Origin of the sequence: Arenibacter antarcticus (genome assembly GCF_041320605.1) — a bacterium.
GTDB lineage: Bacteria > Bacteroidota > Bacteroidia > Flavobacteriales > Flavobacteriaceae > Arenibacter > Arenibacter antarcticus.
Genome location: NZ_CP166679.1, coordinates 2018500 through 2133842, shown reverse-complemented (window position 1 = coordinate 2133842; position 115343 = coordinate 2018500). Strand labels below are relative to the sequence as shown.

The 115343-nt window shown below is 40.1% G+C and carries 91 protein-coding genes and 1 tRNA gene (2 of these 92 only partly in view); 58 read left to right on the top strand and 34 right to left on the bottom strand.

Annotation, left to right across the window (positions count from 1 at the left end; translation table 11 throughout):
* Together KCTC52924_RS08750 and rodA are read left to right on the top strand one after the other, a co-directional pair.
* Nucleotides 1-759, top strand: partial view of a penicillin-binding protein 2 gene (locus tag KCTC52924_RS08750; protein WP_251806346.1) — the final stretch only. 1110 nt of this gene lie to the left of the window's left edge; only the last 759 of its 1869 coding nucleotides appear in the window; its start codon lies off the left edge, out of view; its stop codon occupies nucleotides 757-759.
* Complete coding sequence (gene rodA, locus KCTC52924_RS08745; protein ID WP_251806345.1) at nucleotides 749-2032, top strand: rod shape-determining protein RodA; 1284 nt, start codon at nucleotides 749-751, stop codon at nucleotides 2030-2032. Before KCTC52924_RS08750 ends, rodA begins: the two co-directional genes overlap by 11 nt.
* On the opposite strand, the gene KCTC52924_RS08740 is transcribed toward rodA, so the two are convergent.
* Nucleotides 2029-2841, bottom strand: coding sequence for a DNA/RNA non-specific endonuclease (locus KCTC52924_RS08740; protein WP_251806344.1), 813 nt, complete (start codon nucleotides 2839-2841; stop codon nucleotides 2029-2031). The two genes, rodA and KCTC52924_RS08740, sit on opposite strands and share 4 nt — an antisense overlap.
* A gap of 157 nt (nucleotides 2842-2998) precedes the next feature.
* On the opposite strand from KCTC52924_RS08740, the gene msrB reads away from it, so the two are divergent.
* From msrB to KCTC52924_RS08715, 5 genes are all read left to right on the top strand, one after another.
* Nucleotides 2999-3463 (top strand): peptide-methionine (R)-S-oxide reductase MsrB, encoded by a 465-nt coding sequence (gene msrB / locus KCTC52924_RS08735; RefSeq protein WP_251806343.1) that lies wholly within the window; start codon nucleotides 2999-3001, stop codon nucleotides 3461-3463.
* Nucleotides 3453-4004, top strand: coding sequence for a peptide-methionine (S)-S-oxide reductase MsrA (gene msrA, locus KCTC52924_RS08730; RefSeq protein ID WP_251806342.1), 552 nt, complete (start codon nucleotides 3453-3455; stop codon nucleotides 4002-4004). Before msrB ends, msrA begins: the two co-directional genes overlap by 11 nt.
* Before the next feature lie 38 nt (nucleotides 4005-4042).
* Nucleotides 4043-4498, top strand: a complete 456-nt coding sequence (locus KCTC52924_RS08725) for a peroxiredoxin (protein WP_251806341.1) — start codon at nucleotides 4043-4045, stop codon at nucleotides 4496-4498.
* Between the two features lie 182 nt (nucleotides 4499-4680).
* Entirely contained in the window at nucleotides 4681-4950 is a 270-nt protein-coding gene (locus KCTC52924_RS08720) for a GNAT family N-acetyltransferase (RefSeq protein WP_251806340.1), read from the top strand.
* Between the two features lie 36 nt (nucleotides 4951-4986).
* On the top strand, nucleotides 4987-6552 hold the full coding sequence (locus tag KCTC52924_RS08715) for a YdiU family protein (RefSeq protein ID WP_251806339.1): 1566 nt from the start codon (nucleotides 4987-4989) through the stop codon (nucleotides 6550-6552).
* 77 nt (nucleotides 6553-6629) lie between these two features.
* Here KCTC52924_RS08715 and KCTC52924_RS08710 read toward each other — a convergent pair whose 3' ends face one another.
* Nucleotides 6630-8816 (bottom strand): carboxy terminal-processing peptidase, encoded by a 2187-nt coding sequence (locus KCTC52924_RS08710; protein ID WP_251806338.1) that lies wholly within the window; start codon nucleotides 8814-8816, stop codon nucleotides 6630-6632.
* A gap of 344 nt (nucleotides 8817-9160) precedes the next feature.
* Between KCTC52924_RS08710 and surE the strand changes: the two genes are divergently transcribed.
* From surE to KCTC52924_RS08685, 5 genes are all read left to right on the top strand, one after another.
* Nucleotides 9161-9940, top strand: a complete 780-nt coding sequence (gene surE, locus KCTC52924_RS08705) for a 5'/3'-nucleotidase SurE (protein ID WP_251806337.1) — start codon at nucleotides 9161-9163, stop codon at nucleotides 9938-9940.
* Entirely contained in the window at nucleotides 9933-10214 is a 282-nt protein-coding gene (locus KCTC52924_RS08700; protein WP_251806336.1) for a hypothetical protein, read from the top strand. The genes surE and KCTC52924_RS08700 overlap by 8 nt, the downstream gene beginning before the upstream one ends.
* A gap of 62 nt (nucleotides 10215-10276) precedes the next feature.
* The gene (gene lpxB / locus KCTC52924_RS08695) at nucleotides 10277-11404 is read left to right on the top strand and encodes a lipid-A-disaccharide synthase (protein ID WP_251806335.1); all 1128 of its coding nucleotides are present in this window, start codon (nucleotides 10277-10279) and stop codon (nucleotides 11402-11404) included.
* Nucleotides 11405-11468: 64 nt separating this feature from the next.
* Nucleotides 11469-12029: a C40 family peptidase gene (locus tag KCTC52924_RS08690; RefSeq protein WP_251806334.1), complete on the top strand. Its 561-nt coding sequence runs from the start codon at nucleotides 11469-11471 to the stop codon at nucleotides 12027-12029.
* A gap of 1 nt (nucleotide 12030) precedes the next feature.
* Nucleotides 12031-14052 (top strand): ComEC/Rec2 family competence protein, encoded by a 2022-nt coding sequence (locus tag KCTC52924_RS08685; RefSeq protein WP_285903354.1) that lies wholly within the window; start codon nucleotides 12031-12033, stop codon nucleotides 14050-14052.
* Between the two features lie 3 nt (nucleotides 14053-14055).
* Here KCTC52924_RS08685 and KCTC52924_RS08680 read toward each other — a convergent pair whose 3' ends face one another.
* The 3 genes from KCTC52924_RS08680 to KCTC52924_RS08670 are packed head-to-tail and all read right to left on the bottom strand — an operon-like array spanning nucleotide 14056 to nucleotide 19896.
* Nucleotides 14056-15840, bottom strand: a complete 1785-nt coding sequence (locus KCTC52924_RS08680) for a peptide MFS transporter (RefSeq protein WP_251806332.1) — start codon at nucleotides 15838-15840, stop codon at nucleotides 14056-14058.
* A gap of 36 nt (nucleotides 15841-15876) precedes the next feature.
* The gene (locus KCTC52924_RS08675; protein ID WP_370671532.1) at nucleotides 15877-17712 is read right to left on the bottom strand and encodes a peptide MFS transporter; all 1836 of its coding nucleotides are present in this window, start codon (nucleotides 17710-17712) and stop codon (nucleotides 15877-15879) included.
* 15 nt (nucleotides 17713-17727) lie between these two features.
* Nucleotides 17728-19896, bottom strand: a complete 2169-nt coding sequence (locus tag KCTC52924_RS08670) for a S9 family peptidase (RefSeq protein ID WP_251806331.1) — start codon at nucleotides 19894-19896, stop codon at nucleotides 17728-17730.
* A gap of 223 nt (nucleotides 19897-20119) precedes the next feature.
* Here KCTC52924_RS08670 and KCTC52924_RS08665 point away from each other — a divergent pair, with 223 nt between their 5' ends.
* Nucleotides 20120-21442, top strand: coding sequence for a hydroxymethylglutaryl-CoA reductase, degradative (locus KCTC52924_RS08665; RefSeq protein ID WP_251806330.1), 1323 nt, complete (start codon nucleotides 20120-20122; stop codon nucleotides 21440-21442).
* Nucleotides 21439-22401, top strand: a complete 963-nt coding sequence (locus KCTC52924_RS08660; protein ID WP_251806329.1) for a GYDIA family GHMP kinase — start codon at nucleotides 21439-21441, stop codon at nucleotides 22399-22401. The genes KCTC52924_RS08665 and KCTC52924_RS08660 overlap by 4 nt, the downstream gene beginning before the upstream one ends.
* A 131-nt stretch (nucleotides 22402-22532) precedes the next feature.
* Here the strand turns inward: KCTC52924_RS08660 and KCTC52924_RS08655 are convergent, their stop codons facing one another.
* The 7 genes from KCTC52924_RS08655 to KCTC52924_RS08625 all read right to left on the bottom strand — a co-directional run bounded on the left by KCTC52924_RS08655 (nucleotide 22533) and on the right by KCTC52924_RS08625 (nucleotide 30270).
* Nucleotides 22533-24650: a SurA N-terminal domain-containing protein gene (locus tag KCTC52924_RS08655; protein WP_251806328.1), complete on the bottom strand. Its 2118-nt coding sequence runs from the start codon at nucleotides 24648-24650 to the stop codon at nucleotides 22533-22535.
* A 103-nt stretch (nucleotides 24651-24753) separates the two neighbouring features.
* On the bottom strand, nucleotides 24754-25983 hold the full coding sequence (locus tag KCTC52924_RS08650) for a hemolysin family protein (protein WP_251806327.1): 1230 nt from the start codon (nucleotides 25981-25983) through the stop codon (nucleotides 24754-24756).
* A 62-nt stretch (nucleotides 25984-26045) separates the two neighbouring features.
* Nucleotides 26046-26249, bottom strand: a complete 204-nt coding sequence (locus KCTC52924_RS08645) for a hypothetical protein (RefSeq protein WP_251806326.1) — start codon at nucleotides 26247-26249, stop codon at nucleotides 26046-26048.
* Nucleotides 26242-26850: an LPS export ABC transporter periplasmic protein LptC gene (gene lptC / locus KCTC52924_RS08640; protein WP_251806325.1), complete on the bottom strand. Its 609-nt coding sequence runs from the start codon at nucleotides 26848-26850 to the stop codon at nucleotides 26242-26244. The genes KCTC52924_RS08645 and lptC overlap by 8 nt, the downstream gene beginning before the upstream one ends.
* Nucleotide 26851: 1 nt before the next feature.
* Nucleotides 26852-28222, bottom strand: a complete 1371-nt coding sequence (locus KCTC52924_RS08635) for a M48 family metallopeptidase (RefSeq protein WP_251806324.1) — start codon at nucleotides 28220-28222, stop codon at nucleotides 26852-26854.
* A gap of 44 nt (nucleotides 28223-28266) precedes the next feature.
* The gene (locus KCTC52924_RS08630; RefSeq protein WP_251806323.1) at nucleotides 28267-29541 is read right to left on the bottom strand and encodes a hypothetical protein; all 1275 of its coding nucleotides are present in this window, start codon (nucleotides 29539-29541) and stop codon (nucleotides 28267-28269) included.
* On the bottom strand, nucleotides 29542-30270 hold the full coding sequence (locus KCTC52924_RS08625; protein ID WP_251806322.1) for a type III pantothenate kinase: 729 nt from the start codon (nucleotides 30268-30270) through the stop codon (nucleotides 29542-29544). It abuts the gene before it with no gap.
* 101 nt (nucleotides 30271-30371) lie between these two features.
* On the opposite strand from KCTC52924_RS08625, the gene KCTC52924_RS08620 reads away from it, so the two are divergent.
* From KCTC52924_RS08620 to KCTC52924_RS08595, 6 genes are all read left to right on the top strand, one after another.
* A tRNA-Phe gene (locus KCTC52924_RS08620) sits at nucleotides 30372-30444 on the top strand.
* A gap of 97 nt (nucleotides 30445-30541) precedes the next feature.
* The gene (locus KCTC52924_RS08615) at nucleotides 30542-31153 is read left to right on the top strand and encodes a TIGR04282 family arsenosugar biosynthesis glycosyltransferase (protein ID WP_251806321.1); all 612 of its coding nucleotides are present in this window, start codon (nucleotides 30542-30544) and stop codon (nucleotides 31151-31153) included.
* 8 nt (nucleotides 31154-31161) lie between these two features.
* The gene (locus KCTC52924_RS08610; RefSeq protein WP_251806320.1) at nucleotides 31162-31977 is read left to right on the top strand and encodes a purine-nucleoside phosphorylase; all 816 of its coding nucleotides are present in this window, start codon (nucleotides 31162-31164) and stop codon (nucleotides 31975-31977) included.
* A 284-nt stretch (nucleotides 31978-32261) separates the two neighbouring features.
* Nucleotides 32262-33227 (top strand): arsenosugar biosynthesis arsenite methyltransferase ArsM, encoded by a 966-nt coding sequence (gene arsM / locus KCTC52924_RS08605; RefSeq protein ID WP_251806319.1) that lies wholly within the window; start codon nucleotides 32262-32264, stop codon nucleotides 33225-33227.
* A gap of 125 nt (nucleotides 33228-33352) precedes the next feature.
* The gene (locus KCTC52924_RS08600; RefSeq protein WP_251806318.1) at nucleotides 33353-34015 is read left to right on the top strand and encodes a DUF547 domain-containing protein; all 663 of its coding nucleotides are present in this window, start codon (nucleotides 33353-33355) and stop codon (nucleotides 34013-34015) included.
* Entirely contained in the window at nucleotides 34002-34709 is a 708-nt protein-coding gene (locus tag KCTC52924_RS08595) for a TIGR04283 family arsenosugar biosynthesis glycosyltransferase (protein ID WP_251806317.1), read from the top strand. The genes KCTC52924_RS08600 and KCTC52924_RS08595 overlap by 14 nt, the downstream gene beginning before the upstream one ends.
* Before the next feature lie 4 nt (nucleotides 34710-34713).
* Here KCTC52924_RS08595 and KCTC52924_RS08590 read toward each other — a convergent pair whose 3' ends face one another.
* Together KCTC52924_RS08590 and KCTC52924_RS08585 are read right to left on the bottom strand one after the other, a co-directional pair.
* Nucleotides 34714-35763, bottom strand: a complete 1050-nt coding sequence (locus KCTC52924_RS08590) for an N-acetylmuramoyl-L-alanine amidase (RefSeq protein ID WP_353057459.1) — start codon at nucleotides 35761-35763, stop codon at nucleotides 34714-34716.
* 152 nt (nucleotides 35764-35915) lie between these two features.
* Nucleotides 35916-36917, bottom strand: a complete 1002-nt coding sequence (locus KCTC52924_RS08585) for a glycoside hydrolase family 113 (RefSeq protein WP_251806316.1) — start codon at nucleotides 36915-36917, stop codon at nucleotides 35916-35918.
* A 196-nt stretch (nucleotides 36918-37113) separates the two neighbouring features.
* On the opposite strand from KCTC52924_RS08585, the gene KCTC52924_RS08580 reads away from it, so the two are divergent.
* From KCTC52924_RS08580 to argH, 15 genes are all read left to right on the top strand, one after another.
* Nucleotides 37114-38460 (top strand): NAD(P)/FAD-dependent oxidoreductase, encoded by a 1347-nt coding sequence (locus tag KCTC52924_RS08580; protein WP_251806315.1) that lies wholly within the window; start codon nucleotides 37114-37116, stop codon nucleotides 38458-38460.
* A 9-nt stretch (nucleotides 38461-38469) separates the two neighbouring features.
* Nucleotides 38470-40053, top strand: coding sequence for a 4Fe-4S dicluster domain-containing protein (locus KCTC52924_RS08575; protein WP_251806314.1), 1584 nt, complete (start codon nucleotides 38470-38472; stop codon nucleotides 40051-40053).
* Between the two features lie 148 nt (nucleotides 40054-40201).
* Entirely contained in the window at nucleotides 40202-40891 is a 690-nt protein-coding gene (locus KCTC52924_RS08570; protein WP_251806313.1) for a glycosyltransferase family 2 protein, read from the top strand.
* A gap of 3 nt (nucleotides 40892-40894) precedes the next feature.
* A complete protein-coding gene (locus tag KCTC52924_RS08565; protein WP_251806312.1) occupies nucleotides 40895-42379 on the top strand; it encodes a cellulose synthase family protein in 1485 nt (494 codons plus the stop codon).
* A 248-nt stretch (nucleotides 42380-42627) separates the two neighbouring features.
* On the top strand, nucleotides 42628-43989 hold the full coding sequence (locus KCTC52924_RS08560) for a glycosyltransferase 87 family protein (protein ID WP_251806311.1): 1362 nt from the start codon (nucleotides 42628-42630) through the stop codon (nucleotides 43987-43989).
* A gap of 218 nt (nucleotides 43990-44207) precedes the next feature.
* A complete protein-coding gene (locus KCTC52924_RS08555; protein ID WP_251806310.1) occupies nucleotides 44208-44828 on the top strand; it encodes a GNAT family N-acetyltransferase in 621 nt (206 codons plus the stop codon).
* Nucleotides 44829-44875: 47 nt separating this feature from the next.
* Complete coding sequence (argG, locus tag KCTC52924_RS08550) at nucleotides 44876-46066, top strand: argininosuccinate synthase (protein WP_251806309.1); 1191 nt, start codon at nucleotides 44876-44878, stop codon at nucleotides 46064-46066.
* Nucleotides 46059-47033, top strand: a complete 975-nt coding sequence (gene argC / locus KCTC52924_RS08545; RefSeq protein WP_251806308.1) for an N-acetyl-gamma-glutamyl-phosphate reductase — start codon at nucleotides 46059-46061, stop codon at nucleotides 47031-47033. Before argG ends, argC begins: the two co-directional genes overlap by 8 nt.
* A 128-nt stretch (nucleotides 47034-47161) precedes the next feature.
* Nucleotides 47162-47956, top strand: coding sequence for a pyrroline-5-carboxylate reductase (proC, locus tag KCTC52924_RS08540; RefSeq protein ID WP_251806307.1), 795 nt, complete (start codon nucleotides 47162-47164; stop codon nucleotides 47954-47956).
* Between the two features lie 53 nt (nucleotides 47957-48009).
* Complete coding sequence (locus tag KCTC52924_RS08535; protein WP_251806306.1) at nucleotides 48010-49137, top strand: aspartate aminotransferase family protein; 1128 nt, start codon at nucleotides 48010-48012, stop codon at nucleotides 49135-49137.
* A gap of 151 nt (nucleotides 49138-49288) precedes the next feature.
* Entirely contained in the window at nucleotides 49289-50050 is a 762-nt protein-coding gene (proB, locus tag KCTC52924_RS08530; protein WP_251806305.1) for a glutamate 5-kinase, read from the top strand.
* Between the two features lie 4 nt (nucleotides 50051-50054).
* Nucleotides 50055-50999 carry an acetylornithine carbamoyltransferase gene (locus KCTC52924_RS08525; RefSeq protein WP_251806304.1) on the top strand — a complete coding sequence of 315 codons (945 nt, stop codon included), beginning with the start codon at nucleotides 50055-50057 and terminating at the stop codon, nucleotides 50997-50999.
* Between the two features lie 82 nt (nucleotides 51000-51081).
* Nucleotides 51082-51861: an acetylglutamate kinase gene (argB, locus tag KCTC52924_RS08520; protein WP_251806303.1), complete on the top strand. Its 780-nt coding sequence runs from the start codon at nucleotides 51082-51084 to the stop codon at nucleotides 51859-51861.
* A 6-nt stretch (nucleotides 51862-51867) separates the two neighbouring features.
* Complete coding sequence (locus KCTC52924_RS08515; protein WP_251806302.1) at nucleotides 51868-52938, top strand: M20 family metallo-hydrolase; 1071 nt, start codon at nucleotides 51868-51870, stop codon at nucleotides 52936-52938.
* Between the two features lie 84 nt (nucleotides 52939-53022).
* Nucleotides 53023-54303 carry an argininosuccinate lyase gene (argH, locus tag KCTC52924_RS08510; RefSeq protein WP_251806301.1) on the top strand — a complete coding sequence of 427 codons (1281 nt, stop codon included), beginning with the start codon at nucleotides 53023-53025 and terminating at the stop codon, nucleotides 54301-54303.
* Nucleotides 54304-54414: 111 nt separating this feature from the next.
* Here the strand turns inward: argH and KCTC52924_RS08505 are convergent, their stop codons facing one another.
* The 6 genes from KCTC52924_RS08505 to KCTC52924_RS08480 all read right to left on the bottom strand — a co-directional run bounded on the left by KCTC52924_RS08505 (nucleotide 54415) and on the right by KCTC52924_RS08480 (nucleotide 60036).
* Nucleotides 54415-55101: an SMUG2 DNA glycosylase family protein gene (locus KCTC52924_RS08505; protein WP_251806300.1), complete on the bottom strand. Its 687-nt coding sequence runs from the start codon at nucleotides 55099-55101 to the stop codon at nucleotides 54415-54417.
* 231 nt (nucleotides 55102-55332) lie between these two features.
* Nucleotides 55333-55896, bottom strand: a complete 564-nt coding sequence (locus KCTC52924_RS08500) for a hypothetical protein (RefSeq protein WP_251806299.1) — start codon at nucleotides 55894-55896, stop codon at nucleotides 55333-55335.
* Nucleotides 55897-56060: 164 nt separating this feature from the next.
* Nucleotides 56061-56903, bottom strand: coding sequence for a pseudouridine synthase (locus tag KCTC52924_RS08495; protein ID WP_251806298.1), 843 nt, complete (start codon nucleotides 56901-56903; stop codon nucleotides 56061-56063).
* A 70-nt stretch (nucleotides 56904-56973) separates the two neighbouring features.
* Complete coding sequence (locus KCTC52924_RS08490; RefSeq protein ID WP_251806297.1) at nucleotides 56974-57882, bottom strand: geranylgeranylglycerol-phosphate geranylgeranyltransferase; 909 nt, start codon at nucleotides 57880-57882, stop codon at nucleotides 56974-56976.
* A gap of 11 nt (nucleotides 57883-57893) precedes the next feature.
* Nucleotides 57894-58832, bottom strand: a complete 939-nt coding sequence (locus KCTC52924_RS08485; RefSeq protein ID WP_251806296.1) for a mevalonate kinase — start codon at nucleotides 58830-58832, stop codon at nucleotides 57894-57896.
* A gap of 121 nt (nucleotides 58833-58953) precedes the next feature.
* The gene (locus tag KCTC52924_RS08480) at nucleotides 58954-60036 is read right to left on the bottom strand and encodes a diphosphomevalonate/mevalonate 3,5-bisphosphate decarboxylase family protein (RefSeq protein ID WP_251806295.1); all 1083 of its coding nucleotides are present in this window, start codon (nucleotides 60034-60036) and stop codon (nucleotides 58954-58956) included.
* 94 nt (nucleotides 60037-60130) lie between these two features.
* On the opposite strand from KCTC52924_RS08480, the gene KCTC52924_RS08475 reads away from it, so the two are divergent.
* The 3 genes from KCTC52924_RS08475 to KCTC52924_RS08465 all read left to right on the top strand — a co-directional run bounded on the left by KCTC52924_RS08475 (nucleotide 60131) and on the right by KCTC52924_RS08465 (nucleotide 63464).
* Nucleotides 60131-60604: a TspO/MBR family protein gene (locus tag KCTC52924_RS08475; RefSeq protein WP_251806294.1), complete on the top strand. Its 474-nt coding sequence runs from the start codon at nucleotides 60131-60133 to the stop codon at nucleotides 60602-60604.
* Nucleotides 60605-61216: 612 nt separating this feature from the next.
* On the top strand, nucleotides 61217-62716 hold the full coding sequence (gene glpK / locus KCTC52924_RS08470; RefSeq protein ID WP_251806293.1) for a glycerol kinase GlpK: 1500 nt from the start codon (nucleotides 61217-61219) through the stop codon (nucleotides 62714-62716).
* A gap of 19 nt (nucleotides 62717-62735) precedes the next feature.
* Nucleotides 62736-63464, top strand: a complete 729-nt coding sequence (locus tag KCTC52924_RS08465) for an MIP/aquaporin family protein (RefSeq protein ID WP_251806292.1) — start codon at nucleotides 62736-62738, stop codon at nucleotides 63462-63464.
* Here KCTC52924_RS08465 and KCTC52924_RS08460 read toward each other — a convergent pair.
* The 5 genes from KCTC52924_RS08460 to KCTC52924_RS08440 form a co-directional block, all read right to left on the bottom strand.
* The gene (locus KCTC52924_RS08460) at nucleotides 63461-64756 is read right to left on the bottom strand and encodes an NAD(P)/FAD-dependent oxidoreductase (protein ID WP_251806291.1); all 1296 of its coding nucleotides are present in this window, start codon (nucleotides 64754-64756) and stop codon (nucleotides 63461-63463) included. The genes KCTC52924_RS08465 and KCTC52924_RS08460 overlap by 4 nt on opposite strands.
* A complete protein-coding gene (locus KCTC52924_RS08455; protein ID WP_251806461.1) occupies nucleotides 64756-65445 on the bottom strand; it encodes a glycerophosphodiester phosphodiesterase family protein in 690 nt (229 codons plus the stop codon). The genes KCTC52924_RS08460 and KCTC52924_RS08455 overlap by 1 nt, the downstream gene beginning before the upstream one ends.
* A gap of 72 nt (nucleotides 65446-65517) precedes the next feature.
* Nucleotides 65518-67347, bottom strand: a complete 1830-nt coding sequence (locus tag KCTC52924_RS08450; protein WP_251806290.1) for an alpha-amylase family protein — start codon at nucleotides 67345-67347, stop codon at nucleotides 65518-65520.
* 121 nt (nucleotides 67348-67468) lie between these two features.
* Nucleotides 67469-68131: a beta-phosphoglucomutase gene (pgmB, locus tag KCTC52924_RS08445; protein ID WP_251806289.1), complete on the bottom strand. Its 663-nt coding sequence runs from the start codon at nucleotides 68129-68131 to the stop codon at nucleotides 67469-67471.
* A 6-nt stretch (nucleotides 68132-68137) separates the two neighbouring features.
* Nucleotides 68138-69175, bottom strand: a complete 1038-nt coding sequence (locus tag KCTC52924_RS08440) for a LacI family DNA-binding transcriptional regulator (protein WP_251806288.1) — start codon at nucleotides 69173-69175, stop codon at nucleotides 68138-68140.
* Nucleotides 69176-69535: 360 nt separating this feature from the next.
* On the opposite strand from KCTC52924_RS08440, the gene KCTC52924_RS08435 reads away from it, so the two are divergent.
* The 6 genes from KCTC52924_RS08435 to KCTC52924_RS08410 all read left to right on the top strand — a co-directional run bounded on the left by KCTC52924_RS08435 (nucleotide 69536) and on the right by KCTC52924_RS08410 (nucleotide 84614).
* Nucleotides 69536-72499, top strand: a complete 2964-nt coding sequence (locus tag KCTC52924_RS08435; RefSeq protein ID WP_251806287.1) for a SusC/RagA family TonB-linked outer membrane protein — start codon at nucleotides 69536-69538, stop codon at nucleotides 72497-72499.
* Between the two features lie 10 nt (nucleotides 72500-72509).
* Nucleotides 72510-74108 (top strand): RagB/SusD family nutrient uptake outer membrane protein, encoded by a 1599-nt coding sequence (locus tag KCTC52924_RS08430; protein ID WP_251806286.1) that lies wholly within the window; start codon nucleotides 72510-72512, stop codon nucleotides 74106-74108.
* Nucleotides 74109-74174: 66 nt separating this feature from the next.
* Nucleotides 74175-77456 carry a VCBS repeat-containing protein gene (locus tag KCTC52924_RS08425; protein ID WP_370671531.1) on the top strand — a complete coding sequence of 1094 codons (3282 nt, stop codon included), beginning with the start codon at nucleotides 74175-74177 and terminating at the stop codon, nucleotides 77454-77456.
* Entirely contained in the window at nucleotides 77443-78036 is a 594-nt protein-coding gene (locus tag KCTC52924_RS08420) for a hypothetical protein (RefSeq protein ID WP_251806284.1), read from the top strand. Before KCTC52924_RS08425 ends, KCTC52924_RS08420 begins: the two co-directional genes overlap by 14 nt.
* Nucleotides 78036-81335 (top strand): FG-GAP-like repeat-containing protein, encoded by a 3300-nt coding sequence (locus KCTC52924_RS08415; RefSeq protein WP_251806283.1) that lies wholly within the window; start codon nucleotides 78036-78038, stop codon nucleotides 81333-81335. Before KCTC52924_RS08420 ends, KCTC52924_RS08415 begins: the two co-directional genes overlap by 1 nt.
* A gap of 9 nt (nucleotides 81336-81344) precedes the next feature.
* The gene (locus tag KCTC52924_RS08410; protein WP_251806282.1) at nucleotides 81345-84614 is read left to right on the top strand and encodes a VCBS repeat-containing protein; all 3270 of its coding nucleotides are present in this window, start codon (nucleotides 81345-81347) and stop codon (nucleotides 84612-84614) included.
* 240 nt (nucleotides 84615-84854) lie between these two features.
* Here the strand turns inward: KCTC52924_RS08410 and KCTC52924_RS08405 are convergent, their stop codons facing one another.
* Nucleotides 84855-86507 (bottom strand): solute:sodium symporter family transporter, encoded by a 1653-nt coding sequence (locus tag KCTC52924_RS08405; protein ID WP_251806281.1) that lies wholly within the window; start codon nucleotides 86505-86507, stop codon nucleotides 84855-84857.
* Nucleotides 86508-86899: 392 nt separating this feature from the next.
* On the opposite strand from KCTC52924_RS08405, the gene KCTC52924_RS08400 reads away from it, so the two are divergent.
* The gene (locus KCTC52924_RS08400; protein ID WP_251806280.1) at nucleotides 86900-88243 is read left to right on the top strand and encodes a vanadium-dependent haloperoxidase; all 1344 of its coding nucleotides are present in this window, start codon (nucleotides 86900-86902) and stop codon (nucleotides 88241-88243) included.
* 80 nt (nucleotides 88244-88323) lie between these two features.
* Here KCTC52924_RS08400 and KCTC52924_RS08395 read toward each other — a convergent pair whose 3' ends face one another.
* Nucleotides 88324-92031, bottom strand: coding sequence for a metallophosphoesterase (locus KCTC52924_RS08395; protein WP_251806279.1), 3708 nt, complete (start codon nucleotides 92029-92031; stop codon nucleotides 88324-88326).
* A 54-nt stretch (nucleotides 92032-92085) separates the two neighbouring features.
* Here KCTC52924_RS08395 and KCTC52924_RS08390 point away from each other — a divergent pair, with 54 nt between their 5' ends.
* Nucleotides 92086-93264, top strand: coding sequence for a Pycsar system effector family protein (locus tag KCTC52924_RS08390; RefSeq protein WP_251806278.1), 1179 nt, complete (start codon nucleotides 92086-92088; stop codon nucleotides 93262-93264).
* 14 nt (nucleotides 93265-93278) lie between these two features.
* Here the strand turns inward: KCTC52924_RS08390 and KCTC52924_RS08385 are convergent, their stop codons facing one another.
* Complete coding sequence (locus tag KCTC52924_RS08385; RefSeq protein ID WP_251806277.1) at nucleotides 93279-95639, bottom strand: GAF domain-containing protein; 2361 nt, start codon at nucleotides 95637-95639, stop codon at nucleotides 93279-93281.
* A gap of 122 nt (nucleotides 95640-95761) precedes the next feature.
* Here KCTC52924_RS08385 and KCTC52924_RS08380 point away from each other — a divergent pair, with 122 nt between their 5' ends.
* Nucleotides 95762-96667, top strand: a complete 906-nt coding sequence (locus KCTC52924_RS08380) for a metallophosphoesterase (RefSeq protein ID WP_251806276.1) — start codon at nucleotides 95762-95764, stop codon at nucleotides 96665-96667.
* Between the two features lie 109 nt (nucleotides 96668-96776).
* Entirely contained in the window at nucleotides 96777-96947 is a 171-nt protein-coding gene (locus KCTC52924_RS08375; protein WP_251806275.1) for a hypothetical protein, read from the top strand.
* Between the two features lie 82 nt (nucleotides 96948-97029).
* On the opposite strand, the gene KCTC52924_RS08370 is transcribed toward KCTC52924_RS08375, so the two are convergent.
* A complete protein-coding gene (locus KCTC52924_RS08370; protein ID WP_251806274.1) occupies nucleotides 97030-97755 on the bottom strand; it encodes an energy transducer TonB in 726 nt (241 codons plus the stop codon).
* A 144-nt stretch (nucleotides 97756-97899) separates the two neighbouring features.
* On the opposite strand from KCTC52924_RS08370, the gene KCTC52924_RS08365 reads away from it, so the two are divergent.
* Nucleotides 97900-99009 (top strand): acyltransferase family protein, encoded by a 1110-nt coding sequence (locus tag KCTC52924_RS08365; RefSeq protein ID WP_251806273.1) that lies wholly within the window; start codon nucleotides 97900-97902, stop codon nucleotides 99007-99009.
* Nucleotides 99010-99132: 123 nt separating this feature from the next.
* On the opposite strand, the gene KCTC52924_RS08360 is transcribed toward KCTC52924_RS08365, so the two are convergent.
* Nucleotides 99133-99996 (bottom strand): polysaccharide deacetylase family protein, encoded by an 864-nt coding sequence (locus KCTC52924_RS08360; protein ID WP_251806272.1) that lies wholly within the window; start codon nucleotides 99994-99996, stop codon nucleotides 99133-99135.
* 83 nt (nucleotides 99997-100079) lie between these two features.
* The gene (locus KCTC52924_RS08355; protein WP_251806271.1) at nucleotides 100080-100817 is read right to left on the bottom strand and encodes a slipin family protein; all 738 of its coding nucleotides are present in this window, start codon (nucleotides 100815-100817) and stop codon (nucleotides 100080-100082) included.
* A 303-nt stretch (nucleotides 100818-101120) separates the two neighbouring features.
* On the opposite strand from KCTC52924_RS08355, the gene KCTC52924_RS08350 reads away from it, so the two are divergent.
* A complete protein-coding gene (locus KCTC52924_RS08350) occupies nucleotides 101121-101720 on the top strand; it encodes an REP-associated tyrosine transposase (RefSeq protein WP_251806270.1) in 600 nt (199 codons plus the stop codon).
* A gap of 786 nt (nucleotides 101721-102506) precedes the next feature.
* Here KCTC52924_RS08350 and KCTC52924_RS08345 read toward each other — a convergent pair.
* Nucleotides 102507-102701 (bottom strand): hypothetical protein, encoded by a 195-nt coding sequence (locus tag KCTC52924_RS08345; RefSeq protein WP_251806269.1) that lies wholly within the window; start codon nucleotides 102699-102701, stop codon nucleotides 102507-102509.
* 517 nt (nucleotides 102702-103218) lie between these two features.
* Between KCTC52924_RS08345 and KCTC52924_RS08340 the strand changes: the two genes are divergently transcribed.
* From KCTC52924_RS08340 to KCTC52924_RS08320, 5 genes are all read left to right on the top strand, one after another.
* Nucleotides 103219-104535 (top strand): gluconate:H+ symporter, encoded by a 1317-nt coding sequence (locus tag KCTC52924_RS08340; protein ID WP_251806268.1) that lies wholly within the window; start codon nucleotides 103219-103221, stop codon nucleotides 104533-104535.
* A gap of 3 nt (nucleotides 104536-104538) precedes the next feature.
* Nucleotides 104539-105009, top strand: coding sequence for a RidA family protein (locus KCTC52924_RS08335; RefSeq protein ID WP_251806267.1), 471 nt, complete (start codon nucleotides 104539-104541; stop codon nucleotides 105007-105009).
* Between the two features lie 70 nt (nucleotides 105010-105079).
* Complete coding sequence (locus KCTC52924_RS08330) at nucleotides 105080-106192, top strand: D-TA family PLP-dependent enzyme (protein ID WP_251806266.1); 1113 nt, start codon at nucleotides 105080-105082, stop codon at nucleotides 106190-106192.
* Nucleotides 106193-106226: 34 nt separating this feature from the next.
* Nucleotides 106227-107291, top strand: coding sequence for a dipeptidase (locus tag KCTC52924_RS08325; protein WP_251806265.1), 1065 nt, complete (start codon nucleotides 106227-106229; stop codon nucleotides 107289-107291).
* 181 nt (nucleotides 107292-107472) lie between these two features.
* Nucleotides 107473-108114 carry a hypothetical protein gene (locus KCTC52924_RS08320; RefSeq protein ID WP_251806264.1) on the top strand — a complete coding sequence of 214 codons (642 nt, stop codon included), beginning with the start codon at nucleotides 107473-107475 and terminating at the stop codon, nucleotides 108112-108114.
* Between the two features lie 42 nt (nucleotides 108115-108156).
* On the opposite strand, the gene KCTC52924_RS08315 is transcribed toward KCTC52924_RS08320, so the two are convergent.
* Complete coding sequence (locus tag KCTC52924_RS08315) at nucleotides 108157-110337, bottom strand: acylase (protein ID WP_251806263.1); 2181 nt, start codon at nucleotides 110335-110337, stop codon at nucleotides 108157-108159.
* A 345-nt stretch (nucleotides 110338-110682) separates the two neighbouring features.
* Here KCTC52924_RS08315 and KCTC52924_RS08310 point away from each other — a divergent pair, with 345 nt between their 5' ends.
* From KCTC52924_RS08310 to KCTC52924_RS08300, 3 genes are all read left to right on the top strand, one after another.
* Nucleotides 110683-112419: an ABC transporter ATP-binding protein gene (locus KCTC52924_RS08310; protein ID WP_251806262.1), complete on the top strand. Its 1737-nt coding sequence runs from the start codon at nucleotides 110683-110685 to the stop codon at nucleotides 112417-112419.
* A gap of 23 nt (nucleotides 112420-112442) precedes the next feature.
* The gene (locus KCTC52924_RS08305) at nucleotides 112443-113228 is read left to right on the top strand and encodes a polysaccharide deacetylase family protein (RefSeq protein WP_251806261.1); all 786 of its coding nucleotides are present in this window, start codon (nucleotides 112443-112445) and stop codon (nucleotides 113226-113228) included.
* A gap of 231 nt (nucleotides 113229-113459) precedes the next feature.
* Nucleotides 113460-115262: a glycoside hydrolase family 9 protein gene (locus KCTC52924_RS08300; RefSeq protein ID WP_251806260.1), complete on the top strand. Its 1803-nt coding sequence runs from the start codon at nucleotides 113460-113462 to the stop codon at nucleotides 115260-115262.
* Between the two features lie 26 nt (nucleotides 115263-115288).
* On the opposite strand, the gene KCTC52924_RS08295 is transcribed toward KCTC52924_RS08300, so the two are convergent.
* Nucleotides 115289-115343: the 3' portion of a 2Fe-2S iron-sulfur cluster-binding protein gene (locus tag KCTC52924_RS08295; RefSeq protein WP_251806259.1), read on the bottom strand. Its footprint extends 275 nt past the window's final position; only the last 55 of its 330 coding nucleotides appear in the window; its start codon lies off the right edge, out of view — the gene reads right to left on this strand; its stop codon occupies nucleotides 115289-115291.

Below are 115343 nucleotides of genomic sequence, written 5' to 3'. Positions count from 1 at the left end.
AAATTCTACGACAAGTTCGACACCACAGCGGAAGGTATGGATGTTTGGGAAAAACACATGAAAAGTTTTGGATTGGGCACCTATCTAGGCTATGATCTACCTACTGGAAGACCAGGGCGTATTCCTAACCGTGAATATTACGATAGGGTATATGGCGCTAATAGATGGGCCTCTACCTATATAATATCAAACTCCATTGGGCAAGGAGAAGTAGAAACCACTCCAATTCAATTGGCGAACATGACTGCAGCAATTGCCAATAGGGGACATTTTTTCACCCCACATGTACTTAAAAAGATTGGTGGAGAGAATATTTCCATTCCAGAATTTACAGAGGCAAAGCACACTACCATAGACAAACGCCACTTTGAACCAGTAGTACAAGCCATGGCAGACGTATATAAAATGGGGACCGCAAGGTGGCTTCAAGTAAAAGACATTGAGATAGCTGGAAAAACCGGAACGGTAGAAAACTTTACAAGAATTAATGGTGTCCGAACCCAATTGACAGATAATTCTGTTTTTATAGCCTTTGCCCCTGTAGACAATCCAAAAATAGCGATAGCAGTTTATATTGAAAATGGCTACTTTGGGAGTCGCTATGCAGGGCATATTGCCACCTTAATGATCGAAAAATACCTGCATCGTGAAATTACCCGTAAGGATCTGGAGAAAAGAATGCTAGAAAAGACATTGGAAGACGAATATGCAAAACCCTATAGCGGGCAACCTTTTAAAATAAACGAACGTGCCTGGTAAAAGCATTCTTAAACGCTTGGATTGGATAAGTGTATTCTTTTACCTTTCCCTTGTTTTTATTGGTTGGATCAACATCTACTCCACCACCTTTAATGAGGACAACCCCAACATTTTTAATTTCGCGGCCCTTTACGGCAAGCAATTGTTCTTTATCGGCACCAGCATAGTCACTATTGTAATTATCTTAGGTCTAGAGGCTAATTTCTATGAACGATTTGCAGGTCTTTTCTATATCATTGCCTTGGTACTACTCTTGGGGCTTTATCCCTTTGGACGTACTATCTCCGGAGCAACCTCCTGGTATGATCTTGGATTTTTCAACCTTCAGCCCTCAGAATTCGCTAAAATGACTACTGCATTGGCTTTGGCGAAATATCTAAGTGACATACAGACCGATATTAAACGCCCCAAAGATCAATTATACGCCCTCGCTATAATTCTAATACCAACCATTCTCATCATCCCACAACCAGATCCAGGGAGTGCCCTTGTATTCTTTTTCTTAATTTTTGTCATTTTTAGAGAGGGATTGCCTTTGTATTATCTAGGAATCGGAACAATGGCAATAGTGATTTTTATCCTCACTCTAATGTTCGGGACTTTGTGGCTGGTAATTGGCTTAGGCTTAATCTTTGCCCTTTTTCTATTGCTGAAAAAACCATCTTTTAAAGTGCCAATATTACCCATTACTCTTAGTTATATCGTTATCATTCTATTTTCACTTTCCGTTGATTTTGTTTACGATTCTGTTTTTGAGCAACGTCACCGCGATAGATTTAGTTTATGGCTCGACTTGGAAAAGGACCCAAAGAAACTAGAAGAAATAAGAAAAACAATTGGATATAATACCTACCAATCTGAAAAAGCCATAGAATCTGGCGGCTTTTTTGGCAAGGGCTTTAAGGAAGGAACACGTACCAAAGGGAATTTTGTGCCAGAACAACACACAGATTATATTTTCAGCACGGTAGGGGAGGAATGGGGGTTTATAGGCACCTCAACCGTAGTCATTCTATTCACACTTATGCTTCTTCGACTGGCATATCTAGCAGAACGCCAAAAAAACCCTTTTAGCAGAATGTATGGATATGGGGTTATAAGCATCTTATTTGTCCACTATTTTATAAATATTGGAATGGTAACGGGAATTTTACCCACCATAGGCATCCCCTTACCCTTTTTCAGTTATGGGGGTTCTGGGCTAGTATTTTTTTCGGCCTTGTTATTTATCTTCCTTAAATTGGACGCCAATAGATTAAATGAACTGGACTAAAATTTCCACGCCTTGGTGTTAACGGTGGATTCCAGATTGTTCTCCAACTTTTCGGGCAGGCCCTGAAAAAAGTCGATCCCGGTTAATTCCTCCAAATGATCTACGGTAACTACAAAATTTTTCAAACTCTTATCCATTTCCCTATTGGGAAATAGGAATGCTATTATTTTAAGGTTGCCCCCTTCGCCCTTCGCCACAATTTTATAAAAATATCTAGGTACCGCCACTTCCTCTTCCCCTATACTAGGTAATCCTTGGGTCAACACCCCTGCAGTAATTACGACCAATGGACCTTCTTTTTTAGCCCATCTCCGCACCTGCTGCTCCAATCGGTTCCAAATACCAGCATTAAAATCGTTCTGTTGTGGACTAATATTACTGGTATAAAACGTCTCGTTATAGGCTAATTCAGAAAATCTCCTGTCTCCTGCCGGACACAAATGCCCCCTATCATATCCAGATCCCTTATAATTTCTCCAATCGGCAGATTTTGTTGTTACTTTGGGGTCTTCTATAAAATAAGGTCGCCTTCTATCATCCCCGGTTATATGCGATCTATCCAATAAATAGGCAACCCACTCTGCCTGTTCATAATCTTCATTATAGGATAATATAAAATGATTGTGCTGCACCAATGCACCAGTAGTGGAACTAGGTAGTAAATCTGTTGGAATCTTGGTGATCTTCTCAACATTGGAGGTAGAAGAGTAAGTAGCTGGAGTGTAAAAGTTATCAAACCACCAAAAACCCACTATACAAAGGAGCATTAAAGCACTGTAAATGATTCTATTTTCCCTATTTTTATTCATAGGACAAATATAATTGAAAACGGTAGATGGGGCACTTCATCAAAATGTAAGCATTGCACCCCAAAACCGACTATAAACAGACAAGTAATGACCCCTAGGGTAATACCTAAATCAGTGAACTATTAATTGTTGAAAATTTAAAGAAAGGCGATATACTATGTTAACATGGAAAGAGGTAATAAATTTTAGTGTAAAAGGAAATCCCATCCCAGAACAAAGGATAGAAAAAACGGAGGAAGAATGGAAGAATCTACTCAGTCCAGAACAATTTAGGATTACGAGGCATAAGGGTACAGAACCACCACATAGTGGTGCACTTTGTACTACTCACGACAATGGCAAATATGGTTGCGTCTGTTGCGGAACCCCCTTATTCGATTCGACCATAAAATTTAATTCGGGTACTGGATGGCCCAGTTTTACACAGCCCATAAAAGAAAATGCCATTAAATATCATAAAGATGTTTCCTTTGGCATGACACGGGTAGAAGCCATGTGCAATACCTGTGACGCCCATCTTGGACATGTATTCCCAGATGGCCCAGAGCCAGGGGGTCTAAGATATTGCATAAACTCAGAATCAATGAAATTAATTAAAGAAGGAGTAACCAATGAAAAATAGTAATTTGGAATTGGCCACATTTGGCGGAGGTTGTTTTTGGTGTATTGACGCAATTTTTCAAGAAGTTGATGGAATAGAAAAGGTGATTTCGGGATACACTGGAGGCAATGCCCCAGGAAAACCTACCTATAGAGAGGTCTGCTCTGGCCTAACGGGACATGCCGAGGTGGTACAATTAACCTATGACCCCAGCATCATTTCGTATGAAGACATCTTGATTATTTTCATGACCAGCCATGATCCAACAACCTTAAACCGCCAAGGAGCAGATGTAGGCACGCAATACCGTTCTGTAATCTATTACCAAAATAAGGACCAAAAGGAGGTTGCACTAGAGGTTAGGAGGAAGATGTCCGAATATTATACACAACCTATCGTAACGGAAATTAGTCCGCTCTCAACTTTTTACGAGGCAGAGGATGTCCATCAAGATTATTATCGTAACAATATAACACAAGGATATTGTAGTGCAGTGATAACTCCAAAATTGATAAAATTACGTCAGGCACATGCTGGCAAATTAAAAAAAACAAATGCCTAAACTAAGGAGAATAGCTCTAATGTTAAGACTAAGCTGAAATGGAACAAAAACCTTGGGAAGAACCTGATCTTTTTAAAGCAAAGGAATTGGAGGTAACCCAATGGATAGATGCTAATGGGAACCCAATACAACCAATTTCATTGTCCGATTTTCCAAGCAAATTCAAGGTTATCTATTGTTTCCAGAGTTGGTGTAAGGGGTGCCACACCAGGGGTTTCCCCTCCTTAGAAAGGATGATCTTTGAAAAACAGCATAATAAGGATATTGTATTTTTGGCGATTCAGACCGTTTTTGAGGGACATAATGAAAATAGCTATGAGAAGATGGTTGCCACGCAAAAAGAATATGGTTTAAAAATTCCATTTGGGCACGACCCAGGGGATGAAAGCACAAATTACATCTCCAAGATAATGACAAATTATCGCACAGGAGGCACGCCTTGGTTCATTATTATAAACGAAAAAAACACGGTTGTTTTCTCTGATTTTATCTAAATGCAGGTCCCAAAAACCAATGGGAATCAATTTCCCTTGGGCAATCTTATATGGCATCGGACGGAAACTACCGATAATATTTAGACGCGCGCGTCGTGGCATTTAAATCTCACGTAGCGAGTAAAATGTAGGACTTGGCGCATTTTGACCAATAGCAAAACAGCAACAAAAAAATCTAAAAATTGATAGTAACACACGAAAAAGACACCCATAGGTTCACCATGGAAATCAATGGCGAAATAGCGAAAGTAGAATATCAACTAAAGGAAGGCAAAATGTATTTGACCTATTCCGAAGTTCCTTATCCTTTAAGGGGGAAAGGCTACGGAAAGATCCTAGTAGAACAGACTTTTGAGCAACTGACCAAAGAAGGGTATACTGCCAAGGCAGTTTGCTCCTACATCCGGGCAGTAGCCCAAAGGAGTGAGAAGTGGAATGCTATAATAGAATAAACCGACCCAATTTGGGCCGCACATGAAAACACACCAATGAAATTCAACATAAAGGATACAATTACTAAGGAACTGCCCGCAGATCCCATTTTAGAAAATTTTAGAAGACCAGTAAGGGAATGCTTTTCTTATGTAAGTCCAAAGAAAACTTCCCAACCAATTTTAGTACACGCTTCGCATGTATTGGCCAAGGAACTGGGAATATCGGAGGAATACTTACATTCCGAAGAATTCCTAAAAGTTTTCTCTGGCAACTCTATTCTTCCCAATACACATCCTTACGCTATGTGCTATGGAGGCCATCAGTTTGGAAATTGGGCAGGGCAATTAGGTGATGGTAGGGCCATAAATTTATTCGAGATTGAACACAACGATAAACTTTGGGCATTGCAACTTAAGGGAGCAGGGGAAACCCCCTACTCTAGGAACGCCGACGGTTTAGCAGTTCTCCGCTCTTCCATAAGGGAATATTTATGCTCCGAAGCCATGTATCATTTAGGAGTCCCCACAACTAGGGCACTATCTTTATGCAAAACAGGAGATAAAGTCTTAAGGGATATTCTTTATACCGGCCATCCTGAATACGAAAAAGGAGCTGTGGTGTGCCGGGTATCACCTTCTTTTTTACGTTTTGGAAATTTCGAAATTTTAATGGCTAGAGATGATAAGGCCACACTGAAGATATTGACAGATTATACGATCAAACAATTCTTCCCTCAAATCCAAGCCGGCACCAAAGAAGGGTATATTCAGTTTTTTCAGGAGGTTACGAATCGCACCTTAAAAATGTTAATTCATTGGCAACGGGTAGGATTTGTACACGGAGTTATGAACACGGATAATATGTCTATTTTAGGATTAACCATTGACTATGGCCCCTATGGCTGGCTTGAGGGTTATGATGAAGGATGGACCCCTAATACTACGGATAGTAGGGAAAAGCGATATAGGTATGGAAACCAAATTAATATTGGATTATGGAACCTCTATAGATTGGCTAGTTCACTATTCCCTTTAGTAGAGGAAATTGCTCCACTTGAAGCTATATTAGAGGGATATAGGGATGCTTATACACAGCAATACCAGGAGATGATGAAATCCAAGATTGGCCTCTATTCGGAGGATAGTAGTGATATTGAACTCATAAACACCTTGGAAGAAAACTTACAAATGACCGAAACGGACATGACTATTTTCTTTAGAAATCTAAGCAGTATAGATAAGGAAGCTGTTATTACAGATGATTTTTTAGCCCCGGTGATGGATGCCTTTTATAATCCAGAAGAGCTTGATGAAAGTATTCGGGAAACCTGGAAACAATGGTTTGAGGCCTATGTGTCTCGACTTCAGAAGGAGTATATATCGAATTTGGAAAGACAAGAAAAAATGAATGCCGTAAATCCAAAATATGTACTAAGGAATTATATGGCACAATTGGCAATAGATGCCGCAGACAAGGGCGACTATTCCGTCTTGGAAGAAATGTACCAATTAATACTGGATCCATACGGAGAACAAAAGGACGCAGAAAAATGGTTTGCAAAGCGACCCGATTGGGCCCGTAATAAAATAGGTTGCTCCATGCTATCCTGCAGTTCCTAATACCAAATAAGGTGTAAAGAAAAAGCCCTTGACCAGATATTGGTCAAGGGCTTTTTCTTTAGCTATTACTATCTGGCCTATCCTTTTACACTAGCCAGTTTAGCATTCTTAATATTGTTCATTTTTAAATCCTGCAAAACGTTTACCGCTTCTTCCACGTATATATCCTTAGCTAAATCCTTGTGCCAACGAATACGTTTTTCTTTCAGTACGGAGTCTTTAACAAACAGCTCTTCTTCGTACTTTAAGGATTCGAAGGTAAGTTTGGAATCGTAATCCAAAATCTTTTTAAAGTAATTGGCTTTCTCCCTATTCTCTTCCAACTCCCGCTTATAATCTTGGTAGTTTAAGGAAACTAAGGTTTCATCCTGACCCTTCTTGATCCATTTTGCGTTTTCTTCAATTAATTTTATCTGTTCGCTTTGCGCCATCCTCTCGGTACTGTTGGCAATGGTAGTCTCATAATCTATATAACCATCCCAAGGAGTATAGTTAGCAGGAGCAATTTTATCCCATCCCAACGGATTTTCTTGATCTCTTTCACCAAGATCTATATAGCTATATCTGTCTGGTACTACCACATCACTTTTCACCCCTTCCAATTGAGTAGACCCCCCATTAATCCTATAAAATTTCTGAGTTGTAAGTTTTATAGCTCCTAAATCACCGTGTTCATTGCTGCGCACTATATTCTCTAACGGAATTACATTCTGTACGGTACCTTTACCAAAAGTCTGCTTACTCCCTATAACCACGGCTCTTTTATAATCTTGCATAGCGGCTGCCAAAATTTCGGATGCTGAGGCCGACAATTCGTTGACCAAGATAACCAAGGGTCCATCCCATTGGATACGCTCGTCCTTATCATCATATACCTCAGGTTTTTTTCCGGTAGATCTTACCTGTACAATTGGTCCGTCCTTAATAAAAAGTCCGGCCATTTCAACTACGGTTTTTAGAGATCCACCTCCGTTGTCACGCAAGTCGAGAATCAGCCCTTCTGCACCTGCTTCCTTCAAACGCTCTACCTCCTTGGCTACATCCGTAGCGGCATTTCTTTCGTTATAATCTTCAAAATCAACATAAAACTTAGGCAGATTGATGAGTCCATATTTATGGTCTTTCTTTAATATTGCGGCAGACTTGGCATAGGATTCTTCCAGCTCCACAACATCACGTGTGATAGAAATTAGCACAATAGAACCATCTACCTTTTTAACGGTAAGATCTACTATGGTGCCTTTTGGGCCTTTTATAAATTTAATGGCATCATCTAAACGCATCCCTACTATATCTACTGGGGTTTGTCCATTCTGTCCTACTTTGATGATCTCATCCCCTACTTCTATTTGCTGATCTCTCCAAATAGGTCCCCCTGAAATAATTTCAACAATTTTGGTCTGGTCCCTTTTCTTCTGTAGTCTGGCACCAATACCCTCAAATTTCCCTGACATACTGGTATCAAACTTTTCTTTGTCATCTGGCGCGAAATAAAAAGTATGCGGATCAAAAACCTCTACAATAGTATTCAGGTATTGTACAAACCAATCCTTGCGCTGTAATTCTTCAATAAAATCAAAATAGTCATCTAAGGTATTCATAGTAGATTCCCTAGCTTTCTCTTCCGCCTCTACCGGTGATAAAGGCCCTGCATCTGCTTCATCATCAAAAACATCCACGTCCTCCGTCTCTACAGACTCCTTTTCTTTAGCAGACTTATTAGCGGCGTTTACATTAACTGGGGTCAGCTTGGAATTATAGGTACCCAAAGTGGCATATTTCAATTGCATTCTCCAACGTTCCTTCAAATCTTTTCTAGAGGCCGAATATCCCTGTTCCTCATAATTAATCTCCAAGCTTTCCTTTAAGTTGTAATCAAATGGCTCATTAAGGACTTCCTTGTAAATTACCTTGGCATCCTCCATTCGTTTTAACAATCTTTGGTATACGATCTCAAAAAAGGAAATATCGGTATTTTTGATCTGGTCATCGATCTGAAATTTGTATTTCTCAAACTCCTGAATATCACTTTCTAAAAAATATCGTTTTGTAGGGTCAATAATATCCAAAAAACCATTGAACACCTGAACGGAAAAATCGTCATTGATGTCCTTTGGTTGATAATGACCTCGTTCCAATACGTATGTGATAAGATCTAACAATAGCTTATCCTTATCGTCAGTCTCAAAAGATTTACTGGTAAAGCTGCATGAGGAAACCGCAATCAGCATTATTAATAATGCGTAGGCTAAATTCTTTTTCATTTATTCATTTTTAATCTTCCCATCATCATGGGTAGTTTTTATACATTTTACACATGGTAGGTATGGTTTAATCATTTAAAATTAATCAAACGCCCCCTGTTAACCAAGTTTTGGAAATCAAAAGCACCATCAAATACCAATTTCACTAAGATAACGAAAAAATCATGCCACATTGTGGGCTCCTAGCATTAATATTTTGTTAATACATCAATCTCGCCACTGCAGCGATCTTTAAAAAATGCTCCACCGCCATTCGCTAAAGTTGACTTTTCACTTCTTACCTTCTAAGCGAGACAATTCAATGACATTTTAAAAACGTATTTTTGCTTCATTAATTATACCCTATGGCAAAACCTTTGATTTTAGTGACCAATGATGACGGAATTACCGCTCCTGGTTTACGTGCGTTAATCCGTTTTATGAAAGAAATCGGCGATGTTGTGGTAGTTGCCCCAGACAGTCCACAGTCTGGAATGGGACACGCTATCACCATAGATAACACCCTGTATATAAAGAAAATAACGGTAGATCCAAAAGATGGGGCGTTGGCCGAATACAGCTGTAGCGGAACACCTGCAGATTGTGTAAAATTAGGTTTAAGGGAACTGTTAGACAGAAAACCCGACCTATGTGTTAGTGGTATTAACCACGGCTCCAACTCTTCGATCAATGTAATTTATTCCGGGACCATGAGTGCCGCAATAGAAGCGGGAATCGAGGGTATCCCTGCCATCGGATTTTCACTTTGCGACTATGGATGGAACGCCAATTTTGAACCAGGCAAAGAGGCCATACAACAAATTGTACGTCAAGCTATAGTTCAAGGAATCCCAAAAGGAGTGGTATTAAATGTAAATATCCCAAAAACAGATTCCGATACTCCCATGGGAATCAAGGTTTGTAGACAGGCAAGAGCCAATTGGAAGGAAGAATTTGACAAGAGGACCAGTCCAAATGGCAAGGAATACTACTGGCTTACCGGAGAATTTGAATTATTAGACAATGGTGAAGATACGGACGAGTTTGCACTTTCAAAAGGCTATATCTCTATTGTACCTACACAGTTCGATTTAACTGCCTATCATGCCATACAACAATTAAACACCTGGAAGTTAAATGCTTAAAAAAGAAATCCTTATCGGATTTATAGTTGGGATAATTGCCAATACCTTTGGCACCTTACTGTATATCCTTATTTTTTCGGACTTTGGAATTGTAGAGACCTATAATGCTGCTGTGCAGCAAGGGCATGTAGGAAGCTTACTGGCTCTGGGCGCTATCTTAAATCTTGTAGCATTTTTTGGTTTTCTAAAAATAAAACGAGATTACAGGGCTAGGGGGGTAATGATCGCTACCGTATTAACCGCCCTTGTTATTTTATATTATAAGATTTCCTAGAACTACAAATGGTGAATCCCAACGAAAACAACTACCGCGGCAACCCAAAATAAACAAAACCCATGAAATATTATATCATTGCCGGGGAGGCATCCGGGGACCTGCACGGGTCTAACCTGATCAAGGCTATAAAAACCAAAGACCCTGAAGCCAATATTCACTGTTGGGGGGGAGATCTAATGCAAATGGCAGGAGGCACCTTGGTGAAGCATTATAAGGAAATGGCCTTTATGGGCTTTTTTGAGGTTATCGCCAATATCAATCAAATATTTAAGAATATTGCCTTCTGTAAGGAGGATATTGCCAATTTTAACCCTGATATAATTGTTTTTATAGATTACTCTGGCTTCAATCTACGAATTGCATCTTGGGCAAAGGAACAAGGATTCACAACCAACTATTATATTTCCCCTCAAATTTGGGCCTCTAGGGAAGGGAGGATCACTAAAATAAAACGGGATATAGATGCCATGCACGTAATCCTTCCCTTTGAAAAGGATTTCTATGAAAAAAAACACGGTTTTCCAGTAAATTTTGTGGGTCATCCTCTTATAGATGCCATTGGCGAACTCCCAAGGACCACAGAAAATACATTTAGGGAACAAAATCAATTAGATCTAGAGAAACCAATTATCGCCCTTTTACCAGGAAGTAGAAAACAGGAGGTGCAAAAAATGTTGACGCTGATGCTTTCGGTGATCAAATCGTTTCCAAATTATCAATTTGTAATTGCGGGAGCCCCTAGCCTGGAGCACCATTTTTACCAGCCCTTTTTAAAAACGTCTCAAGTAAGTTTAGTCTCCAATAAAACCTACGACCTTTTAAGCATATCCCACGCCGCCTTGGTAACCAGTGGGACCGCTACCTTAGAAACAGCATTGTTTAAAGTACCTCAAGTTGTCTGTTATAAGGCCAATTGGATTTCCTATCAAATTGCAAAACGGATAATCACCTTAAAATTCATTTCCCTAGTAAACTTAATTATGGACAAAGAGGTGGTAAAAGAGCTTATCCAAGATGAGCTAAATACTAAAAATCTAAAAAAGGAACTCTCCAAGATTCTGGAGGGTCCCGATAGGAAAAGTCAACTGGAAGCCTATACCGTATTGGAAAAAAGACTGGGAGGTAAGGGTGCCAGCAAAAAGGCAGCCACCCTTATTGTGAAGAGTGCCCAAAAAGGATCGCATTAAAAATTCATCAATTTTAAATAAATTCTTTAAATTTGACACTATAAGCCCACTAACTTTTATTTGGATGATGAGAAAATTCCTTTCTTTAGCAGTAATTCTTTTGGTGGTTAGCTGTGGGGCCTCCAAGAAAAAAACCAGTGTTAGTACTGAAAGAAAAATAAGCGTAGGTCCATCCGTGGTTACCGTGGAAAACACGAGTAAAAACACCAAGGCTGTTGAGGTGAAATCCGTGGCAGCCCCTATCAAATCCAAACAAATTATTAATACGGCGCTTACCTTTTCAGGTACACGTTATAAATTTGGGGGCACTACCACCAAAGGAATGGATTGCTCTGGCCTACTCTACGTCTCCTTTGCAGAGCACGATATAGATCTTCCACGAGCTTCCTACCAAATAGCTAAGGAAGGAGAGAGTATTGACCTAAAGCAAGTAACCGAAGGGGACCTTCTTTTCTTTGGGACCTCCAATAGAAAGAAAAGTATAAACCATGTAGGCCTTGTGGTCTCGGTAGATGGTGATGATATAAAATTTATTCATTCAACAACCTCTAGGGGTGTAATAGTTTCCTCTTTGCGGGAAGGATATTGGAATTTTGCCTTTATAAAGGCAACCAGGATCCTTTGATATGCGCCCACTACAATTTACAGCCATCAAGCTTTCCCTCTGTCTGATACTGGGAATTTTAATAGGCAACTTCTTACGCCCACCTTTTATAGCAGCCGCACTCCCCTGTTTATTACTGTTGTTTTTATTGGGAATGGAACATTTCCTTGTTAAAAAGCATAGCGTTCGTTTTGGTCTCCTCTGCGCCTTACTGACCACTATGATCGGTGTCTTAAGCATCAGCATAACAGATGCAAAAAACAACCCCAGACATTATACTCATTTTGACATTGACCAACCCCAGACATACACCCTAAAAATACGTGAAGTTTTAAAGGCCAATAACTATTCAGATGGCTATATCACTGAGGCAATGTACTTGGATAGTCTTAAAGTTAAAGGGAAAATTCTACTAAATATAAGTAAGGGGTCTCAGCAAACAAATCTTAAGGTTGATGATGAGATTGTTAGTTATACTACTCTCTATGCTATATCTGCCCCATTAAACCCCCATCAATTTAATTATAGGGACTATTTAGCGGGATTAGGGATCGCTCACCAGCTACGTTTGTCACAAGAGCAATTTGTGCTTATTAACAATCCCACTGGTACTATTTATGGCCTTGCTGCAAAAATGCGAGACCATATCATTGCTAAACTAAAACAAGAGTCCTTTGGAGCCGAAGAGTTGGGAATCATCCAAGCCCTACTTCTTGGCCAACGGAACGAGGTTACTGAGGCCACTAACACCGATTATAAAAATGCAGGGGCCTTTCATATTTTGGCGCTTTCAGGTTTACATATAGGAATTTTATTGGGGTTGTTGCATTTTCTACTAGCTCCCTTAGAATTTCTCCCTAAGGGGAGGACCATAAAGTTGATAACCATCGTACTTTTATTATGGGGATTTGCATTTTTAGCTGGCATGTCGGCTTCCATTTTAAGGGCGGTTACCATGTTCAGCTTTGTAGCCTATGCGCTCTACCTGAATAGGCCTACCAGCCATTTTAACATCTTGGCCCTCTCGCTTTTCTTTATATTACTCATTTTTGACCCATTCCTATTGTTCCAAGTAGGATTTCAACTGAGCTACGCGGCCGTGTTTTCTATTGTCTGGATCTATCCCCAACTCCAAAAATTCTGGTCTCCCAAAAATTGGATTTTTAAAAAGGGATGGGAATTGCTTTCCGTCAGTATTGCGGCACAATTGGGTGTACTGCCTATCAGTTTGTTCTATTTTCATCAATTTCCAGGGTTATTTTTTGTCTCCAGCTTATTAATTCTTCCCTTTTTGGCATTTATCCTAGGGATGGGAATTTTAGTCATTGTATTGGCCTTGATAAATAATTTACCTGCTTTTTTAGTTGTTTTTTACGACGCTATAATTCGATGGATGAATACCACAATAGCTTGGGTAGGACAACAGGAAAGTTTTATTTTCAGAAATATTTCTTTTGACGCAGTTGAATTAATCTTAGGTTACGGCATAATAATCGCTCTGATTACCACGCTACAAAAGGCATCGTTTAAAAGAACAACAATTGTCCTTTCGTCCATAATTTTCTTCCAATTATGGGGCCTTGGAATTGCCTATAAGACTCAAAGGGAAGAGCGTCTAATTTTAGGGCATACAGGCAGAAACACTACTTTATTGCATCAAACTGGACTGAAGGTTGGGGTGTATACCAACAATTGGCCCAGTTCGGAAAGAATGGCAACGGACTACTTCGTTGCCCAAAACACTGCAGAATTAGTCCATCAACCCCTAAAAAATAGTTATAAAATAGGAATAGAAAGACTTGTTCTACTCGACAGCTCATTGACTTCTATCCCCAAAAACATCCCTATTGCCACCATATTGTTGACTCAATCCCCAAAAATAAACTTAGATAGGTTGCTCGATTCGGTACAACCACAATTAATTCTGGCAGATGGCAGCAATTACCACAGTTATGTTGAACGTTGGGAAGCCACTTGTCTTAAAAGAAAACTCCCTTTTCACTACACTGGTGAAAAGGGAGCCTATATATTTAAAATTCGTTAAGTATTATCGCACTCCATGCATCAGCTTCTTTAATAGCGGATTTAATACAATAGAAATAAAACCTACCACAACAGGAACTAATGCAAAGATCAGAAAGAAGGTACCCAAAGAGTATTCTTCTGATATTTTATCGATCATTCCCCCCATAGTTCCTGCAGCTTTTTGACCAATGGCGATGGCTAAATACCAAATACCAAACATAAATCCGATCATTCTTCCTGGCACCAACTTACTTAAATACGATAAACCAACTGGGGACAAACAGAGTTCTCCCATAGTGTGAAACAAGTACGCGAAAATTAAGAAGATCATACTGACAGAAGCGGTCTGTGCTCCTGAAGGTATCCCGACAGTACCGAAGGCCAAAATTCCGAAACCTAGTCCCAATAAAATTAATCCCAAGCCATATTTCATAGCGGCACTGGGATTGTATTTACTTTCCCACCACCTGGAAAAGAACGGCGCCAAAATAATGATAAAAAAGGAATTTAAAATTCCGAACCATGATGCCCCCACCTCGGTGGCATCTTTGCTAAATTCCCTGTCTATTTTCCAGATAACGATACCCCAAAGAAAGACAAAGGCAAGGGCCAAAACAATATTGGAATAAGGAATCTTAGAATAGGTCTTTTTAAACAATAAATACAGTACCCATGATATTACGGCAAGGGGACCAACCGTTAATATTAAATCTATAATCTTAAATACCAAAGCGGAATTACCTGCTAATTCCCTAGCGGTATAATCCCTTGCAAAAATGGTCATGGAGCCCAAAGATTGCTCAAAAGCCGCAAAGAAAAATACGGTAAAAATACCGAATATAGATACCGCGATAATCCTATCACGTACTATTCTGGAATACCGAAAAATTCTGCTGATAATAAGAAACAGAAACATGGCTAATGCCAAAAGAACAGTTGCATTGGATCCGTCCAAATTGCCAATACTAAAATTCAAAATATTTATGTTGCCTACTTTGGACATAGGATCATTAAACAAATACAATAAGCCTCCTAAGGACGATAATACCATTAGTACCATATCCAATGTTGTGAACGGATTGGGCTTTTCTTCTGCTAGTTGGTTCTCGCGATCCGCTTCATTTTCCTCTAGCAAGCCTTGCTGTAATTTCGCCTCCCGTACTACACTAGGTTTCTCCCCTATCTTACCAAATAAATCCTTGGCCAACCAGAATTGCAACATCCCCAGAAACATAAAGATACCGGCCAATCCAAATCCATAATTCCAACCGATATTTTCGGCTAAATACCCACAAAGCATCATACCAAAAAAGGCTCCAGCATTTACTCCCATGTAGAAAATGGTGTAAGCCCCATCTTTCTTAGATTCCTTTCCCTTGTACATTTCAGAAATCATAGAAGTGATATTAGGCTTAAAGAAACCTGTCCCGATCACCAATAATGCCAAACCTAGATATAAAGCAAAAGGGGTTTCCACGGCCATGGAAGCATGTCCTAACATCATTATAAAACAACCTATAATCACCGCCCACTTGTAACCAGTAAACTTGTCAGCAATATAACCCCCGATAATTGGTGTTAAATAAAGTAAGGAGGCATAGGTTCCTATCAAGGACATGGCATGTTCTCGAGGCCATTCCCATCCTGGATTGTCACTAATTATAGGCGCCGTTAGAAACAGCACCAAAAGGATCCGCATTCCATAAAAGGAAAAGCGCTCCCACATCTCTGTGAAAAACAATACAAAAAGTCCGGCCGGATGACCTATAACATTATCCTTAAATAATTTTTCAATATCGGTATTCATAATTGCGTATTTGTTAAAAGCTTTTTTACCTATGGTTTAATTCGATGTATTGATATCTGGACCACCTAGCTCATAAGGCTCATTATCCTTAAATACATGTTCATGATCTTCTGCACCATGGGTCAGTTTTTTCAATTTCTTAAGGAATAAGATAAGTAGGATTCCAAAACTTACAGTAAAAATAGTAAGCCACATAAAAGTGTCAAACTCTTGTTCGCTTTGCTCCTCCTCCAGCACAAAAGACACTTGGTAATTCTCCCCATCTCCTTTATTATCAATGTTTTGAGCTGCATCCTTATCCTTTTCAAATACAAGTTTAGCATGATAAGGATTACTGCCAATTGCATTGTTTTCCCTTAAGGTTTCTTTTAACTTGGCGAGGTCAATATTCTCTGTGTCAGCAAGTTTAAAGAGATCATTAAGTGATTTTCCTGAACTTATTTCCTGAAACATTACCGCATCATTATCCAAATACACCTGACTTTTAATACTGAAATTTTTATCCTCATTGATGGGATAATCATATATCTTGACAATTTTTTTAGCCTGATTCTTAATTTCCATGGTGTCTTGAGTAATAAAAGGGAGAATTCCCTCCTTACTAACAATCATTTCACCTTGATATGGATGCAATTGGGAAGATTCCCCAATAGTTCCTGCCAACATATTTCCAAATCCGGTAGCCGCAAAATAGACCCCCATCATTATGGACGCATATTTTATTGGGGCGAGTTTAGTAATAAATGAAAGGGATACGGGAGAGGTACAAAGTTCTCCCAAAGTATGGAAAAGGTAAGCTAGAAAGATCCATATCATGGCTGCCTTACCAAAAACATCCGCACTAGCTTCCTTAGATGCGAACATCATAAAAACATAACCAAGTCCCATGATAATTGTACCTATAGCCATTTTAAAGAGAGAAGAAGATTCCCTTCCTCTTTTTTTCCACCAGATCCAAAAACCACCTACTATGGTTCCAAAGATGATTATATATCCCGCATTTAGAGACTGGAATACCGCAGCCGGAATTTCTTGTAGCCCACTTAATCCAATATACCTATCTACTTTGGCATCGGTATACAGGTTCATTAAGCCTCCTGCTTGTTCAAATGCTCCCCAGAAAACTATTACGATCAGGAAGGAAATCAATAATACAAGCACCCTATCCTTTTCAATTTTATTAAGCGGACGTTTTGCGGCTATACGCTCCTCTTCAGAGACGTTTTTACCCCCGCTAAATTCTCCAACTCCCTTTAAGAACTTTTGGCCCCAGATAAATACGGCCTGACCCACTAACATCCCTATACCTGCCAGTCCAAAACCATAATGCCACCCGTAATAATAGGCTACCAAACCAACAGAAATACTTGCCAGAAAGGCACCTACATTAATACCGATATAAAATATGGTAAATCCGCTATCCCTTCTTAAATCCCCCTCTTGGTAAAGACCACCTACCATGGTAGAGATATTGGGTTTTAAACCACCAACTCCTAAAATAATTAGGATCAAACCAGTGAAAAAGGCCCAATCTTGTGGAATTGCCAGGGTTATATGCCCAATACAGAGCAACAATCCGCCCAGCATTACCGTTTTTTTCTGACCTAAAAACTTATCGGCAACCCATCCACCAGGGATTGAGGCCACATATACCAACATAGTATACCACCCGTACAACCATAAAGCATCTTTATTGGACCAACCCAACCCCGGATCAATAGCAGTTGCAGAGGTAGCCACATACAATACAAGGATTCCCCGCATTCCGTAGTAGGAGAAACGCTCCCACATTTCAGTGAAAAACAATATAAAAAGTCCAACAGGATGGCCAAAAAGTTCTTTACGATGTAGTTGTTTTACAGAAGTTTGCATAGGTTGCTTTGTTAGTTATAGATTTAGTTTTATAAAATCGGTCATTTTCGTATAAAGGTGTAGACGTGTATTTCCACCGTATATCCCATGATTTTTGTCGGGATAAATGGCCCAATCGAACTGTTTATTGGCCTGTACCAGCGCTTCGATCATCCGCATGGTGTTTTGTACATGTACATTATCATCACTACTCCCATGTACCAATAAATATTTCCCCTTTAGGAGTTCAGGATAATTAAATGGTGAATTCTCATCATAACCAGTTGGATTCTCTTGGGGAGTACGCATAAAACGTTCTGTGTAAATGGTGTCGTAAAATCTCCAAGAAGTCACCGGGGCCACCGCAATAGCCATCTCAAAGGTATCGTTCCCCTTCAATAAACAATTTGTAGACATAAATCCACCGTAGCTCCATCCCCAAATACCGGTCCTATCCTCATCTATATAGGACAGCTCGCTCAACTTTTTGGCAGCATCAATCTGGTCTTCTACCTCGTATTTCCCCAACTCCTTATACGTTACCTTTTTAAAATCGGCTCCTTTGTATCCGGTTCCCCTTCCATCTACGCAAACCACTATGTATCCCTCATTGGCTAGTATTTGATACCAATAATCATTACTGCCCATCCAGGCATTGGAAACCGATTGGGATCCTGGCCCGCTGTACTGAGTCATAAATAGGGGATATTTCTTATTGGCATCGAAATCTGTCGGCTTTATCATCCACATATTCAATTCGTTGCCATTAATTTCTAGGGTGGAAAACTCTTTGGGACTTAAATTATAATCTTGCAATTGCACCAACAACTCCCTGTTATCTAGGATATCCTTTATTTTGTTTCCGTTGGAAGAAAGGTGTAATGTAAATTCTGGCGGAGTTGTGGCACTAGAATAGGAATTGATAAAATAGGTGAAATCCGCACTGAAATCGGCCGAATTTATTCCCACGCTCTCTGTCAATCGTTTTTTACTTTTGCCATTACTTCGAATGCTATACACATCCCGATTAATGGAGCCATTTTCGGTTGATTGAAAATAAATGCGATCTGCCTTGGGATCATACCCATAATAATTGGTCACTTCCCAAGAACCCTTAGTAACCTGTGACCTTAATTTCCCTTTGTCATCATATAGGTAAATATGATTATACCCATCCTTCTCACTAGTCCAAATAAAACTGTCATCCTTCAGAAAGGTAAGATTGTCCGTTACATCTACATAAGCTTTATCCGTTTCCTCCAATAGCGTCTTGGACTTACCATTCTTAGCGTTAACCTGAACCAATTTTAAATTGTTCTGATGCCTGTTCAAGGTCTGAACACTTAAAAATTCGGGATTATTCATCCATTTTATCCTAGGGATATAATAAGGCTCTTTAAGGTCTATAGCAGTAATATTAGCCGACTTTACGTCCAGCATATGCAAGGACACAATAGCATTCTCCTCTCCCGCTTTTGGATATTTGAATACGGTCTGGGTCTGGTAAAGGTCACTGCCATAAACATCCATAGAAAATTCGGGCACATTGGTTTCATCAAACTTTATAAATGCCAATTTGGTTCCGTCAGAATTCCATTCAAACGCTCTAACAAAAGCAAACTCCTCCTCATAGACCCAATCGGTTACCCCATTAATAATACTATTTTTTTTACCATCCTTAGTAATCTGCACAGTAGTATTGGAGATGATGTTGAAAATATAAATATTGTTATCTTTCACATAGGCTACCATACTACCATCAGGTGAAACCAGTGGTTCTTGGATCTTATCATCGGATATTTTTGATATTTTCTTTGATTTTAGGTCGAATACGTAAAATACACCCAAGGTAGAGCGTCTAAAAATGGATTCAATTTCAGTTGCCAATAACAACTTGGATTCATCCTTACTAAATTCATAAGAGGTAAAAAACGGAATTGTGTTGCTGTCTGATGAGGAAATGACGGTCTCTGCCTTTGCCAAGGTCTTGTAATCGTATTTATTTATGATAGCTACCCGATTGGTATAATCCAGATTTAAAATAGTGTATTGATCGCCGTTTTGCAAAGACTCTAACCGTTCCATTCCATTAGTTCCGAATGTTCCGCCATAAATTTCTTCTAGGGTAATTTTTTTATTTTGAGCAAAAAGTGTGGTAACAGAGGTATAGGCAATAAAAAACAATAAAATATATAATTTTCTCACGGGGATTTGGATTTTATATATGCATTTAGGGCTGCAAAAATCGCGCTGGACTTTAGCTAATTATTTCAACATGATTAAAAGTGTCAAGATTACTAAAAATTTCACAAAAAAAGCTATATTCCACGCATTTAATAACATTGAAATATCACAAAAATACGCTTTTAGCTCCCATTATGCCTTATTGTGGTATTTACTATCTTTACGCGATGAAATCAATGCAACTATGAAGAAACCGATAGAAGGTTTTTCCAAACTGTCCAAAGAGGAGAAAATTAACTGGATAGCCCATAATTACACCCACGATAGTGCGGATACTATTGAAATCCTAAAACAATATTGGAGCAATGACAGTAAACTACAACAACTACACGATGAGTTTATTGAAAATACGATAAGTAACTTTTATTTACCACTTGGGATTGCTCCCAATTTTTTAATAAACGATATACTCTATGCCATTCCAATGGCGATAGAAGAAAGCTCGGTTGTTGCTGCAGCAAGCAAAGCTGCAAAATTTTGGCTAAACAGGGGAGGCTTCAAGACCAGCATAATCGGCACGGAAAAGGTAGGACAGGTACACTTTATGTACCAAGGTGACACTGCTAAACTAATGCGTTTCTTTAACAAGGTAAAACCTGAATTGATTGCCAAAGTTGCTCCTATCATCAAGAATATGGAGAAACGGGGAGGTGGAATAAATAACATTGAACTAAGAGACAAGAGTGCCGACCTTGCCAATTACCATCAATTACATTGTACTTTCGAGACCTTGGACGCCATGGGAGCTAATTTTATCAACTCCTGTTTGGAAAGTTTTGCCGAAACTCTAAAGGAAGAAGCCCTAAGGTACTCTGAATTCACGGAAAGTGAGAAAAGGATCGAAATCGTGATGAGCATACTCTCCAACAATATTCCCAATTGCCTGGTAAGGGCAGAAGTGAGTTGTCCTATCGGGGATTTAAAGGAACATCACAATATCTCAGCCATGGAATTTGCTCAGAAAATGGTTAGAGCCGTTGCTATTGCCAAAGTAGAACCCTATAGGGCGGTAACCCACAATAAAGGTATAATGAATGGTGTAGACGCCGTAGTATTGGCTACGGGTAATGATTTTAGGGCCATAGAGGCCGGGGCACATGCCTATGCTTCTAAAGATGGGAAATACAGCAGTCTTACCCATGCCAGCATTGAGGGCGACATCTTTAAATTTTGGATAGAGATCCCATTGGCACTGGGCACGGTTGGTGGATTGACCAGCCTACACCCTTTGGTAAAGATTGCCCTAGAAATCCTTCAACGACCAACAGCAAAAGAACTTATGCAAATCGTCGCAGCCGCTGGATTAGCACAAAACTTTGGTGCACTACGCTCATTAATCACTACCGGAATTCAACAAGGACACATGAAAATGCACCTATTGAATATCCTAAATCAATTGGGAGCCACAACTTCAGAAAAGGAGACCCTTATATCACATTTCAAAAAACATACGGCTTCCCACAGCGCTGTGGTTACAGCCTTTGAAAACTTAAGAAAACAAAAATGACAACCTCCTTTTACAGTAACGGAAAATTATTAATCACGGGTGAATACTTGGTATTAGATGGCGCCTTAAGCCTAGCGGTCCCAACTGTCTACGGCCAATCATTAGCAGTAAATCCAATCCCTAGTAGACAGTTAACCTGGAAAAGTTTGGATGAAAAAGGGAAGGTTTGGTTTCAAGAAACCTACGATCTTCAAGCGAACGGAACTCCCTTTCTATCCCCATTGCCCACTACGAGAAGTTTGGAAAATGACACGGACTCTTCCCTTAAAAATAACGAAACTGTTGCTAACACCTTACAATCTATTTTGTTGGAAGCTAAAAAACTGAACCCCTCATTTTTGGAAGATGAAAATGGCTACGAAATCACCACTTCGTTAAACTTTCCAAGGGAATGGGGATTGGGAACCTCATCAACACTGATCAACAATATTGCGCAATGGGCCAAAGTGGACGCTTTTACCCTGTTGTGGAATTCTTTTTCCGGAAGTGGATACGACATTGCCTGTGCCCAACACAACAGCCCAATTACCTATCAATTAAAAAATAGCAAACCAATAGCCATTACAGTGCCTTTTGACCCCTCGTTTAAAAACGAGCTGTACTTTGTACATTTAAATAAAAAACAAAACAGCAGAGACGGCATTGCAGCTTACAAGTCCAAGGAGATAGATCTATTTACGGTAATTCCAAAAATAAATAGTATTAGCAAACGAATCCAAACCTGCACCAAGCGTACGCAATTTGAAAAACTAATCCATAAACACGAGGCAATCATCAGTGAAATACTAGACATTCCCCCCATTCAGGAACAATTATTTCCCGATTTTAAGGGAGCTATAAAAAGTTTAGGAGCCTGGGGAGGCGATTTTATTTTGGCAGCGGGCAATAAGAATACCGCACAATACTTTAGGGATAAAGGGTATACTACAGTAATCCCTTACCCTAAAATGGTTAGATAGCAGTCTTAGCATTTCAAAAAACGACCGCTCTTTTAGTTCCACAAAACTACATCATCTACTATATCTTCAAAAAAAAAATGAGGCGATCCAATTGGACCGCCTCATTTTTGTATGTAGAACGATTTGGGTGACTAGTAAAAAGTAGCCCTATTATCCTTTATCTCGGATGCTTCCTTAAGCGCATTATAAACAGTCATGTCTACCCTACTTGCGGCAGCCGCCTGAAGGTTGTTGGCATAAGTACTATAGTTATCCAATTTTGGAGCATCCTCCTTTTTAGTAACCTTTACCATATAAACTCCAGTCTGTCCTTCCAATAGACCGGAAGTGGCTCCCTGAGCCATTGCAAAGGCTGTACCTACTACATAGGCTTCTGTCCCAGCTCCAGGAATGGTAGGTGATTTCATAGTCAAGGCCGAAGCTGTTGAAGCAACAACATTATTATCCTTGGCGAAAGCATCTATTGCCTTGCCTTTATTAGCCGATATGATCTGCGCTGCCTTTTTCTCTTTTCTGATCTTAGGCAAAACCATTACCGAAGCATCTTCTGTTGCCATAAGACCTTCATTGTACTTAGCAGTTAATTGCACTACCGCATACCCATTATTAATATTGAACCTCTTTACCTCACCCAGCTTAGTATCGTCATTAAATGCCCACTGCACTATGGCGCGTTGTGCGGAAAGTCCAGGAAGATTTTCATCCATAGCCTTAATCTTATTTACCGGCCTAACCACAAAATTATTTGCTTTGGCGGTAGCACCAAAATCCTTATCAGAAATGGCGTCCATTTCAAATTTGGTAGCCTCGGTAAAAAGGGAGTTGATGGTTTCATCAGAAGGCTCCAATTCTCTAGCCAATGTGGCAATTTGAACAACATCCTGCTTTTCGTCTATTTTCACCACGTGAAATCCAAAATCGGTTTCTACCATACCTATGGTCCCAGTCGGATTTTTAAAAGCAAAATCATTAAACGGCCCTACCATGACCCCTTCTTGGAAGTATCCAAGATCACCACCTCTTGGCCCTGATGGTCCGTCTGAATTATCTCTAGCCAATTGATTGAAAACTACTTCATTTTGCCTAGCTTCCTTCAATAAATCCTTTGCTTTTTTCTCTGCCTCTTCTTTGGTTCTTGTTACTTCAGGATTTGCATTTTGTGCACCTTCGTAGGCGATTAAGATGTGACTTGCCTTTACAGAACCGTTAGCCTTTTTGTCGATCATCTTAGAAACCTTATAAAAATTACCATCTTTATAAGGACCGAACATACTTCCTTTTGGTAAGGCCATAAGGGTATCGGCAAATTTACCAGACAATTCATTCTTAGCTTTATAGACAGTATCAAGTTTTTGATCGGAATGACGATCTAAAAATGCTACTAAATCCTTAGCTGCCCTAAATCCTTTAATGGTATCGTTGGTGTCATTTTGGGAATTGTATTCTACCTGATCCTCCAAAAGCTTGGCAATGGAAGTCTTAACATCCTTCTCATCCTCAACAGATGGTTTTTCCTCAAAATAAACAAACTGGATATCTCTTGACCTTTCTTGTTTAAAATCTTCCTTATGTGCTTTTACATAGGCTTCAATTTCTTTTTTACTTACTGATATCGTAGAATCTGGAATAGAAGAATAAGGAACCCTTACGTATTCGATATCCACTTTATCATTAGCCAAGTTATATTCTAACTCGCCTTCTTTTAAAGTTGATGCCACTCCAGCCCTTACCAAGTTAAAATACCCTTGTTCTTTTGCATTCTGAATAATGGCCTGCTCATCTTGCAACCAAAGTGCATAACGCCCAGGATTATTGGCTTTCCAATCCGCTACTGCTTCTTTAAACCTATTCTCATCAAATACGCCGTTAGCATTATGGAATTCAGGATTTTGAACGTAGGAGGGTATGGTCTTAATATAGTTGACGATTTGATCGTGACCTACTGCTATCCCCAATTCCTCGAATTGCTGATCTAGAATAGTATTCCGGACTTCTCTTTCCCACACTTGGTTTACCAATTGCATGGAAGAAGCCGATGGACCGGCCATTCTAGAGAATGCTTCCACGTCCCTTCTAAATTGATCGATGGAAATTTCATCACCATTTATTTCCCCTATAGAGGAACCCATCTTGCCGCCTCCCAGTTCATTACTACTGAAAACACCCGAAACTACGAATGCAAACAGTGCCAAACCGATAATTAATATTAGCACGGTTGTCCGTTTCCTTATATTCTCTAATACTGCCATTATGTAATCTATTTAAATTTAACCCGATAAGTATCGGGTGGCGAATTTACTACTTTCTTTTGAAATAATAAAAACTAAAAAACATCAATAATAAGGACGATTATCAATCCTTTTCCCGCACCTCCAATAAAACCAGATCAATTTTATTACTGGAAACCTCCAATACGGTAAAGTGAAAATTAGCAATTTTTATTTCTGAATTCTTCTCTGGAATCTCTCCTGTTTCGTTCATGATCAATCCGCCTAAAGTTTCGTATTCGTCACTTTCCGGCAGTTCAATTTTATATTGTTCGTTAACATAATCGACCTCTAGTCTACCAGAAAACTTGTATATATTATCATTTATTTGCTCTTCATGCAGATCGGTACTGTCGTGCTCATCCTCGATCTCTCCAAACAACTCCTCCACAATATCCTCTACTGTCATAACCCCAGAAGTACCACCATACTCGTCCAGCACCACGGCAATACTCTTCCTTTTCTTGGTTAGAATATTCAGGATATCGTTGATCAGCATGGTTTCGGGAACAAATTCTACAGGCAACAAAATGCTCTTTATTACCTTTGGTTTTTTAAATAACTCATAGGAATGCACATACCCTATTATGTTATCTATGGTATCCTTAAAGACCAGTATTTTTGAAAATCCAGTCTCCGTAAATAGCTTTGCTAAATTCTTAGGCGTCTCATGAAGTTCAACAGCGGCAATTTCAGTTCTTGGCACCATTACTTCTCTGGCCTTTACTGCAGAAAACTCCAAGGCATTCTGAAAAATCTGTATTTCAGAGTCTACCATATCCTCCTTTTCCACCGCTTCCATTTGCTCCGTAATATAATCTCCCAATTCTATCTTGCTAAATACCAGCTGCACCTCGTCCCCATCGGTCTTAAAAAAGACTTTTAAGATAAAATCCGAAATCCAAATAACAAAATCTGAAATCAGAGAAAATAATACATAGAAAATATAAGCAGGAATTGCCAATAAGCGCAACAAGGTATTACTATAGATCTGGAACAATACCTTGGGCATGAATTCTGCCGTCAATAAAATAATTAAAGTAGAGATAATGGTCTGGGTCAGCAGACTGAAATCAGTAAACATCAACTGTAAAAAACCGATGTCGGAGGTTTTCCAATCGTCGAACAATTTTATTAGCAGGTCTCCCATAAACAGCCCGTACACTACCAGTGCAATATTGTTTCCAATAAGCATGGTAGCAATAAACTTGGAAGGCCTTTTAGTAAGGAGCGTAAGCACCTTTGCCATAATTCCGTCCTGCTTTTTCTCAATTTCTATATGGATTTTGTTCGCGGAGATAAACGCGATTTCCATCCCGGAAAAAAATGCGGAAAAAAATAATGAAATGACAATAATAACAATCGCAGGATCCAAGGCTATTCTTTCTTGTTTTTCTGACGGTCCTCAAACCGCTTTCTATAGGACTTCTTAAAAATAAACATCCCCAATGAGACCACAGCGAAGAAAACAAACAAATAGGCACGCTCCCTATCCAAGTTCCATTGTTCATAAATTTCAAAAATAGAAATTACCGCTACTGCCAAATAAAGATATTCGGTATACCTTAAAATTTTAATCATCTTTTTTCTCTTTAATACTCATTAAACCGTAGGTCTTATTGGCATGAAAAAAACTAAAGGACCTGTTAAAATCCATTCCTTCCCCATCCATAATGGTTCCTTCTTCCTTATTTGTATACTTAAATTTTTGTTGGGTAAAAATCCAGTCGTTGCCTTTATCCCAATACAGTTGTGGTGCTTCCAATTTTTTTCCGTCCTCAGTCTCTATAACCACATTTCCTTGCAAATCTATCAAATTTGTTTTGGAATATATAATTCCATAATCTGCTGTAACGGTACTTTTCATCCCTTTATCATCAAAAAACTCTACTTTCAATCCCTTGGGGAAGGTCCTGTATGGAAAGTCCAAATTGTCAAAATCATTGCTAATCGGGCTTCTTAAAACAGCTATGATTTTGGAGCGGGAATCCCCATCATCAGCTTTCCCTCCATCGGTCTCCGTATAGGTAAGCGTAAAGTCTTCAGCGACCGCGCTGGGAAATATTTTTTTTATAGCCTCGTCCCCTACCCTTTTATAATTATCGGCACAGGAACAAAAAAGCATTGCCATAGTAATTACTATGGCAATGCTAATTAGGTTATGTATATTTTTTAATTTCATCTTATAAGCTAGGCACCTTTACGCTACCTCCAACCCAACATGGGAAACTTACAGTCTTTCCTGCCATTCCAGAATTAAAGATGTCTGTCTTGGAAGGTGCCTTGGCATTATAACTTGTTGCTGCCTGAGCAGAACTACCACTAACAGCAGGATCTACACGACCAGCTTGACGAGCCATTTCAGCTGCCTTCCAGTATATTGCTCTTTTCTCAAACGGAGTACTACCGCATTCATTGGCACTACTGGCATACAAACTAGCAATCAACAAATACGCTTTCCCATTTGCAGGGTTTGCATCTATCGCTCTTTGAGCATAGCTTCTTGCCGTAGACTTACTGCTTCTTCTGTAGCTAGTAGCTATTCTGTAGGCTATGTTAGACTTCTTTCTAGAATCGGTTTCCAATTCCAATGCCTTGTTAAAATCGGCAATCGCCCCTTTGGTATCCCCCGCGTTGTTTTTTAGGGCACCTCCATACATATAAGCACTTGCAGAAGGCTCCATAGCCAATTGCGCCTCAAATAATTTCTTAAACAACGGATCCTCTGTACACTCCTTGCTATACATTCTACTTACCGCTCTCTTCACCCAGGCTATATCGCCTTTCTTGGAATCGAAGCCTTTGTTGTAAAGTGGAATCAAGTTCTCACAGTTTGCTAGCGCTCCAAGTTTACTATCTATACTTTCAGCTATTTTACCATAACTTTCAGAATAGCTATTATAAGATCTCAACTGACTCGTTTCTTTTTTGGTCAAAGTACCTGCATCTTCTTTAGGCAAGAGTTTAGTAATTACATCAGTAAGCTTATCGTTCTCAACCTCTATCTTTTCAGTAACTGCATCATATCTTTCAAATACTTCTTCCACCTCTCTTTTACCCGCATTCTGAAGATCTACCAAACTGGAGAAGTATAAATAAAGTGCTTTTGGGTTTTTAAAATTATCCTTATCCTCATTAAAAGCCTTATCTAACCCAGCGTATATTTCTTCATCAGAGATAATTTTCTCATCATACTTCAACAACACCTTGTCAATGATAGTTTCAGCAACACTGGTTTTGGTAGCAAAATATTTCATGCGATTGTCATAAAGCTCCAAAAGCGCGTTAATGTTTGCTGTTTTTTCTGCACCAGTAGAATTTGCTACCCTGTGTTTTAATATTCTTTCACCGTAAAGAATATTGGCCCAGTTTAGAGTCGGGCAATTTTCGTATACCATTTTCCAAGGTGTATAGGCAGCATCATAATTCTTTACCTTAACATGTTCCGTATATATAGATAGATTGGTCATACATTCAGGGTTTTGTGCCTGTGCATTACCTAAACCTACAAACCCTATTAGGGCTATCACAATGATGTAGAGATTCTTTTTCATCTTTCTGAGTATTTTTAAATTTAAAGTGGTTAATGTAATAATTCCTAATCAATTCTTCGCTTAACAAACCAACCTATGTCGTTTAACGAAAGCCCCAAGTTTACCTTGAAATAATTCTCCTCAATCAAATCGCCGTATTTGGTTCCTCTTTTACCAAGTTCAAAGCCAATATTAATATTGGAAAAGTTTCTTCCTTGCCCCAGCGGTAAACCTAAACCAAAAGTTATGCCATAATCATTAATCTCCTTATTATTTACCACAATCCCAGAGGTTGAAACGCTGGTCCCGGCCCTATAGGTAACACGCTTTAGATAGTTTGAAAAAGATGCATAATCAGGAATATAATATCCTCCAAACCTCAAAGTGCTCGCATTTTGGTATTCCAAATTGCTCGCCGGAGTTAATTCATTTTCAAAGGCACTCAGCTCCTGAAAGCTGTATTCTGCACCTAGAAACCACTTTTTATCCTCCCCATAACCAACACCCAAGGTGGTTGTGGTAGGAATCTGAACACCCGTTCTCGCAAGCCCCTGTGATGACAGATCCACTTCTATCACCTCTAGATCCCTACCAGTTGCAGTTGAGAAAGAGCCAATGGTACGAGTATTTCTAGACACCAAATTTGCTTGAGTATTTACTATTACACTGGTAAACAACGTATGTTTTTCATTTATTTTGGGGCTATAATTAGCCGCGAAATTAAAATCGAACCCATTTATTCTTGAAGAAATCCTATTAAACGAACCCAATTGCAATCCTTCTATAGCCTGAACACTATTAGATTCCTGATTTCCAAAATTAAAATTGGAGGTTACCCCAATGCTAAAATCTTTAAAGACCTCATATCCCAAGGAAACATAAACTCTATTTATACCTCCTGACCCGGAATATGATTCTAAGACAGTTCCTTGTCCAGAAACTGTTCGTTCAGATTGAAAATTATAACCTACAGAGGAGTAGGGTATAATACCAAAACCCAATCCCAATCCTTTTCCAAGACTAAATCCCAAGGACAAATAATCCAAATTGGAAACAGAGGAACTCTCTTTGGAAGTATTCGTCTTAAAACTGTATTCCTTTCTTGACAGCCCCGCAGTATAGGTCGTTAACCCTAATTTGCTATAGGCAGCAGGGTTGTTTAAATTGATGTGGATACTATCCCCATAAACACTTAAACCTCCCATCATCTGATTCTCTACAGAATTGGTTGCCCTTAAATCCCCTATACCAAAATAAGAATATGGAGACACAGTACTGTTCTGGGCGTAAATGCTAACCGAAGTTACGCATAAAAATGCAATAATAAAATTTTTGATCATCTAGCGTTTGTTGTATTCTAGCAAATGATTTAACCCCAATAGGAGAAAATTAGAATGCGCAAATATGGTATTTTTTAATCGTTCTGACAAAAATTGCGCATCCCCGCCTGTTAAAATAACTGTTAAATCTGCAAATCTACTTTGATATTGTGAAATTACACCATCTATTTCATTACAAATACCATTAATCACTCCACTATGCATACAGTTCTCGGTTGAATTCCCTATAAAATCCAAGATCGATTTTATCTCCAACAGAGGTAATTTCGCAGTCTGCTCATGCATGGCCCTGTACCTCATACTTATCCCTGGCGAAATTGCACCCCCTAAATATTCCCCATAATCGTTTATGACATCATAGGTAACACAGGTTCCTGCATCTATAACCAAAGTATTGTTATTAGGATTATGGTAGAATGCCGCCGTTGCGAGAGCAACACGATCAACGCCCAAGGTTTGGGGCGTTGCGTAAGAATTCTTAAAAGGTGTCTTGGTAACATGACTCAATAAATGCACCCGGCAAAAAACCGACACCATTTCTATTTCTTCCTGACTTAAGCTACCAACCGTCGAAATAATGGCATTTTGTATGTTTCTAAATTCAGAAAAAACGGATTTCACATTATTTGCAAAATCTTTTAAAGGAATTTTCCGGTGAGAAACAATGTCACAATCCTTGAAAACAGCCATTTTTACTAGGGTATTACCCGCATCGATGATTAAATTCATATTACAAATATCAAAAAATGTAAAAAAACATAGTCCTTTTTTTTCATTTTTGTTTGTATATCATAAAATTGAATTTATATTTGCAGCCGCTTACAGCGTTTGGTGCCTTAGCTCAGTTGGTAGAGCAATGGACTGAAAATCCATGTGTCCCTGGTTCGATTCCTGGAGGCACCACCTCAAAAGCCCTTGATTTTCAAGGGCTTTTTTTTATTTACACCCATATTTACCCTAAATTTAATAGATCAAGATATCCCTAAAAATATTCTGCCCTATGACAAAATCCAAAAACCTACTTTTAATTTTCACCCGTAATCCGCAACTTGGCCAATGCAAAACACGGCTAGCTGCAAGTATCGGCGATCAGAATGCATTGGATATTTACAAATTCTTACTTTCACATACACAAAACATAACCAAAGGACTAGGTGTTGACAAATGGGTGTGTTATTCCGATTATATTGGGGAAAATGATTTATGGGACTCCTCTAATTATACAAAGAAAATACAACGCGGCGATGATTTGGGAGAACGGATGGCCAACGCTTTTAAGAATGGTTTTGAAGAGGGCTATGAAAAGATCATCGTTATTGGAAGCGATATGTATGACTTGGATGAAAAGGAAATTAATGCGGCTTTCAACTCCCTTGATATTAATGATTACGTGGTAGGTCCTGCGTTAGACGGCGGCTACTACCTATTGGGAATGAAAAAATTTATGCCCCAATTATTTAAGGGCAAGACATGGGGAACAGATACCGTACTAAAGAACACATTAAACCATCTAAGAGATGAAAAATATTTTCTGTTATCTCCTAAAAATGATATCGACGACTATGACGACATAAAAGACATAGCCGTGTTTACACCTTTTTTAAAAAAATAATATTGTATATGACACGTAAACAATTAAACGAATCCGTAGAATATCTAATTGAAAAAGGATTCGATAAACCTGAAATAGGAGTAGTTCTAGGTACAGGATTGGGAAAATTAGCTGAGGAAATTGAAAATCCCATTGAGGCCTTTTACAACCATATTCCCTATTTCCCATTGGCCACAGTAGAATTCCACGCCGGAAAACTAATTTTCGGAATCTTAGAAGGCAAAAAGGTGGTAGTAATGCAGGGCAGGTTCCATCTTTATGAGGGGTACGACTTAGTAGATGTCACCTACCCCATAAGAGTAATGCAGCGTCTAGGCATTAAAAAACTTTTTATATCCAACGCGGCCGGCGCCATAAATTTAAATTTCAAGAAAGGCGATATCATGCTCATCGAAGACCATATAAATTTACAAGGCGGATCTCCTTTAGCATTTAAAAATGTGGGAGAATTTGGCAATCGATTTACGGACATGAGCGAGCCATATGATCTAGAAATGCGCCAAAAGCTCCTCAAAATAGCCAAAAACAAAAATATAACCCTGCGCCAAGGAATCTATGTTTCTGTGGTAGGACCACAGCTGGAAACCAAAGCAGAATACCGAATGCTGAAAATTTTGGGGGCCGATGCAGTTGGAATGAGTACCGTGCCCGAGGTAATCGTTGCCAACCATTTAAACCTGCCCGTGGTAGCTATATCAGTGCTGACAGACGAGTGCGACCCCGATCAATTACAGGCCGTAAACATTGCAGAAATTATTGAAATCGCCGCTACCGCAGAGCCCAAAATGATCACATTGTTCCGCGAATTAATAAAGAACGTTTAAATTGAATAGTATAGTACAAAGTATTGAGATATGAGTATTGAGTATTGAGCCCTTCAACATACCCTATAACTTTGCAACTGTTTAACATCCGACATTTGCCATATGACCTTCGACAGTATTGGGTATAGAAAGTAGTGTTTGTTAAAAAAATAATGATATTAGTCCCATTATTCCGAAAGCTTTTGAGAGTTGTAACGACGATTGTATTAGCAATAAAAAAGCAATAGACATAAATAAGCCACAACCCACTAGGTTATTAGGCGATGAAACAAAAACATAGTACTATGAGTTATTTAAATGCAACAAACGAATTATACAAGGACGCTGCACTAACCCCAGATGTAGGGCTTTGCTGTACCACCAATCCGGCATGGCAATTTCCCGGACTTTCCATCCCCATCATAATGCAAGAAATGAATTATGGATGCGGAAGCACTATCTCGCCTCAGGACCTCACCAACAATCCGAAAATACTTTATGTGGGTGTTGGCGGTGGCATGGAGCTCCTCCAATTCGCCTATTTTTCTAGGCAAAAAGGAGGCGTTACTGGCGTGGATATTGTTGACGAGATGCTGGAAGCCTCCCGAAAAAACTTTGAAGTAGCAGCCAAGGATAACCCCTGGTATAAAAACGAATTTGTAAATCTTCTAAAAGGCGACGCGCTACACCTTCCTATTCCAGACGCAAGTATAGACGTAGCAGCACAAAATTGCCTGTTCAATATTTTTAAGGCCGAAGATCTTAAAAAAGCGGTGTCGGAAATGTACCGCGTATTAAAACCCCATGGCCGCTTGGTAATGAGCGACCCAATCTGTGAACAGCCAATGAACGATACCCTTAGAAATGACGATCGCCTACGCGCCCTCTGCCTAAGTGGAAGCATCCCCTTAAAAGAGTACATAAAAGTACTTACAGATGCTGGCTTTGGTACCATAGAAATTAGGGCTCGAAAATCATACCGTGTGCTATCCCCAAACCACTATCCAACAGAAGAACTAATTTTTATAGAATCTATAGAAATTGCAGCCATAAAAGATCCAATGCCTAAGGACGGACCCTGTGTTTTTACTGGAAAAACCGCTATCTATTATGGTGATGAGGAATATTTTGACGACAAAGATGGCCACGTGTTAATGCAAAACCAGCCCTTGGCCATTTGCGATAAAACAGCAGCAGCGCTACGGAAGAGTAATCCAGAAATCCACATAAGCGAAAGCACCTGGCATTACAATGGCGGTGGATGTTGTTAACCTTACGAACCAATAAGCGATTAAACTAATCTATGACACGTTCCATCACTTTTTTCCTATTGCTATTTTCAGTACCAGGTTTTTGCCTGAACCCGACTAATGGGTCGTTTATAGAAAATAATAAAATGGCAGCAAAAATCCAATTGGATCATTCCCTATGGAATGAGTTGCTTCAGAAACACGTAAACAAAAGTGGTGATGTGGATTATAAAGGTTTTAAAATAGACCGTGATCCTCTTGAAAAGTATCTGGAATATTTAAAAAACCACAAGCCTCCGGAAAGCGCCGGCCGCCAAGAAAAATTAGCCTACTATATCAATCTTTACAATGCGGCCACCGTTAAACTCATAGTGGATAATTACCCGCTAAAAAGCATAAAGGACCTAAGAAATCCGTGGGGACAGGATGTGGTGGCCATGGGTAAGGAGATAATATCTCTAGGGGACCTAGAGCATAAAATATTGCGAAAAATGGACGAGCCCCGTATTCATTTTGCTATTAACTGTGCCTCTTATTCGTGCCCAAAATTACTGAACCAGGCATTTACGGCATCCAATTTGGAGACCCTACTAGAACAAACAGCAATAGATTTTATAAATGATAAAAAACGCAATGTATTAGCCACGGACGAGGCCTCCCTTTCCGAAATTTTCAAGTGGTATAAAAAAGATTTCACCTCAGGGGGATCCCTAGTGGACTACATTAATAAATACGCCAGGGAAAAAGTGGACTCCAAGGCTAAAATTACATATCTCACCTACAATTGGACGCTAAATGAAGCTAAATAACCACAACAGTATTAGCATCATTATACCTGTATTTAACGAGGCTACCACTATTAAAATGTTACTGGAATATCTTCGGGAAAATAGCGTCACAAATGCCATTAAAGAAATTATAGTGGTAGATGGAGGCAGCACCGATCAATCCTTTGCTATTGCCAAAGACTTTGGCGCTACAATGTTAAGGGCGAAAAAAGGCCGTGCCAAACAAATGAATATAGGGGCAAAACATGCGTCCGGAGAAATTCTGTACTTTCTTCACGCCGACACCTTTCCCCCAAAGCAATTTGACCAATATATTTTAAGCGCTATAGAAACAGGTTTTAAGGCTGGCTGTTTTAGAATGAGATTCAATACTTCCAAAAAATTCTTGCAATTTTTCGCTTGGTTTAGCAGGATTAACCACAAATTATGCCGTGGAGGAGATCAGTCGCTATTCGTTCAGAAAGAACTTTTCCATAAATCTAAGGGGTATAATGAGGCCTATATCATATATGAGGACACCGAATTTATAGGGCGACTCTATAGGTCCGCAAAATTCACGGTGTTACCACAACACGTAATCACTTCGGCAAGAAAATATGAGCAGCTGGGCACGGTAAGATTACAGTACCACTTTGGTGTGATCCATCTGAAAAACATACTTGGTTTTGGTCCGGACCAATTGTACGATTACTACAAGAAAAACATTGCAAACTAACCCCTTAACGCAACTTTCTATCCCTATCTAAAATCACCCCTTCTGAAATCCATTTTGCAAGGGCCTGCCTATTGTCAGTATCCAAAATACGTCTTTGGTCTTTTTTATTCTTTATGTTTCCAATTTCAATATAGGCCATGGCCGGCAAGGTATTCTTTACCAAATACAAGCCACTTCGATCACCAAAGGTGCCTTCGTAACTTCTATTTGGCTGGTATTCTCTGTATTTGTTTAAAAATGTTTTATGGATGCTTTCCGCCAGATGCTTACCATTCTTACTCTTCTCATGATGATAAAAAAACACATCTATATTCTGGCCTTTACTCCTACTATCTACATGCGTTACGATTAACCGCTGATATTTACCACTATTTTCCAAGTACAGCTTGTTTACCACATCAACCCGTTGTTTTAATCGTTGCAATTGGTTTAAAGGGATTTCCTCGTTGGGATAAACTACCTCATCCCTGTCTATTTCCAAAACCTTATAATCCCTAATCCCATCATTTGGGTCCCTAACAATGATAAAGGTTTCAGCACCGTGAGACATTAGCTCTTTGGCCAATCGCAAGGTAATATCATAAGCATACTCGTCCTCTGCAATCATCTTTCCATCATAGATGGCCACGGCACCCGGATCGGGCCCGCCATGTCCCGAGATTAAATAGTAGACAGCACCTTTCAGCTTATTGCTCCTTATGGTCACCAAGGAGTGTTCTTTTCCGAAAATACCCTCCTCCAATACATTGGGAATCTCTTTAATTTCAGTAGATTTTTTCTGAATGGAAGCTTCTACTACAACCGAATCTACCTCAACAGGTGGCAAAATGTACTCCCTGCCTTCAAAAAGCTGAATGCTATCCCACAAATTAGCTTTATTCAAGGCAATAAAATGCCCATAATGCTCGGCTGGACTCATTCCATGTTTTCTGAGCAATGAATATATCCCATCCCCTTTTTCCGCAATGACGGTATTTACTGAAGTCTGTGAAAACCCGTAAAGCGATACCAAACCAAGCATCCATAATAGTCGATATGTTCTTTTGAAATACACCAAAATAATTTTAAACAAAGATTATCAAAAATTCTGCCGAAATCCAAAAATCTAGGAGAGTGCACAACAAATGATGTCTTTAAAACTATATAAGTACCAAAACGATGCAACCAATAACGAACCCTATAGAACCAAAAAGTAGATGGGAGTTCCTAAGTCCGTTTGTAAAAATTCTTTATCACTTCCTGGGCAGGTTTATTTTGCGGTGTAAACCTGTTATCCATTGGTCCGCCTGCCTTTTCATGATCTATAAACCATTTCCAAACAAAGCCACCTGCAAACCACTCCTCATTCCAAAATTCTTCAAAAATAGCCTGGGTCGCATTCACCTGGGCATCTAGGTTAATATCATCCTCACTATGGTCTACCAACCAGGGTCTTTTAGCGGTATAATTATTACTTCTATACCCATATTCCGTAAACAATACTGGCTTGTCCACTGCCATGGATAGGGTTCTTATTTTGTCCTTGTGTTTCTGCCAGCCTTGTCGCAGTTGCGCAACCGTTGGTGTTTTTTGATCAGATAAGGGAAAGTAGGCGTCTATTCCTATAAAATCTAACTGATCCCAGAAAGGAACCCTACCATACTCATCCCAATTGGCGGCATAGGTAAGCTTCCCACTGTAAATACCTCTAATTTTCAGTATTAAAGACTTCCAATAAGCAGGTCGGTGATTTACAAATTGTTCCAACTCCGTTCCAACACAAAAGGCATCTACTTGGGTTTCCTGGGCAAGGGAGGCATAGGCCATAATAAATTTTTCATAGGAGATTTCCAAGGCCTTCCATTTTTCCTCCGAATCCATTTTCATACTCCCAGTGAACTCACCCCTAGAAATCCAGATCTGCGGTTTCAACATCACCTTAAGTCCATTGTCATGTAAAATATCCACATATTGCCTTGTCCCAGTCCTGGTTTCCCCAAACCACTGTCTAGAAGTATCAAAAATTATTTCAGGAGAATCCTTATCTCGTATAAACCCAAAAGGCATTACCGCAGCACATTTTGCATAAATATCGTGCACCGCATCCACATCTTTCTGGGTCACGGCATTGCGGGAGGCAACAAAACTTACTCCATTCAATTTTTCTATTGGCCCATCATTACAAGACCCTAGTAAAGAACATAAAATGATGATGCAAAATTGTTTCATTTAGACCTATTTATGCTCTAATTTAACGTATTCCCCACTGATTTAAAAATACCAGTACCCAAGTTTGTCAATTACTTTATTCTTACTTTTACATGAAACACCCCTATAACACCGGTATTTATATCTATTCTAAATAAGGCTGGATATTTTAAGGTATTACAATTAAGGCCGACAGAGTTTACACAACCATTTATCTATGGAACACATTGTTATTATTGGCAATGGCATTGCGGGAATTACCGCGGCCCGTCACATCCGAAAACTATCAGACAAAAAAATCACCGTTATTTCCGCGGAAAGTGATTATTTTTTCGCCCGCACGGCTCTTATGTACATTTATATGGGGCATATGAAGTTTGAGCACACCCAACCTTATGAAAATTGGTTCTGGAAAAAGAATCGGATCGATCTTATAAATGCCTTTGTAACCAAGGTCGATTCCGAAAACAAGAAACTTTTACTACAAGATTCTCAAGAGATAAAATTTGATAAGCTGATTATTGCCACAGGCTCAAAACCCAATATGTTTGGATGGCCAGGGCAGGACCTGAAAGGGGTTCAGGGGTTATACTCTAAACAAGATCTTGAATTGCTGGAAGTTAACGCTCCTAATAAGGACGTCTGTAAAAGGGCAGTAATAGTTGGCGGTGGATTAATTGGAATAGAAATGGCAGAAATGCTCCGAAGTAGGGACATCCCCGTTACCTTTTTAGTACGGGAAGAAAGTTTCTGGGACATTGTATTACCGCAAGGGGAATCCCAAATGATCAATGAGCATATCCTTGAGCATCATATCGATCTGCGATTGAACACCAATCTGGTGAAAATTATTCCGGATGAAAATGGGAGGACGAAAGCCGTAACCACAGACAAGGGCGAAACAATAGAATGTAATGTAGTTGGTCTGGCTGCAGGAGTTTCGCCAAAGGTAGATTTCCTAAAAGGCGCTGGCATTACATTAGGAAAAGGAGTGAAGGTAAACGAATTTTTAGAGACAAATATTAGGGATATATACGCCATTGGGGATTGTGCAGAACAACATCAGACCATTGGTAACCGCAGACCCGTGGAAGCAGTATGGTACACGGGAAGGATGATGGGTGAAGCATTGGCACAGACTATCTGTGGTCGCAGAACACCTTACAATCCGGGCCATTGGTTTAATTCAGCTAAATTTTTGGATATAGAGTACCAAACCTATGGATGGGTTTTTCCAGAAGGTTCAAAAAAAGAATACGAAGAGCATTTTCACTGGCGACATCCCACAGAAAAAATTTGTATTACCGTGGCTTTCCACAAAGACAGCAAACAACTATTGGGAATTAACACCTTTGGAATACGAATGCGGCATGAAATAGTGGATCGATGGCTGACCGAAAAAAGGGGAATTGGATATGTTATGGAATATTTAAAGGATGCCAATTTTGATCCTGAATTTTATACGCGTTACGAAAAAACCATAGTGGCACATTTCAATAGCACCTTTGGCACCAATATCATCACGAAAAAGAAAAGTTGGAAACGAATATTTAGCAACGCCTAGAACAAAATAATGAAAGCAATAAAGAATATAGGCCTACTCATTTTTCTGGTCGGTTTGGGAATATTTGCCCTCCTGCCATTGACCGGCACCTTCACATTAAGCGGGGAAAGTTTACAAACCGTACTAAAGGAACAGAATATCCAGAGCGAACTCTTTGTCACTGAAATGGAGAACAATGTGGTAGGCAAAGAATTTAATGGCATAGGCGCGCTCTCGTCAAAAGTCACGTCTGCTCTAGAAAACACCAACGCCCAACACCGTAAGAATAAGGAATACAACAAAATTATGTATACCAGTCCTCACGATATGGCCGCTACTTTTGCCAAAATTTCGGGTGAGGGTTTTATAGTATCCAACAAGATATTGATGTGGTTCCTCACTTTTGGCCTAGCCATTATTGGCGCACTTCTTTTTATCCTTCCCAATGTAATTTTATTGGGTAAAAAAGGTATTAAAAATGACGGTATTTATCATGAGAACGCCACCAACAAGGGCTGGATCGCATGGTTGGTCTTTATATTTTTGGTCTCTTTCTACCTAGTACTTTATTTCCGACCGGAATATGCAGTAAATTGGACCTACACCCTGGATCCACTTAGCCAATGGCTAAGCGGAAACCCAGCTGGACATTGGTTTGTTTACGGGTTTATGTACAGCACTGTGATGAGTGTAATGGCCGTACGGATGTATATAAAATACCGACACAACACCTATCAAATGGTCAGGACCACATCCGTGCTTTTCTTTCAGATTGTCTTTGCCTTTCTGATCCCAGAGATTATGGTGCGCTTACAAATGCCCTATTACGATTTTAAGAATATCTTCCCCTTGGATTTTGATTTCTTTTTCCAATGGAACCTAAGGTCGCTACTGAACAGTGGTGGAATTGGACTATTTATTTTGGTTTGGGGGATTGTGCTCACTTTGGTTGTAGTTCCGGTAATGGTCTATTTTTTTGGAAAGCGATGGTATTGTTCCTGGGTATGTGGATGTGGGGGATTGGCCGAAACCCTGGGGGACCCTTACCGTCAACATTCCAGCAAATCTTTGTTTTCATGGAAGGTAGAGCGCTGGCTAGTACACGGAGTACTTGTTTTTGTCGTAGGAATGACCCTTATGACCCTGTACAGCTTTTTTACACAGTCTGGTACTGTAATAGGCATAAAGACGCAGAGCGTACAGAGCGCCTATAGTTTCTTAATCGGAGCCATTTTTGCCGGGGTGATCGGCACCGGGTTCTATCCAATTTTCGGCAACAGGGTATGGTGCCGTTTTGGATGTCCTCTTGCCGCATATTTGGGATTCGTTCAACGATTTAAATCGCGCTTTAGGATCACTACCAACGGTGGCCAATGTATATCTTGTGGCAATTGCTCTACCTACTGTGAACAAGGTATTGATGTTAGGGCCTATGCACAGAAAGGAGAAAACATTGTTAGATCTAGCTGCGTAGGCTGCGGAGTATGTTCCGCTGTTTGTCCCAGAGGAGTATTAAATTTGGAAAATGGCCCTTTAAAAGGCAGAATCAATCCCACCGAAGTGTTACTAGGCAATGATGTAGACTTAATGGAATTGGTGAATAAAAAATCATAAAACTAATGATACCTTTGCACCGCCAATGCCTATAATTAATGCCATTTGCTTTCCATTCTATTGAGCAAGGCCATTGTTGGCAATCTTTCTTAGAAAACAAATTGAATTAGGAAGGACAAATACCAAAAAATCCCCTTCAAATAATATAATGACGGACATCAAAGTAATTATCCCGGCTTATAACGAAGCCGACTCTATTGCCAAAGTAATACATGAAATCCCAGAAATAGTTTCGGAAGTGATTGTTGTAAACAACAATTCTACGGATGACACCGCCAAGAATGCACAGCTTGCCGGGGCCACGGTCCTCACCGAAAACCGAAAAGGATATGGTTACGCCTGCCTTAAGGGAATAAATCACCTGTCCAAACAATCCAAACCACCCGATATTATCGTATTTATGGATGGAGATTATTCTGACTATCCCGAGGAGCTTTCCAAAGTGGTACAGCCTATTTTGGACAACGACATTGATTTGGTTATAGGTGCTAGGGTGAAGGAGTTAAGGGAGGATGGGTCTATGACACCACAACAGATTTTTGGCAATGCACTTGCTACCACCTTGATGAAATGGTTCTTTGGAGCCACGTTTACGGACCTAGGTCCGTTCCGGGCAATTAAGTACAAAACGCTAATGGCGCTCGAAATGGAGGACAAGACCTACGGTTGGACTGTAGAAATGCAATTAAAAACTATTAAAAGGCGTTTTACATATACCGAAGTACCAGTTCGTTACAAAAAAAGAATTGGGGTTTCAAAAGTATCAGGAACGTTAAAAGGAAGTATATTTGCAGGCGCAAAAATCCTAGGTTGGATATTTAAATACAGTTTAAAATAAAAAATGGGAATAACAATTACTTATCTTATCATTACCGTTTATAGTATATCCTTACTTTTAATCTTCTTCTATAGTTTGGCTCAGTTAAATTTATTGGTCAATTATTTGGGTCACAAAAGAAAAAATAAGGAAGCTCCTAAGTACAATTTACTGGATCCCAAAGAAATTCCTTACGTCACTATTCAGCTACCTGTTTACAACGAGGAATATGTAATGGAACGCTTGTTGGAGAACATTGCCAAAATAGAGTACCCAAAGAGCAAGTTGGAAATCCAGGTCTTGGACGATTCCACGGACGATTCTGTATTGGATACTGCCAAACAAATTGCAGCATTGCAGGAAACTGGACTGGATATAAAACATATAAGAAGAACTAATAGGCAAGGTTTTAAAGCAGGCGCTTTAAAAGAAGGGCTTATAACTGCCAAGGGAGAATTTATCGCCATTTTTGATGCCGACTTCCTTCCCTCCAGTGATTGGTTAAAGAAAACTGTAATATACTTTAAAGACCAGGAGATTGGTGTTGTACAGACCCGTTGGGGACACATCAACCGAGATTATTCCACACTTACCAAAATCCAAGCCTTTGCTTTGGATGCCCATTTTACATTGGAGCAGGTGGGCAGAAATGCCAAAGGACATTTTATCAACTTTAACGGCACAGCTGGTATTTGGAGAAAGGAATGTATATTGGATGCTGGTAACTGGGAGGGGGACACCCTAACAGAGGATCTGGACCTTAGTTACCGTGCCCAATTAAAGAACTGGAAATTTAAATATTTGGAAGATGTAGAAACTCCTGCAGAGCTTCCAGTAGTGATTAGTGCCGCACGGTCCCAACAATTTCGTTGGAACAAAGGGGGTGCAGAAAACTTTAAAAAGACCGTTTGGAGCGTTATTAGCGCAAAAAACATTTCATTCAAAACCAAGTTTCACGGAGTTATGCACCTGCTAAACAGCTCCATGTTCCTATGCGTATTTTTGGTAGCACTTTTAAGCATCCCCATGATGTACATTAAAAACACGTACGAGCATTTGGGGTGGATCTTTGAGGCCACCAAGTTTTTTATCCTAAGTACCATCATCCTTTTTGTGTGCTATTGGTTTACCTATAAGAGTATTCAAGGCAGTAGTTTAGATAGTTTTGTGGACTATATAAGGATTTTCTTCACCTTTTTCTCCGTAGCACTCGGTTTTTCATTGCACAATTCTATTGCCGTATTGGAAGGCCATATGGGGAAGAGGAGTGAATTTGTAAGAACCCCTAAGTTTAACCTGAACAACATCAAGGACAGCTGGAAAGGCAATAAGTATTTAACCACTAAATTGTCTCCCAACATGATCTTGGAAGCGGCATTAATGCTTTATTTCCTTTTTGGAATGTATAGCGCTATTCCCTTAAACGATTTTGGGTTGTTTCCCTTCCATTTTATGCTTTTCCTAGGCTTTGGGTACGTATTCTTTAAATCCCTTTTTGCACGCGCATAAAACAACAGGATAAACTTCGGATAATCTGTGGATTGTACGATTTAAAAACAGTAAGGGTCCGGTTCCATATACCTTTAGGAAACCGGACCCTTTTTTTAGGCACCTATTCCAATAGTCAATTTCTACAACCACCAGCAATTCCAACTAGTAGAATCTCCCTTTCATATACTCCTATTTGGTTATATTTGATTTAAATTTGATGTATGGCCAAGTAATGGTCAACCAATACCATTTATCATTTATACCCCATGAATAAAAGAGCCATTTCTTATTGGAAGCTGCACAGATTTCCAATTTTAATGGTACTTACTACCATCCTGTTCTATAGTGTTTTCGGTTACCATTTACCACGAACAGATTTTATAAAACTAATTACCCTATATTTCGCCCTTTTCTTTTTATGCTATAAACTGATACAGTTTGAAAAATGGAATTTTAAATTTCTAGTTGTTTCTGGAACCTTGTTCAGGCTAGTACTACTTTTTTCCGAACCTAACCTCTCTCAGGATTTTTATAGGTTTGTTTGGGACGGGCAATTAATCATCAATGGCATTAATCCCTATTTGCATTTGCCCAAAGACCTACTCCTAGATATCCATCGTAAAATTCCCAATGCCATGGAATTGTATCACGGAATGGGCGACCTAAGTGCCTCCAATTTTAGTAATTACCCCCCATTAAACCAGATTATTTTTGCGATATCTACCTTACTAACAGGCACTAGTACAATGGGCAGTATAATAGTCATGCGTATTATTGTAATTCTTGCCGATTTAGGGGTCCTCTATTTTGGACGCAAGTTGCTTCAGAAGCTCAATAAACCCACATATCTTATATTTTGGTATTTCTTAAATCCATTGGTCATCCTGGAACTGACAGGAAATCTTCATTTTGAAGGAGTAATGCTATTCTTTTTTATTTGGTCCTTATACCTCGTACATCAAAATAAATGGATTTTGGCCGGGGTACTATATGCCCTATCTATTTCCATTAAGCTTGTCCCCTTAATATTTCTACCCCTTTTTATAAAATACTATGGCTTTAAAAAAAGTGTGCTGTTCTATGCCGTGGTGGGCGGAGTTTCCATTTTGCTAGCCCTCCCCTTTTACGCGCCAGAATTTATCACCAATTATTCCCAGACTATAGGACTGTGGTTTTCCAATTTTGAGTTTAATGCAGGAATTTATAATCTCGTAAAATACATTGGAGTCCAGTGGGACGCAAAGCCATGGGAACTCATTAAAACTTATGGAAAAATTACTCCGATCATAATTATTAGCTGGGTCGCCTTAATCACTTTCATCCGGAACAACAAAAAAGTGAACACGCTAATAATTTCCATGTTATGGATCCTTAGTTTCTATTATTTCTTGTCCGCCACCGTACACCCATGGTACATTATATTTCTGGTACTCCTTAGCCTGTTTACAGAATTTAGATTCCCGTTAATATGGTCTATTACTATTTTTTTAAGCTATTGGGCCTACTCTAATCCAGAATATAAGGAAAGTACCATATTACTGATCATTGAATATATTGCAGTATATGGTTTTATGATTTATGAAATTATTAGATTACAAAATAAAAATCTGCTATTCCACAAAAATTGAGAATTGCAATACGATAAATCAATTTTATTTGTACTTTTGATTTTAACAATGAATAACAAAGAATACATATCAAATTATAACAAGGTTGCTAACCTTGCTTATTCATTTACGCCTACACGTCGTCGCCCGTAAGGGTGCAATTCTATCATGGAAATAGGTGAGTCCATTTCCGCTCTCAAAAAACATCAAATTATAATTTTAATTTAAAGCAACATTCAATGAAGATTGTTATTGCTAACGACTCCCATTTTAAATATGCCGAAATCATCTGTGATACTATTGCCGAATCGGCAAAGGTACGCGGTACTGGGATTGCAAAACGTACCCCAGAGTATATTCAAAAAAGACTTCATAACGGAAACGCCATAATTGCATTGGACGGTGATAAATTTGCCGGGTTCTGCTATATAGAGGTCTGGGGACACGAGAAATTCGTAGCTAACTCGGGACTCATCGTTCACCCGGATTACAGAAATCAAGGATTGGCCAAAAAGATAAAGAAAGAGATTTTTGATCTTTCGCGATCTAAGTTTCCCGATGCTAAAATATTTGGTATCACTACCGGATTGGCAGTGATGAAGATGAACTACGAATTGGGCTATAAACCAGTTACCTTTTCCGAACTCACTACAGATCCAGAATTTTGGAAAGGGTGCCAGACCTGTAAGAACTTTGATATCCTGACCAGAACGGAACAGAAAATGTGCCTCTGTACAGGGATGCTATACGACCCCGTAATAAAAGCAAAGGAAAACAGCACGGAAAAGATAAATTCCAAGGCTTTTAAACGATTGAAAAGTATTAAAGAAAGCCTATTTCTAAGTAAAAAAACTAAATAAGGGATCGCAACTTTTGCAATCCCAGAAATTATACATAAACGAGTAAGATGAAAAAATTAGTATTGGCCTACAGTGGAGGATTAGACACCTCATATTGCGCAAAATATTTATCAAAGGACCAAGGATTTGAAGTACATGCCGTAAGTGTTAACACTGGCGGATTTTCCAATGAGGAAATAGACAGTATCCACAAAAAGGCATTGGAATTAGGAGCTACTAGCTACACCTCTATAGATGCCGTGCAGACCTTTTATGAAAAGGTGGTAAAGTATTTAATTTTCGGGAATGTCCTGAAAAATAATACCTACCCGCTATCGGTAAGTGCAGAACGTATTGTACAGGCCATCGAAATTGTAAACCACGCTAAAAAGGTAGGTGCTAAATATATTGCCCACGGAAGTACCGGCGCCGGAAACGATCAGGTTAGATTTGATATGATCTTTCAGATTATTGCTCCTGAAATTGAGATTATTACCCCTATCCGAGATAATAAACTGGCTAGGGAAGCAGAAATTGAGTATTTAAAAAGCAATGGAGTAGATTATCCTTGGGAAAAAGCCAAGTACTCTATCAACCGAGGTCTTTGGGGTACCTCCGTGGGCGGGGACGAAACCCTTACTTCACACAAATCATTACCCGACAGTGCCTACCCTAGCCAATTACAGCAAACAGAACCCACCCAAATCACATTAAGCTTCCATAAAGGAGAACTAATTGCGTTGGATGGCGAAAACGACACCCCTGTAAACAATATTGTAAAGCTAGAAGCCATTGCCTCCAAATATGCCATTGGGCGCGATATTCATGTTGGTGACACCATTATTGGTATAAAAGGACGGGTAGGTTTTGAAGCTCCTGCATCTCTTATCATCATAAAGGCCCATCATTTATTAGAGAAACACACGCTTAGCAAATGGCAACAGTTTCAAAAGGAACAACAAGGGAATTTTTATGGTATGTTGTTGCACGAAGGAAACTATTTGGACGAGGTGATGCGGAATATAGAGGTATTCCTCACCGACACCCAGAAAAACGTATCGGGAGATGTCTTTGTTAGCCTCCATCCATACCGATTTGAACTCAATGGCATATCTTCTCCCCACGACCTAATGAACGCCTCTTTTGGCAGTTATGGGGAAATGAATAAAGGTTGGACTGCAGACGACGCCAAAGGTTTTATAAAGATACTTTCCAATTCGGGAAAAATATACAATCACGTAAATCCACAAAATGATTAAAGTAGGAATCATAGGGGGATCGGGATATACCGGCGGCGAGCTCATCAGAATACTTTTGAACCATCCCAATACGGAAATCAACTTTGTCTACAGCACCACTAGAGCCAACAAGAAAATTACAACCGCTCATCCTGACCTTTTGGGGGTAACGGACCTAAAGTTCACTGGCACCGTAAACCCTGATGTAGATGCTGTATTCCTTTGTCTTGGTCATGGAAATTCTACCAAATTTCTTAAGGAAAATCAATTTTCCAAGGATACTAGGATCATAGATTTAAGTAACGACTTTAGGTTGGCGGCAGATTCTATTTTGGATGGTAAAACTTTTGTTTATGGCCTACCAGAATTAAAAAAAGACGAAATTAAAACTGCAAGGCACATTGCCAATCCAGGTTGTTTTGCCACAGCTATACAATTAGCATTGTTGCCATTGGCACAGGCAAAATTATTAGAAAACCCGGTTCATATTAATGCTGTAACTGGAAGTACCGGAGCAGGAGTAAGCCTTTCTCCTACATCTCATTACAGCTGGAGAAACAACAATGTATCATGGTACAAACCCTTTACCCATCAACACCTTGGGGAAATAGAGGAAAACTTGCATAGCCTACAACAAGACACTGGCGAACTGTTCTTTCTGCCCAATAGGGGGAATTTTACTAGGGGAATCATGGCAACCGCATATACGGATTTCAAAGGAAGCCTAGAGGAGGCCTATGCCCTGTATGCCGATTTTTATAAGGATGCCGCATTTACCCAGGTAACGGAAGAGGACATCAACCTAAAACAGGTTGTGAATACCAACCAATGCCATATTCATTTGCACAAACACAATAATACCCTCCTGATTACCTCCGCCATAGACAACCTCTTAAAAGGAGCATCGGGACAGGCGGTACAAAATATGAACCTAGCCTTTGGATTTGAAGAAAATGCAGGATTGCAATTAAAAGCAGGCGTATTTTAACCGCCCTAGAAAAACCATGGCGTTGAATTTTTATATACTCTATTCTCCGCCAGTAACCAAAACATCAAACTTTACGAAATGGCATTACTTTAAAAAAATCCATTTTGATAATTATTAAATTTAAGGGAATGAAAATAGCCATAATAGGGGCCGGAAATTTAGGATTGTCCATTGCCAAGGGCATTTTGAGCACCAATGGGGCCACCTCTATGATCCTTACCAAGAGGAATTTGGGCGACTTGAAGGAAATTGAAAAATATGGAATTGTAAGTATCACCTCCGACAACAAAGAGGCGGTCAGCAAAGCCGATATCCTGATTTTTGCGGTTCAACCTGGGCATTTTGTAAAAATTTTGGCAGAGGTTAAGGACCTCCTTACGGAAAAACACGTAATCATTTCTACCATTACAGGCTTCAGCATTGCTAGAATGGAAGAAATTATTGGGCCAGACCATTATATTATTAGGGCCATGCCCAATACAGCCATTTCTGTCGGAAAATCCATGACCTGTATTTGTAGCAATGAGAAAGGGCAAAAGCGAATAGAGTTGGCCAAAGCCATTTTCAATAGAATGGGGCATTCTATGCAAATTCCCGAAGATCAGATGCAGGCTGCAACAGTAATCTGCGCCAGTGGAATTGCCTTTTGGATGCGACTGATACGTGCTACAACCCAAGGGGCTATACAGTTGGGATTCGATGCCAAAGAAGCACAGGAGTTGGCGATGCATACCTGTAATGGAGCGGCAAGCTTGTTAATTGAGTCGGATAGTCATCCAGAACGAGAAATTGACAAGGTTACCACACCCAGAGGATGTACCATATCCGGACTTAATGAAATGGAACACCAAGGCCTTAGTTCTTCCCTGATCAGGGGAATTATAGCCTCCTTCGATAAAATAAACGAAATTAAAAAGGCGTAGCCTTATTAACCCTATGGGCAGACACCCACAGGAACAAACAACTATTGGAACAGATGAAATTATTTGATGTATACCCGCTTTACGATGTAACCCCAGTCGCTGCCAAAGGAATTGTGGTTATTGATGATAAGGGACAGGAATATTTGGATTTTTATGGAGGACATGCCGTAATCTCCATTGGGCACTCCCATCCCACCTATATAAACCGACTTAAAGATCAATTGGACAAAATTGGTTTTTACAGCAATGCCATCCAAAATCCCCTACAAGAAGAATTAGCAACCAAATTGGGGAAACTTTCAGGTTGTGAGGACTACAACCTTTTCCTCTGCAATTCTGGGGCAGAAGCCAACGAAAATGCTTTAAAATTAGCATCCTTTCAAAATGGGAAGTCCAAGGTCATTGCCTTTAAAAATGGTTTTCACGGCCGAACATCGGCAGCGGTAGCCGTAACCGATAATGAAAAAATAAATGCCCCACTCAACAAACAACAAAAGGTAAGCTTTCTCCCTTTTAATGACCTACAGGCCTTTATCAGTGAGATTAGCAATGGCGATGTCTGTGCGGTAATCATAGAATCCATCCAAGGTGTTGGTGGTTTGGATATGCCTTCTCAGAAATTTTATGAAAATATAGCCAAACTCTGTAAGGAGCATCAGGTACTTCTTATTGCAGACGAGGTACAATGCGGTTATGGCAGGAGTGGTAAATTCTTTGCCTTCCAACATTTCAACATTCAACCAGACATTATCACCGTTGCCAAGGGTATGGGTAACGGATTTCCGATTGGCGGGGTGCTAATCCACGAAAGTATAAAAGCCTCCTACGGACTTTTGGGCACTACTTTTGGCGGGAACCATTTGGCATGTGCTGCAGGGCTGGCCGTATTGGATGTTATTGAAGAAGAAAACCTCATAGAGAACTCGGCCACACTTTTCGAATATTTCAAGAAAAAGGCCGCTGCCATTCCCCAAGTAAAACAAGTAAAGGGAATGGGGCTTATGTTGGGGCTCGAATTTGATTTTGAGGTATCGGAACTGCGAAAAAAACTGATCCACAACCAACATATGTTCACCGGAGGCGCTAACGACAAACATGTATTGCGAATATTACCGGCACTGAATATTACCAAGGAAAATCTAGATCAATTTTTTGATGCCCTAAAAAAAGAGCTCGCATAAATTAGTATTTTGCCATATCAGAAAGGAATACGGCGCCAAACCCTGTGGTGAAACTCTTGAAAACTGTACTTCAGTTAATTCTTGAGGAGAACCAAAAGGGGTTGATAAAGCTAGATAACTCCTCTAAGAAATTGGTGAAAAAGCAAGGAACATGAAACGAAAAAGAATTTTATTAAAAATAGGATCTAATACCCTTACCAAGGAAACCGATCATATTTCACGAGGAAAAATTGAGGATATAGGCAGACAGATTGCCAAACTAAATGACCGGTACGAATTTATCATCGTAAGTTCTGGCGCCATTGCCGCTGCCAAACAATTTGTGAAATTAGAGCACAATGGGCAAGAAATAACAATAAAACAAGCTTTGGCCTCCATCGGGCAACCCCATTTAATGCGAATTTTCCAGGAGAATTTCAGAGAATTGGGCTTATTTACCTCCCAATGTCTATTGTCGTACTCCGATTTTGAAAAAGAAGTCTCCAAAGAAAATATATGCAATACCATAAATGTATTAGTTGCCAATAATTTTATCCCGATTATTAACGAGAACGATACCGTGGCAACAGACGAGATTCAATTTGGAGACAATGACAAACTTGCGGCACTTACCGCTGCCCTGATCAAGGCGGACTTGTTGATCATAGCCACCAATACCGATGGCATTTACACCAAGGAATCTATAGACAATAATGATCCAAAGACCATAACGCATGTCCATAGTTTGGCTACGCTGGAAAAAGAAATAAACAACTCTAAATCCTCGCATGGAACTGGAGGGATGCAATCTAAGATCGAAGCCGCCACCATTGCACAAAAAGCGAATATAGAAACCTGGATCCTAAACGGCATTGAGGACAATTTTATCATTAATGCCCTTGAGAACAAAACGACTTTTACCACTATAAAATAAACACATGCAACATTATTTATCATTAAAAGACATCGACTCGCTTCCCCAATGGGTAGAGGAAGCAAAATCCTTAAAAGCGGCACCTTTGCAACACAAGGCCTTGGGAGCGGGCAAGACCATTTGCTTGTTATTTTTTAACAACAGCCTAAGAACCCGTCTTAGCACCCAAAAGGCGGCAATGAATCTTGGAATGGAAGTCATAGTGATGAATTTTGGCAGTGAAGGCTGGGCGTTGGAATATGACGATGGTACTATTATGGACCAAGGGACCTCAGAACATATAAAAGAAGCGGCACAGGTAGTGGCTCAATATTGCGATGTAGTAGCCATACGTGCTTTTGCCACCTTGACCAATAAGGAGCAGGATGAGGCCGAAGTGGTACTCAATGGCTTTAAAAAATACGCCGGAATCCCAGTAATCAATATGGAAAGTTCTGTTGGACATCCGCTACAGGCCTTAGCAGACGCCATTACGCTCTCGGAAAACAATACAAAAAAAAGACCTAAGGTGGTACTTTCCTGGGCCCCGCATCCCAAAGCTCTGCCCCATGCAGTAGCAAATTCATTTGTGGAAATGATGCAATTGCAGGATGCCGAGTTTGTTATTACCCATCCCAAGGGCTATGAACTAAACCCCGAAATTACCAAAAACTCAAAAATTGAATACGATCAGGACAAAGCCTTAGAGGATGCCGATTTTGTCTACGTAAAAAACTGGAGTAATTACCAAGATTATGGCAAGGTATTGCATCAGGATAAAAACTGGACCATGACTGCCAAGAAATTGGACAAGGCTAAATTTATGCACTGTTTACCGGTACGTCGAAATATAGTAGTCGCAGATGATGTATTAGACGGAGAGCAGTCCCTTGTCATAGAACAGGCCAACAACAGAACTTATGCTGCACAGATAGTGCTAAAGAAGGTATTACATGGCCTAGAAAGCTAAGCCCCAACTAGGAGCTACAATAACGTCAAATGAAGAATAAATAATATGAATTCCTCCAGTTTGGAGAGACTAGCAAGGGGTTATGAAAAAAAAACTATCCATTATCAAAATTGGAGGTAACATACTAGAAAACGAAGAGGAACTACATACGTTTCTGGACGTCTTTTCGGCCATGGAAGGTCCAAAAATATTGGTTCATGGAGGAGGAAAAATGGCGACTCAAATTGCCGCAAAATTAGGGATAGAATCTAAAATGATCGGAGGCAGACGAATCACAGATACCGAAGAGTTAAAGGTTATCACTATGGTTTACGGGGGCCTCGCCAATAAAAACATCGTGGCTCAATTACAGGCCAGGGGCACCAATGCAATTGGATTGAGTGGTGCCGATGGCAATACCATCAGGGCGGTAAAACGTCCCGTAAAAGAAATCGATTACGGATTTGCCGGCGATGTGGAAGAAGTGAATACCCTAGCGATATATCAGTTACTACAAGCGGAATTTACTCCTGTATTCTGCGCTATCACCCACGACATGCACGGACAATTATTAAATACTAATGCAGATACCATAGCCTCGGAAGTGGCTATTGGGATGAGTGATGCTTTTGAAACCACCCTGTACTACTGCTTCGAAAAAAAAGGCGTATTGCTAGATATTACAAACGAGGATTCCGTAGTAAAACACTTGGAACCAGGAAACTATCAAGAATTACTAGAAAAGAAAATCATAGCAGATGGCATGCTTCCTAAATTGGAAAATTGCTTTTATGCACTTCATAAAAACGTAGGCAAGGTCTGCATAGGGGATATTAGCATGTTAGCTCCCAAAGCCACCTTATATACTACCATTACCTTATAAATTACTATGGATCAAAAACAACGAACGGAAAAAGCCATTGAATTACTGCAGCAACTCATCAGTATACAGTCCTTTTCCTCTGAAGAAGATAAGACAGCAGACACCATTGAAAAGTGGCTCAGCAGCTTCAATATCCCTTTCAAGAGGGTGAAGAACAACGTATATGCGGTTAATAAACACTACGACGACAATAAGCCTAATCTGTTGTTGAATTCGCATCACGATACGGTAAAACCCAACTCAGCCTACACCAAGGACCCATACCTTCCGCATGTGGAGGATGGAAAATTATTTGGTCTTGGGAGTAACGATGCAGGAGGCTGCCTAGTGTCCCTCTTAGCTACTTTTACCCATTTCTATGAGGTAGAAAATTTAAGCCATAACATTATTATTGTGGCTTCCGCAGAGGAGGAAAGCTCTGGACCAAATGGACTTAATAGTATGTTGCCCCTGCTCCCCAAAATTGAGTTGGCCATTGTAGGGGAGCCTACACTAATGCAACTGGCCATTGCGGAAAAAGGTTTGGTAGTGTTTGATGGAAAGGTAAGTGGCACGCCTTCGCATGCAGCTCACCCCAATAACAACAACGCTATTTACAATACCATTGAAGTCCTTCAGTGGTTCAAAAACTATAGTTTCCCGAAAATTTCGGAGGTCTTGGGCGAGGTTAAACTTACGGTCACACAAATAAAGGCCGGCAATCAGCACAATGTAGTACCAGGCCATGTAGACTTGGTAATTGATGTGCGCGTAAACGACTGTTATAGCAATAAGGAGATTGCGGATATCCTGACCAAGGAAGCGCCTTGCGAAATGGTTCCACGTTCTTTGCGATTAAATTCGTCCTCCATAGACAAGGACCACCCTTTGATACAGTCGGGCTTAGCATTGGGAAGGGAAACTTATGGGTCTCCAACACTTTCGGATCAGGCCTGCTTATATTGCCAGTCCCTAAAATTGGGACCTGGGGATAGCACCCGCTCCCATTCTGCGGACGAATTTATCTATATTCGGGAAATAGAGGAGGGCATTGACCTGTATATAAAAATACTGGAAGGCTTTCTGTTGAATAAGTAGTAGACAATAGATTTTCATAAAGAATAAAATAGCTAGTACATTAAACCGTTTCCCGTGTTTTCGGGAAGGAAAAAAACATAGAAAATGAAACTTTGGGACAAAGGCTTTAGCACGGACAAAAAAATAGATCATTTTACAGTTGGGAACGATAGGGAATTAGACCTACTCCTAGCCAAATACGATGTAATTGCCTCCAAGGCGCATGCCAAGATGTTGGGGAAAATTGGGCTCCTTACTTCCAAGGAAACAAATGACTTGGTGAGGGAGCTAGATAATATCGCAAAAACAATTGAGAAAGGTAAATTTGTGATCGAAGACAGTTTTGAGGATATGCATTCTAAAATTGAGTATGTATTGACTGAGAAATTGGGCGATACTGGCAAGAAAATACATACCGCAAGGTCTAGGAACGATCAGGTTCTAGTAGCCATGCACCTCTACCTTAAAGCCGAACTTACTGAAATAAAGGGCGAGGTAAAGGTCCTTTTTGATTTGCTGTTAAATTTGGCTGATAAATACAAATCTGTACTCATACCGGGCTACACTCACTTACAGATTGCTATGCCCTCCTCTTTTGGACTGTGGTTTTCCGCCTATGCGGAGAGTTTGGTAGATGATCTATACTTTGTGGATGCTGCCTTTAAGGTGGCAGACCAGAATCCGTTGGGAAGTGCTGCAGGATATGGCAGTTCTTTTCCTATAGACCGTGATTTTACCACAGCGGAAATGGGCTTCGAAACTATGAAATACAATGTGGTGGCCGCCCAGATGGGACGCGGGAAGGTAGAAAAAGCAGCAGCATTCGGAATGAGTAATATTGCAGCGACTCTTTCTAAAATGGCCATGGATATCTGCCTATATATGAGCCAAAATTTTAATTTTATTTCCTTTCCAGACGAGCTTACCACAGGAAGCAGCATTATGCCGCACAAGAAAAATCCGGATGTTTTTGAACTCGTTCGTGGAAAGTGCAATAGACTACAGGCGGTACCCAACCAATTAATCCTTATCACCAACAACCTGCCTAGTGGGTATCACCGGGATCTACAATTAGTGAAAGAAGTAATTGTTCCCGCTATTCAGGACCTGAAAGCCTGTTTGGAAATACTCACCTTTAGCTTGCGGGAGATCCGTGTAAACGAAGCTATTTTGGAAGACCCCAAATACGATTATCTCTTCAGCGTGGATACGTTGAACGAATTGGTATTGAGTGGTGTGCCGTTTAGAGATGCCTATAAAAAGATGGGAAAAGAGATCAACGAAGGAACCTTTTCCCCAAAAAGGGATATAAAACACACGCATAAGGGAAGTTTAGGGAATTTGTGCTTGGCAGAGATCCGAAAGAAAATGGAGAAAATTGCTTAGTATCCTCAATTAGGAAAGCTTAAACCGCATCTTCAAGTGAAGCCGATGGCTATTGGAGCTCGAATAAAAAGTACTCCACTACCCCCACCAATTGGAGGGGGTAGTTAGTTATTAACACAATGCCTTTAAGTATTCCGTCAAGTATTTTTCTTTTTCTTTGGATTTGTACTGCACTATATAACGAGGATGGTCCAAAACCGTGATAGTATCAAATAATTTTTCCTTTTCATTGATAACCTTCAAATACTTTGCGTTTTTCTTACCTAAAACGATGCAATTTGTGGTGTCCATTCCCAACGCAATAAGTTTCTTTAAGCTCGATATTATAAAGGGCCTTGTTTGGTCAAACAATTGATTATAGTCGTAGTAATTACAGTTAACCCAATTTCCTTTGGCATTTTTTTCGATAAAACCAAGGGGAGACATTGAGTTTATAAAGTAATCCGCATAAAATTTCTCCACTCCCCCATAAGCTTCTATTACCTCATAAATAAAAACAGAGGAGGGCTCGTGGCTGATAACTGAGGCTATTCCTATATTACAGATATCGGTAAGTCTTTTGGTGTCGGTAAACGGGATCCCTGTCACCCCAGCACCCAATCTTCCCGGATTTATCCCTACAATTAGTTTCCTTTTATTGGTATCGTCATAGAATTTATGGTAGAAGGAATCCGTGATAGTAAGGATTTCTGTATTGTCCTTAAAAGGATTCATCACCTGTATCCCATTAAACAATTTCCTAGAAAAATTGAGGTCCTTATTAAACCTAATAATCCTTATTGCAAGTGTTTCGTTCATCCTCCCCTATCTATTTTTGGGTTATCCTGCATACAAACAAGATACCGAAAAAAAAATGAACTAAGTCAATTACCCCAAGGCATCGGACGGAAACTACCGATAACAGTTCTACACAAGCTTATACATGACAATACGATACTGGATGCCGCCAAAAGTAGGCTAACCACCCTTCTCTACTCGTGAGAGGGGTGGGAATGTAATTTATTTTATACTTTCTGACTTTGCTGGTGGTTATTCACTGCCCCATGGTGCAGCTGGGGTGCCTACTATCTTGGTGAGGTCAAATTTCACAGAGAAGAACCTGTCAGTCCCTATTCTGCGCAAGTTATAAGTAAAGGAAGTATCGTCCACGGTAAACCACCACACATTATTGGAAGCATGTTCCAATAAATTAGAAGTAAATTGGTCCGCTGGAAAAAACTGTATGTCGGCCAATCCGGTATTAGGACTACGTCCGCCGTATTGGGTAACGGTATCTTCAGAACCATCTTTTAGTCTATGATCGTGTTTAAGGAGAATTAAATTATCGTCTCCCCTAGTAAGTACCCAAGTTCTGGATTTGTCATCACCCACAAAAAAAGGTATTCTGATCTCGTTTTCGTCACAGGCACGAACGTGCATCAGTAATTTTTCGCCAGTAAAGCCATCTCCTTCTTTTCCTCCGGCAGTGATGACACCTTCATAGGACTTTCCGCAATGATTTTCTAAGGTATTCCAAAATTGTACCGACCCAGGCACTTCCTGCGCCATTATTTGAAGGGGTACTGCTAATAAAATAAAAAGGAGTTTTCTCATAGCCCGAATATATGTAATTATTTCTTGATGGCAATCACACAATGGATTCTGAAAAATAGGCCGTAGTCTTCCTGTTTATTGAAAAAATAAAGATCGGGAAACTAAAAAAAACCCACTAGGGATTATATCACCAATGGGTTTTTAGTTTTGTGGAAAGAAGAATATTACTTGATCATTCCAAGGTTAATTACCTCCTGATCAGTAAGGTAACGCCAATGTCCACGCGGCAAGTCCTTTTTGGTGAGTCCGGCATAAACCACTCTATCCAATTTGACCACCTCATATTCCAATTCTTCAAAAATACGTTGTACAATCTTATTACGGGTACTTCTCAACTCTATTCCAACTTCCCTTTTTGGGGCATTGTCTATAAAACTAACATCATCTACCCGAACCACACTCTCTTCTATCTGTATACCATCCTTAATTTTCTGAAGATCTTCTCCCCTAAGATTCTTATTGAGCTCTACATGATAAATTTTCCTAACTCCATTTTTTGGTTTGGCAAGGCGTTTAGACATTTCCCCGTCATTGGTAAACAACAACAGTCCCGTAGCGGTCTTATCCATTTTCCCTATAGGAAGTAGCTTGGATTTAGAGGCATGAGTAATTAATGAGGAAACGGTTCTCCTCCCGTGTTCATCCTTTGCCGAAGTCACAAAATCCTTTGGTTTGTTTAGGAGTACATATTCCTTTTTCTCAGGATTTAACAAGCGTCCATCAAACTTTACCTCGTCGGTAAGTTTTACTTTGTACCCCATTTCTGTGATAGGCTTGCCGTTTACTGTAATATTACCAGCGGAAATATAGATATCGGCATCCCTTCGTGAACATACTCCAGAATTGGCCACATATCGATTCAACCTCATAACATTGGGATCGGAGGCTGGCTTTGCATCGTTATTTTTCTTTAGTGGCGCATTTCCTCTGGAGAAACTTTTCTTACGAAAATTACCTCCCTGCCTTCCAGACGCCTTTTTATCGTCATTTGAATCTGACCTACTCATATGTAATTTATTTGATGCAAAGGTAATAAAGGAAATTGGATGATTGTGCGAATCGTACCGTAATTCGGCATTAGCGTAGAATTCTATTTAAAACGAGGTCTATATCGATCAACAAAATACTGAAAACTCCAGCAATTATGATCAATTTAAGGATGATATGCAGCCAAACATAATGTTTTTTATTATTTGCCTTGATCAACAAAATCAGAAATCCGATCTGAAAAAAGATACTTGCAATAAAATAAATATACATATAACCCACATCAAAATATTCGATCAACAGGAGTGATGGCACCAAAGTAAGCACAATAAGGATGGTGATGCAAATTTTAGAAAAGGTCACTCCGTACAAAATGGGAATGGTCTTATAGTTTTGGACCAGATCCCCAGCTATATTCTCCAAATCCTTAATCATTTCACGGGCCAAAATCAATAAGAACAGAAATAGCGCATGTACAAAGATCCCGATCTCAAAATTTTTATAATATACAAAAACAGCGAAAAATGGGGCAATTGCTAAAGAAGCAGAAACAAAATTCCCTAAGAAAGGCAACTTTTTTAGTTTGTGGGAATAGAACCAAATTCCGAAAATATAAGCAGAGAAAAACAATACTGCTTTAAAGGACACGTAGCTCGCCAAAAAAACGGAGATAAAATTCAGCACAAAATAGGTGGAGAGTTTGGTTCGCTGGCTCACCAATCGATCTAACATACTCTTCCTTGGCTTATTGATCAAGTCCTTTTCCGCATCGTAGAAATTGTTGATGATATAACCGCCAGCAATCACCAGCGCGGAAACAACTACAATAACAAAGAGATTTAAATCCAAAACCACTTCCCTAAGAGGTAGATTGGGCGCAAGAATATAAATGGAGGCCAAGTATTGGGCCAGAACAATCATTAGGATATTGTAACCTCGAATAACGGAAAACAAGCTCAGAACCTTTAAAAGCAAGAGCTTATTTTTTCTACTAAGCATATCTTGGAGTCTTAGAAGTTATAAACTACTTCTAAATTATAGTCTTTTAATATTTTTCTGGTTTTTTGGATATCCTCTGTGAAACCCAATATATAGCCACCACCACCAGAACCACATAATTTTAGGTAATAATCATTGCTCTCTAACCCTTGTTTCCAAAGTTTATGGAATTCTACGGGGATCATAGGCTTAAAATTATCTAGGACTACATTGGATAATTGCTTTAAGTTTCCGAAGAGCGATTTAATATTGCCAGTAATAAAATCCTCTACACAGGCATCGGTATGTTTTATAAACTGGTCTTTTAACATGGACCTAAACCCTTCATGCTTCATTTGCTCCATAAACAAATGTACCATTGGAGCAGTCTCACCAATGCTACCACTATCCAATAAAAAAACAGCTCCCTTCCCATCAAAATTTTGCGAAGGAATACTGGTAGACTCTATATTATCTCTAGAATTTATTAAAATCGGAAGGCTTAAATAACTATTTAAAGGATCTAGACCAGAAGAATTCCCATGATAAAAAGATTCCATTTTACTGAAAATGGACTTCAATTTCAATAGTTTTTCCCGGGTAAGATTTTCTAATACCGTAATTTTATCTAGACCGTATTTATCGTAGATAGCGGCTACTAAGGCACCACTACTACCCACGCCATATCCTTGAGGGATAGAACTATCAAAATACATGCCCGTGGCAAGGTCATTCTTTAAAGCCTCCAAGTTAAAACGTACCAAAGAGGTATTCTCTTGCTGCACCTGCTCCAAATATTCCGCAAACTCTTTAAGACTGGCATTGGATTTCTTAGCCTGCTCAGAATCTTTATCCGGTGATTTTAGGGCACCTTTAAAAAAATTATAAGGTATGGAGAGTCCTTTGGAATCCTTAATGATTCCATACTCCCCAAAAAGTAGAATTTTAGAATAAAATAGCGGTCCTTTCATTTTATTAAGTTACTAATAAATTTATAATCATGAATAAAAAATAAATACCGCAAAATTGGCGCTCAGGTAATTTCACTTTCCCAACCAACCTCTACACTATGGTTTAATTTTTTATCTTCCTTCAAAACGCAACAGCACCATCCCCAATTTGATCGCAAATATACTGCTGGTTTTCACAATACGCAACCAACTCATCCTTAATAAATTGCAAAATCAATTCTTTTTCAGATGCCGGATACAACACATGTACATTGGCCCCAGCGTCTAAAGTAAAGCAGATGTGCAATTTACTAGTAGCCCTAAATTCCCAAATCTTATTGATAATTTGTAAAGTATTCGGTTTCATCAACATAAAATACGGTAAACTACTCATCATCATGGCATGAAGGGTAAGTGCCTCGCTCTCCACAATTTTTACGAAATTGGTAAGATCACCATCAGCGAGGACCTTTTGTAATTCGGTTAAGTTATCATGCGCTTGCTCAAATCGTCTCTCTGCAAAGGGGTGGTTGTGCATTAAATTATGCCCAACAGTACTACTAACCTGTTTTTGCCCCTTATCTACCAAAAGGATGGTGTCCTGAAAACCTTCAAATACCTGGTGCACCTTATAGGGATATTCAATGGCATAAAAGTCCGAGCTACCCTCTGTATTCTGGTGCTGACCCCATTGCATTAAAGGCCCTTTTATACTTCTGGAAGCACTTCCGGAACCCAATCTAGCCAAAAAAGAGGCCTTTGTATTAAAAAACGCCACCTCCATATCTGGATTTAACTGCTTTTCAATATGCATTAAGCAAAGTGCTAGAGCAGACATACCACTAGCCGAAGAGGCAATCCCGCTGCTGTGGGGAAAAGAATTAGAAGTTTCTATAACAAAATGATAGGACTTTAAAAATGGCAAATAAGGTGCTACTCGAGTCAAAAAGGTTTGAATCTTGGGCTTAAAATCGGGCTTGGGCTTCCCACCAAAAAACAGCTCAAAGGAAAAATCTTCACTTGGCACATCTAACTTAGTGTATTTAAGGCTTGTTGTTGTGGCACAGGAGTCCAAAGTAAAACTGATGGAAGGATTGGCTGGCACCTGATTTTCCTTTTTTCCCCAATATTTTATCAAAGCAATATTACTGGGAGATTTATAAGTTACCATTCCATCTACTACGGGGCTTGTACAGTTCACCGGAATAAAGTTTTTTTCCATCATAATCCTTACAATTTGCACAAAGATAGTTTTTAAGGCGTTTTGCCCTAGTTGCTGTTAAAATAAATTCCTAATTTAGAGGAATAACCACCACCTTTTGAAAAAACAATATACCTATATCGGAATCTCGGTAGCGATCTGCCTCTTGGTTGGATTCTTATCTAGTTTTGCAACGCAAAGCTCGGTAAACGATTGGTATTTACAGCTAAACAAACCCTGGTTTAATCCCCCTAGTTGGATTTTCGCTCCGGTGTGGACCCTTCTTTATATTTTAATAGGCATTGCCGCAGGAAGGGTATGGGCGAAAGGGTTTTATCATATTTGGGTGAAAACGGCCCTATACCATTTTGGGATACAATTGTTGTTTAATGCCTTATGGAGTATTGTTTTTTTCGGTTTCAAAAACACCTTTGGAGCGTTACTGATTATCCTTACCTTATTAGTATTGTTGATCTTCACCATAAAATGGTTTAGAGTGGTAGATAAAATCGCAGCTTATCTCCTAATCCCTTATCTACTTTGGGTCTGTTTTGCCATTGTTCTCAACTTTAAAATTTGGGAGTTAAACTGAACCAGACTGCAGTTTGACGCTTAATTTTATGTTGGGCGTTCCCCTATCGGGTCGCTCTTTCCGCTATATCTTTTTTGGCGCTTCCCTTGCACTTTTTTGTTTGCTTTTAGATAATACCAGCAAAACCTACAAGGTTTCGGAAACCTTGTAGGACATCGCTAAAAATGATAAAATCCAAAAAAGGATACCGCTACAATAGCTAACGCAAAGATCAGTTAGTAGTTATTAAAATTAGTGTGAAGTATAACCTAATTAGAAGTGAGATTTATGGTATTCGCAATCAATTGGGCATGTCCGAAAACAAGAACCTATATACTTTCAACAAATATTTAGTTGGAGATAGGCCAAAAATAATCAAGATAAAAACGGAACATCCACCTTTACTATTATGACCACAGGAATACTATAATAGTAAAAATTTACTCTTGTATAAATAAAGCCATAAAGGTACATTCCCAATGGCAATCCCACCCTTTTCAATTAAGAAAACAGCTATTACCTGAATATCTCAATAGTATTTTTGACTATGCCCATTCCTAATATTGTAAAGACATTTAAAATAAATCCACTTATTTCACTATCTTAATCGCTATTTTAAATAAGAAAACCCCAATGGCAGATTACATTTTGGCTTTAGATCAGGGTACTACCAGTTCCCGTGCGGTTGTTATCGACAAGAAGGGCAACATTGTTTCGGTTGCACAAAAAGAATTTACGCAATATTTTCCGAAACCCGGGTGGGTAGAGCACGATCCCTTGGAAATATGGTCCTCCCAAGCAGGAATGGCCGCGGAAGCCACTTCCAAGAAAGGCATTTACGGTTCGGATATTGCCGCAATAGGCATCACCAACCAACGAGAAACCGTAGTGGTTTGGGACAAAAACAATGGTCAGCCTGTATACAATGCCATCGTTTGGCAAGATAAACGGACCTCCGACTATTGCGACCAGTTAAAAAAACAGGGAAAGTCGCAACTGATCCGTGAAAAAACAGGATTGGTTATAGATTCCTATTTTTCGGGTACCAAGGTAAAGTGGATATTAGACAATGTGGAAGGCGCAAGAGAAAAGGCCGAAGCAGGGGACCTATTATTAGGAACCATAGATTCTTGGCTCATTTGGAATATGACCAAAGGGGAATTACATATCACCGATGTCACCAATGCATCCAGAACCTTACTCTTTAATATTAACACCTTGGAATGGGACCAAGAACTCTTGGACCTGTTCTCCATTCCAAAATCCATGCTGCCACAGGTAAAGGAATCCAGTGAAGTATACGGTCATACCAATCCCAATTTTTTTGCTTCCAAAATTCCAATTGCAGGAATAGCAGGGGATCAGCAGGCAGCCTTATTCGGACAAATGTGCACCAAACCTGGAATGGTAAAAAACACCTATGGTACGGGTTGCTTTATGCTGATGAACATAGGGGAAAAACCTATTGTTTCCGAAAACAATCTCCTCACCACCATTGCTTGGAAAATTAACGGAAAGACGCAGTATGCACTGGAAGGAAGTATTTTCATTGCCGGTGCCGTGGTACAATGGCTAAGGGATGGTATAAAAATCATAAAGAAATCATCGGATATAGAAGCCTTGGCAGCTACTGTAAAAAGTACTGAAGGCGTTTATTTTGTTCCCGCATTTGCAGGTTTGGGAGCACCATACTGGGACCAGCATGCCCAAGGCACCATCTTTGGCCTTACCCGTGGTAGTACCGATGCGCATATAGCCAGAGCGGCGATAGAGTCCATCGCCTTTCAGACTATGGATGTACTAAAGGCCATGGAGGCCGATTCCAATATAAAGATCAAGGAACTTCGAGTAGATGGTGGGGCCACCGTAAATGATATGCTGATGCAATTTCAGTCCGATGTCCTAAATACAGCTACTGTACGTCCAAAAGTGATAGAAACCACCGTTATGGGGGCCGCATATTTGGCGGGATTGGCAGTGGGCTTTTGGGATAGTCTAGAAGAAATCCAAGAAATATGGCAGACCGATGCCAATTTTACGCCCAGCACCGAACGAAAAGAAATTGAAGCCAACATTAAAGGCTGGTATAGGGCTGTTAAGGCTTTGCAATATTGGTCAGATCAAAATTCTTAAATAAATAATCCTACTAAATATGACTCCATTTATTGCCGAAATAATCGGCACCTTCTTTCTTATTCTCCTCGGTGGCGGCGTTGTTGCCAATGTTGTCCTGGAAAAAACAAAATCCAATGACCTTGGGTGGATGGTAATCACCACCGCTTGGGGCCTGGCAGTTTTCGTGGGAGTAGTAGTAGCTGCCCCATATAGCGGCGCCCACCTTAACCCTGCGGTAAGCATTGGCTTGGCAGTAGCAGGCAAATTTAGTTGGGCCTTGGTGCCCTCCTATGTATTGGCCCAATTTATTGGAGCCATGCTGGGTGCCTTAATGGTGTGGTTAGTATATATTGATCATTTTAATGCAACTGAGAATAAAGAGCTAAAAAGGGTGGTGTTTTGTACCGCACCTGCAATCAGAAATCCCATATCCAACTTCTTTAGCGAGGTGGTCGGCACCTTTGCCCTGGTATTTGTAGTGCTCTATTTTACCGATGCCACCATTACAGATTCGGGGACCGCTATAGGACTGGGTTCTTTGGGCGCCCTCCCCGTAGCGTTTCTAGTATGGTCCATAGGACTTTCGCTTGGCGGGACCACAGGTTATGCCATAAATCCGGCCAGAGATCTGGGACCAAGGATAATACATGCAATTATTCCCTTAAAAAATAAGGCAGGTAACGATTGGGGCTACTCTTGGATTCCGGTAGTAGGTCCTATCCTAGGTGCTACACTTGCAGGATTATTGATGTTGGTGTTACACTAGGATTCCCCGTTCCTTACAATTCCTCGGGCGGCTATATAGGCGCCCGTCCAGGCATTTTGAAAGTTAAATCCCCCGGTAATAGCATCTACATTGATGATTTCCCCTGCAAAATACAGGTTGGGAACTAATTTGCTTTCATAGGTTTTGAAATTAATTTCTTTAAGGTCAATCCCACCTGCGGTAACAAATTCTTCCTTAAAAGTACTTTTTCCAGTCACTTGAAATTGAGAGTCCGTCAGTTGCATTGCTAAATTCTGTAACTGGGTTTTGGAAATATCGGCCCATTTATCGGTCTCTGTGATTTCAGAGGCTTTTACCAAACTGACCCACAATCTTTTGGGAAGATCAAAAGATTTGGTCCGCAGCACTGTTTTTTTTCCTTCTATTTCCTTTATTTTTTGAAGCTCACCCAGTACTGCCCCTTCGTGATAATCGGGCAGCCAATTTACCCGTATGGGAAATCTGTAGTTTAGTTCGTTTAAAAACAAAGCACCCCATGCCGATAGCCTTAAGATCCCAGGTCCGCTCATTCCCCAATGGGTAATTAGAAGGGGTCCTTCGGACTCTAGATCGGAAAGCTGTATCCCATATTTTTTTAGGGCGGCATTAAATCTTCCTATATGGGCCTGCCCAGGAACGATATTTATTCTAGCCTTAGTACTCACCCCCGGGATTCCGGAAATTCTATCGTCTTTAATATTAAAGGTAAACAAGGATGGCACCGGAGGTACTATAGTATGACCCATTGCCTCTAGCATACCCCAGATTTTAGGGTTGCTTCCCGTGCTAACCAAAAGTTTTTTAGTGCGGTAGGTATTTCGTATGGTTTGTATGCTCCAATACGCTGAATCTTCCCTATCATCCTCCAACACCTTGGTTATTCCGGTTACCGAACTATTCCTAAATACTTTAACACCCAATCTATCGGTTTCGTTTACCAGACAATCTATTATGGTTTGGGAAGAATTGCTGGTGGGAAACATGCGCCCGTCTGGTTCTATCTTTAATGAAATACCCCTTTCCTCAAAAAAAGCAACGGTATCCCCACTACAATAGGAATGAAAGGGACCCAACAATTCCTTTTCGCCACGGGGATAATTCTTTACAAGTTCCTTGGGATCAAATTCAGCGTGGGTAACATTACAACGTCCGCCACCGGAAACCTTAACTTTCCCCAAAACCTCTTTGCCCCTCTCCATGATGGCCACTTTAAGTTCGGGATCCGATTCTGCAATATGGATAGCGGCATAAAACCCAGCGGCCCCTCCTCCTAGTATAAGTACGTCGTACATTAATCTATTCGTTCGGGATAATTGGTGATAATGCCATCTACGCCCATTTGTTTCATGGATTTTATGTCCTCAACTTCATTTACAGTATAAGGATACACTTTAAAGCCTTCTTTTTGAATTTTATCTACATTCTCTAAGGTAAGGGTCTTATAATATGGATTGATCGCCAGGGCATTTAATTCCTCCCCTATGGCAATAGCTTGTAAAGGGTCTTTGTCCGTCAATATAGCAATTCTTATCTGCGGATTTAATGCTCTCATCCTTTTTAGTTCTTCCCATTTAAAACTCGAAATTAAAAATTTATCAAGAGGCCAACCCTTTTCCCTTACGTAATAGTTGATTATAAAATTCACCCTATCGGCTGTATTGCTCCCCTTCAGCTCTATATTTAAATGGGCCTTTTTATCCATTAAATTAATGACCTCCTGTAAGGTGGGGATTTTATGCCCACCTTCTAAAGTCAAATTCTGAAGGTCATCATAATTATAGGCTTCTATTTTGCCGGTTCCATCGGTGAGCCTTTCCAAACTCACATCGTGGAACACCACAATTTCCCCACTTCTAATTTTAAAGACGTCAATTTCGATCATGTCTACCCCTAGATCCAACGCTTTTTGAACCGATGCCAAGGTGTTTTCGGTCTCGTGCCCCATGGCACCCCTATGACCTATGACCAAAGGTTTATTCATATTCACACAGCTTGAGATTAGTAATACGACGAAGAAAAATCCAAATTTTGATAACGATTTCATATATACGGTTCAATTAATTCCTTTCAAACTTAAAATTAGGGATTCTAAAGGTTGTAAATCTATTCTCACTTCCCCAATGCCATTGTGGACCTTCAACGTTTTCTCCGTTGCCGGTATCAATTGGTCCTGCAGTTTATAACTCCCATTTTGCAGCCCCCATTCCTCAATTATTTCTTCGGGGAGCTTTAGTTCAAATCCGAAGCCATCATGAGCATCAAAATTAGCGATAATTATTAGTTTTTCATTTTCCGACCATCGTACAAAGGACAATACCCTATAATTATAATATTCCGTATGGTCCCTATTGTAAAAATGAATATCTCTATAAGCTCCCATTAACGCACTACTGTTAATGGTAAAGTTGAGCAGGCTTTTATAAAATCCTCTAAGGTCTTTTTCCTGAGGAGATAATTTTCCACCGTCAAATTTCTTATTGTTTACCCAGCGTTGCAAATGAGGCACCCCTATATAATCGAAAATGGAAGTGCGTCCCGGAGATCCAAATCCCGGATTTTCAGCGGCCGGCTCCCCAACCTCCTGACCAAAGTAGATCATAGTTGGTGAAGTGCTAATAGTAGCCGAGACTACCATCCCGGGTTTTGCCTGTTCGGCATTACCGAGAAACTCTGAGCTAGGGATACGCACCTCATCATGGTTCTCCAAAAAATGGAGCATATGGTGCTCAATATCAAACAAACCCCCTTGTACTAAAGGGATATGGTCTGTCCAACCGTGACCTTGCATAATAGGTATTAGGCCATCGTAAAACTCTACCTTATCATACAGGTAATCCATTTTCCCCTTAAAAATATAATCTCGATATAGGCTTGGCTGATATACCTCTGCCAATAAAAAGGCGTCGGGGTTTTCCATTTTTATGGTCGAATTTAAAAAGCTCCAAAACTCCACGGGAACCATTTCGGCCATATCGTACCGAAATCCATCAACCCCTAATTGTAGCCAATAAAGAGCGATATCCCTGAATTTTATCCAAGAATCGGGCACTTCCTTATCGGACCAAAAAACAACATGTTCGGAATAATCCTTTTGATCAAAATGTTCTGGAAGGGAATCAAAATCCCTAGCACCATCCGGACGCACACCATAATTTATCTTTACCGTCTCGTACCAGTCATTAAAATCTGGCTGGGATAAGCTAGACCCATTACCGGTCCATTTTGCGGGGGCTTCCACAAATTTATCCACGCCCATATCATATTTCTCCCCACCCAAGGGCAGATATCCATGACGCCATTCCGGTACTTTAAATACCTCTAGTGGATTGTAATAAAAATTATTGTTCTTATCGTAGACCACATTTTTAGTGTCATTGGCCCCAAAGTCCGACACTCCTTTTGGGTTATTCTTGCCTTCGTATTTTCTTGCGACATGGTTGGGCACCAAATCTATAATCACCTTTAAACCTGCAGCATGACTCCTTTTCACCAAGGCCTTAAACTCTGCCATTCTTTTGTTGGGATTTTTGGCCAGATCCGGATTTACACTGTAGTAGTCCTTTACGGCATATGGCGATCCTGCCCTTCCTTTCACTATATCTGGATCGTCATTAGAGATGCCGAAGCTCGTATAATCGCCAATCAATGCATGATGGGGAATACCCGTATACCAGATATGGGTAACCCCCAAATCCCTAATTTCCTGCAATGCTTTTTTTGAGAAATCGGCCATTTTACCCACACCATTTTCGTCAATGGTACCCCAGGGTTTATTGGTAGTATTGGTATTCCCGAACAATCTGGTAAACACCTGGTATACCACCGTTTTCCTCCCATGCGAATCTTGGGTAGCATCTCTTTCGTTATCCTTGGTTTGGGCCATAAAATAATTTTATAATGATAATTCACCTGAAGGAACTTAAACAACTTTCGCTGGTCCGTACAGGTTATTTTAAAATAAACGGACTACATGGACGGTCTATGGATACAAGGTAATAACACCCCTAATTAACCGCTCCGATAAGCATATCTAAAAAGGCGGTATCCATTTCCTCAAAATTTCCAAAAACGTGTTTAGCGCTCGATAAGGTTTTGGCATCTCCTATTCCAATGCTTACCATATGGGCTTTATTAGCTGCCTCTATTCCTGCAATTGCATCTTCAAAAACCACACAATTTTGAGTTGGAACCCCTAGCTTTTTTGCAGCTATCAAAAAGACTTCAGGATCTGGTTTGGCCTTGGTGACGTGGTTTCCATCTACCACAACATCAAAATAATCTGTAAGTCCAACTTTTTCCAATATGGGAATTGCATTTTTACTAGCAGATCCCAAAGCAATAGGCATGCCTTTGGATTTTAGATAGGATAATACTTTGTCCACATCGGGCAAGATTTCCGAACGATCCATCTTTTCAATATAAGTAAGGTAGTCTTCATTCTTTTCTATCATCCATCGATCAAATTGTTCCGTTGTTGCCGTAATTCCACCAATATTCAACAGGATTTCCAGACATTTTTTTCGACTTACTCCTTTAAACATTTCATTTTGCGCTACGGTGAATTCAAATCCCAATTCATTGGCCAATTTTCTCCAGGCCAAATAATGGTATTTGGCGGTATCGACTATCACCCCGTCCAAATCGAAGATAAATCCGGTTTTTTTCATTCCCACTTAAGATTTATGGTTTCTGGTAGACCCACGCTCTATGAGGGTAGGCTCCAATATTCTGGTGACATAGATTTCTTCTTCCTCCACCTCTACCTCTATTTCTATTTTTTCGATAAGCATCTGCGCAGCAATTTCACCCATCAGTTCTCCATGCTGAGCAACAGCAGTAAGTCCAGGACTAGCGTATTTGGATAAAATCCCATCAGTAAATCCTATAAAGGAAATATCTTCCGGAATCCGTAATCCAATGGTTTGGACAAAACGCATACTCGCTATCCCAAATATTTCATTTACGCTAAGAACGGCATCTACCTGGGTGGTATTAAAAAAGTCCTCAATGGCTTTTTCATCTATTTCCATAGTAGGAAATTTAAGGATAAGTCGCTCGTCATAAGTCATATTATTATCCAACAATGCCTGCTTATAGCCAGCAGTACGATCCCTACTAACACTAAAACGTTCATCGGTGGTAATCATGGCAATTTTAGTCCTTCCGTCCTTTATAAATTTTGTCACTGCCTGGTAAGCTCCTTCCCGATCATTAATAACCACTTTATCACAATTGATCTCATTAGTTACCCGATCAAAAAGCACCAAGGGAATTCCCTGCTCCGTAACTTCTTTTAAGTGATTGTAATCTCCCTTTAATTGGGTGCCAGCAGAAAGGGCCATAATAAAGCCATCGATACTCCCATTTGCCAACAGCTCCATATTGATGACTTCCTTGTCAAATGATTCATCCGATAGACATACAATAACATTGTATCCCTGAGTAATTGCATAATTTTCTATCCCCCGTAAAACGGTGGTAAAAAAGTGGTGTACAATATCGGGGATTATAACGCCTATATTTTTAGTTCTTTTATTCTTTAAACTAACGGCAATATTATTGGGTTTATAGTTGTGCAATTTGGCATAAACCTGAATCTTTTCCTTGGTATCCGCCCCAATTTCCACACTGTTTTTCAACGCTTTGGATACCGTAGAAATAGAAACTCCCAATTCCCTCGCAATGTGTTTCAGCGTAATTTTTTTTTTCAAAACCTTGTTTTTTCCTAATTATGCGTAATAAGTATGAAAGATAATACTAAAAAGTAAAATTATGCAATTAGCGTTTAAATGATGGTGTAAAAAAGATAAGATTGGCGTAGCAAAAAAAATATCATTCAAGGTGAATATGATACATGTCTAAAAATAGATTACATTTATATACTTAATATGAGTGATTCTAACTTTAATTGCGATAATCAGCATTATCTACTAAAACTTTAGTATATTAATATCATAAAATTAAAAAAACCTACTTATCACTGATTAATTTTCGTTTAAAGCGCTAGCTACAAACGAAAAATATTAACATTTTTTTAATATTTAAATTAATTCAACTAATACCGAAAATTTATGAAAATCAAATTTCTTAAGACAGGCTTTATGCTGTTTGGAACATTTCTATGTTTCGGAATAGCATTGGCACAAGAGGTATCAGGTACGGTATCTGATGCCACTGGACCCTTACCCGGTGCAAGTGTAGTGGTAAAAGGAACCACTACTGGTGCGCAAACGGATTTTGACGGAAACTACACTATTAGCGGTGTAGAAGCAGACGCTATCCTTGTTTTTAGTTATATAGGATACCTATCCAAAGAGATTCCTGTATCCGGGCAAACTACTATAGATGTGGTTTTATCCGAAGATGCACAAGCGTTGGATGAAGTTGTGGTTACCGGATATGGCTCCCAGACCAGAAAGGAAATTACTTCCGCGGTAACAGTGGTTAATAGTGAAGATTTTAACCAAGGAACGGTAAACGATGCCTCTCAGTTATTGCAAGGTAAGGTTGCTGGTCTTAGTATATACAATAAAGGGGGAAATCCCAATGAAGATGCTGTAATTAGGCTTCGGGGCATTTCTTCTGTAGGAGCCAACTCCTCTCCACTTATTGTGATAGATGGAGTAGTAGGGGCCTCCCTGAACAACGTGGATCCAAATGACATTGAAAGCATCAACGTTTTAAAAGACGGATCGGCCGCCGCTATCTATGGAACAAGGGGTTCCAGTGGGGTCATCTTGGTGACTACAAAAAGAGGTTCACCAGGCGGAGTTAGTGTAGATTATAATGGATCCCTTGCCGTATCTACCATGGCAAACCATGTAGATGTTATGTCCGCTGAAGAATTTGTAAGCTCGGGCGGTGTGGATCTTGGAAGTAGAAATGATTGGTTAGACCTGGTAACCATAGATGGTACTACCAAGGTAAACAATGTTTCTATTTCAGGTGGTGATGGAAAGACCAACTATAGGTTTTCTGGAAATTTCAGGGATTCACAAGGGATTTTGCGAGAATCTGGATTTAAGCAATTTAATACTAGAGCAAGTGTCTCAGCCCTCACATTTAACGACAAATTAAAAATTGATTTCAATATTTCCTTTACCAATAGGAAAAGTGAGTTTAGCTATGAGGAAGCTTTGCGTTATGCGTTGTTGTACAATCCAACAGCCCCGGTTTTTGGGAAAGATTCTCCCTTTCAATTTGATTCACCAACTTTTGGCGGGTATTTTGAAACATTGGGACTCTTCGATAGTTTTAATCCGGTATCCATTGTAAATCAAAATACGAATACAGGGGACAAAAATGAATTTACCTATAGTGCTAACTTCAATTACGATATCTTGGATAATTGGGAATTGAACGCCCTTATTTCCCAACAGACCAATAAACTTACCAATCAGGACTATTATAGGACTACTTCTCATTTTAGAGGTAATGCTACTAGCCCTAACCGAAAAGGTAGAGCTAGACTTTATACTGAGAACAGGGATTTTAAATTATTTGAACTATACAGTACGTTTAATCAAAATGTTGGCCTGATAGATTTTGCGGTTACGGGAGGATACTCTTGGCAACAGCAGAACCAGTACAACTACTTTCTGGAAATGGGCGATTTCCCGAATAACGATATAGAATACATCAATGCCCTGGAATGGTCACAGGATTTAGCCAATGCGGGTTTCATAGACGCCAATAGCAACGCTTCTCCGGACGATCGTATTATTGCTTTCTTTGGAAGGGTAAGCGCTACATTCGACAATGCTATTTTCTTTAATGCCTCCTTAAGACGGGAAGGCTCCACCAAATTCGGTGAAAACAATCGATGGGCCAACTTTCCTGCAGTAGGAATCGGTGCTGATCTAAACCATTACTTGGAACTCGATAACATTGATCTATTAAAAGTTAGGGTAGGTTACGGGGTAACCGGTGCGCTACCATCCTCAAATGGACTGTCTAGGGCTTTGTATACACCAGCAGATGGCAAGTTAAGCAGCAATCAGAGTACAGACGCTAACCCAAACCTTAAGTGGGAGGAGAAAGCGGAAACCAACTTTGGAATCGAATTTAAAATGGACAGATTGTCTACTACCCTAGACATCTATTCTAGGGATGTAAGTGATTTTATTCTTGAAAGAGATGTGGACGTAACCATCTACCCTACTGGTAGACGGGTAGAAAATGCGGGAAAACTGCGCTCAAGCGGTTTTGAAATTGCAATAAATTATGATCTACTACGCAATGAGAACTTTAAATATAATACTGGGGTCATCATATCACGAAACAAGACAAAACTTAAGGAATACCTTACTCCACAAGAGATGAGAGGATCTTTAGGTGCTCCTGGCCAAAATGATACCGATATGATCCGTATTAAGGAAGGAGAAGAAATAGGACAAATTTGGGGGCCCGTATTTAGCGGGGAAGTAGTAGATGGAAGTCAACAATTTGTAGACATTAACAATGACGGCCAATTACTTACCAACCAAAACAACGCCTTGGACCCAGATGGGGATTTTAAAGTATTAGGAAAAGGAACCCCCGATTTTGAATTGGGATGGACCAACCAATTGCGATATGGTAACTGGGATTTGAATGCCTTCTTCAGAGGTGCCTTCGGACATAGTCTAATAAACACCTATAGGGCGTTTTACGAGCCACGTGTAGGAAGCCAAGGTTCTTATAACTTTGTAAATACCGAATTGGCCAATCCAGAAATCACCAACGCAAAATTTAGTTCCCTATACGTGGAAAAAGCAGATTTCTTTAAACTGGACAACCTTTCCTTGGGCTACACCTTTAAACTTAAAGAAAACGACTACATTAAAGGCGTTCGGGTTACCGCTAGCGGACAAAACTTGTTTACGATAACCAACTACACTGGTTCCGATCCAGAACCAGCTTTACAGGATGCGGGTACCATTGATAATGGAGGCTTCCCAGGAACAACCTATGACCCCCTAATTCCAGGTATTGATCGTAGAAATAACTATTTTTCCTCCCGAACCTATACGTTAGGACTGAACATAAACTTTTAAAAGACTCACAATGAAAAATATCCATAAAGCAATATTCCTATGTGGCGGTCTCCTATTATGGTCCTGTACGGACCTAGAAGAAAATCTAGTCGGAGAAATTGACCGCCCCGTTAGTATAGACGAACCTAGCACTACTTTTGATGGTGGTGGTAATGGCGGCAACGACGCCCTTAGTGTGGCCTACAGTAAATTGAGAGACGGTAGTGCCTCTAGTGGTGGTTATTGGGCTATCCAGTCCGTTTCCTCTGATGAAATGGCCGTAACCCAAAAAGGGGGAGATTGGTACGATGGAGGTATCTGGATAGATATGCACCGGCATACCTTTGGTCCATCAAACGGACCTATCAATGACTCATGGACACAACAATATGGAGCCATTGCTGCCTGTAACGATTTATTGAAGACCAGCTTGGACGACAATCAGACAGCACAGATAAAAGTACTAAGAGCATTCTTCTATTACAGATTATTAGATACCTATGGCAGGGTAAAACTTGTCACCACGCCAGGCCAGGATGCACCACAATCCACCCGAGCCCAAGTATTTACCTTTGTAGAGAATGAGTTGTTAAACGCATTGGGTGTTTCTTCGGTAAGTGCCTCCATGGACCTCAGTAATAGTCCATTGACTACTGACGTAAATCCATATCGCGTAAACCAATATGCCGCATTGGGTATTTTGGCAAAATTGTATCTAAATGCGGAAGTTTATACTGGCACACCAAGATATACAGAAGCTGCTGACGCGGCCTCTTATGTCATTGACAATTCTGGATATGTGCTTTGCGGTGTTGGCTGTAGCGTTCCCAATCCTGGCAAAAGACCTGTGGTTGATTCCGATCCAGATAACTTGGAAGGCTATGCCGCAGTATTTGCCCCAAACAACCAAAACAACCCAGAAATTATCTGGTCCATTGCTTACGATGGAGTTACTGGTGGAGGCATGAATTTTGCCCATATGTCTTTGCACTATTCCAGTCAGTTTACATGGAATTTGGTGTCACAGCCATGGAACGGATACTCGGCCCTAGAAGACTTTTACAACTCTTATGAAGACAATGATGCTAGAAAGAAAGCCAACTTTATAGTAGGTCCACAATATGATTACAATGGTTCGGCAATCTTAGATTACGCTGCTACCGACGGACAATTAGAACTGAACTACACCCCAGAGATCAACGAATTGGAACCTAACGCATCCCGTAAGGGAGGTGCTAGATTAGGGAAGTTTAGCTTTAGGCTCTTTGGTAGGGACGATCAGGATAATGACATGCCTATTGTACGACTCGGAGACCTGTATTTGATCCGTGCCGAAGGCAGGGCAAGAGCGGTAAATAACTGGTCCTTAGCTGAAGCTGATGTAAATACAATTAGGACAAGGGCGGGACTAGCTCCTCTTGCAGGATTAAATGCTGACACCTTTTTGGCAGAACGCGGGCGCGAAATGTTTATGGAGGTGACCCGTAGACAAGATTTGATTCGCTTTGGGAAATTTGATGATGCATGGTGGGAAAAAACAAATAGCGACCCACACAAAGCCCTATTCCCTATACCACAACCACAAATTGACGCCAGTAAAGGTACTTTAACACAGAATCCTGGATATTGATCCAAGGGTTATTTATAAAAAAAGAGGGCTATCTTTGGATAACCCTCTTTTAATTTTACCATGGTAATGAAAGTGCATTCCCTAGTTATCCTGTACTGCCTTATATTCCTTTCCTGTGTCCAGAAAAAAGAAGCTCTGGAAGAAATGAGCGCCACATTATTTGTGTCACGGACCGATTCCGGAATCAATTTCCAAAACAACCTTACTTATACCGAAGATTTTAACCCATATACCTATCGCAATTTCTACAATGGTGGAGGTGTTGCCATTGGCGATATAAATAACGACGGCCTACCAGACATCTATTTCACTGGAAACATGGTAGACAACAAGCTCTATCTGAACAAAGGAAATTGGCAATTTGAAGAGATTACCCAAATAGCAGGGGTTGCCTGTGAAAACGTATGGTCTACCGGAGCAACCTTTGTTGATATTAACAATGATGGCCTATTGGACCTTTATGTTTGTAAATCAGGGAAACCTGGAGGAGCCAATAGACATAACGAACTTTTCATCAATAATGGAGACCTCACCTTTACCGAAAAATCTGCAGAATACGGGCTAGATATAGAAGGGCTTTCCGTGCATGCCGCATTCTTTGATTTTGACAAAGACGGTGACCTAGATTGTTATATCTTAAACAACTCCATAAAGTCTATCGGAGCTTTCGACCTAATCAAAGATCAACGTAACATTCCCAGCGATACCGGAAATAAACTTTTAAGAAACGACAATGGAAAATTTATCAATATATCTTCAGAAGCCGGAATATACACAAGTGCTATCGGATTTGGATTAGGAATTACACTGAGCGACTTTAACGGGGATTCCTGGCCAGACCTGTTTATTTCCAACGATTTTTTTGAACGGGATTACCTCTACCTCAATAACCAAAAAGGTGGGTTCGATGAGGTGGCTGAGCACTATATTTCATCTTTCTCAATGGGATCTATGGGAGCAGATTCCGGTGACCTCAACAATGACCTGCTCCCAGATCTAATGGTTACGGAAATGCTGCCCGCTACCATAGAAAGACAGCGCACCAAAGCAATTTATGAATCTTGGGACAAATACAGTATGGTCATAAAACAAGGCTATGCCCATCAATTTCCTAGAAATGTATTGCAACGAAATATGGGGGAAAGCGGATTTTTTGAAATTGGAAGATACTCTGGTGTATCCGCAACAGAATGGAGCTGGGCATCTCTGATATTCGATATGGACAATGATGGGCTGCGAGACATTTTTATTGGTAATGGCATCTATAAAGATTTATTGGATAGGGACTACCTTACCTATATGGCAAATGAGGAGAAAGTCAGGAATATGATGAGGACTGAGGAAGAGGTGATTATGAAGTTGATCGATCTAATGCCCTCACAGGCCGTCCCAAATGCCGCCTTTATTAATCAAGGCGACTTCCAGTTCTCCAATAATACGGATAGCTTGGGACTTGCAACTCCCAGTTTTAGCAATGGAAGTGCCTATGCAGATCTGGACAACGATGGCGATCTGGACTTGGTGGTCAACAATGTAAATATGCCCGCCTTTATCTATGAGAACAAAACAGACACTACTACCCATAAAAGTATATACATCAACTTTAAATCGAACACCAAGAATACCAAGGCAGTAGGCGCAAAAGCTATAATATTCTACGATGAAAATAAAACGGCCATGGCAGAAAACTTCCCTTCTAGAGGTTTTCAAAGTTCAGTAAACCATGGTGTGCATTTTGGATTGGGACCCAACAACATCATAGACAGTCTAAAGATAATATGGCCCAATGGGGCTACCTCTAAAGAGCTTCACCTTAACACCAATAAAACCTATACCTTTTTGGAGCCCACTTCATATAATGAGGGCGAAGCTGCTCCAATACTCCAAAATTCAAGATTCCTACATCCAATAGCGCCCCTTTTTAATTTTACCCACGTGGAAAATAACTATGTGGATTTTAACAGGGAAAGACTATTGCCTCAAATGTTCAACAATGAAGGACCCGCAATGGCCACGGCAGACATCAATGGCGATGGCATCATGGATGTTTATATAGGAGGCGCAAAAAATCAGTCGGGCAGTCTTTTTCTCTCTACCCCTAACCAATCAGGTTATACGGAAATTAAGGAACCATTTCTGCCTCATAAAAGTTCAGAGGATACCCATGCCGTATTTTTCGACAGTGATAATGATGGCGACCTAGACCTGTATGTATGTAGTGGCGGGAAGGCTTTTTCCACCTACGATTGGGCTTTGAACGATAGATTATATATAAATGATGGTAAAGGTAATTTCACAATTTCCTCCAACCCCCTACCCTTTACACTCCCCTTAAGTTCTTCTACTGTAAAGGCTGTGGATTTTGACAATGACGGGGATATGGACCTGTTTGTAGGTGGCAGGTTCAATCCTAATGTTTATGGGACGCCCGTATCCAGTTACATCTTGGAAAATTTGGGCCAAAATAAATTCTCCTTGTATAACGCCCCTGTTCTAGAAAATTTGGGAATGGTTACCGATGCCGCCTGGGTGGATATTGATCAGGACGGATGGCAAGATTTAATCGTATTGGGAGAATGGATGCCCATACAAATTTTTATCAATAAGAAGGGTAAATTCATTAATCAAACGGAGACCTACGGTTTAGCGAATTCTACTGGCATGTGGTCTACCCTAAAAATAACGGATATAAACGGAGATGGAAAGATGGATATTTTGGCGGGAAATATAGGTCATAATTCCTTTTACAAACCCGGCACAAGATTATATCTGAAAGATTTTGATGAAAACGGTTTTGCAGAACAGATCATTTGCCATAAATTAAACAACAACTATTATCCTATCGTAGACAGGGATGAACTCATTGCCCAATTGCCGGAACTAAAAAACAAAATGCTCTTCTATAAGGATTATGCGACAGCCACAATAACCGATCTTTTTGATAAAGAGAGCTTAATGGAAGCCTATAAAATTGACCTCCAAATTACGGCTACGAGCTTATTTTTAAACAAAGGAAAACATTTTAAACAAAAAGAACTGCCCCCAGAAATCCAATATTCCAATGTTAGCGCCATAGAAGTTATGGACATCAATAAAGATGGGGTAATGGATGTCCTTTTGGGAGGGAATCAATATCTTGTGAAACCACAATTTGGAAGACTGGATGCCTCTAAGGGTTGGGAGGTTCTAGGCCAAAATTTAGAAAAAAATAACTATAGCTTCGGAAAGGTGAAACCCTTAGGGATACAAGGACAAATACGGAATTTTAAATTAGTCCCATATAAAGGAAAACAACTTTTACTGACAGCAATAAATAATAATCATCTTCTTTTTCATGAAGCACCATAAATTAATAACAGTACTTATAATTTCTGTAATAACATTAGGTTTTGTTGGGTGTGAATCCAAGTATACCAAAATGTTAAACCGTGAAGCAAAAAAAAACGAACTAAAAGATAGCCTTATCTTTGGAATGACCCTGGGTGATAACAAGGCTGATTTTTTTAAACGATGTTGGCAGCTAAACCAAGAGGGGTTAATTTCACAAGGCCCCAACAACAAAACGGTGAAGTATGAACTTCCCATGGCTACGAAGCAGGAATCCACTTCCGCCATAACCCTATTATTTTATGGTGCTTTTAATGAACAAAATACCATGACCGGAATGGATATGTCATTCTCTTACACTGCGTGGTCGCCTTGGAATTCTAACTTATCAGCCCAACATTTACTGCCAATTGTCCAAGATACATTGAGAAAATGGTTTCCAGGAAATGATTTTATAAAGGTGAAATCCGATCAGTTAAAAAATACGACTTTCGTTAAAATTGATGGAAATAGACAAATCATGGCCTATGCCAAAGATGATAAGGACGTTGTGGTGAAAATTGAAGATCTTAAGCTAAAATATCCAGAAAAATATAACTAATGACGACAAGTCGAATGAAGGTGTGCATTTACTTATTATGTGTAGGAACGTTTATGCTGTCCTGCTCAAAAACTAATGGCCCTGCATCTGGTGCACCACCGCTTTTTCAGTTAATGGACAGCACCCACACAGGTATCAATTTTGAAAATGACCTTAGTTACAACCAGGAGTTCAATGTATATCGGTACCGTAATTTTTATAATGGGGGCGGAGTGGCCATTGGCGATATCAACAATGATGGATTATTGGATATTTATTTTACCGCCAACCTCACCGGCAATAAGCTTTATTTGAACAAGGGAAATTTTAAGTTCCAGGATATTACCGAAACGGCAGGCGTGAGTGGCGAAAAAGCTTGGTCTACCGGAGTTACCATGGTAGATATTAACGGGGATGGCCATTTGGATATTTACGTATGCAATTCCGGGGATATTGCCGGAGACAATAAACAAAACGAACTCTTTATAAACAACGGTGACCTTACCTTTACGGAGGCGGCCGAAAAATATGGTTTGGACGACCAAGGGTATTCCACCCATGCCTCTTTTTTTGATTACGATAAGGACGGGGATCTAGATGTATACCTACTAAATAATTCTTATAAATCCATAGGCAGTTTTAATCTTCAGCGCAACGAAAGATATGAACGGGACGTGCTGGGAGGGGATAAACTCTTGAGAAATGATGGGGGCACCTTTGTTGATGTTACCGAGGAAGCAGGGATCTACGGCAGTGTAATTGGTTTTGGCCTGGGCGTTACCGTTGGGGATATGAATAACGATGGATGGGAAGACATCTTTGTTTCCAACGATTTCTTTGAGCGGGACTACCTATACCTTAACCAACAAGACGGCACCTTTAAGGAGGTCCTTACCCAACAAATAAAATCTATTAGTGGCGCCTCTATGGGGGCCGATGTGGCTGATATTAACAATGATGGGTTTACTGATATCTTTGTCACCGAAATGCTGCCTTCAGAATACTCCCGGTTAAAGACGGTCACTACCTTTGAAGATTGGAACAAATACCAACTAAACTTAAAGAACGATTATTACCATCAGTTTACCCGTAATATGTTACAACTGAACAACGGAAACTCCACTTTCAGTGAAATTGGGAGGCTAAGTGGGGTGGAAGCTTCTGACTGGAGCTGGGGTGCCCTACTTTTTGATATAGACAATGATGGACAGAAAGACCTCTTTATTGCCAATGGCATATACAAAGACCTCACTAATCAGGATTATTTACAGTACGTTTCCAGTGAAGCGGTAATTCAGTCCATTGTGGCCAACAATAAAGTAGATTACAATAAACTTATAGATATTATCCCCTCCAATATGGTGGAGAACCACGCCTTCAAAAACCAAGGGAACCTAAAATTCACCCGAGAATGGAACTCAGGCCTAAATGATTTAAGTTTCTCCAATGGGGCAGCTTATGGGGATCTAGATAATGACGGAGATCTAGACTTAGTGGTAAATAACGTAAATATGCCCTCGTTTATTTACAAGAACAATGCAGAGACCCTGACCAACCACAATTATTTAAAAATAATCCTAAAAGGTCCTAATAAGAACACCAATGCCATAGGCGCAAAATTAAAACTCACCTCCAAAATGGGGAGTCAGTATTTGGAACAACAACCCATCCGTGGTTTCCAGTCCAGTGTAGACTTAAGACCCAACTTCGGACTAAAGGATAGCCTCCCTGTAAGCCTACAGGTCACTTGGCCCTCCGGAAGAGTAACCAAATTAGCGGAGATATCGGTCAACCAAACTATAACATTATACGAAAGGGAGGCACTCCCCCCTGTTTTGGATTCCGTTCCAAAACTCAGCCCGTTGTTTACACCCTCTGATTTAAAAATTGATTACAAACATAAAGAGAACCGATTTGTTGACTTTGATCGGGACCGATTAATACCCCATATGCTAAGCACCCAAGGCCCAAAAATGGCCATTGCCGATGTTAATAACGATGGAATAGACGATATCTATATTGGTGGATCAAAAGGAAGCCCGGGCACCCTAATACTTGGGAAGGGTGATAAATTTATCGCCACAGACGCAACCAATTTTATAAATGATACCGGTTACGAAGATGCAGGAATGCTTTTTTTTGATGCGGACAATGATGGGGACCTAGACCTTTACATTTGTAGCGGGGGCGTAGAGTTTTCACAATTTTCCAGCTATCTAAAAGACCGACTTTACTTTAACGACGGGAAGGGGAATTTTACGCTCTCGGACCAACATTTACCCTCGGCCTCGGGAACCCACAGTACCTCCATTGTCATAGCAGCCGATTTGGACATGGATGGTGATCTGGACCTTTTTGTGGGCGAGAGGTCAGTCCCTGGACAATACGGCCTACCTGGATCCGGATTTATTCTAAGGAACGATGGAAAGGGAGCCTTTAAAGACGTCACCGTGGAAATAGCGCCAGAACTTGTAGATATTGGAATGATTACCGATGCCAAATTTGAGGATTTAAACGGAGATGGAACTCCGGAGCTTATTGTTACCGGAGAGTTTATGGGAATAGAGATCTTCCTTAACCAAGAAGGGAAATTGGTTCGCAAAAAAGATAACCCGTTGTCCCAATTAAAAGGATGGTGGAACGTGATACACGCCGTAGATCTGGATAATGATGGAGATCTAGACTTGGTCATAGGCAATCACGGGAAAAATTCCAGGTTTAAAGCCAGCGCAGAGAAACCTATAAATTTATTTGTCAAAGATTTTGATCAAAACGGATTTAGCGACCCTATTATGACCTTTACCGCCAAAAACGGCAAACACTACCCCTATAACCTGAGACATAACTTAATTGAGCAGCTAAAGGACCTAAAAAAGAAATTTCCGAACTACGAATCCTTTAAGGATGCAAGTATCACAGAAATATTTACGAAAGAGGAATTACAAGGCGCCTTAAAGTTAGAGGCCAACACACTATCCTCCCTTATCTTGATCAATGAAGGCAATTTAAATTTCAAGGTGTTAGAATTGCCCATAGAGGCACAGTTCTCCCCTATCTATGCCATATACGCTCATGATTATGATGAAGATGGAGATATGGATATTGTAATGGGGGGCAACCTATATGGCGTAAAACCAGAGGTGGGTAGGTACGATGCTTCCTATGGGATCTATTTGGAAAATTTGGGCAACCACCAATTTAAATACCACAGAGATGGCCGTGGTCTCTTTTTGGACGGAGAGATAAGGGATATCAAGGTAATGGGACCCCATCTGATCGTAACTAAAAACAAAGATTCTATCGAAGTTTTTAAATTTTAGGATAATATCATGAAAAACTATCTTCTATCCATATTGGCTATTGGCATACTTGCCCTTGGCTGTAATAAAAGCGAAAAATCTTTAGTCAAAGCTCCATTGTATTTTGAGCCAGTACCTGAAAGTATCAGTGGATTAGATTTTACAAACCAGTTGCTTACAAAAGATAGCTTAAACATTTTGGAATATCTATATTATTACAATGGAGGTGGCGTAGCTATAGGGGATATTAATAACGATGGCTTGGAAGACCTCTATTTTACGGCCAATCAATCCCCGGACAAACTTTACTTAAACCTCGGAAATCTTAAGTTTAAGGATATCACATTACCTGCAAATATAAAAATAGACTCCACCTGGTCTACTGGGGTAACTATGGCAGATGTAAATAATGATGGTTTTTTAGATATCTATGTATCCAAAGTGGGGAATTATAAGAATCTAAAGGCCCATAATCTGTTATACCTTAACAACGGGGACAACACCTTTACCGAAGTTTCTGAAAGTGTTGGACTTAATTTCTCGGGATTCTCTACCCAAGTGGTCTTCTTTGATTACGATAGGGATGGGGATTTGGACATGTATCTTATGAACCACTCCATTCACAGCAACAGAAGCTATGGCAAGGTGGACAAAAGATTGGAAAAAGACGCGTTAGCAGGAGATCGGTTATATGAGAACAAACTGGAAACTGGCACCCTAATCTTTGAAGATGTTAGTGAAGCTGCCGGTATCTACAGTAGTCCTTTGGGATACGGACTTGCGCTGATTGCAACGGACCTAAACCAAGACGGGTGGATGGATATCTATGTGGGAAACGATTTTCATGAAAATGATTATATCTACCTAAACCAAGGAGACAAGACCTTTAAAGAGGTTGGGGAACAAGTGTTGGATCACAGCAGTAGATTTACAATGGGGGTAGATGTAGGGGATATGTACAACAATGGAAAACAGGATATCTTTTCCCTGGACATGATGCCAAACCAGCACAACATCTTCCTGAAATCTGGGGGCGAGGATTCGGACAAAGTGAACAAGATAAAGGAACACTTTGGATTTGGGACCCAATATGCCCGTAACCATTTTCAATTAAACCAAGGTAATAATTCCTTTTCCGAGATTGCCCTGATGACCGAAACCCATGCCTCGGATTGGAGCTGGTCCGTACTGTTAGAAGACTTTGATAACGACGGGCTAAAGGACATTTTCATTACCAATGGCATCTATAAGCGACCAAATGATCTGGACTATATAAATTACCTCAGCACTACAGATTTCAGTCAATACGATCAGAACCAGTCCGTGGACGTAGAACAAAGGCTGATAGAAAGCATGCCTTCCTTAAAGATTCCCAATGTTATCTTCCATAACAAAGGAAGTTTTGAGTTTAACAGATACTCCGAGGAAGCTGGATTTGCACCTTCTTATTCCAACGGTGCCGCCACAGCGGATCTGGACAATGATGGGGATATGGACCTAGTGGTAAACAACCTTAATGAAAGGTCCGTTATACTGGAAAATAAGACTGTAAACAACACCGCAAATAATTGGATTGGGGCGCAACTGAAAGGTAGTAAGGAACACCCAGTAACTATTGGGTCCAAGGTAACGGTATACTCCAAAGGAGAACTTTTTTTCAAGGAGTTGATTACTACAAGGGGATTTCAATCCTCCTCCTCGCATAAACTCCATTTCGGTTTGGGAACCAAATCTACCGTAGACTCCCTTACCATTACATGGCCCGATGGGATGCACCAAGTGGTGGCTGGCCCTGCACCTGGGCAATATCACGAAATTAAACGGGACAGCTCTGTAGCAATTGCTGGAAAACCACCCACACAAGAGCCTGAATTTAGTGTGAAGGAATTTCCGTATACTCATTTTGAAAATAGTTATTTCGATTATGAACTGGAACCTTTAATGCCCGAAAAGTTATCGGAAGAGGGGCCCGCAGTAGTGGTTGCCGATTTTAATTCTGATGGCCTAGATGATATTTTCATCGGAGGGGCAAAATATCAATCCGCCACTTTATTCATCCAACAACCAGATAGCACCTATACTACCACATTTATGTCCTCCTTTGAGAGCGATAAAACTTATGAAGATGTGGATGCCGTGGCATTTGACTTGGACAATGATGGTGACCTAGACATTTATGTAATGAGCGGTGGAAATGACGTCCCAGAAGGGGACACCTACCTAGAGGACCGCGTGTACCTCAACGATGGTAAAGGAAATTTTGAGCGACTTAAAGCCGCCTTGCCAAGGACAAATGGAGGGAGTATTGCAGCTGGAGATTTTAACAAGGATGGATTTATGGATCTTTTTATTGGTTCCAGATCTATACCCGGAGGTTATGGACTTTCTCCGTTAAGCCTAATCCTAAAAAATACAGGAAGTAGCAATTTTGAAATAGTAGATAGCGGTCCTTATGGAATGAATACCGATAGTCAATGGGCAGACTTGAACAATGACGGGCATTTGGATTTGATCATGGTAGGGGATTGGATGCCCATAACAGTACTCATCAACAACGGGGATTCCAGTTTTACAAATCGGACAAAGGAACTTGGGCTGGAAAACACTACAGGAATGTGGAATACCATCCTGGTTACCGATTTGGACGGGAACGGGTATCGGGATATCATTGCAGGAAATGCAGGCCTCAATTTTAAGTGGAAAGCTTCCCAAGCCAATCCTGTAAAGCTCTATATAGATGATTATGACGGAAATGAACAATCGGACCCAATTATTTTCTATGATTTTTTTGGGCATCCGGTTCCCTTTGCTTCCAAGGATCAACTTATGCGTCAATTGCCTATGCTTCAGAAAAAATTCTTGAGCTATTCCGATTTTTCCAAAATCAAAAACATTGAAGATTTAACTGGAAAAAAAGAAGCGGATATCCTGGAATTTAAACATATAATGGAACTACGATCTATGGTCTATACGAACTCAGGAAATGGTTTCACTGCCTCACCCCTACCTAAAGAAGCCCAAATGAGTACTATTGAAGGCGTATACCTAGATGAAGAACTAGCTACGCCGGCCCTATTTTACGTTGGTAATTATTTAGGTTATGTCAACGAGCTTGGCAAAAGTGTTGCGAACGCTGGCGGGGTATTCACCAATTTTAAGAACGGGAAGTTTACTACCCATAAAAACTTAAAACTACCAAAAGGTCTAAGTGTCAGAAGATTGGAGAAAACAGGCGACAATAAATATTTGGTGATTTCAAATAATGCCCAGGCCTTTACCTTGGAATGGCTTCTACCCTAAGTACGAGGATATTTAATCTACGCTTATTTTCTGACCGGTCTTTTGAGCGTTCCCTCCTACGAGGGTCGGGCCGTTTTGGCTATATCCCTAGCGAAGCAGCGGGGATGCCGCCGCTGTCCATGCCTATCGGTATGCAGGCTTAACGCAGAACAAGCAATCCATTGGGAGAGCCCATTTTGCTGTACTTTTCTCGCAAGGGCAAGATTATGCATAAAGGAGAGATACCAAGACTCTTATCCCTTATTTTGCAAAATAGATATAGATCCCAATAACGATTGCACATATAGTAAGCCCTACATGATACACATATTTATAAGGTTCTATAGAAACCTGCTTGGTGTATTCAAGTTCAAAAGCTTCTTTTCTAGGGTATAGCTTTCCAATAATCAACATAATTCCCACGTTTAGCACAAATAAAATTGCCATAATATGCAGGTAATGGGGGTAAGCCTCCGCTTCTATTAATTTTAATGCGGCAGCGTCGGTAATGCCAGCTTCTTCTGCTGCAATCAACGCTTTATCCACAAAATGATCTTTCAGAAAAAATTGACTGATAATATACAGTATGGAGCCAGAAAAGATTCCTATTTTGGCCGCAATTGCAGGCACCCTTTTTGTTAGATAACCCACTACAATAATCGTGAATATTGGAATACTATAGATTCCGTTTATTTCCTGCAGGTAATTAAACAAACTTCCCGCATTTGCAATCATTGGAGCGATAAACATGGCCGCTAGGGCCAAACAGACTCCAAATATTTTCCCGTACTTAACAACAGTCCTTTCTTGGGCCTCCGGATTAATGTGCTGCTTGTAGATATCTATTCCAAACAAAGTTACCGAGCTGTTAAGCACACTGTTGAACGAACTTAATATTGCCCCGAAAAGTACTGCAGCAAAAAAACCGACCAAAGGTTTTGGTAGTACTGCCCTTACCAATTCGGGATATGCAAGATCACTGGAAGCCAAACTACCATCAAAATAATGATAGGCGATCATTCCTGGAAGCACCAAAATTAAAGGACCTAAAATCTTTAGAAAAGACGCCAATAACAACCCCTTCTGACCCTCCGCCAAATTTTTAGCGGCCAATGCCCTTTGAATGATCTGTTGGTTGGTTCCCCAATAAAAAAGTTGTACCAGCATCATCCCAGTAAAAATGGTGGAAAATGGAACCTCCTGACCAGACTCCCCAGTAGAATCGAATCTAGCAGCATCAGTAGTCATCAAATTTTCCATACCGGTAAACACATTACCATCCCCTATTGCCATCAAACCAAAAATAGGAATCAAAAGACCACCTGTTAATAGTCCAATCGCATTAATACTATCCGATACCGCAACTGCCTTTAAGCCCCCAAATACGGCATAAATAGAACCAATAATTCCAATTCCCCAGATACAAATCACCAAAGCCATCTTATCTGAAACCCCTAAAAGTCCAGGCACATCAAACATACCACTAATAGCCACTGAACCAGAATACAGAATTACCGGCAACAATACGACCACATAACCTGTTAAAAATAACCCAGAGGTGATCGTCTTGGTAGTCACGTCGAAACGTTTTGCCAAAAATTGGGGAATAGTGGTAAGTCCCCCTTTTAAATATCTAGGTAATAAAAAAATTGCGGTAACTACCATGGCAATGGCTGCTAAGGTTTCCCAGGCCATAACCGATAATCCATCCGTATAAGCACTACCGTTAAGACCAACAATTTGTTCCGTGGAAAGATTGGTTAAAAGCAAAGATCCCGCAATTACCCCAGCAGTAAGGCTTCTGCCTCCCAAAAAATAACCATCTGAGGAATTTTCGTCTGTTTTTCTAGTTGCTAAATAAGCTATTATGGCTACAAGTAATGTAAAGCCAACAAAAGAAATGATTCCTAACATGATTATTAAGGGTTAATTGGATTGAATAGGCTAAATATATTGGATTATTTAGAAATAGTATGTGGCTTTTTAGAAATTATCGCATTTAATTCCAGAAAAATATATTTTATTGATATCTCATCTTAACTTTAAAGGTCATTTGGAAAGGTTTTAGAATATCTGGCTAAAAATGTTTCCCGTTCCTATGTCTGTAGTAGGAACTGGGCAATTCTAAATTATTTTTGGGCGAGCTTTGATATAACAGGGATAGGCTCCCTTGTTATTATTATTTGCAAAAATGATGTATTTTTGAAAAGCGAGCTCGGATAGAATTACGGCACGGCCTATCTAGAGGCCACTTCATAATCCCAGTAAAATAGCACCGCCCAAGAAGTCGGGTTAAAAATATATCTATGAGAAAGCTTATTTATATTGTTATGGCAATTTACCTCCATGGCTGTAGTGATAATTCAGAACCCATAATAGTAAGCGCCGAGGAGCTACATCAATCCGTACAGAAGGTGACGGACATAATGATACATGATATCTTCTCTCCTCCAGTGGCCAGTAGGATCTTTGCATATCCCAATATTGCTGCATATGAAATTATAGCGCTCAACAACGACGACTACATATCTTTGGCAGGACAGGTTACGGACTTGACTGCCATTCCTAAACCCTCTTTGGAGGCCCCTGTAAATTATGAACTGTCTGCTTTAATAGCCCATATGGAGCTCTGTAAAAGATTAATTTTTTCAGAAAAGGTCTTGGTTACCTTTAGGGACAGTCTGTATCAAAACTGGAACAAAAAAAACCCTAAAGTATTTAATTCTTCTAAAACGTATGGACTTGAAGTAGCAGAGCATATTGCCCAGTGGATGAGCAAAGACAATTACAATCAGACACGAACCATGCAAAAATTTACGGTAGACACGGACGATACCACCCGATGGCAACCAACACCTCCGGGCTATATGGATGGGATTGAGCCACATTGGGGCAAGATAAGGCCCTTTGTCCTTGATTCTGCCAACCAATTCACCCCATCTCCGCCTCCGGCTTTCTCCATGGAAAAGGATTCGGACTTTTACAAGGAAGTAATGGAAGTCTACACCATAAGTAAGGAAATAACTTTAAAAGGTGACGATTCCGACGAAGTTGCCATGGCCAAATTTTGGGACTGCAATCCTTATGTATCGGTTACGAGAGGCCATCTAATGTTTGCGACAAAAAAAATATCTCCAGGGGCACATTGGATCGGTATTACCAAAATTGCCTGTAAAAAAACAGAGTCCGACTTTGCCAAAACTATCTACGCTTATACCAAAACATCCATCGCCATAGCCGATGCCTTTATCAGCTGTTGGGATGAAAAATACCGCAGCAATCTAATCCGTCCCGAAACAGTAATCAATCAATATGTAGATGAGAATTGGCTGCCAATATTGCAAACACCACCATTTCCGGAATATACCAGCGGACATTCAGTCGTTTCAGGAGCTGCATCCATTGCTCTAACTCAAATTTTTGGAGATAATTTTTCTTTTGATGATGATACTGAAGTACCGTTTGGCCTGCCCATTAGAAGTTTTGGTTCCTTCAGGAGTGCGGCGGAAGAAGCTGCCTTAAGCAGGCTGTATGGTGGAATACACTATCGGAGCGCAATAGAACTAGGTGTTAAGCAAGGTGTAGACTTAGGGGATTTTGTAGTAAACAAGCTTGCAATGACCAAAACCAAGGAACTAGCGTCAAAATAAAATCAACATATCTATGAGCAGTATGGAGAAAGGCCTTCGTCTAATGAAAAATGTACGGCACTAAATATCCTCACAATTCATTAAAACCCAAAACCTACCCCAAAAGTTATTCGGGTTCCTTCCTCCGAGGTGAAAAGGGCAAGTCTTGCTGTAAGTACGTCTGCCCCATTAAAGAAAAGACCTCCACCATAGGAAGTATGCCACAAATCGGAATATTCCCCAGAAGTCCAAACCCTACCGTAATCAAATCCACCATAAATACCCATCGTAACAGGCAATAATCCTGTTTTTAATTTTTTAAGACTGTATCTAAGATCCGTGTTTTGATAATAACTGGTCTTTCCTGAAAATCGTTGATTTCTATATCCCCTAAGGCCATCTACTCCACCAATACTTGCAGCCTGATAAAACTCGTACTCCTCACCTAGATTAAAATGCGCCTTCCATTTGGTAGCCAAGACCAACCTACCGTCCGACACCAATTTATAATCAAAAGCAAGACTTGGCACTATATAGCCATAATGTTGTTCCGCATTTTCTAAACTGGTTTTATACCCTATTAGTAACTCTGTAGACATTCCCATAGTTGGGAAGGCGTTATTGTCCAGATTTTCATAAGAATAGGAAGCATTCACACCCAAAAAATTGTTTCTATTTTCCTCACCATTGGCTTGATAATAAGTATTTATAAACCTATTCTCCGTTTCCTCAACTTCTAAACTTTCCAAGGAAAGACCCGTCTTAAATTTCGCCCCCAATTGTCCTCTCCATACCAAAGAAGGTGAGAAAGTAAGCTGTTCAATTCTCACCCTGTTATAATCCATACCCAAGGTGTCATCAAAATTATCGGTATCGTTCCCAATTCCATAAAAATTAACACTGAAGTTAGGACTGGTAAAACGGGCGGCCAATTCTAGGTTCCAATTTTCAAAAACATGAGCAAACTCCCCATTGTATCCTAGTTCAAATCCATTGGTGGCAAAGTAATACGCAGCAGTGTAGGTCTGCCGGTGCGTAAAAGGGTTTTGCCTAAACCCATAAAAGGTATTTGTAGCATTAAAGCCCAACTTAACCCCATCATCAGGATTATATCCTATGGACGGTACAATTTGTTGTGTACTATTCCTTGTTTTTAAAGGTTGGAACGTATTGGTCTCATAATCATTCGTAAGCCTAAGTTTAGCTCTAGCAATATTATTAAAGGTGTTTTTTTTGGCCTTGTGGTCATAAATCCAGATATTATCTCCTCCAGATATATCGTAGATATCATTATTTTGCCCGCCAATGAGCCGTAGTTTAATCTGATTATTTTCACTGCCCCGAATTTCAAAAATATCGGTATCATCCAATCCATAGACCCATATTTCCTTTGTTATCGCACTATTAAAGGTCTTCTGATAAAACAACTTTTTCTTTTCACCTCCTATATTCCGAAAAACTTTGATTTCTATTTCTTTTTTAGACACGTTATTAATTTCGAACCAATCGTCCTTATCGGTACCTTTTATGATGACAAACTTATTGAGTGCCAGAAAATAATCGTCGGCAATTTTCGGTAGGTTTTGTATCCGAGATAAAAGAATGCTTTTAAGATTTAATATTTCCTCATCCAAAATTTCTTTGGGCATAAATGTAAACGCTTCGTCAATAACTTCTGGGGTAAGGTTTTCTTGAATAAATTGCACTTGACGCTCCCAATCCGCTTTTGTTGTTGGAGACAGCAAGGTCATGTCTAGGCCATAGGCATTCTTGTTAAAGGCTTCAACGTTTCTAATATCACTATTAAAACCCTCCATCATTTTTAAGGCTGGAACTATTCTTGTTACCACATTCATAAGGGCTCCATCGCCCCAAATAGAATACACTTGGTCGCGATCCCTAGGAATTGCTTCGAAAATAATCTTCCCAGTTTCCTTGTTTGCAACTTCCCCCCAACGCCATTGATCGTCATGTCGGTCCCAATCACCTAAGACCATATCAAACAAACGTGTTCTTAAATATCTATCTGTATCTACCTCATACTTTTCATCTCGTCTAATTTTATCGAGCATGTCCAGAGTGCTTTCAATTTTATTGGCATAGCCAAAACTTTCTAGTGCTCCGTGTCCATCCCCTACATGTTCTTCCAGAAAATAAAGTTCATCGCCAAATTCCTCATTAAATTCCTCCAAGGCTATTTGCTTTGGAATAAAGTACAATCTAGGATTGGTATGGTACAGTTCTATTGCATCGGAAAGGGTGCCCACGGTAAGAAGTCCATAAGGTAATGCCCCAGTATAAAAATCCATTAAAAAGGCTTCTGTATAGGTGTCCTTAAACTCCCCTATAACATATTTATCCTTAAAGGCCATTGCTTGAAGATATACCTCCGCACTTTTTTTAACCGCCCGAATAACGTATTCCTTTCCATTGCTATCTGATAATCGCAGGGATTTGGATTGGTTACCTCCTCCCTTTCTAACAGGTTTTAATCCTCCAAACAAGGTATCTAACTTAAGCGTAGGAGCAGTGACTTCGGTACCGTAATACTTCCTGTACCGTTCGCCCCATATGGTTTTGAAAAAAATACTTTTGTCAATATCCTCCTTGGTATACACCGAAGCTCTAACTTCCTTTGGAAAGTCTTCACCATTAAGCACATAATTTTTATTTCGATCTGGTGGCAAAACCTCTGACGCAAAAAGCAGCTCTGATTCATAATTTTGGTCAACCCCAAAATACCTTACCTCGGAGGAGCCGTCTGTGTATACCTCCAATTTGGCAAAACCTATTCTTCCCGTGGAAAATTTAGCGCCGTTCAATAATCTGGTAGCACCTTCTTTGCCCCCAGAGCCACTTACAATCTGGGGTGTGTTGTCCTCAACAATATATTGAAGGGAATGTTCATGGCCAGAAGTGAAAATTACTTTTTCCGAGTATTGAGCTAGGGTAACCAATCGGTTTTTAAGTTCTAAATACCTTTTATTCTGAAGGTCTGTAATAGACGCGCCACTTGTTTTTCTTAACAGATTAACCAACGAGCCCAAAATAGGAAAAGGGTATTTTCCCCCTGAGGGATTTAAGTTCATTTTCATGGAAAACTGCCCACCGTGGGGGCCATAACTAAACATAGGATGGTGGAGTGCCAAAATAGTGGTCTTGTCCCTGTTTTTTTTGATCAGACTTTCCAGTTCCTCGAAAAAAGTTTCTCTATCCTTAATTTCACATTCATCATTTATGGTCGGGTGCCTGTCCCAATTGGTAAGGTACCATTCCGTATCAATAGCGATCAGTACAATGTTATCATCAATTTCCACTTTCTCTATAGGGCAACCATCCTCGGGGAAAAAAACTTCCTTACTCCCCAGTTTTTCTTGGATGTATTTTTGTTGTCGTTCCAACCCTTTTAAGCCGTCGTTGTACCAATCGTGGTTTCCTGGAATAAAAATGGGATTTCCCTTAAATTCGGACAAGGTCGCTAACTGAGCATCCAAATGGCTTTTTGCCTGTCTATAGGCTACGGTAGAATCTTTGGGGTCTGGCAGTCCTGCAGGGTAAATATTATCCCCCAAAAAAATTGCCGTACTGTTTTTTGGGGCATTATTCAATTGGTCTCTAAAAATTTTTAGGGCAGGGTTCATCCCATTTATTGGTGATAAACCTGCGTCTCCTATCAAATAAAAGGTATGGGATATTTCTTTAGTTGTAGAAACGTCATAATTGTCTCCTCCAATTCGATATTTGGACTTGGTGGTAGCACAGCTCCAAAATAATAGGAGTAATATTATCGGTACAACAAGTTTATTCATAACCACAAAAATAGAAAATATAATTTCGTAAATTGGTGCCTATAAAACCTACAGATGCCAAATATCATTAAAGATACGGAAGAATTTGTTGCCGAATTGTTGTCTGCAAAACTTGATTCACAGTTTTTGTACCACAATCTTCGTCATACCCAAAGGGTAGTAAGCAGAACTAAAGAAATAGTAGATGCCAATGACCTGGATGAAAAAGATAGTGAAGCTCTTATTCTTGCGGCTTGGTTACACGATACTGGATACACTGAAGGATATGAAGATCACGAAGATAAGAGCGCTGCCATTGCCATTAAATATTTAGAGGGAAAAAAATATGACGCAAAGGGAATACAATCAATTGTCAATTTAATAAAAGCCACAAAACATCATCATATTCCTATTAACCTTTCCGAAAAAATCATCAGGGATGCGGACGCTGCACATTTGGGCAGCCAAAGTTATATGGAAACTACAGAACTGTTGCGGGAGGAATTATCCACTTTGGGGGTAGCTAAATTTTCCAGTCAAGATTGGTGTATTGAAAATATAAAAATGTTAAGTACGGAACACAGATTCTATACGGATTATGCAAAAAAGAACTGGCAAGAAGGCAAGGATAAGAATTTAAATAAATTGATCAAGACCAAGACAAAAAATAAAAATAGCACTTCCAAAGAGCGCTTAAAGGTTAAGCTGAAAAATGAAAACCCAGACCGGGGCATCCAGACTTTGTTCCGTGTCTCTATGCAAAACCATTTAAAATTGAGCGATATAGCCGACACCAAAGCCAATATCCTACTTTCCGTAAATGCTATTATCATCTCTCTTTTGCTCACCAACCTGATCCCAAAATTAGACAGTCCCAAAAACGAATTTTTGGTTTACCCCACTGCCATCTTTGTACTCTTTAGTGTTGTTTCGGTGATTATGTCCATTATGGCTACAAGGCCCAATATTACTACTGGAGAATTTACAAAGGAGGATGTAAAGCAAAAAAAAGTAAACCTACTGTTTTTTGGGAACTTTCATAAAATGGAGCTTCAGGAATATGAATGGGCCATTAAGGAACTAATCAAAGATCAAGACTACGTGTATTCTTCCCTGACCAAGGACCTTTATTTTTTAGGTTTGGTATTGGATAGAAAGTACAAATTGTTACGATGGACCTATACCATATTTATGATCGGGATAGTCTTATCGGTATTAGCTTTTTTTATATCCTTTAATTTTTATCTATCGTAGTAGTGTTATACCCCTTAGGACTCAAGTTCATTTAACAGGTCTTGGTAAGTATAGGTCTTGTCACTTTTCTTTTCCGGTCTGTATAAGATATTGGCGCGGATAGCTTTTAGACCCGAAACCCCTTGTAATCCTTCTAACTCCACGATTTCAATATCGGTATCAAAACACCCTTTAGACCTTAGAAAGGTAATGTATCGAAGGTACTCCTGTTCATCTTGTTTTTGGGAGTATACAATAACCAGTTTTCCAGATTGTGTCAATCTTTCATTAGTGCCTTTAATGAAGGATTTGTCAATACGTTTTTTTATAATCTCATATCGTGCATTATAGGTACCATCTACATCAAAACGTTTTTCATCCATTCTAAACCTAATGGATAATGAAGTGTTATAAACCAGTATTAGAGAAGCAACATCTAATTTCATGGGCAGGTCTGGTTTACATCTATAGTGGGCGTTCTCCAATTCGCATGCCATTTGTAACTGCCATAATCGCAAGTTATTTAAATAGATGGGATCAAATTCTCGATCTGCCGATATAGCATTCCCAATATACATATTGTGCTCTATCCCATCGGTCTTGTATCGCTCAAAGTAATGCGGAAACATTTTTTGGGCTTGTTCTTGACGCTTATCCAATACCGATGCCAATTTTTTATTGATGAGCGTAACACTCTCATCGTAATTACGACGGTGATCGTAGTAAGAGCCCGTGCCTTTATCAATATGCGATTGGTATAATGCCACAGTCGTATTTAACCGTTCATCGGTCCTAGACAAAAACTCAAAGACTGGATTTATATCCTTGGAAATAAAATCAAAAATTTCCTGTTCGCTATTGGTGTGCAACGACTTCGTTATATCTGCCAAATAGTTATTCACCCTAAAAATAAGTTCCTCATAAATGGGGAGTTTATGATTTTCCCATCCTTGTGTAAGAACACTTTGGATCTCTGACAATTGTATCATCAGATCACGCTGTATGGCTTCGTTCCTTACTTGAGAAGAATTCCTAATATCTATTTGTCCATATAGGGGATGTACATCGTTAAATACAATTTCCTTAAAGGAGGGCTCGTTGCCCAAATATTTCTCTTTGATAAAGCGCTTTGCCTCTTCCTCAAATCTCCAAGAGACCGATGGATGTACCGAGGTACATTCGTTCTGGATTACGGCAGCGATCAAATTTTCCTCCTCTTCTATAGAACGCAGTGCAGCGGACACAATATAGGGCATTATATCCTCTAATTTCTGTCCATTTACACTATTAAGGTCATTTACTTTATCAGAAACAAGTTCCAAAACTCCTATAAGTCTACCATTTTTGGCAATAGGTGCAAACAGGGCACTTTTAATATTTTGATCGTATAAATTTTTATAAGGAGCTTTCCCTCCGCTAAGTTTATATATTTTATCTACATCAGAAATTATAAATAAACTACTCTGTTCTAACAATTTATCATAGGCTTCCAAACACAGGGAAGTATTGCAATTTTCATGTTCCTTATTTTTCAATAGAAAACTATTTATTCCATCAAAAATAGCACTTTCAAACTGCTGAAGTTTTTCATTGTATCGGACAAAACCCAATTGTAAACCAGATAGTCCAAAGAGCGATTTAAAGGAATCTTCCACTTCGTTCAAAAAGTTATCCCCCTCATTATAGACTTTTACTATTAAGTTCGATTTAATTTCAGAAATGGTATGTTCAGCAGTAACATCGAACATATTAGAAATTACAAAGCCCTTGCTAATAAAACTATTGGGTGGAATTTTCTGCTCCCAAAGTGCTAGATCGTCTATATTTCCCAATAATTGATCCACATCTTCCTGGGTAATTTCCAAAGGGGTTCCATTGGGAATAATCTCTACAAAATCTGCATTATAGAGGATGCGATAATATCTCATTACCCCATCGGCATCCGGAATATTATAAAAGAAAGGCCGTTTAAAGTCTAGTTTATACCCATAATAAAAATTAAGGATAACCACACAAGCCATGATGTAGCTCATCCCCCCCTCCAGATTATTTATAGTTGGTTTATAATTGGGGCCAGCGGCTTCCAAAATACGCTTAAACCGCCTACTGGAATTAAAGATCAAATCGCTGTAAGGCTGGGAGGCAGTTTTAATTTCGTTATTGCCCAACAAGGGAGAAAATGAATCCTGCAATAGCAAATTAATTATCTCACGGTGTTTCTCCAAGAGGGTAATATCGGAAAATCCCTCCCGAAGTTCTGGGAAGGGCGCTTGTAATTCTAGAATATACTTCGCCTTTTTGGCCAAATATTCATCATCTCCCTTTGCCATTTCCTCATACTGCTGCAACAGCTTATTAAAGCTGATCAGATGTTGTATGGGCAATATCTTTTCCATGAATCTCTTTTATTAAAGATTTAGTCCTACTTGCCCGTAAATAATTACAAAAAATAGTACTCTTTATTAAACCTTAAGTCCAAGAGCAGCTTCTTTTTTTAGATATTTATAAAAAAAAGAATATGTCTTCCTTTTCTAGATTAACCGAGGCGTATAAAAATGCGAAGGTAATCCCATTTAACGAGCAGTCAAAGATAATACTTTTTAGCGACTGTCATCGTGGCGATAGTAGTTTCGCAGATGAGTTTGCCAACAATCGAAACATCTATTACCATGCTTTAAAACACTACTTTAATGAAGGTTTTACCTATTGCGAATTAGGAGATGGGGATGAATTGTGGGAAAACACCAGTTTTAAAGAAATTTTTAACGCCCATAAAAATGTGTATAAGCTACTACAACAGTTCCATTTGGACAATAGGTTGCATATGATCTGGGGAAACCATGATATGGTTTATAAAGATCCAGATTACGTTAAAAAGCATCTCTACACTTATTTTGAACCTATAGAAAACCGTGACAAAGAATTATTTAAGGGTCTTGTCTACCATGAAGCAATTATTTTAAAACATCAGACCACCCAACAAGAACTCTTTTTAACTCATGGCCACCAGGCCGATTGGTGGAACTACAATTTTTGGCGTTGGGGAAGATTTATGGTAAGGGTGTTATGGAAACCCCTACAAGTATGGGGAATAGCAGACCCTACGAGTCCCGCTAAAAATTACAAGGAACTTATTAAAATGGAGAAAAGAATAAAAAAATGGATTCTGGCTAAGAACCGGATACTGACCATTGTTGGCCATACCCATAGACCCCGATTTCCGACTCCGGGAGATATTCCTTTTTTTAATGACGGCAGCTGTGTGCATCCCCGAAGTATTACCGGATTAGAAATTCAAAAGGGCACTATTTCACTCATTAAATGGGAGATAGCTACTAAAGATGATGGCACCTTGCAGATTGTAAGAATATTGTTGGAGGGACCCCAGCAACTAGAAGATTACGAAAAAGCCGTTAACCTTTAAACATTGGTATAGCAGTAAGCCAGTTAAGATTTTCTCGGATTGCATTAAATAGTGTTATGGTTGCCTTGTAATTTTGAGTTTTTCAATAGAAAACTATAAAATTATGTCGATGGAACTAGGAGAAGAGAACACTGAGCTTCTAAAAAACCAGAATGACCCTACCAGAAACTACATCCTACAGAAAAACAAGAAAACAAAAATTGGAGCCTCTATTATCACGGTTATTTTGGTCCTTATTTTAGTGGGAATTATTATTACGGGGTTTATTTTTGACTCCTGACATATACTCTAATATTCTAATCTTAGTTTTTCACGTTTAAAAAGGAATCACTTTACGTATACTTCCAAGCCACAATTGACTTTTATTGCAACCTAAAGGTTATTGGGATGGTATAAGACACTTTAACGGACCTTCCCCGCTGCTTTCCAGGTACCATTTGTGGCAATGCCGCAATAATCCTGTTAGCTTCTTTTTCTAGTAACTTATCTGGACCCCTCGTTTTTATCTGAGTAATATTTCCAGTGTTATCTATAATAAATTGCACATATACCCTTCCTTCAATGCCCAACTCCACGGCCACATCCGGATAGGTGAAGTGCTTTTGTATATGCTCTTGAATTTTCTTTTGAAAACAAGCTTTTAAAGACTCATTACTTTTACCATTACACCCAGGAAAAATGGGGACATTTTCAATTACTGCAAATGGCACTTCCACATCATCTTCCTCCACTTCCTCCACAACAATATCTTCTACCTTTAGCGGTGCCACTTCCACTACTGCTTCTTGATCTGTTTCGGTACTTTGAATAACTGTTTCCTCAATTTCATCTACATCATCCACTATTTCAATAACCTCGGGCGCTGCAGGGGGTATAGTTGGCGGCGGTAACTTCATGGCTTCTGTAATTGGCACAACCTCATCTAAATTATCGGGTTCCGTAAGCATTTGGACCACCGCGTTTTCTTTGGGGTATGTACGTAACTCTAAGGCCCGCCAAACCACAAAAAGCACCAAAACAAGTCCGATTACAAAAAAAAGACCGCTTTTTTTGTTCAAATCCGCTTTTGGGTTCTTTTTGAGTTCCATGACCGTACATTTATACCTTTAATTTCGCATATAAATTCCACTTATCATATGATATATATCAGTTGAATACAATATTTGTATGGGAAAAATAAATACCTTTAGAGGCTTAACTAAACCACTTCGATCACCAACCCAATACCAAGCATGAAACCAACCATTACCCAACGCCTTTATTCCCTTGATGCCCTTAGGGGATTTGATATGTTCTGGATCATAGGAGCCGAAGGAATATTCCACAATATGGCAAACATTACCCATTCCCCGTTTTGGAATGCGCTCTCCCACCAATTTCATCATCCTGCTTGGCATGGGTTTACGTTTTACGACCTCATATTTCCGCTATTTTTATTTCTAGCGGGAGTGGCTACCCCCTATTCTATCGGAAAACAAATAGAAAAAGGTGCCAGCAGACAAAATCTATTGCTTAAAGTGGTGAAAAGAGGGCTTATCCTAGTACTATTGGGCATTGTGTACAACAATGGATTAGAATTACATCCCATACAGGATATTCGCTTTGGAAGTGTATTGGGCCGGATTGGACTCGCCTATATGTTTGCAAATATCATCTACCTATACACCAAACAGGGAGCACAGATAGTTTGGTTTGTCGGACTCCTTCTAGGCTATTGGTTCTTATTCCTATTCTTTTCGGCCCCAGGTTATCCTATGGGGGATCTTACTATGGAAGGAAATTTTGTCTCCTATTTGGACACCTTGATTTTACCAGGTAGATTGTTTTTAGGGGTACACGACCCAGAGGGGCTTATAGCAACTATCCCGGCAATTTCTACGGCATTGTTAGGAATTTATGTTGGGAATCTCCTAAAGGGCACCACAGTGGATAAAAATATAAACACGGCTATTCGCTTGACCATTATTGGAGTGATTTTGATTATTGTTGCACAGATCTGGAACCTTGTTTTCCCGATTAATAAAAACCTATGGACTAGCTCCTTTGTGCTACAATGTGGAGGCATAAGCACCTTGTTGATGGCTGTCTTTTATTATATAATCGATATAAAGGGATATAAAAAATGGGCCTTTTTCTTTAAGGTAATCGGTATGAACTCCATCCTGATTTATATGTCCGGGGTATTTATTAATTGGAAATATACTACCAACGCCATCTTTCAATGGCTCATCCAGCTAGCAGGAGAGCCCTACGGCGCAGTCGTTATGGTAATTTGTCTCCTTGCCGTAAAATGGGTGTTCTTGTATTTCTTGTACAAGCAAAAACTCTTTTTGAGAGTATAATCATAGATGGATTGCGCGGCTCTCATTTAAAAGAATAAAAATCAGGCGTCCTACCCTCTTTGTTTCCTGAGATTTCCTGTTTAATTTAGGCACTTACCGCGCTTTTCGCTATAAGCACATCATTTATACTTTCCTCCGTGTTATGTCCTTCCAGGTAATTAATTCGATATTATTTTCTTTAAGTTTGGCCCTGTTTTCTTCATTCGTGAAAAAGTCAAAATCGATTTGCCTCCATTCAGAACCGAAATTTGGATGGTTAACGGTAACTCCTTTCATTTCACTATCATCAAAGGCCGGATGAATTAAAATGAGGTTTAGGCCACTTGATAAATTTTCCAAAATCCGACTATAGAAATCGCCCAATTTGCCTGTTTCGAAATACTTAAATTCGGCAACAAAAGCGTTGTCGATTAGAAGATCCTCTTTATCAATATTCAATTTGGGATCTAGCCCAACCATTTCCATTAATTGTTCATTTATTAAAACCGGAAGATTGTATTTTTCGCCTAGGTTCTTGTAAATTTTAAAGAATGCTGGATTAGCCCCCACACTATACATATGCGAATCAATATGAGTAGGTGCCAGTCCAAATTTCAGTGCTTTCTCTATTTGCGCTTCAAGTTCCTTCTGGACATCTATTGGGGAAGCATTTTCTCTTAGTTGATCTCTATTTTTATAAAAATATCCATTTTCGTCCACTAAACTCGGCACTTCGGAAATAGGCAGAATAGGCCCAAATTTATAGTTCTCCCATTCGCAAGTAAGCGTTAAGTGTATCCCAGCATCAAACTGGGGATTATTTTTTGCAAATAAAGCCATTTCATAATACCACGGACAGGGTACCATAATGCTGTATGAATTTATAAATCCGTTCTTAAGCGCTTCTATTGTCGCCCTATTCTCGGAATGTGAAAGTCCCGCGTCATCTGCATGTATAATCAGTAATTTAGTTTTTTCCGAGAACCCCAATTTTTGTAGTGAATCCATTCCCACTCAAGTTTTTATATATGTATGTAGGTTACTAATTTTTGTGAATTGCACCTAAGGTATAAAAATTTGGAGTTCCACTATTAAGTTTTTTGATTCCTTGGCAGCACTTCTTCAGGAAAAGGAAAGATGATGGTAGAGTTTTTTTCGGCGGCTATATTGGAAAGGGTCTGATAGAGTCGCAGCTTTATGGCAGATGGGGATTGATCAATGAGCTTCCCAGCTTCCAATAATTTCCCTGCAGCCTGCTCCTCAGCCAATGCAAGGATAATTCTGGCCCTTCTAGAGCGTTCCGCTTCCGCCTGATTGGCCATCATACGCTTCATGTTTTCGGGTAATTGGATGTCTTTTATCTTGACATCTATAATTTCTATACCCCATTCCTTGGTTTCCAACTCCACAATGCCCTTTATATTTTTCCCCATCTCCTCTCGCTTGGATAAGATAGTATCTAGCTCCACTTTTCCGCAGACATCCCTTAGGGCGGCTTGGGATAATTGGGTAATGGCAAAACGGAATTCCTCTACTTCCAAAACGGCTTTTTCCGGACTGTTTATCCTAAAAAAGACCACGCCGTCTATACTACAGGGTACATTGTCTTCCGTCATTACCTCTTGGGAGATAATATTGATGGTAATCACCCGAATATCTACGACTTGAATGGTCTCTACTAGGGGAATAATCCACCTAAAACCCGGTTGTAGGGTTCTTACATACTTCCCAAACCTAAACTTTAAGGCTCGCTTGTATTCATAAACAATTCGAATTCCAGAAAGGAGAAACAAAATCAGTAATACGGTAAAAATGAACGGTGGTGCCATAGAGTATCTTTTAGTTGAAGATTAAAAAAATTCGTACAAGCAAGATGAAGAGTCAAGGTCATTGCTCTAAAAGTTCTCCATCGACGGGGGTAAGTAAAAAACTTTCTATTTGTAAAGGGGGATACATTTAAAGTTACAAAATAAACCCATGATAACCAAAGGCTTATAGACTCTAAAACCTTATGATATAGCCAGCCTATTTTTTATGCTCAAGATATTTTTATTAACTTACATAGACAAACATGCCCGTTGCGCAAAGTCGGGAGACTTTGCGCAACCTAGCATTACGACAAATTCAACTAAATGAAAGAAGGCTATATCATACGCGAGCAAGAAAAAGCACATTTCATTACTGCTACGGTAGTAGATTGGATAGATGTGTTTACAAGGCAATTATATCGTGATATAGTCATTGACTCTTTGAAATATTGCATAGAAAATAAAGGTTTGATCTTATATGGATATGTAATTATGAGCAACCATATACATATGATCATTCAATCCAATGATGGAAAATTATCCAATCTAGTTCGCGATTTTAAAAAATATACCGCAAATAAGATATTGGATAGCATCCAAAACGAACCAGAGAGCAGACGGGAATGGATGTTGGATAGTTTCAAGAAAGCTACAGCAACACATAGCCGAAATAAGAACTATCAGTTTTGGCAATACGGCAACCATGCAGAAGAAATATATTCTAGCAAATTCATGTGGTCCAAGTTGAATTATGTGCACATGAACCCCGTTCGAGCAGGAATTGTTGAAAGGGCGAGTCAATACAGGTATTCAAGTGCAAGCAATTATGTAGAAAGCAAAGGCTTGGTCGATGTTGAATTAGTAGACAACCCTGTAACAGACGTTCTAAAACCATATTCGTTTTTAAATTATAATCAATGTTAAAATGATCCACGCTCCGCAAAGTCTCCTGACTTTGCGGAACTACCATTACGAAAAACTCAACTAAATAAAAGAAGGTTCGTCCTACGTGAGCAAGATGATAGCCTCATAGTCGTGAGACTTTGCGGAGCGGTCTTTGCGGAACTACCATTACGAAAAACTCAACTAAATAAAAGAAAGCTCGTCCTTCGTGAGCAAGATGATAGCCTCAAAGTCGTGAGACTTTGCGGAGCGGTCTTTGCGGAACTACCATTACGAAAAACTCAACTAAATAAAAGAAGGCTCGTCCTACACGAGCAAGATGATAACCTCAAAGTCGTGAGACTTTGCGGAGCGATGTTTGCGGAACTATCATTACGAAAAACTCAACTAAATAAAAGAAGGCTCGTCCTACGTGAGCAAGATGAGAGCCTCATAGTCGTGAGACTTTCCGGAGCGATGTTTGACATCATTTTCCTATTCAGATTCGTAATTCTGGACGGTTTTTAATAATTCTTTTTCAAATCTGTAAATTTCATCGATTGATTCAATTGCCTCCTTTGATTCTTTCTTGTTTTCGTGGAATAAGCTAATATATTTTTTCCCTCCGTTCAAATGAAGTCGACAAAGTGGCTTTCTGTTATTGTCATCAAGTAATATTCCAAAATAAGATTGTGTGTCTCTGTGGATAATTCTGTCTTTCGGGAGTTTACGCCTTAAGATTGCCACAACGATTTGAAATCCTTCCAATTCCTCTTCGGTTGTTTCAACTTTGCTTTGTGGTTCTTCTTCATCTTGAATCTCTTCATGTTATTTTTCATGTTCCTTGTTCAAGGCCGAAGTCAATCTGTCATTGACTTTTTCACTTATAAATTGATTTGTAGCTTTAAGTACTAAGTCTGAAAATTGGCCCATTACCTTTTCCGTTAATCTGCCGGAATAAACTGGATTAGCAAAATGTCTAACAAACTCATAAGACGGTTCTTGAAATTCCTTTGCAAGCAATTTCTTGATTTCTTTAGTATACTTTAGTGAACTTGCATTATTTACAATTTTACCACGCTCCGCAAAGTCTCCTGACTTTGCGGAACTACCATTACGAAAAACTCAACTAAATAAAAGAAGGTTCGTCCTACGTGAGCAAGATGATAGCCTCATAGTCGTGAGACTTTGCGGAGCGGTCTTTGCGGAACTACCATTACGAAAAACTCAACTAAATAAAAGAAAGCTCGTCCTTCGTGAGCAAGATGATAGCCTCAAAGTCGTGAGACTTTGCGGAGCGATGTTTGCGGAACTATCATTACGAAAAACTCAACTAAATAAAAGAAGGCTCGTCCTACACGAGCAAGATGATAACCTCAAAGTCGTGAGACTTTGCGGAGCGGTTAATTTAACAATATAATTAACACATTATCAATGTGTTCCCTTTAAAAAGCACTTAGGTAGATCGCACTCATTATAGATACCCTAATAAATAGTATATTTATTGAAATAAAGTTTTGTCTACCAATAAACCAACCTTATGCCATTACTAATCGTAATTCTTGGGATACTACTCCTCTTTATATTAATTGCCAGATTTAAACTCAACGCCTTTATAGCCTTTATCATTGTTTCCCTTGCCGTCGGAATTGCCGAGGGTATGGAATTGGAAACGGTGGTCCAATCTATTCAGGACGGGATAGGAAACACTCTTGGCTTTCTTGTCATGATCTTGGGCCTTGGCGCTATGCTGGGCAAGTTGGTGGCCGATAGCGGCGCCGCACAACAGATCACCACCCGTTTGGTTGCCAAATTCGGCATTAAAAACATACAATGGGCTTTGGTATTGACTGGTTTCATTGTGGGTATCCCCATGTTCTACTCCGTAGGATTCGTAATTCTGATCCCCTTGATCTTTACCATTGCGGCATCTACCAAGCTCCCATTATTATACGTAGGACTTCCTATGATCGCCGCATTATCCGTAACTCATGGGTATCTTCCCCCGCACCCTGCCCCTACCGCTATCGCCGCCACCTTTAATGCCGACATCGGAAAGACACTCTTGTACGGGATAATTATCGCTATTCCCGCCATCATTGTAGCGGGCCCCCTTTTTTCCCGAACTATAAAGAATATAGAGGCCACTCCCTTAAAAGAATTTGTTAATCCCCGTATTTTAGAAGAATCGGAAATGCCAGGGATTACCACCAGTATTTTTACAGCTTTGCTGCCCATCATCCTAATCATGCTGTCTACCCTTGCGGATCTGATGCTGCCAGCAGACAACCCCATAATGCCCTTCATCGGTTTTATAGGGAACCCGGCAGTGGCCATGCTTATCTCAGTATTGGTCGCCATTTACACCCTAGGCTTGGCCAGGGGAAAAAAAATGCCCGAAATAATGGGCTCGGTAAGTAGCGGCATCTCTGGGATTACCATGATATTACTTATTATTGCAGGGGCAGGAGCTTTAAAAGAAGTACTTATAGATAGTGGGGTAAGTCAATATATTGCCGAAATATTGAAAGATTCAGCCCTATCTCCCCTAATTTTAGCCTGGATGGTTGCAACGGTCATAAGGGTCTGTGTAGGCTCTGCTACCGTAGCGGGACTCACCACTGCAGGAATCGTATTGCCCCTTGTAGCTGCCACGGGAACAAGTGCAGAGCTAATGGTATTGGCGATAGGATCGGGAAGCCTTATGCTCTCGCATGTAAACGATAGTGGGTTTTGGTTGTTCAAGGAGTATTTTAACCTATCGGTAAACGATACCTTACGAACCTGGACCGTAATGGAAACCACCGTGGGAGTAATGGGCCTAATTGGCGTATTGATCTTAAGTTTATTTATTTAATCTATGAAACACAATAACAGTATCACCGAAAGAATTAAGGAATTGGGATTAGTTTTCCCTCCCGCACCGCCACCGGCCGGGGTCTATAGGCCTTTATTGGTAGTGGACAACTTTTTATATGTCTCGGGCCAAGGTCCTGTAAAGGAAGATGGCTCGCTTATGATAGGTAGGGCAGGTGACGATATCACTGCCGAAGAAGCGAAATTGGCAGCAAGGCAAGTAGCACTTACCATGCTCTCCACCATCCAGACCCACTTTGGGAGTTTGGACAACATAAAGCGCGTAGTAAAGGTTTTAGGAATGGTAAATTGTACCCCAGAATTTGGGAAACAACCCTATGTGGTTAATGGATTTAGCGAATTGATGGCCGATATTTTTGGAAACGAAAATGGAATAGGGGTCAGAAGCGCCGTAGGAATGATGCTCCCAGGAAATATAGCCGTGGAGGTAGAAGCAATGTTCCAATTGCATTGAGGCTTCCCCTGTAAATTCCAAATAGCCTAATCTTATTCATAAAACGATAGAACACTTAACAACAAAACCAATGACAGCACATAATTGGTATACCATAACCGACACCAAAGACATTATTACCCCATCCCTAGTAGTCTATCCAGATCGGATAGAAAAAAATATCAGGACCATGATCAAGATGGCGGGCGGGGTGCAGCGGCTAAGACCACATATTAAAACTCATAAGATGGCCCAGATTGTTCATCTGCAAATAAAGCACGGTATTGAAAAATTTAAATGTGCTACCCTTGCCGAGGCCGAACTTTTAGGAAAATGCGGCGCCAAGGACATCCTTATGGCCATGCAGCCGGTTGCCGCAAACATTGAGCGTTTTTTCACACTGGTCCAAACGTTTCCGGATTCTAATTTTTCTACACTGACCGATAATTTGGAAACTGCAGGGGAAATTGCCAAGATAGCTGCTGAAAAATTTCAAAAAGCATCGCTTTGGCTAGATATCAACAATGGCATGGATAGAACCGGGATATGTCCGGACAAGACCGCACAAGAACTCTATAAATATATACATCATCACCCTAACCTTATCGCCTCAGGATTACATGTGTACGATGGGCATATTCGGATTCAAGATCCCGCAGAAAGAAAAAAGGCGTGTGATCGGGATTTTGCTTCGGTTCTGTTGCTGAAGGACGACTTGGAAAATGCGGGAATACCTGTTCCTACTATAGTCGCTGGAGGTTCCCCAACATTTCCCTTTCATGCCATCCGACAAGGAGTGGAAACCAGTCCAGGAACCACACTCCTATGGGATGCCGGCTATGGCGATTCCTTTAAGGATCTGGAATTTCTTCATGCCGCCGTACTTTTGACCAGAGTGATCAGCAAACCCAATACGGGTAAGGTGTGTTTCGATTTGGGACATAAATGGTTGGCCTCGGAAATGAACTTCCCACGGGTACAATTTTTAGGTGTTGAAAACTGGGAACAGATCGGACAAAGTGAAGAGCATTTTATAGTGCAATACCCACAAGAATCTGAACTTAAAGTAGGCCATCTGGCCTACGCCATTCCTAAGCATATCTGCCCCACCGTAGCAAAATACGATTGGGTATTAACCGCCGTAGATGGTATAATAACCGATTCTTGGAAAGTGGCAGCACGGGATAAAAAAATAACAATTTGAACAATTAGAGGAGAGAAAAAAGAGACGGGAAATTATGTTTGTATTTGACGCACATTTAGATTTAGCCATGAATGCCATGGAATGGAACCGCGACTTAACTTGGAGCGTAGCAGCTATCCGGGAAAGCGAACTTGGGAAGACCGATAAACCGGACCGAGCTAAAAACACGGTTTCATTAGACGCCATGCGAAAAGGGAATATAGGATTGTGCGTAGCCACACAAATCGCCAGATATACAAAACCGGACAACAATCTACCGGGCTGGAACTCGCCACAACAGGCTTGGGCACAAACCCAAGGCCAGCTGGCATGGTATAGGGCCATGGAAGAAGTGGGGAAAATGGTTCAAATTACCAATACCCAAGAGTTGGAGGCCCATTTAGTCATTTGGGAACAGGATCCGTACAAAACCCCCATAGGATATATTCTTAGTTTGGAAGGGGCAGATTCCATTGTCACTATTGGCCATTTGGAACGTTCCTATGAACAAGGACTCAGGGCCATAGGACCAGCACATTACGGTCCGGGTACTTATGCCCATGGCACCGATTCTGTAGGGGGAATTGGCAGCCAAGGGAAAGCCTTATTAAAAGAGATTGAAAGATTGAACCTAATCTTGGACGCAACCCATTTATGTGACCAAAGTTTTTGGGAAACCATGAAAGTATACCAAGGTCCGGTTTGGGCAAGCCATAACAACTGTCGGAAATTTGTGGATCATAACCGTCAATTTTCGGATGCGCAGATCCAGGAACTGATAGCAAGGGAAGGGGTTATTGGAATTGCCTTGGATGCCTGGATGATGGTCCCCAACTGGATAAGGGGCGTGTCTACCCCTCAAAAAACGGGAGTCGCGCTAAGTCATATGATACAGAACATTGATCATATTTGTCAATTGGCAGGCAATACCCTTCATGTTGGAATAGGAACCGATCTGGATGGTGGTTTTGGAAAAGAACAATCTCCGCTAGATCTGGATACCATTGCAGACCTTCAAAAAGTCCCACAGTTATTATCAGAAAAAGGATACACCCCTGATGATATAGAAAATATAATGAGCAAAAACTTTATAAGGTTTCTTAAAAAAACATGGGGATAATCAACCTAAAGTGGATCCCATTATCACATACCAATATCACTACAGGAATCTAGGAAAGCGTAGTTCTATTACAAATTGCCTACTACAATGATACTGAAGCTTTTAATTTAACATCAATTTAAATTATTAATGGCAAGGTATTTGATATTTTTGTAGGTCAACTGCACCTACAAATGGCCTTATGAGAATTGTATATTTGTGTTATATCGTATTTTTGGTTTCCGCTTTGGGAATGGCACAGACCGATCTCCCTACCACCCAACCTTTGAAAATTGAAGGGGATAGGGGAGCCAAGGATAACCCAAATGAGGGTACAGCTTTAAAGATTCCCTCTATTTACGATATAAAACCAACTACCAATCTAAGGGATTCCTTAACTGCTCGCCAAATAAATATGTTACCTACTAGGAATTTAGTACAGGCAGGCCACGGATTAAAAATAGATCCGAAAATTCGGGAGAAAGAAGATAAGACTTCCTCACAATACTTTGGAGATATGTACTTGGGTGATATTAAAAGTAATGGGAAATTTGTTGGAATCGTTTACAGAGATCACGAATATGTTGATGGCGATCGTATCAAAGTTTATCTAAACGGTAAGGTTGTAGAGCCCAACGTCTTTCTGACCGCCGCATTTAAAGGCATTAATCTGGACCTTGAAAAAGGGTTTAACAGAATAGATTTTGAGGCATTAAACCAAGGAACCTCTGGTCCTAACACCGCTCAGGTAAATGTGTATGACGACCAAGGCAAAATGATCCATTCCAATATGTGGAATTTATCAACTGGATCTAAGGCTACTATTATTGTAGTCAAAGAATAGATAAGTAACTTCTTAGCGTGCAGAGTCGGGAAATATTTAGATTTACGGATTTCGCTCTCCAGGGCGATAAGTTTCTTCTGCTCTCTTAAGCACATCCTCCTTATAAAATGCCACTTCCTTAAATTCAGCCTTAGCATAAGGCAGAGCCTGATCATCAAAATGTGAGGAAGTCGGGTCACTGCTCTGTCCGCCTGCCAATATACTTTTTGCCCTTACCTTCTCCCCAAATTCTACTACCGCCACAAAACTGTTGCCACGGGTACCGTAAATTTTCTTGGTATTGTTATCATAACTAGTACCGTATGCCGCCAAGGCACCCCAACGGCCAGAAGCGTAACCAATAGGCATGCTGGGAAGGCTATCATTGAACGGTTGCCTAATTTCTCCATTTATACGTTGGAATCTATTTACTTTACCCCAGGGCATATGCCAAGTCCCAAAATCACTTTCGAGCTGTGCTACCACCTCGGCAAAAATGGCCAATCGCTCTGAAAACGGGGATTTTGTGCCAAAATAATTTATAGCTTCCATATCGCTCATTTCTTTAGGTAATATCCCTTTTCTACCATAAAGAGTGCCATAATAATGGGCCAAGGTCATCCCCACCGCTTCGGTAGAGGTTCTCAAATCCCATTTTCGCAATACTTCTATTGGGGCCTTTAATTGTACATTTTCAGAAGCTATTCTATCATAGGCCTCTACCAGACCGGAAATCAGTTTTTCAAAGGCGGGCAGATAAGGATCGTGTGCCAAGGTGATTAAATTATCTAAGGTGAAATTGTTCTTGTCCTTCAACAAATTGATGGCGTGTACTCCCCTAAAATTCTCTTGGTCTATGGACATATAATTGGGGTACGCTTCCTTTTTGGGACTGAATTCCAAGGCTGCGGTATAGGGGGTGGAATTACAGTTCTGAAGCCATCCATTCTCGGGATTCAACAACAGGATATTTTCCTCCACTGTATGCAATCCCTGCCAATCGGTTTTTGGGTCACTACCCTCCACTGGTTGGGAATAGTCGAAGGACGAATCCCTTTTCGGCACAAAATTACCATGAAAATAGGCGATGTTCCCCTCTGCATCGGCATAGACGGTATTATTGGAGGAATTGGTGCGCATGTCCATCATTTTCCTAAACCCCTTATATCCCTCCTGTTTGGTGCGTATAAAGGATTGCTCCAGGGCTTTTTTAGGTTCCCACATCATTGCGGTAGCTACCCATCTATCCTCTGCCATATGCGTAATGGGTCCGTGGTGGGTCCGGTAGGCAGGGAATATCCTTTCCTTTACTACACCATCTTCCTGATATTTCAGGGTGATTTCCGAGCTTTTTACTGGCCTAAGCTCCTCTCCATAGGCATAGTACAACCCCTCATCCTGTTGTACTATGGTTTCTATAAATTCGTCCATAATATCGGTATAGGTGGAGGTATGCATCCACCCAGTCTTCTCATTAAACCCTTGATAAACAAAGAACTGACCCCATGTAACCGCCCCATAAGCGTTTAGTCCCTCTTCACTGGCAATATGCACCTCACCCCTAAAATAAAAGGAGGTATGTGGGTTAATTAAAAGCAGGGTATTGCCAGATTCCGTCAATTTTCCCGATATCGCAATCCCATTGGAACCCTGGGGTTCTTCCTGTTTTTGTTCTTTCTTCAGTTTAAAAGCTTCCATTTCAGGAATGGCCATCCCGCTTTCATAAAATGCCTTAATTTTTTTGGTGGAAATTCGCTCAATATCCCCTCCAATAGATCCCTCACTAAAATACATGGGCATCCAAGGCTCAAAACGGGTCAATAGTTTTGGCGTTACTTCAGGGTGCGTATGTAGGTAATAATTTATACCATCGGCAAATGCCCGGCACAATTCTTTTAACCAAGTGGGACTGGCCTCGTAGTTGGCCACGGCCTCTTCTTGTGTCATAAACAACTTGGCCCTTAAATCACTGTAGACAGCCTCTTCCCCTTCCACCTCGGCCAACCTACCCGTAGCCCATATATAGTTTTGTTCCACCCTATTAAAATCGTCCTCACATTGTGCATACAACAAGCCAAAGACTGCATCGGCATCCGTTTTTCCATAAATATGCGGAATTCCAAAATCGTCCCGAATAATGGTCACCCTCTCGGCCTGTGCTTTCCAACCCTCAATATCGGACTTGGCCTGATCCATTTTACGGGAGAATAAGGAAAGAGCAAGAAAAAAGTAAAACAGTTTCATGTCTGGAAATTTATAGTTTTTTAAGGGTCATACTTCGACTGTTCCTACCTACGATAAGTAAACTTGCCTGACGATCAGGATCGCATATTATAATTGGTATTTTACGATCAGCTTTCGGTCATGCGCAATTCATAATTCGATCGGGCAATAGGCTGTTGACTAAGGTACTCGTAAATAATTGGGCGACAATATCCCTAATTAAAAAGTTTTTCCTACTTTTTAATAACCAATTAATAACCAGCAAAATTATTGTGTTTATGAATAGGACAGAAGTTCAGGTAAACTGGGGATAACTTTAGTTACTTTTACACTTTCCATTCATTTTTCAAAATAAAAACAGATTAAATGTCCGATAAAAAAGTAAGTATTCTTTCCGCTTTTAAAACTATTATTTGGCCAAGGCGCAAATTGGTTTTTATAGGGTTGCTATTAATCGTCATCAGTAGGGCTGCCAGTTTTGTCGCCCCTTTGTCTCTACAATATTTAATGGATGATATAATCCCTAACAAGGACTTAGAATTCTTAAAACTTCTATTACTTGTCGTAGGATTGTCCATCTTGGTCCAGGCCGTTACCTCATTTTTACTCACCAAAATACTTAGCGTTCAGGCTCAGTTCCTTATATCTGAACTGCGTGCCCAAGTACAAAAAAAGATTTTGACCCTTCCCATCCGATTTTTCGACAACACAAAATCCGGTGCTTTGGTCTCTAGGATCATGACCGATGTAGAAGGTGTTAGGAACCTAATTGGCACTGGATTAGTCCAATTAGTTGGCGGTACTATTACAGCAGTGGTCTCCTTGATTCTTTTGTTGCGAATAAGTCCCTCTATGACGGTTTTTACATTGATTCCCCTCATAATTTTTGCGCTGATCGCCCTAAAAGCTTTTAAGATCATCAGACCCATTTTCAGGAATAGGGGTAAAATAAATGCCGAGGTAACCGGAAGGCTTACGGAAACCTTGGGAGGCATAAGAGTCATAAAAGGATTTAACGCAGAGGAACAAGAAAACAAAATTTTTGAGGAAGGGGTAGATCGACTTTTTCAAAATGTAAAAAAGAGTCTGACGGCCACGGCCTTTATGACTAGCTCCGCCACTTTTTTATTGGGTATTGCCACTACCGGAATTATGGGAATAGGGGGTTATAAGATTATGATGGACCAGCTCACCATTGGAGAATTCCTAGAATTCACATTTTTATTGGCATTAATGGTAGCACCCATAGTTCAAATGAGCAATATTGGGAGTCAACTTACCGAAGCGCTCGCAGGATTGGACCGTACCGAAGAGCTGATGAATATGACCGCCGAGGCACAAGAAGAGGAAAGGACCCTCATTTTAGAAGATATAAAGGGCGATATAGCATTTAACGATGTTTCCTTTGCCTATGAAGAGGACAACGAGGTGCTTCACAATATAAGTTTCACTGTCAATTCTGGGCAGGTAGTGGCTCTTGTTGGAAGTTCCGGTTCAGGTAAATCTACCATTGCCGGATTGGCAGCTAGTTTCCTCAACCCCGTATCGGGAACCATAACGGTAGACAATAAAGATCTTTCCAAAGTAAACCTCAACAGCTTTCGAAAAAATCTTGGTGTGGTCTTACAGGACGAGTTTTTGTTTGAAGGCACTATTAGGGAAAATATTATGTTCCCTAGACCTAATTCAACCGAAACCGAATTACAGAAAGCCGTAAAAGCCGCCTATGTGGATGAATTTACAGATAGGTTTGAAAAAGGCCTAGATACCCTGATCGGGGAACGAGGCGTAAAACTATCAGGCGGACAAAGGCAACGTATTGCTATAGCTAGAGCCGTTTTGGCTAACCCCAAAGTATTGATCTTGGACGAGGCCACTTCCAATTTGGACACCGAAAGTGAAGCCTTAATCCAAAAAAGTTTAGCGACGCTTACCGAAGGAAGGACCACCTTTGTGATTGCCCACCGTTTAAGCACCATTAGGAAAGCCCACCAAATTCTGGTCATAGAAAATGGTAGGATTGCCGAAAGGGGAACACATGATGAACTGATCGCCAAGGAAGGTAGGTACTACAACCTATTTACCTATCAGGCAAGGATTTAATGTTTTAAGACTTTTACAGGATTATGGAGAGGATCGGAGTCATATGTTGGTTGTTATTTCTTTTAGCGATACAAAGTAAGGCCCAAGAAATATCGGCAGAGCACTATACTTCCATCCATAGGGCTTTGGTCCGAGGCGATAGCACCCAGAAAAACATTTCCCTTGTCTTTACTGGAGATCAATTTGCCGATGGCGGGTCCTACCTCCATCAACTTCTGAAGAAAGAAAAGATTTCCGCCTCCTTCTTTTTTACGGGTAATTTTTACCGAAATCCTAAATTTAATCGACTCATAAAAAAACTGGTCCGTAACGGACATTATCTAGGGGCACATTCTAATAAACACTTATTGTATTGCGATTGGACCCAGAGAGATAGCCTTTTGGTTACCCAAGAGGAATTTAGTGTAGACCTCCTAGAAAATTACTGGGAGATGGCTAAATATGGGATAGAAAGAAAGGATGCTCCTTATTTCCTCCCTCCTTATGAATGGTATAATAACACCATAGCCACATGGACCCAAGAACTAGGTTTCACCTTAGTCAATATGACCCACGGGACCTTGTCCCATGCAGATTACACTACCCCTAATCACAATAATTATCGTTCCAGTAAAATTATATTGGAAAGTATTATCGATTATGAAGAAAGAAACTGCAGGGGTTTAAATGGATTTCTATTGCTGGTGCACATTGGCACCGACCCTGCAAGGACCGATAAATTCTACCATTATTTACCCTCCTTAATCGCTCATTTAAAGAATAAAGGCTACCAATTCACCACTGTTACCCAACTTCTTCCACAACATTAACGAATGCTCCCCGGCAAGTGGTTTAGCCTAACAATGTTCTATTACAATCTCCTTATCCACCTCTAAAATCGACCTATACAACACTGCACTTTGCAATAGTAGATTATACATCCCAAAAACAATAGAAACAGGCGCAAGGGATCAAAACACAACCTTTAAAAAGGAGAGATGTTTAAATGCAAGCAGTATAATCCTTATATTTAAGTTCCATAAATTTATAACTTACCAACCATGAAAAGTGCCATCATTCTATTCCTAACCGTTATTTTAGGCCATTACTCCATGGCCAGCGATACTCCAAAAGGCCCCTTTATCCGGATCAATCAAATTGGATATATGTTAGAGGAACATAAAACGGCCGTTGTTTTCTCCCATTCCAAAGTAGCCGAAACTTTTGAACTGATCAATGTAACTACCCAAAAAGCGGAAATTACCCTAAGACCAAAAAAATCCAAAAAAGAGGGATGGGGTACATTCGACTATTATTATGAACTCGATTTTTCCAACTACATAACCAAGGGCACTTATTTTATTCAGGGTAAAAATTCTAAAAGTAGATCCAACTCCTTTTCCATTGGAAACGATGCCTACCATCAAAAGCCGGATATACTGCTAGAATTTATGAGACAACAACGTTGTGGTTACAATCCTTATTTTGATATGGTCTGTCACCAACGCGATGGTCGATCGGCCTATGGTCCTATGCCAGAGGGGACCTTTGTGGACGCCACTGGAGGATGGCACGACGCCGGGGATCAACTTAAGTACCTAATTACAGGAAGTTACGCCACTGCCCATATGCTGATGGCCTATGAATTGTTTCCGGACACCTTTGAAGATCGAGTAAACCACTTGGGACAGCCTATCCCCAATGGAATTGCCGATGTTTTGGACGAGGCGAAATGGGGATTGGACTGGATATTAAAACTACACCCAGGTCCCGACCAACTGATCCATCAAATTGCGGACGATCGCGACCATATTGGCTGGAAAATGCCCGATGAGGACACCTCCGATTACGGATGGGGACCCAACAGTTATAGGGTTGCCTATTTCGCTACGGGCACACCACAAGGCCTAAACAAATATCAAAGCGAAGCCACAGGCGTATCCAATTTGGCAGGGAGATCTGCTGCGGCTCTTGCCCTAGCATCCAGAATATGGAGAACGGAATTAAAAGATACCGTTTTTGCTACCATATGCCTAAATGCAGCAAAGACACTTTACCAATTAGGCCAAGAGAAAGAAGGGTTCCAGCAAGGAAATTCTTATGGCGCCCCCTATAGGTATTCAGAAAAATCATGGGCAGATGATATGGAATGGGGTGCAGCAGAACTTTACAAAAGCACCGGAAAAAAGGAGTATTTAGTAGAAGCCAAGGAATACGCGGTACAGGCCAACACCGTTTCCTGGACAGCAAAAGATTCTGTTGCTCATTATGAATTCTACCCCTTTATCAACTTAGGGCATTTTGCGCTATACGATCAGGTGGACGACAAATTTAAGGAGACCTTGGCGGGATATTACAAAACAGGATTGGAGGACAACGTAAAAAGAGCCTTAAAAAACCCTTATAATATTGGGGTCCCTTTTGTCTGGTGTTCCAATAATTTGCTTACCAGCATCATTACACAGGGAATTCTTTACGAAAGAATGACGGGCGACAAATCTTATAGTCAGTTTGTTGTAGCACAACGCGATTGGCTGTTTGGCAGAAACCCATGGGGCACCTCTATGTTCACCAAACTCCCGGAAAATGGGGAATATCCCTTGGATGTACACACTAGTACCTGGGCGCTGACCCAAAAAGAGATTCCTGGCGGACTGGTTGACGGACCAGTGTACGCTTCCATCTTTAATTCCTTAAAAGGCCTTCACCTCGCAAATCCTGATGAATTTAAAGCCTTTCAAAATACTTATGTAGTATACCATGATGATATTGGGGATTATTCTACCAACGAACCCACTATGGATGGGACCGCAGGATCTATCATCATGATGGCGCATTGGGCCAATATGACTAAAAAGGAATGAAAAGCATTATGAAATCTTAAAGCCTATTAGCTTTCCGGTGCCAGAGTAACTTCTAGACCCTCTAAATCTTCAGTCATTTGA

Bases quoted from the DNA above. Each gene is read 5' to 3' on its own strand.
- KCTC52924_RS08400 (WP_251806280.1), top strand. From the start codon at position 86,900: ATGAGAAAGCTTATTTATATTGTTATGGCAATTTACCTCCATGGCTGT.
- KCTC52924_RS08315 (WP_251806263.1), bottom strand. From the start codon at position 110,337: ATGAAACTGTTTTACTTTTTTCTTGCTCTTTCCTTATTCTCCCGTAAA.
- KCTC52924_RS08355 (WP_251806271.1), bottom strand. From the start codon at position 100,817: ATGGCACCACCGTTCATTTTTACCGTATTACTGATTTTGTTTCTCCTT.
- KCTC52924_RS08395 (WP_251806279.1), bottom strand. From the start codon at position 92,031: ATGAATAAACTTGTTGTACCGATAATATTACTCCTATTATTTTGGAGC.
- KCTC52924_RS08680 (WP_251806332.1), bottom strand. From the start codon at position 15,840: ATGAATACCGATATTGAAAAATTATTTAAGGATAATGTTATAGGTCAT.
- KCTC52924_RS08525 (WP_251806304.1), top strand. From the start codon at position 50,055: ATGCAACATTATTTATCATTAAAAGACATCGACTCGCTTCCCCAATGG.
- KCTC52924_RS08585 (WP_251806316.1), bottom strand. From the start codon at position 36,917: ATGAAACAATTTTGCATCATCATTTTATGTTCTTTACTAGGGTCTTGT.
- KCTC52924_RS08410 (WP_251806282.1), top strand. From the start codon at position 81,345: ATGAAAAACTATCTTCTATCCATATTGGCTATTGGCATACTTGCCCTT.
- KCTC52924_RS08570 (WP_251806313.1), top strand. From the start codon at position 40,202: ATGACGGACATCAAAGTAATTATCCCGGCTTATAACGAAGCCGACTCT.
- KCTC52924_RS08610 (WP_251806320.1), top strand. From the start codon at position 31,162: ATGACACGTAAACAATTAAACGAATCCGTAGAATATCTAATTGAAAAA.
- KCTC52924_RS08580 (WP_251806315.1), top strand. From the start codon at position 37,114: ATGGAACACATTGTTATTATTGGCAATGGCATTGCGGGAATTACCGCG.
- KCTC52924_RS08450 (WP_251806290.1), bottom strand. From the start codon at position 67,347: ATGGCCCAAACCAAGGATAACGAAAGAGATGCTACCCAAGATTCGCAT.
- KCTC52924_RS08505 (WP_251806300.1), bottom strand. From the start codon at position 55,101: ATGAACGAAACACTTGCAATAAGGATTATTAGGTTTAATAAGGACCTC.
- KCTC52924_RS08340 (WP_251806268.1), top strand. From the start codon at position 103,219: ATGCCATTACTAATCGTAATTCTTGGGATACTACTCCTCTTTATATTA.
- KCTC52924_RS08480 (WP_251806295.1), bottom strand. From the start codon at position 60,036: ATGATGGAAAAAAACTTTATTCCGGTGAACTGTACAAGCCCCGTAGTA.
- KCTC52924_RS08625 (WP_251806322.1), bottom strand. From the start codon at position 30,270: ATGAATTTAATCATCGATGCGGGTAATACCCTAGTAAAAATGGCTGTT.
- argH (WP_251806301.1), top strand. From the start codon at position 53,023: ATGAAACTTTGGGACAAAGGCTTTAGCACGGACAAAAAAATAGATCAT.
- KCTC52924_RS08555 (WP_251806310.1), top strand. From the start codon at position 44,208: ATGAAGATTGTTATTGCTAACGACTCCCATTTTAAATATGCCGAAATC.
- KCTC52924_RS08430 (WP_251806286.1), top strand. From the start codon at position 72,510: ATGAAAAATATCCATAAAGCAATATTCCTATGTGGCGGTCTCCTATTA.
- proC (WP_251806307.1), top strand. From the start codon at position 47,162: ATGAAAATAGCCATAATAGGGGCCGGAAATTTAGGATTGTCCATTGCC.
- KCTC52924_RS08740 (WP_251806344.1), bottom strand. From the start codon at position 2,841: ATGAATAAAAATAGGGAAAATAGAATCATTTACAGTGCTTTAATGCTC.
- KCTC52924_RS08500 (WP_251806299.1), bottom strand. From the start codon at position 55,896: ATGAGAAAACTCCTTTTTATTTTATTAGCAGTACCCCTTCAAATAATG.
- msrB (WP_251806343.1), top strand. From the start codon at position 2,999: ATGTTAACATGGAAAGAGGTAATAAATTTTAGTGTAAAAGGAAATCCC.
- KCTC52924_RS08565 (WP_251806312.1), top strand. From the start codon at position 40,895: ATGGGAATAACAATTACTTATCTTATCATTACCGTTTATAGTATATCC.
- lptC (WP_251806325.1), bottom strand. From the start codon at position 26,850: ATGAAATTAAAAAATATACATAACCTAATTAGCATTGCCATAGTAATT.
- KCTC52924_RS08370 (WP_251806274.1), bottom strand. From the start codon at position 97,755: ATGGAACTCAAAAAGAACCCAAAAGCGGATTTGAACAAAAAAAGCGGT.
- arsM (WP_251806319.1), top strand. From the start codon at position 32,262: ATGAGTTATTTAAATGCAACAAACGAATTATACAAGGACGCTGCACTA.
- KCTC52924_RS08635 (WP_251806324.1), bottom strand. From the start codon at position 28,222: ATGAAAAAGAATCTCTACATCATTGTGATAGCCCTAATAGGGTTTGTA.
- KCTC52924_RS08650 (WP_251806327.1), bottom strand. From the start codon at position 25,983: ATGGAAATCGCGTTTATCTCCGCGAACAAAATCCATATAGAAATTGAG.
- pgmB (WP_251806289.1), bottom strand. From the start codon at position 68,131: ATGAAAAAAACCGGATTTATCTTCGATTTGGACGGGGTGATAGTCGAT.
- KCTC52924_RS08465 (WP_251806292.1), top strand. From the start codon at position 62,736: ATGACTCCATTTATTGCCGAAATAATCGGCACCTTCTTTCTTATTCTC.
- lpxB (WP_251806335.1), top strand. From the start codon at position 10,277: ATGAAATATTATATCATTGCCGGGGAGGCATCCGGGGACCTGCACGGG.
- KCTC52924_RS08375 (WP_251806275.1), top strand. From the start codon at position 96,777: ATGGAACTAGGAGAAGAGAACACTGAGCTTCTAAAAAACCAGAATGAC.
- argB (WP_251806303.1), top strand. From the start codon at position 51,082: ATGAAAAAAAAACTATCCATTATCAAAATTGGAGGTAACATACTAGAA.
- KCTC52924_RS08495 (WP_251806298.1), bottom strand. From the start codon at position 56,903: ATGAGTAGGTCAGATTCAAATGACGATAAAAAGGCGTCTGGAAGGCAG.
- KCTC52924_RS08320 (WP_251806264.1), top strand. From the start codon at position 107,473: ATGAGAATTGTATATTTGTGTTATATCGTATTTTTGGTTTCCGCTTTG.
- KCTC52924_RS08385 (WP_251806277.1), bottom strand. From the start codon at position 95,639: ATGGAAAAGATATTGCCCATACAACATCTGATCAGCTTTAATAAGCTG.
- KCTC52924_RS08535 (WP_251806306.1), top strand. From the start codon at position 48,010: ATGAAATTATTTGATGTATACCCGCTTTACGATGTAACCCCAGTCGCT.
- KCTC52924_RS08665 (WP_251806330.1), top strand. From the start codon at position 20,120: ATGAAGAAACCGATAGAAGGTTTTTCCAAACTGTCCAAAGAGGAGAAA.
- KCTC52924_RS08700 (WP_251806336.1), top strand. From the start codon at position 9,933: ATGCTTAAAAAAGAAATCCTTATCGGATTTATAGTTGGGATAATTGCC.
- KCTC52924_RS08305 (WP_251806261.1), top strand. From the start codon at position 112,443: ATGGAGAGGATCGGAGTCATATGTTGGTTGTTATTTCTTTTAGCGATA.
- KCTC52924_RS08560 (WP_251806311.1), top strand. From the start codon at position 42,628: ATGAATAAAAGAGCCATTTCTTATTGGAAGCTGCACAGATTTCCAATT.
- KCTC52924_RS08325 (WP_251806265.1), top strand. From the start codon at position 106,227: ATGTTTGTATTTGACGCACATTTAGATTTAGCCATGAATGCCATGGAA.
- KCTC52924_RS08405 (WP_251806281.1), bottom strand. From the start codon at position 86,507: ATGTTAGGAATCATTTCTTTTGTTGGCTTTACATTACTTGTAGCCATA.
- KCTC52924_RS08655 (WP_251806328.1), bottom strand. From the start codon at position 24,650: ATGGCAGTATTAGAGAATATAAGGAAACGGACAACCGTGCTAATATTA.
- KCTC52924_RS08415 (WP_251806283.1), top strand. From the start codon at position 78,036: ATGACGACAAGTCGAATGAAGGTGTGCATTTACTTATTATGTGTAGGA.
- KCTC52924_RS08515 (WP_251806302.1), top strand. From the start codon at position 51,868: ATGGATCAAAAACAACGAACGGAAAAAGCCATTGAATTACTGCAGCAA.
- KCTC52924_RS08455 (WP_251806461.1), bottom strand. From the start codon at position 65,445: ATGAATAAACCTTTGGTCATAGGTCATAGGGGTGCCATGGGGCACGAG.
- KCTC52924_RS08575 (WP_251806314.1), top strand. From the start codon at position 38,470: ATGAAAGCAATAAAGAATATAGGCCTACTCATTTTTCTGGTCGGTTTG.
- KCTC52924_RS08690 (WP_251806334.1), top strand. From the start codon at position 11,469: ATGATGAGAAAATTCCTTTCTTTAGCAGTAATTCTTTTGGTGGTTAGC.
- KCTC52924_RS08360 (WP_251806272.1), bottom strand. From the start codon at position 99,996: ATGGATTCACTACAAAAATTGGGGTTCTCGGAAAAAACTAAATTACTG.
- surE (WP_251806337.1), top strand. From the start codon at position 9,161: ATGGCAAAACCTTTGATTTTAGTGACCAATGATGACGGAATTACCGCT.
- KCTC52924_RS08380 (WP_251806276.1), top strand. From the start codon at position 95,762: ATGTCTTCCTTTTCTAGATTAACCGAGGCGTATAAAAATGCGAAGGTA.
- proB (WP_251806305.1), top strand. From the start codon at position 49,289: ATGAAACGAAAAAGAATTTTATTAAAAATAGGATCTAATACCCTTACC.
- KCTC52924_RS08600 (WP_251806318.1), top strand. From the start codon at position 33,353: ATGGCAGCAAAAATCCAATTGGATCATTCCCTATGGAATGAGTTGCTT.
- KCTC52924_RS08300 (WP_251806260.1), top strand. From the start codon at position 113,460: ATGAAAAGTGCCATCATTCTATTCCTAACCGTTATTTTAGGCCATTAC.
- KCTC52924_RS08645 (WP_251806326.1), bottom strand. From the start codon at position 26,249: ATGATTAAAATTTTAAGGTATACCGAATATCTTTATTTGGCAGTAGCG.
- KCTC52924_RS08485 (WP_251806296.1), bottom strand. From the start codon at position 58,832: ATGAAAGGACCGCTATTTTATTCTAAAATTCTACTTTTTGGGGAGTAT.
- KCTC52924_RS08685 (WP_285903354.1), top strand. From the start codon at position 12,031: ATGCGCCCACTACAATTTACAGCCATCAAGCTTTCCCTCTGTCTGATA.
- KCTC52924_RS08310 (WP_251806262.1), top strand. From the start codon at position 110,683: ATGTCCGATAAAAAAGTAAGTATTCTTTCCGCTTTTAAAACTATTATT.
- KCTC52924_RS08490 (WP_251806297.1), bottom strand. From the start codon at position 57,882: ATGCTTAGTAGAAAAAATAAGCTCTTGCTTTTAAAGGTTCTGAGCTTG.
- KCTC52924_RS08390 (WP_251806278.1), top strand. From the start codon at position 92,086: ATGCCAAATATCATTAAAGATACGGAAGAATTTGTTGCCGAATTGTTG.
- argC (WP_251806308.1), top strand. From the start codon at position 46,059: ATGATTAAAGTAGGAATCATAGGGGGATCGGGATATACCGGCGGCGAG.
- KCTC52924_RS08660 (WP_251806329.1), top strand. From the start codon at position 21,439: ATGACAACCTCCTTTTACAGTAACGGAAAATTATTAATCACGGGTGAA.
- KCTC52924_RS08595 (WP_251806317.1), top strand. From the start codon at position 34,002: ATGAAGCTAAATAACCACAACAGTATTAGCATCATTATACCTGTATTT.
- msrA (WP_251806342.1), top strand. From the start codon at position 3,453: ATGAAAAATAGTAATTTGGAATTGGCCACATTTGGCGGAGGTTGTTTT.
- argG (WP_251806309.1), top strand. From the start codon at position 44,876: ATGAAAAAATTAGTATTGGCCTACAGTGGAGGATTAGACACCTCATAT.
- KCTC52924_RS08675 (WP_370671532.1), bottom strand. From the start codon at position 17,712: ATGCAAACTTCTGTAAAACAACTACATCGTAAAGAACTTTTTGGCCAT.
- KCTC52924_RS08460 (WP_251806291.1), bottom strand. From the start codon at position 64,756: ATGTACGACGTACTTATACTAGGAGGAGGGGCCGCTGGGTTTTATGCC.
- KCTC52924_RS08425 (WP_370671531.1), top strand. From the start codon at position 74,175: ATGAAAGTGCATTCCCTAGTTATCCTGTACTGCCTTATATTCCTTTCC.
- KCTC52924_RS08335 (WP_251806267.1), top strand. From the start codon at position 104,539: ATGAAACACAATAACAGTATCACCGAAAGAATTAAGGAATTGGGATTA.
- KCTC52924_RS08420 (WP_251806284.1), top strand. From the start codon at position 77,443: ATGAAGCACCATAAATTAATAACAGTACTTATAATTTCTGTAATAACA.
- KCTC52924_RS08615 (WP_251806321.1), top strand. From the start codon at position 30,542: ATGACAAAATCCAAAAACCTACTTTTAATTTTCACCCGTAATCCGCAA.
- glpK (WP_251806293.1), top strand. From the start codon at position 61,217: ATGGCAGATTACATTTTGGCTTTAGATCAGGGTACTACCAGTTCCCGT.
- KCTC52924_RS08710 (WP_251806338.1), bottom strand. From the start codon at position 8,816: ATGAAAAAGAATTTAGCCTACGCATTATTAATAATGCTGATTGCGGTT.
- KCTC52924_RS08350 (WP_251806270.1), top strand. From the start codon at position 101,121: ATGAAAGAAGGCTATATCATACGCGAGCAAGAAAAAGCACATTTCATT.
- KCTC52924_RS08630 (WP_251806323.1), bottom strand. From the start codon at position 29,541: ATGATCAAAAATTTTATTATTGCATTTTTATGCGTAACTTCGGTTAGC.
- KCTC52924_RS08725 (WP_251806341.1), top strand. From the start codon at position 4,043: ATGGAACAAAAACCTTGGGAAGAACCTGATCTTTTTAAAGCAAAGGAA.
- KCTC52924_RS08330 (WP_251806266.1), top strand. From the start codon at position 105,080: ATGACAGCACATAATTGGTATACCATAACCGACACCAAAGACATTATT.
- KCTC52924_RS08365 (WP_251806273.1), top strand. From the start codon at position 97,900: ATGAAACCAACCATTACCCAACGCCTTTATTCCCTTGATGCCCTTAGG.
- KCTC52924_RS08715 (WP_251806339.1), top strand. From the start codon at position 4,987: ATGAAATTCAACATAAAGGATACAATTACTAAGGAACTGCCCGCAGAT.
- KCTC52924_RS08435 (WP_251806287.1), top strand. From the start codon at position 69,536: ATGAAAATCAAATTTCTTAAGACAGGCTTTATGCTGTTTGGAACATTT.